At 61.6% G+C, this 109,247-nt stretch carries 117 protein-coding genes and 4 tRNA genes (2 of these 121 running past the window's edge); 80 read left to right on the top strand and 41 right to left on the bottom strand.

The annotated features are described in order from the left end of the window. Nucleotides 1-196, bottom strand: the 5' portion of a protein-coding gene (locus AWT76_RS01825) for a hypothetical protein (protein ID WP_072244455.1). 191 nt of this gene lie to the left of the window's left edge; only the first 196 of its 387 coding nucleotides appear in the window; the start codon lies at nt 194-196; the stop codon falls past the left edge of the window. Between the two features lie 2 nt (nt 197-198). Further along, the gene (locus AWT76_RS01830; RefSeq protein ID WP_072244456.1) at nt 199-1,401 is read right to left on the bottom strand and encodes a pyridoxal phosphate-dependent aminotransferase; all 1,203 of its coding nucleotides are present in this window, start codon (nt 1,399-1,401) and stop codon (nt 199-201) included. 90 nt (nt 1,402-1,491) lie between these two features. Here AWT76_RS01830 and AWT76_RS01835 point away from each other — a divergent pair, with 90 nt between their 5' ends. The 3 genes from AWT76_RS01835 to AWT76_RS01845 are packed head-to-tail and all read left to right on the top strand — an operon-like array spanning nt 1,492 to nt 2,729. Continuing rightward, the gene (locus tag AWT76_RS01835) at nt 1,492-1,893 is read left to right on the top strand and encodes a helix-turn-helix domain-containing protein (RefSeq protein ID WP_072244457.1); all 402 of its coding nucleotides are present in this window, start codon (nt 1,492-1,494) and stop codon (nt 1,891-1,893) included. A gap of 1 nt (nt 1,894) precedes the next feature. Next, a complete protein-coding gene (locus AWT76_RS01840) occupies nt 1,895-2,173 on the top strand; it encodes a succinate dehydrogenase assembly factor 2 (RefSeq protein WP_072244458.1) in 279 nt (92 codons plus the stop codon). 43 nt (nt 2,174-2,216) lie between these two features. Continuing rightward, the gene (locus tag AWT76_RS01845; protein WP_072244459.1) at nt 2,217-2,729 is read left to right on the top strand and encodes a MarR family winged helix-turn-helix transcriptional regulator; all 513 of its coding nucleotides are present in this window, start codon (nt 2,217-2,219) and stop codon (nt 2,727-2,729) included. A 121-nt stretch (nt 2,730-2,850) separates the two neighbouring features. On the opposite strand, the gene AWT76_RS16810 is transcribed toward AWT76_RS01845, so the two are convergent. Then, a tRNA-Tyr gene (locus AWT76_RS16810) sits at nt 2,851-2,934 on the bottom strand. A gap of 145 nt (nt 2,935-3,079) precedes the next feature. Here AWT76_RS16810 and rlmB point away from each other — a divergent pair. Next, nucleotides 3,080-3,868: a 23S rRNA (guanosine(2251)-2'-O)-methyltransferase RlmB gene (gene rlmB, locus AWT76_RS01850; protein WP_072244721.1), complete on the top strand. Its 789-nt coding sequence runs from the start codon at nt 3,080-3,082 to the stop codon at nt 3,866-3,868. Further along, nucleotides 3,865-4,431 carry a DUF2799 domain-containing protein gene (locus AWT76_RS01855; RefSeq protein ID WP_072244460.1) on the top strand — a complete coding sequence of 189 codons (567 nt, stop codon included), beginning with the start codon at nt 3,865-3,867 and terminating at the stop codon, nt 4,429-4,431. Before rlmB ends, AWT76_RS01855 begins: the two co-directional genes overlap by 4 nt. On the opposite strand, the gene purN is transcribed toward AWT76_RS01855, so the two are convergent. Both purN and purM read right to left on the bottom strand, forming a co-directional pair. Continuing rightward, nucleotides 4,418-5,005 (bottom strand): phosphoribosylglycinamide formyltransferase, encoded by a 588-nt coding sequence (gene purN / locus AWT76_RS01860; protein WP_281179074.1) that lies wholly within the window; start codon nt 5,003-5,005, stop codon nt 4,418-4,420. The genes AWT76_RS01855 and purN overlap by 14 nt on opposite strands. Next, nucleotides 5,002-6,048 (bottom strand): phosphoribosylformylglycinamidine cyclo-ligase, encoded by a 1,047-nt coding sequence (purM, locus tag AWT76_RS01865; protein WP_072244461.1) that lies wholly within the window; start codon nt 6,046-6,048, stop codon nt 5,002-5,004. The genes purN and purM overlap by 4 nt, the downstream gene beginning before the upstream one ends. A gap of 137 nt (nt 6,049-6,185) precedes the next feature. Between purM and AWT76_RS01870 the strand changes: the two genes are divergently transcribed. The 7 genes from AWT76_RS01870 (at nt 6,186) to AWT76_RS01895 (ending at nt 11,775) form a co-directional block, all read left to right on the top strand. Beyond that, on the top strand, nt 6,186-7,067 hold the full coding sequence (locus AWT76_RS01870) for an MBL fold metallo-hydrolase (protein WP_072244462.1): 882 nt from the start codon (nt 6,186-6,188) through the stop codon (nt 7,065-7,067). 50 nt (nt 7,068-7,117) lie between these two features. Further along, a tRNA-Ile gene (locus AWT76_RS01875) sits at nt 7,118-7,194 on the top strand. Between the two features lie 428 nt (nt 7,195-7,622). Then, on the top strand, nt 7,623-8,711 hold the full coding sequence (locus tag AWT76_RS01880) for a polyamine ABC transporter substrate-binding protein (protein WP_082700051.1): 1,089 nt from the start codon (nt 7,623-7,625) through the stop codon (nt 8,709-8,711). 54 nt (nt 8,712-8,765) lie between these two features. Beyond that, entirely contained in the window at nt 8,766-9,632 is an 867-nt protein-coding gene (locus tag AWT76_RS01885) for an ABC transporter ATP-binding protein (protein WP_342667148.1), read from the top strand. Nucleotides 9,633-9,635: 3 nt separating this feature from the next. Next, nucleotides 9,636-9,911 (top strand): TOBE domain-containing protein, encoded by a 276-nt coding sequence (locus tag AWT76_RS17220; protein WP_342667149.1) that lies wholly within the window; start codon nt 9,636-9,638, stop codon nt 9,909-9,911. Between the two features lie 224 nt (nt 9,912-10,135). Continuing rightward, nucleotides 10,136-10,978 carry an ABC transporter permease subunit gene (locus AWT76_RS01890; RefSeq protein WP_218055466.1) on the top strand — a complete coding sequence of 281 codons (843 nt, stop codon included), beginning with the start codon at nt 10,136-10,138 and terminating at the stop codon, nt 10,976-10,978. Continuing rightward, entirely contained in the window at nt 10,975-11,775 is an 801-nt protein-coding gene (locus AWT76_RS01895; RefSeq protein WP_072244464.1) for an ABC transporter permease subunit, read from the top strand. Before AWT76_RS01890 ends, AWT76_RS01895 begins: the two co-directional genes overlap by 4 nt. A gap of 171 nt (nt 11,776-11,946) precedes the next feature. On the opposite strand, the gene AWT76_RS01900 is transcribed toward AWT76_RS01895, so the two are convergent. Together AWT76_RS01900 and AWT76_RS01905 are read right to left on the bottom strand one after the other, a co-directional pair. Next, nucleotides 11,947-12,031 (bottom strand) — tRNA-Leu (locus AWT76_RS01900). A gap of 112 nt (nt 12,032-12,143) precedes the next feature. Then, complete coding sequence (locus tag AWT76_RS01905) at nt 12,144-13,571, bottom strand: divergent polysaccharide deacetylase family protein (protein ID WP_176699307.1); 1,428 nt, start codon at nt 13,569-13,571, stop codon at nt 12,144-12,146. A gap of 150 nt (nt 13,572-13,721) precedes the next feature. Here AWT76_RS01905 and AWT76_RS01910 point away from each other — a divergent pair, with 150 nt between their 5' ends. The 6 genes from AWT76_RS01910 to lexA are packed head-to-tail and all read left to right on the top strand — an operon-like array spanning nt 13,722 to nt 18,544. After that, nucleotides 13,722-14,303 (top strand): anthranilate synthase component II, encoded by a 582-nt coding sequence (locus AWT76_RS01910; protein WP_072244466.1) that lies wholly within the window; start codon nt 13,722-13,724, stop codon nt 14,301-14,303. Further along, a complete protein-coding gene (trpD, locus tag AWT76_RS01915) occupies nt 14,303-15,322 on the top strand; it encodes an anthranilate phosphoribosyltransferase (protein WP_072244726.1) in 1,020 nt (339 codons plus the stop codon). Before AWT76_RS01910 ends, trpD begins: the two co-directional genes overlap by 1 nt. 14 nt (nt 15,323-15,336) lie before the next feature. Further along, entirely contained in the window at nt 15,337-16,143 is an 807-nt protein-coding gene (gene trpC / locus AWT76_RS01920; RefSeq protein ID WP_072244467.1) for an indole-3-glycerol phosphate synthase TrpC, read from the top strand. Between the two features lies 1 nt (nt 16,144). Continuing rightward, a complete protein-coding gene (moaC, locus tag AWT76_RS01925; protein WP_072244468.1) occupies nt 16,145-16,624 on the top strand; it encodes a cyclic pyranopterin monophosphate synthase MoaC in 480 nt (159 codons plus the stop codon). Next, nucleotides 16,621-17,799: a molybdopterin molybdotransferase MoeA gene (locus AWT76_RS01930; protein ID WP_072244469.1), complete on the top strand. Its 1,179-nt coding sequence runs from the start codon at nt 16,621-16,623 to the stop codon at nt 17,797-17,799. The genes moaC and AWT76_RS01930 overlap by 4 nt, the downstream gene beginning before the upstream one ends. 52 nt (nt 17,800-17,851) lie before the next feature. Beyond that, nucleotides 17,852-18,544 (top strand): transcriptional repressor LexA, encoded by a 693-nt coding sequence (gene lexA / locus AWT76_RS01935; RefSeq protein ID WP_072244470.1) that lies wholly within the window; start codon nt 17,852-17,854, stop codon nt 18,542-18,544. A gap of 187 nt (nt 18,545-18,731) precedes the next feature. Here lexA and AWT76_RS01940 read toward each other — a convergent pair whose 3' ends face one another. Continuing rightward, nucleotides 18,732-20,339: a peptide chain release factor 3 gene (locus AWT76_RS01940; RefSeq protein ID WP_072244729.1), complete on the bottom strand. Its 1,608-nt coding sequence runs from the start codon at nt 20,337-20,339 to the stop codon at nt 18,732-18,734. Between the two features lie 36 nt (nt 20,340-20,375). Continuing rightward, the gene (locus tag AWT76_RS01945; RefSeq protein WP_072244471.1) at nt 20,376-20,693 is read right to left on the bottom strand and encodes a TraR/DksA family transcriptional regulator; all 318 of its coding nucleotides are present in this window, start codon (nt 20,691-20,693) and stop codon (nt 20,376-20,378) included. 108 nt (nt 20,694-20,801) lie between these two features. On the opposite strand from AWT76_RS01945, the gene hisF reads away from it, so the two are divergent. The 3 genes from hisF (at nt 20,802) to AWT76_RS01960 (ending at nt 22,846) form a co-directional block, all read left to right on the top strand. After that, complete coding sequence (gene hisF, locus AWT76_RS01950; protein ID WP_072244731.1) at nt 20,802-21,563, top strand: imidazole glycerol phosphate synthase subunit HisF; 762 nt, start codon at nt 20,802-20,804, stop codon at nt 21,561-21,563. Next, a complete protein-coding gene (locus tag AWT76_RS01955) occupies nt 21,560-21,874 on the top strand; it encodes a phosphoribosyl-ATP diphosphatase (RefSeq protein WP_072244472.1) in 315 nt (104 codons plus the stop codon). Before hisF ends, AWT76_RS01955 begins: the two co-directional genes overlap by 4 nt. Nucleotides 21,875-21,940: 66 nt before the next feature. Beyond that, complete coding sequence (locus AWT76_RS01960; protein ID WP_072244473.1) at nt 21,941-22,846, top strand: EamA family transporter; 906 nt, start codon at nt 21,941-21,943, stop codon at nt 22,844-22,846. Between the two features lie 3 nt (nt 22,847-22,849). Here the strand turns inward: AWT76_RS01960 and AWT76_RS01965 are convergent, their stop codons facing one another. The 3 genes from AWT76_RS01965 to tldD form a co-directional block, all read right to left on the bottom strand. Then, on the bottom strand, nt 22,850-23,161 hold the full coding sequence (locus AWT76_RS01965; protein ID WP_072244474.1) for a P-II family nitrogen regulator: 312 nt from the start codon (nt 23,159-23,161) through the stop codon (nt 22,850-22,852). 1 nt (nt 23,162) lies between these two features. Then, complete coding sequence (locus AWT76_RS01970; RefSeq protein WP_072244475.1) at nt 23,163-24,128, bottom strand: sodium-dependent bicarbonate transport family permease; 966 nt, start codon at nt 24,126-24,128, stop codon at nt 23,163-23,165. Nucleotides 24,129-24,234: 106 nt separating this feature from the next. Further along, nucleotides 24,235-25,656 (bottom strand): metalloprotease TldD, encoded by a 1,422-nt coding sequence (gene tldD / locus AWT76_RS01975; protein ID WP_072244476.1) that lies wholly within the window; start codon nt 25,654-25,656, stop codon nt 24,235-24,237. Nucleotides 25,657-25,891: 235 nt separating this feature from the next. On the opposite strand from tldD, the gene coxB reads away from it, so the two are divergent. From coxB to AWT76_RS02025, 10 genes are all read left to right on the top strand, one after another. Beyond that, nucleotides 25,892-26,773 carry a cytochrome c oxidase subunit II gene (gene coxB, locus AWT76_RS01980; protein ID WP_072244477.1) on the top strand — a complete coding sequence of 294 codons (882 nt, stop codon included), beginning with the start codon at nt 25,892-25,894 and terminating at the stop codon, nt 26,771-26,773. 33 nt (nt 26,774-26,806) lie between these two features. Beyond that, nucleotides 26,807-27,781 carry a heme o synthase gene (locus AWT76_RS01985; protein ID WP_072244478.1) on the top strand — a complete coding sequence of 325 codons (975 nt, stop codon included), beginning with the start codon at nt 26,807-26,809 and terminating at the stop codon, nt 27,779-27,781. Next, the gene (locus AWT76_RS01990; RefSeq protein ID WP_072244482.1) at nt 27,781-27,981 is read left to right on the top strand and encodes a hypothetical protein; all 201 of its coding nucleotides are present in this window, start codon (nt 27,781-27,783) and stop codon (nt 27,979-27,981) included. The genes AWT76_RS01985 and AWT76_RS01990 overlap by 1 nt, the downstream gene beginning before the upstream one ends. After that, nucleotides 27,981-28,556, top strand: a complete 576-nt coding sequence (locus AWT76_RS01995; protein ID WP_072244485.1) for a cytochrome c oxidase assembly protein — start codon at nt 27,981-27,983, stop codon at nt 28,554-28,556. Before AWT76_RS01990 ends, AWT76_RS01995 begins: the two co-directional genes overlap by 1 nt. Nucleotides 28,557-28,603: 47 nt before the next feature. Next, on the top strand, nt 28,604-29,407 hold the full coding sequence (locus AWT76_RS02000) for a cytochrome c oxidase subunit 3 (RefSeq protein ID WP_072244486.1): 804 nt from the start codon (nt 28,604-28,606) through the stop codon (nt 29,405-29,407). 78 nt (nt 29,408-29,485) lie between these two features. Next, nucleotides 29,486-30,169 (top strand): SURF1 family protein, encoded by a 684-nt coding sequence (locus tag AWT76_RS02005; protein WP_072244488.1) that lies wholly within the window; start codon nt 29,486-29,488, stop codon nt 30,167-30,169. A gap of 14 nt (nt 30,170-30,183) precedes the next feature. Then, the gene (gene thrC, locus AWT76_RS02010) at nt 30,184-31,572 is read left to right on the top strand and encodes a threonine synthase (protein WP_072244490.1); all 1,389 of its coding nucleotides are present in this window, start codon (nt 30,184-30,186) and stop codon (nt 31,570-31,572) included. After that, nucleotides 31,569-32,828, top strand: a complete 1,260-nt coding sequence (locus AWT76_RS02015; protein WP_072244492.1) for a M16 family metallopeptidase — start codon at nt 31,569-31,571, stop codon at nt 32,826-32,828. The genes thrC and AWT76_RS02015 overlap by 4 nt, the downstream gene beginning before the upstream one ends. Beyond that, nucleotides 32,828-33,412 carry a GNAT family N-acetyltransferase gene (locus tag AWT76_RS02020; RefSeq protein ID WP_072244734.1) on the top strand — a complete coding sequence of 195 codons (585 nt, stop codon included), beginning with the start codon at nt 32,828-32,830 and terminating at the stop codon, nt 33,410-33,412. Before AWT76_RS02015 ends, AWT76_RS02020 begins: the two co-directional genes overlap by 1 nt. Nucleotides 33,413-33,493: 81 nt before the next feature. Next, on the top strand, nt 33,494-34,921 hold the full coding sequence (locus AWT76_RS02025; RefSeq protein WP_407071399.1) for an FAD-binding oxidoreductase: 1,428 nt from the start codon (nt 33,494-33,496) through the stop codon (nt 34,919-34,921). On the opposite strand, the gene AWT76_RS02030 is transcribed toward AWT76_RS02025, so the two are convergent. The 4 genes from AWT76_RS02030 to greA form a co-directional block, all read right to left on the bottom strand. Further along, nucleotides 34,918-35,250: an AzlD domain-containing protein gene (locus AWT76_RS02030; protein WP_072244494.1), complete on the bottom strand. Its 333-nt coding sequence runs from the start codon at nt 35,248-35,250 to the stop codon at nt 34,918-34,920. The genes AWT76_RS02025 and AWT76_RS02030 overlap by 4 nt on opposite strands. Next, the gene (locus AWT76_RS02035) at nt 35,247-35,951 is read right to left on the bottom strand and encodes an AzlC family ABC transporter permease (protein ID WP_072244738.1); all 705 of its coding nucleotides are present in this window, start codon (nt 35,949-35,951) and stop codon (nt 35,247-35,249) included. The genes AWT76_RS02030 and AWT76_RS02035 overlap by 4 nt, the downstream gene beginning before the upstream one ends. A 74-nt stretch (nt 35,952-36,025) precedes the next feature. Then, a complete protein-coding gene (locus AWT76_RS02040; RefSeq protein WP_072244496.1) occupies nt 36,026-37,024 on the bottom strand; it encodes a hypothetical protein in 999 nt (332 codons plus the stop codon). A gap of 3 nt (nt 37,025-37,027) precedes the next feature. Continuing rightward, entirely contained in the window at nt 37,028-37,498 is a 471-nt protein-coding gene (greA, locus tag AWT76_RS02045) for a transcription elongation factor GreA (protein WP_072244498.1), read from the bottom strand. Between the two features lie 245 nt (nt 37,499-37,743). On the opposite strand from greA, the gene AWT76_RS02050 reads away from it, so the two are divergent. The 3 genes from AWT76_RS02050 (at nt 37,744) to AWT76_RS02060 (ending at nt 42,029) form a co-directional block, all read left to right on the top strand. Then, nucleotides 37,744-39,408: an electron transfer flavoprotein-ubiquinone oxidoreductase gene (locus AWT76_RS02050; RefSeq protein ID WP_072244499.1), complete on the top strand. Its 1,665-nt coding sequence runs from the start codon at nt 37,744-37,746 to the stop codon at nt 39,406-39,408. Nucleotides 39,409-39,606: 198 nt separating this feature from the next. Then, the gene (locus AWT76_RS02055) at nt 39,607-41,208 is read left to right on the top strand and encodes a tetratricopeptide repeat protein (RefSeq protein ID WP_176699308.1); all 1,602 of its coding nucleotides are present in this window, start codon (nt 39,607-39,609) and stop codon (nt 41,206-41,208) included. Then, nucleotides 41,205-42,029: a 4-(cytidine 5'-diphospho)-2-C-methyl-D-erythritol kinase gene (locus AWT76_RS02060; RefSeq protein WP_072244503.1), complete on the top strand. Its 825-nt coding sequence runs from the start codon at nt 41,205-41,207 to the stop codon at nt 42,027-42,029. The genes AWT76_RS02055 and AWT76_RS02060 overlap by 4 nt, the downstream gene beginning before the upstream one ends. On the opposite strand, the gene ruvB is transcribed toward AWT76_RS02060, so the two are convergent. Genes ruvB through ruvC form a run of 3 tightly spaced genes read right to left on the bottom strand, consistent with a single transcriptional unit; the run spans nt 42,026 to nt 44,227 of the window. Next, nucleotides 42,026-43,063, bottom strand: a complete 1,038-nt coding sequence (ruvB, locus tag AWT76_RS02065) for a Holliday junction branch migration DNA helicase RuvB (protein WP_072244505.1) — start codon at nt 43,061-43,063, stop codon at nt 42,026-42,028. The two genes, AWT76_RS02060 and ruvB, sit on opposite strands and share 4 nt — an antisense overlap. A 4-nt stretch (nt 43,064-43,067) precedes the next feature. Beyond that, nucleotides 43,068-43,733, bottom strand: a complete 666-nt coding sequence (gene ruvA / locus AWT76_RS02070) for a Holliday junction branch migration protein RuvA (protein ID WP_072244507.1) — start codon at nt 43,731-43,733, stop codon at nt 43,068-43,070. Further along, entirely contained in the window at nt 43,730-44,227 is a 498-nt protein-coding gene (gene ruvC / locus AWT76_RS02075; RefSeq protein WP_072244740.1) for a crossover junction endodeoxyribonuclease RuvC, read from the bottom strand. Before ruvC ends, ruvA begins: the two co-directional genes overlap by 4 nt. A 213-nt stretch (nt 44,228-44,440) precedes the next feature. Here ruvC and AWT76_RS02080 point away from each other — a divergent pair, with 213 nt between their 5' ends. Then, on the top strand, nt 44,441-44,656 hold the full coding sequence (locus AWT76_RS02080; protein ID WP_072244509.1) for a DUF1127 domain-containing protein: 216 nt from the start codon (nt 44,441-44,443) through the stop codon (nt 44,654-44,656). A 107-nt stretch (nt 44,657-44,763) separates the two neighbouring features. Here AWT76_RS02080 and AWT76_RS02085 read toward each other — a convergent pair whose 3' ends face one another. Continuing rightward, nucleotides 44,764-45,156 carry a DUF1178 family protein gene (locus tag AWT76_RS02085; RefSeq protein WP_072244510.1) on the bottom strand — a complete coding sequence of 131 codons (393 nt, stop codon included), beginning with the start codon at nt 45,154-45,156 and terminating at the stop codon, nt 44,764-44,766. Between the two features lie 111 nt (nt 45,157-45,267). Between AWT76_RS02085 and AWT76_RS02090 the strand changes: the two genes are divergently transcribed. Genes AWT76_RS02090 through ptsP form a run of 4 tightly spaced genes read left to right on the top strand, consistent with a single transcriptional unit; the run spans nt 45,268 to nt 50,491 of the window. After that, complete coding sequence (locus tag AWT76_RS02090) at nt 45,268-45,777, top strand: glutathione peroxidase (protein ID WP_072244511.1); 510 nt, start codon at nt 45,268-45,270, stop codon at nt 45,775-45,777. Further along, nucleotides 45,774-46,925 carry an arginase family protein gene (locus tag AWT76_RS02095; protein WP_072244512.1) on the top strand — a complete coding sequence of 384 codons (1,152 nt, stop codon included), beginning with the start codon at nt 45,774-45,776 and terminating at the stop codon, nt 46,923-46,925. The genes AWT76_RS02090 and AWT76_RS02095 overlap by 4 nt, the downstream gene beginning before the upstream one ends. 36 nt (nt 46,926-46,961) lie before the next feature. Then, nucleotides 46,962-48,218 carry an aspartate kinase gene (locus AWT76_RS02100; protein ID WP_072244513.1) on the top strand — a complete coding sequence of 419 codons (1,257 nt, stop codon included), beginning with the start codon at nt 46,962-46,964 and terminating at the stop codon, nt 48,216-48,218. A 26-nt stretch (nt 48,219-48,244) separates the two neighbouring features. Further along, the gene (ptsP, locus tag AWT76_RS02105) at nt 48,245-50,491 is read left to right on the top strand and encodes a phosphoenolpyruvate--protein phosphotransferase (protein ID WP_072244515.1); all 2,247 of its coding nucleotides are present in this window, start codon (nt 48,245-48,247) and stop codon (nt 50,489-50,491) included. On the opposite strand, the gene AWT76_RS02110 is transcribed toward ptsP, so the two are convergent. Beyond that, nucleotides 50,467-50,964: a GNAT family N-acetyltransferase gene (locus AWT76_RS02110; RefSeq protein WP_072244518.1), complete on the bottom strand. Its 498-nt coding sequence runs from the start codon at nt 50,962-50,964 to the stop codon at nt 50,467-50,469. The two genes, ptsP and AWT76_RS02110, sit on opposite strands and share 25 nt — an antisense overlap. 75 nt (nt 50,965-51,039) lie before the next feature. Between AWT76_RS02110 and AWT76_RS02115 the strand changes: the two genes are divergently transcribed. The 4 genes from AWT76_RS02115 (at nt 51,040) to AWT76_RS02130 (ending at nt 53,841) form a co-directional block, all read left to right on the top strand. Beyond that, nucleotides 51,040-51,645, top strand: coding sequence for a flavin reductase family protein (locus AWT76_RS02115; RefSeq protein WP_072244519.1), 606 nt, complete (start codon nt 51,040-51,042; stop codon nt 51,643-51,645). A 56-nt stretch (nt 51,646-51,701) separates the two neighbouring features. Continuing rightward, entirely contained in the window at nt 51,702-52,352 is a 651-nt protein-coding gene (gene msrA / locus AWT76_RS02120; protein WP_072244521.1) for a peptide-methionine (S)-S-oxide reductase MsrA, read from the top strand. A gap of 136 nt (nt 52,353-52,488) precedes the next feature. Then, nucleotides 52,489-53,352 carry a 50S ribosomal protein L11 methyltransferase gene (locus AWT76_RS02125; protein ID WP_072244523.1) on the top strand — a complete coding sequence of 288 codons (864 nt, stop codon included), beginning with the start codon at nt 52,489-52,491 and terminating at the stop codon, nt 53,350-53,352. A 93-nt stretch (nt 53,353-53,445) separates the two neighbouring features. After that, nucleotides 53,446-53,841 (top strand): hypothetical protein, encoded by a 396-nt coding sequence (locus tag AWT76_RS02130; RefSeq protein ID WP_141655841.1) that lies wholly within the window; start codon nt 53,446-53,448, stop codon nt 53,839-53,841. Between the two features lie 41 nt (nt 53,842-53,882). On the opposite strand, the gene AWT76_RS02135 is transcribed toward AWT76_RS02130, so the two are convergent. Together AWT76_RS02135 and clpB are read right to left on the bottom strand one after the other, a co-directional pair. Next, nucleotides 53,883-54,245 (bottom strand): SpoIIAA family protein, encoded by a 363-nt coding sequence (locus AWT76_RS02135; RefSeq protein ID WP_072244529.1) that lies wholly within the window; start codon nt 54,243-54,245, stop codon nt 53,883-53,885. A 119-nt stretch (nt 54,246-54,364) separates the two neighbouring features. After that, complete coding sequence (gene clpB, locus AWT76_RS02140) at nt 54,365-56,974, bottom strand: ATP-dependent chaperone ClpB (RefSeq protein ID WP_072244530.1); 2,610 nt, start codon at nt 56,972-56,974, stop codon at nt 54,365-54,367. A 244-nt stretch (nt 56,975-57,218) separates the two neighbouring features. Here clpB and AWT76_RS02145 point away from each other — a divergent pair, with 244 nt between their 5' ends. Then, on the top strand, nt 57,219-58,124 hold the full coding sequence (locus AWT76_RS02145; RefSeq protein ID WP_072244742.1) for a LysR family transcriptional regulator: 906 nt from the start codon (nt 57,219-57,221) through the stop codon (nt 58,122-58,124). A gap of 75 nt (nt 58,125-58,199) precedes the next feature. On the opposite strand, the gene rlmH is transcribed toward AWT76_RS02145, so the two are convergent. Both rlmH and rsfS read right to left on the bottom strand, forming a co-directional pair. Next, the gene (gene rlmH / locus AWT76_RS02150) at nt 58,200-58,670 is read right to left on the bottom strand and encodes a 23S rRNA (pseudouridine(1915)-N(3))-methyltransferase RlmH (RefSeq protein ID WP_072244532.1); all 471 of its coding nucleotides are present in this window, start codon (nt 58,668-58,670) and stop codon (nt 58,200-58,202) included. A 3-nt stretch (nt 58,671-58,673) separates the two neighbouring features. Beyond that, nucleotides 58,674-59,066 (bottom strand): ribosome silencing factor, encoded by a 393-nt coding sequence (gene rsfS, locus AWT76_RS02155; RefSeq protein WP_407071401.1) that lies wholly within the window; start codon nt 59,064-59,066, stop codon nt 58,674-58,676. 313 nt (nt 59,067-59,379) lie between these two features. Here rsfS and leuC point away from each other — a divergent pair, with 313 nt between their 5' ends. The 4 genes from leuC (at nt 59,380) to AWT76_RS02175 (ending at nt 63,643) form a co-directional block, all read left to right on the top strand. Then, the gene (gene leuC, locus AWT76_RS02160; RefSeq protein WP_072244534.1) at nt 59,380-60,792 is read left to right on the top strand and encodes a 3-isopropylmalate dehydratase large subunit; all 1,413 of its coding nucleotides are present in this window, start codon (nt 59,380-59,382) and stop codon (nt 60,790-60,792) included. 68 nt (nt 60,793-60,860) lie between these two features. Beyond that, nucleotides 60,861-61,466, top strand: a complete 606-nt coding sequence (leuD, locus tag AWT76_RS02165) for a 3-isopropylmalate dehydratase small subunit (protein ID WP_072244536.1) — start codon at nt 60,861-60,863, stop codon at nt 61,464-61,466. A 273-nt stretch (nt 61,467-61,739) separates the two neighbouring features. Next, nucleotides 61,740-62,582: a hypothetical protein gene (locus AWT76_RS02170; protein ID WP_072244538.1), complete on the top strand. Its 843-nt coding sequence runs from the start codon at nt 61,740-61,742 to the stop codon at nt 62,580-62,582. Between the two features lie 53 nt (nt 62,583-62,635). Next, a complete protein-coding gene (locus AWT76_RS02175; RefSeq protein ID WP_082700055.1) occupies nt 62,636-63,643 on the top strand; it encodes an endonuclease/exonuclease/phosphatase family protein in 1,008 nt (335 codons plus the stop codon). On the opposite strand, the gene dapA is transcribed toward AWT76_RS02175, so the two are convergent. After that, nucleotides 63,636-64,514, bottom strand: coding sequence for a 4-hydroxy-tetrahydrodipicolinate synthase (dapA, locus tag AWT76_RS02180; protein ID WP_072244541.1), 879 nt, complete (start codon nt 64,512-64,514; stop codon nt 63,636-63,638). The two genes, AWT76_RS02175 and dapA, sit on opposite strands and share 8 nt — an antisense overlap. A 111-nt stretch (nt 64,515-64,625) precedes the next feature. Between dapA and AWT76_RS02185 the strand changes: the two genes are divergently transcribed. Then, nucleotides 64,626-66,602, top strand: coding sequence for a lytic transglycosylase domain-containing protein (locus tag AWT76_RS02185; RefSeq protein ID WP_082700056.1), 1,977 nt, complete (start codon nt 64,626-64,628; stop codon nt 66,600-66,602). A 6-nt stretch (nt 66,603-66,608) separates the two neighbouring features. On the opposite strand, the gene AWT76_RS02190 is transcribed toward AWT76_RS02185, so the two are convergent. Beyond that, nucleotides 66,609-67,451 carry a sulfotransferase family 2 domain-containing protein gene (locus AWT76_RS02190; RefSeq protein ID WP_082700057.1) on the bottom strand — a complete coding sequence of 281 codons (843 nt, stop codon included), beginning with the start codon at nt 67,449-67,451 and terminating at the stop codon, nt 66,609-66,611. Nucleotides 67,452-67,517: 66 nt separating this feature from the next. Here AWT76_RS02190 and AWT76_RS02195 point away from each other — a divergent pair, with 66 nt between their 5' ends. The 6 genes from AWT76_RS02195 to AWT76_RS02220 all read left to right on the top strand — a co-directional run bounded on the left by AWT76_RS02195 (nt 67,518) and on the right by AWT76_RS02220 (nt 72,925). Further along, on the top strand, nt 67,518-67,901 hold the full coding sequence (locus AWT76_RS02195) for a histidine triad nucleotide-binding protein (protein WP_072244545.1): 384 nt from the start codon (nt 67,518-67,520) through the stop codon (nt 67,899-67,901). Between the two features lie 35 nt (nt 67,902-67,936). Further along, nucleotides 67,937-68,010: transfer RNA gene (locus tag AWT76_RS02200), tRNA-Cys, on the top strand. 399 nt (nt 68,011-68,409) lie between these two features. Next, nucleotides 68,410-69,429 carry an amino acid ABC transporter substrate-binding protein gene (locus tag AWT76_RS02205; RefSeq protein WP_072244748.1) on the top strand — a complete coding sequence of 340 codons (1,020 nt, stop codon included), beginning with the start codon at nt 68,410-68,412 and terminating at the stop codon, nt 69,427-69,429. 111 nt (nt 69,430-69,540) lie between these two features. Beyond that, a complete protein-coding gene (locus AWT76_RS02210; protein WP_072244548.1) occupies nt 69,541-70,812 on the top strand; it encodes an amino acid ABC transporter permease in 1,272 nt (423 codons plus the stop codon). A 1-nt stretch (nt 70,813) separates the two neighbouring features. After that, nucleotides 70,814-72,106 (top strand): amino acid ABC transporter permease, encoded by a 1,293-nt coding sequence (locus tag AWT76_RS02215; RefSeq protein WP_072244550.1) that lies wholly within the window; start codon nt 70,814-70,816, stop codon nt 72,104-72,106. A 12-nt stretch (nt 72,107-72,118) separates the two neighbouring features. Then, the gene (locus AWT76_RS02220) at nt 72,119-72,925 is read left to right on the top strand and encodes an amino acid ABC transporter ATP-binding protein (protein WP_072244552.1); all 807 of its coding nucleotides are present in this window, start codon (nt 72,119-72,121) and stop codon (nt 72,923-72,925) included. Between the two features lie 48 nt (nt 72,926-72,973). On the opposite strand, the gene hemP is transcribed toward AWT76_RS02220, so the two are convergent. Further along, complete coding sequence (gene hemP / locus AWT76_RS02225; protein WP_072244553.1) at nt 72,974-73,135, bottom strand: hemin uptake protein HemP; 162 nt, start codon at nt 73,133-73,135, stop codon at nt 72,974-72,976. An 81-nt stretch (nt 73,136-73,216) separates the two neighbouring features. Then, nucleotides 73,217-74,044 carry an HTH-type transcriptional regulator BhcR gene (gene bhcR / locus AWT76_RS02230; protein ID WP_072244555.1) on the bottom strand — a complete coding sequence of 276 codons (828 nt, stop codon included), beginning with the start codon at nt 74,042-74,044 and terminating at the stop codon, nt 73,217-73,219. Nucleotides 74,045-74,215: 171 nt separating this feature from the next. Between bhcR and bhcA the strand changes: the two genes are divergently transcribed. From bhcA to ggpS, 8 genes are all read left to right on the top strand, one after another. Beyond that, nucleotides 74,216-75,406 carry an L-aspartate--glyoxylate aminotransferase BhcA gene (gene bhcA / locus AWT76_RS02235; protein WP_072244557.1) on the top strand — a complete coding sequence of 397 codons (1,191 nt, stop codon included), beginning with the start codon at nt 74,216-74,218 and terminating at the stop codon, nt 75,404-75,406. Between the two features lie 69 nt (nt 75,407-75,475). After that, the gene (bhcB, locus tag AWT76_RS02240) at nt 75,476-76,447 is read left to right on the top strand and encodes a beta-hydroxyaspartate dehydratase BhcB (RefSeq protein WP_072244559.1); all 972 of its coding nucleotides are present in this window, start codon (nt 75,476-75,478) and stop codon (nt 76,445-76,447) included. A 24-nt stretch (nt 76,448-76,471) separates the two neighbouring features. Then, entirely contained in the window at nt 76,472-77,635 is a 1,164-nt protein-coding gene (gene bhcC / locus AWT76_RS02245; RefSeq protein WP_072244561.1) for a 3-hydroxy-D-aspartate aldolase BhcC, read from the top strand. Between the two features lie 85 nt (nt 77,636-77,720). Further along, nucleotides 77,721-78,683: an iminosuccinate reductase BhcD gene (gene bhcD, locus AWT76_RS02250; RefSeq protein WP_072244563.1), complete on the top strand. Its 963-nt coding sequence runs from the start codon at nt 77,721-77,723 to the stop codon at nt 78,681-78,683. Nucleotides 78,684-78,741: 58 nt separating this feature from the next. Continuing rightward, complete coding sequence (locus AWT76_RS02255; protein WP_072244565.1) at nt 78,742-79,722, top strand: type I glyceraldehyde-3-phosphate dehydrogenase; 981 nt, start codon at nt 78,742-78,744, stop codon at nt 79,720-79,722. A 163-nt stretch (nt 79,723-79,885) separates the two neighbouring features. Next, nucleotides 79,886-80,092: a cold-shock protein gene (locus AWT76_RS02260; protein ID WP_072244567.1), complete on the top strand. Its 207-nt coding sequence runs from the start codon at nt 79,886-79,888 to the stop codon at nt 80,090-80,092. A 180-nt stretch (nt 80,093-80,272) separates the two neighbouring features. Further along, nucleotides 80,273-81,007, top strand: a complete 735-nt coding sequence (locus AWT76_RS02265; RefSeq protein WP_245638748.1) for an HAD family hydrolase — start codon at nt 80,273-80,275, stop codon at nt 81,005-81,007. Beyond that, a complete protein-coding gene (gene ggpS / locus AWT76_RS02270) occupies nt 81,004-82,524 on the top strand; it encodes a glucosylglycerol-phosphate synthase (RefSeq protein WP_072244571.1) in 1,521 nt (506 codons plus the stop codon). Before AWT76_RS02265 ends, ggpS begins: the two co-directional genes overlap by 4 nt. A 9-nt stretch (nt 82,525-82,533) precedes the next feature. Here ggpS and mnhG read toward each other — a convergent pair whose 3' ends face one another. Genes mnhG through AWT76_RS02305 form a run of 7 tightly spaced genes read right to left on the bottom strand, consistent with a single transcriptional unit; the run spans nt 82,534 to nt 88,194 of the window. Next, nucleotides 82,534-82,842 carry a monovalent cation/H(+) antiporter subunit G gene (mnhG, locus tag AWT76_RS02275; protein WP_072244573.1) on the bottom strand — a complete coding sequence of 103 codons (309 nt, stop codon included), beginning with the start codon at nt 82,840-82,842 and terminating at the stop codon, nt 82,534-82,536. After that, the gene (locus AWT76_RS02280) at nt 82,835-83,161 is read right to left on the bottom strand and encodes an MrpF/PhaF family protein (protein ID WP_072244575.1); all 327 of its coding nucleotides are present in this window, start codon (nt 83,159-83,161) and stop codon (nt 82,835-82,837) included. Before AWT76_RS02280 ends, mnhG begins: the two co-directional genes overlap by 8 nt. Next, nucleotides 83,158-83,637 carry a Na+/H+ antiporter subunit E gene (locus tag AWT76_RS02285; protein ID WP_072244577.1) on the bottom strand — a complete coding sequence of 160 codons (480 nt, stop codon included), beginning with the start codon at nt 83,635-83,637 and terminating at the stop codon, nt 83,158-83,160. Before AWT76_RS02285 ends, AWT76_RS02280 begins: the two co-directional genes overlap by 4 nt. Then, nucleotides 83,634-85,133 carry a Na+/H+ antiporter subunit D gene (locus AWT76_RS02290; RefSeq protein WP_072244579.1) on the bottom strand — a complete coding sequence of 500 codons (1,500 nt, stop codon included), beginning with the start codon at nt 85,131-85,133 and terminating at the stop codon, nt 83,634-83,636. Before AWT76_RS02290 ends, AWT76_RS02285 begins: the two co-directional genes overlap by 4 nt. Further along, a complete protein-coding gene (locus tag AWT76_RS02295) occupies nt 85,130-85,495 on the bottom strand; it encodes a Na+/H+ antiporter subunit C (RefSeq protein WP_072244581.1) in 366 nt (121 codons plus the stop codon). The genes AWT76_RS02290 and AWT76_RS02295 overlap by 4 nt, the downstream gene beginning before the upstream one ends. A 3-nt stretch (nt 85,496-85,498) precedes the next feature. After that, on the bottom strand, nt 85,499-85,921 hold the full coding sequence (locus tag AWT76_RS02300; RefSeq protein WP_072244586.1) for an MnhB domain-containing protein: 423 nt from the start codon (nt 85,919-85,921) through the stop codon (nt 85,499-85,501). Beyond that, nucleotides 85,918-88,194, bottom strand: a complete 2,277-nt coding sequence (locus AWT76_RS02305; protein WP_082700058.1) for a putative monovalent cation/H+ antiporter subunit A — start codon at nt 88,192-88,194, stop codon at nt 85,918-85,920. Before AWT76_RS02305 ends, AWT76_RS02300 begins: the two co-directional genes overlap by 4 nt. A 240-nt stretch (nt 88,195-88,434) precedes the next feature. On the opposite strand from AWT76_RS02305, the gene AWT76_RS02310 reads away from it, so the two are divergent. The 3 genes from AWT76_RS02310 to AWT76_RS02320 are packed head-to-tail and all read left to right on the top strand — an operon-like array spanning nt 88,435 to nt 90,739. Next, nucleotides 88,435-88,851, top strand: coding sequence for a hypothetical protein (locus AWT76_RS02310; RefSeq protein ID WP_072244588.1), 417 nt, complete (start codon nt 88,435-88,437; stop codon nt 88,849-88,851). Beyond that, the gene (locus tag AWT76_RS02315; RefSeq protein ID WP_072244590.1) at nt 88,838-89,842 is read left to right on the top strand and encodes a P1 family peptidase; all 1,005 of its coding nucleotides are present in this window, start codon (nt 88,838-88,840) and stop codon (nt 89,840-89,842) included. The genes AWT76_RS02310 and AWT76_RS02315 overlap by 14 nt, the downstream gene beginning before the upstream one ends. 27 nt (nt 89,843-89,869) lie before the next feature. Further along, nucleotides 89,870-90,739 carry a DMT family transporter gene (locus tag AWT76_RS02320; protein WP_072244592.1) on the top strand — a complete coding sequence of 290 codons (870 nt, stop codon included), beginning with the start codon at nt 89,870-89,872 and terminating at the stop codon, nt 90,737-90,739. On the opposite strand, the gene AWT76_RS02325 is transcribed toward AWT76_RS02320, so the two are convergent. Both AWT76_RS02325 and AWT76_RS02330 read right to left on the bottom strand, forming a co-directional pair. Then, nucleotides 90,721-91,164, bottom strand: a complete 444-nt coding sequence (locus AWT76_RS02325; protein ID WP_072244595.1) for a YcgN family cysteine cluster protein — start codon at nt 91,162-91,164, stop codon at nt 90,721-90,723. The genes AWT76_RS02320 and AWT76_RS02325 overlap by 19 nt on opposite strands. A 74-nt stretch (nt 91,165-91,238) precedes the next feature. Beyond that, the gene (locus tag AWT76_RS02330; RefSeq protein WP_072244597.1) at nt 91,239-91,991 is read right to left on the bottom strand and encodes an SDR family NAD(P)-dependent oxidoreductase; all 753 of its coding nucleotides are present in this window, start codon (nt 91,989-91,991) and stop codon (nt 91,239-91,241) included. A gap of 107 nt (nt 91,992-92,098) precedes the next feature. Here AWT76_RS02330 and AWT76_RS02335 point away from each other — a divergent pair, with 107 nt between their 5' ends. Then, on the top strand, nt 92,099-94,087 hold the full coding sequence (locus tag AWT76_RS02335) for an AsmA family protein (protein ID WP_072244598.1): 1,989 nt from the start codon (nt 92,099-92,101) through the stop codon (nt 94,085-94,087). A 2-nt stretch (nt 94,088-94,089) separates the two neighbouring features. Here the strand turns inward: AWT76_RS02335 and AWT76_RS02340 are convergent, their stop codons facing one another. Next, entirely contained in the window at nt 94,090-94,830 is a 741-nt protein-coding gene (locus AWT76_RS02340) for a ZIP family metal transporter (RefSeq protein ID WP_072244601.1), read from the bottom strand. 162 nt (nt 94,831-94,992) lie between these two features. Between AWT76_RS02340 and AWT76_RS02345 the strand changes: the two genes are divergently transcribed. From AWT76_RS02345 to AWT76_RS02405, 13 genes are all read left to right on the top strand, one after another. Continuing rightward, the gene (locus AWT76_RS02345; RefSeq protein WP_072244602.1) at nt 94,993-96,150 is read left to right on the top strand and encodes an LLM class flavin-dependent oxidoreductase; all 1,158 of its coding nucleotides are present in this window, start codon (nt 94,993-94,995) and stop codon (nt 96,148-96,150) included. Further along, nucleotides 96,150-97,049, top strand: coding sequence for an aldo/keto reductase (locus AWT76_RS02350; protein ID WP_072244750.1), 900 nt, complete (start codon nt 96,150-96,152; stop codon nt 97,047-97,049). Before AWT76_RS02345 ends, AWT76_RS02350 begins: the two co-directional genes overlap by 1 nt. A 36-nt stretch (nt 97,050-97,085) precedes the next feature. Continuing rightward, nucleotides 97,086-98,345, top strand: coding sequence for an ABC transporter substrate-binding protein (locus tag AWT76_RS02355; RefSeq protein ID WP_072244751.1), 1,260 nt, complete (start codon nt 97,086-97,088; stop codon nt 98,343-98,345). Between the two features lie 85 nt (nt 98,346-98,430). Further along, nucleotides 98,431-99,417, top strand: coding sequence for a carbohydrate ABC transporter permease (locus AWT76_RS02360; RefSeq protein ID WP_082700060.1), 987 nt, complete (start codon nt 98,431-98,433; stop codon nt 99,415-99,417). Beyond that, a complete protein-coding gene (locus AWT76_RS02365; RefSeq protein WP_072244604.1) occupies nt 99,417-100,460 on the top strand; it encodes a carbohydrate ABC transporter permease in 1,044 nt (347 codons plus the stop codon). The genes AWT76_RS02360 and AWT76_RS02365 overlap by 1 nt, the downstream gene beginning before the upstream one ends. A gap of 103 nt (nt 100,461-100,563) precedes the next feature. Continuing rightward, nucleotides 100,564-101,673 carry an ABC transporter ATP-binding protein gene (locus AWT76_RS02370; protein ID WP_072244606.1) on the top strand — a complete coding sequence of 370 codons (1,110 nt, stop codon included), beginning with the start codon at nt 100,564-100,566 and terminating at the stop codon, nt 101,671-101,673. A gap of 5 nt (nt 101,674-101,678) precedes the next feature. Next, nucleotides 101,679-102,386 carry a GntR family transcriptional regulator gene (locus AWT76_RS02375; protein ID WP_072244608.1) on the top strand — a complete coding sequence of 236 codons (708 nt, stop codon included), beginning with the start codon at nt 101,679-101,681 and terminating at the stop codon, nt 102,384-102,386. Between the two features lie 10 nt (nt 102,387-102,396). Continuing rightward, nucleotides 102,397-103,506, top strand: a complete 1,110-nt coding sequence (locus tag AWT76_RS02380) for a Gfo/Idh/MocA family protein (RefSeq protein ID WP_072244610.1) — start codon at nt 102,397-102,399, stop codon at nt 103,504-103,506. A 93-nt stretch (nt 103,507-103,599) separates the two neighbouring features. After that, nucleotides 103,600-104,763 carry a peptidoglycan glycosyltransferase FtsW gene (locus AWT76_RS02385; RefSeq protein ID WP_072244612.1) on the top strand — a complete coding sequence of 388 codons (1,164 nt, stop codon included), beginning with the start codon at nt 103,600-103,602 and terminating at the stop codon, nt 104,761-104,763. A gap of 16 nt (nt 104,764-104,779) precedes the next feature. After that, complete coding sequence (locus AWT76_RS02390) at nt 104,780-105,880, top strand: UDP-N-acetylglucosamine--N-acetylmuramyl-(pentapeptide) pyrophosphoryl-undecaprenol N-acetylglucosamine transferase (protein ID WP_072244614.1); 1,101 nt, start codon at nt 104,780-104,782, stop codon at nt 105,878-105,880. Beyond that, nucleotides 105,877-107,286 carry a UDP-N-acetylmuramate--L-alanine ligase gene (murC, locus tag AWT76_RS02395; protein WP_072244616.1) on the top strand — a complete coding sequence of 470 codons (1,410 nt, stop codon included), beginning with the start codon at nt 105,877-105,879 and terminating at the stop codon, nt 107,284-107,286. The genes AWT76_RS02390 and murC overlap by 4 nt, the downstream gene beginning before the upstream one ends. 149 nt (nt 107,287-107,435) lie before the next feature. Then, the gene (locus AWT76_RS02400) at nt 107,436-107,825 is read left to right on the top strand and encodes a VOC family protein (protein WP_072244618.1); all 390 of its coding nucleotides are present in this window, start codon (nt 107,436-107,438) and stop codon (nt 107,823-107,825) included. 4 nt (nt 107,826-107,829) lie between these two features. Then, entirely contained in the window at nt 107,830-108,156 is a 327-nt protein-coding gene (locus tag AWT76_RS02405; protein ID WP_082700061.1) for a DUF1801 domain-containing protein, read from the top strand. On the opposite strand, the gene AWT76_RS17245 is transcribed toward AWT76_RS02405, so the two are convergent. Beyond that, complete coding sequence (locus AWT76_RS17245; protein ID WP_072244620.1) at nt 108,130-108,810, bottom strand: helix-turn-helix domain-containing protein; 681 nt, start codon at nt 108,808-108,810, stop codon at nt 108,130-108,132. The two genes, AWT76_RS02405 and AWT76_RS17245, sit on opposite strands and share 27 nt — an antisense overlap. A gap of 117 nt (nt 108,811-108,927) precedes the next feature. Then, nucleotides 108,928-109,247, bottom strand: the final stretch of a protein-coding gene (gene hemC, locus AWT76_RS02415) for a hydroxymethylbilane synthase (protein ID WP_072244622.1). 637 nt of this gene lie beyond the right edge of the window; only the last 320 of its 957 coding nucleotides appear in the window; the start codon falls outside the window, past its right edge; it ends in the stop codon at nt 108,928-108,930.

A 109,247-nucleotide genomic window follows, 5' to 3' on the forward strand; every position in this document is an offset into this window, starting at 1 on the left:
CCAGCCACGCGTCAATCAGCGCGCGTTCGGGGTCAGTCAGCTCATGCCCATCGGCCACATTCACCGCGCCAGTTGCCCGGTTGATCCCCGCAATCCGGTGCATTTCAGAGCGGCGCAGCCGCGCATCATAGGCAATGCGCAGCAGCATGGCCCCACCGGGGCGCGGGCGGAAATAATAGTCGCGCCCGCCGCCCATGGTTATGTCAGCCCCGCGCAGAAATCCTGAATGCGGGTGCAGGCTTCGCGCAGCGCATCATCCGACGTGGCATAGCTGACGCGGAACGCAGGCGACGTGCCGAAGGCTGCGCCGAACACCACGGCCACGCCCTTTTCTTCCAGCAGGGCGGTCGCGAAAGCTTCGTCATTCTCGATCAGCGCGCCCCCGGCAGAGGTTTTGCCAATGCAACCCGCGATCGACGGATAGACATAGAACGCACCTTCGGGCACCGGGCAGGTCACGCCTTCCGCGGCGTTCAGCATGTCGACCACCAGATCGCGGCGGCGCTGGAAGGTCAAGTTGTTCTCGGCAATGTAGTCTTGCGGGCCATTCAGCGCCTCGACCGCCGCCCATTGGCTGATGGAACAGGGGTTCGACGTGCTTTGCGACTGGATCTTGCGCATCGCGCCGATCACATCCTTGGGGCCAGCCGCGTAGCCAATGCGCCAGCCGGTCATGGCATAGGCTTTGGACACGCCGTTCACCGTCAGCGTACGGTCATAAAGTGCGGGTTCGACCTGCGCAGGGGTGCAGAATTTGAAATCGTCGTAAACAAGGTGTTCATACATGTCATCCGACATGATCCAGACATGGGGGTGGCGCAGCAGCACGTCGGTCAGGGCTTTCAACTCGTCCCATGTATAGCCCGCGCCTGTGGGGTTGGAGGGCGAGTTGAAGATCAGCCACTTGGTCTTGGGCGTGATCGCGGCTTCTAATGCGTCGGGGGTCAGTTTGTAGGCGGTGTCGGCGGTGGCCTCTGCAATCACCGGCTCTCCGCCCGCCAGCAGCACCATGTCGGGGTAGCTGACCCAATAAGGCGCGGGGATCACCACCTCGTCGCCCGCGTTCAGCGTGGCGACCAGCGCGTTATACAGCACCTGCTTGCCGCCAGTGCCGACGGTCACTTGCGCAGGCGTGTAGTCCAGCCCGTTGTCGCGCTTGAACTTGGCGCAGATCGCGGCTTTCAGCTCTGGCAAACCATCAACGGCGGTATATTTCGTTTTCCCCGCATCAATGGCCGCTTTTGCTGCGTCCTTAATATTCTGGGGCGTGTCAAAATCGGGTTCTCCGGCGCCAAGCCCGATCACATCGCGGCCCTCGGCCTTCAGCTCCGCGGCCTTGGTCGTGACGGCAATGGTCGGCGACGGTTTGACGCGGGACAGGGTATCGGACAAGAAAGCCATAACGGAATCTCCGGTTTGTGTCTTGGGCGTCCATGTCATAGGTTGCGGCCAATGGCCGTTCAAGCACAATCAAATCCGGAAGGAAGCGATATGACCGAAAACTCAGAACTGCGGGATTGGTATTCGGGCGATCATGCCACATTTGGCGACCGGCTGACCGCGGCACGCGAAGCGCAGGGCCTGACACAGGCGCAATTCGCCAAGCGGCTGGGCGTGAAACTGCGCACCGTGCAGGGTTGGGAAAATGACACATCAGAACCGCGCGCCAACAAGCTGCAAATGACAGCGGGGTTGCTGAATGTCTCTTTGCGGTGGTTGTTGACCGGCGATGGCGACGGGGTGGCAGAACCTGCCACGCAAGAAAACTTGGCCGAAGACGCACAGACGATCTTGAACGACATGCGCGGGTTGCGGGCGGATCTGACCCGTGTGTCGAACGAGCTTGGGCGCATGGAAAAACGGTTGCGCCAGATTGTAAAGGAAACGATCTAACATGCAGATTTCGCCGGAAGAAGCACGCCTGAAGCGGCTGAAAATGCGCTCATGGCGGCGCGGGATGAAGGAAATGGACCTTATCCTTGGGCCGTTCGCGGATACCGATCTGGCCCGGCTGGATGCGGATGAACTGGACGCCTACGAACGCCTTCTGGATGAGAACGACCAAGAACTGTACCTGTGGGTTACCGGCGCCCTAGAGGCCCCGGCCCAACACGCGCCCATGCTCCAGACCATTCGCAGCGTGGTCGAAAACCGGTTGCGATACGGCGCTTAACTTTTTGTTCGGAAGTTTCCGCGATGTTTGGCGTCAGAAGTATATGACGGAGCATCGCGTGAGCTTTCAACAAGACGTGGGCGCCCCTGTGCGCAGGCAGACTTTGGCGCGATATCTTGACAGTGTCGCGTTGCTGGAACGGATGCATCGGCTGTTGCTGGATGTCATTAAGGACGAATTCGAGCGGCTCGGTATCGTCAATATCAACCCGGTTCAGGCGTTGTTGCTGTTCAACATCGGCGATCACGAAGTGACGGCGAGTGAACTGAAATCGCGCGGCTATTACCAAGGGTCGAACGTGTCCTACAACCTGAAGAAACTGGTTGAACTGGGGTATATGCACCACCAGCGCTGCGCGATCGACCGCCGCTCGGTCCGTGTGCGGCTGACACCGAAAGGGCAGGCCATCCGCAGCCGCGTGGCAGATCTGTTCGCCCGGCAGGCCGAACAGTTGGACGATGGCGGCATCATTGCATTCGCGACACTGGATGAAACCGTGCGCGCCTTGCGGCGTCTGGAACGCTTCTGGGGTGATCAGATACGCTATATCTACTAGCCCGCGCAGCGCAGGACCGGGCCGCGATCCTGCGCAGCATATCCAAGGATAACAGGGGGCTTGCGACCGAAACCGGGCGCAACGCGCCCTGACATATCTGCCGGTCTATACAGTCGGGGAATGGTGGGCGACCCTGGAATCGAACCAGGCGTGGGTCTCCCCGGCGGAGTTACAGTCCGCTGCCGCACCTTGCAGCTCGTCGCCCTCTGCGCGGTGGATTACGCGAGGTGCAGAAAGGCGTCAAGGGCGGAAATGGCGCTAAATCGAAAACTCCATCACCGTCTGTTTGGCCTTGTACTGCGGCAACCGCTTGCGCAAAGCTGTCGGCCAAGTTGCTGGATGGGGTGCGCGTGAAAAAGCCAAGCTGGGTCATCGAAAAAGAAAAGGCGCGCCGCGAGGGGCGTCAGGAAACCGTGTGGTTGTTTGGCCTTCATGCAGTGCGCGATGCCCTGATGAACCCAAGGCGCAAGAAGCTGACCCTGTTTCTGACGCGCAATGCCGAAAGCAAGCTGGCAGATGCGGTAGCGCAATCTGGCATAGAGGCGCAGATCGTTGATCCGCGCAAATTTCCTGCGCCGCTAGACCCCGGCGCCGTGCATCAGGGTGCCGCATTGGAAGTGCAACCGCTGGATTGGGGCCGCGTGCCAGAGATGTGCCGCCCTGAAGGGCGCGACCTTGTTGTCTTGCTTGACCATGTCAGCGACCCGCATAACGTGGGGGCGATCCTGCGCTCCGCCGAGGTGTTCGGGGCGCGTGCCGTGATTGCCACCCAGCGCCACGCGGCCCCGGAAACCGGGGCGCTGGCCAAAACCGCCAGTGGTGCGTTGGAACGCCAGCCCTATCTGCGCGTGCGCAATCTGGCAGAGGAAATGGTCGCACTTCAGCAGATGGGCTATATCCTGATCGGGCTGGATGGCGAGGGCGACCAAGATCTGGGTGCCGCGCTGGCAAGCCTGCCGCCCGGCCCGGTCGGGCTGGTGCTGGGGGCCGAAGGTCCGGGCCTGCGCGACAAGACCCGCGCAACCTGTGACATGATCGCGCGCATTCCGGCGGCGGGGGCGTTCGGATCGCTGAACGTGTCAAACGCGGCGGCGGTGTCGCTTTACGCCGTGCGCCATGGTGGTGGAGGCGGGTCATGAAATTTCTTGCCTTGGTTGCATGGCTTGCCTTGCTTGCGGGCTGCGCATCGCTCAGCGAAGAGGAATGCCTGGCGGGCGATTGGGGCGGCATCGGTCAGCGCGATGGGGCCGCTGGCCTTGTGGCTGAAACGCAATTCGCCCGGCATGTGAAAGCTTGCGCCGATACCGGCGTGAACCCTGCAAGGGCCGCATGGCAAGCGGGCTATGCGCGCGGGTTGCAAAGCTATTGCACGCCGCTTGGCGGTCTGGAAGAGGGGCTAGACGGGCGCGGCTATCGCAATGTGTGCCCCGCGGCGTCAGAGGCGGCCTTTCTGCGCGGCTTCCAGATCGGCCAAGACGATTACAAAGCCCGCGAGGATGTGCGCCGCGTGCAATCCAAGATTGCCAGCTTGCGCGCGCGCAATGCCGAGATAGTCGGCCTAATTACGGCAGAGGATTCCGGCTTGCAGGCAGATCTGCAAAACAACCAAGCCGAGCTTTTGCGCCTGCAACTGGAACTGGGCTTTGTCCGTGCGCAGGCGGCACGCACCCGCCGCGCGGTCGCAGAGTTCAGGGCAGGCTGACAGGCCTACGGTCGCCCATCGCAAGCCGACGCAGCACCAGCGGGTAAAGCTGGTGTTCCATAGGCAGGACGCGCGCGGCCAACTGCTCTGGGGTGTCGTCCGGCAAGACCGGCACCCGCGCTTGGCCAAGGATTGGCCCATCATCAAGCGCGGCGGTTACTTTATGCACCGTGCATCCGGCCTCGGTATCGCCTGCGGCGATGGCGCGGGCATGGGTGTTCAGCCCTTTGTATTTCGGCAAAAGCGATGGGTGGATGTTCAGCATCCGCCCTTCAAGGCCGCGCACGAAATCGGCGGTCAGCACGCGCATGAAGCCCGCCAGTGCGACTAGGTCGGGCTGTGCCGCCTGTAGCGGTTCAAGCAGCGCGGCCTCGAACGCCGCGCGGTCGCCCTTGAAGGGGCGGTGGTCCACGGCGGCGGTGGGAATGCCCATAGCCCGCGCCTTGGCCAAGCCACCCGCATCCGGGTCATTCGACAACACAAGACATGGCCGCGCCGGGTGGTCGCCGGTCATGGACTGCGCCAGCGCCACCATGTTCGAACCCGATCCAGAGATCAGGATGGCAACCTTCACGCCAGCGTTCCACTGTAGCGGATGCCCGCGCCTTGGGTCACATGGCCAAGGCGGCAGACACGTTCGCCCGCGTCGGTCAGCAGGGCGGTCAAGGCCTCTGCTTGTTCGGGGGCCACGATCAGCACCATGCCAATGCCCGCATTGAAGGTTTTCAGCATTTCAGCTTGTGCGATGCCGCCTTGCTGCGCCAGCCAGCCAAAGACCGGGGGCAGTGACCATGCGCCAAGGTCGATATCCGCGCCAAGGTCATCGGGCAAAATGCGCGGCAGGTTCTCGGTCAGCCCGCCGCCGGTGATATGCGCCAGCCCATGCACGCCACCCGCACGAATCGCGGCCAGCGCGGGTTTTACATACAGCCGCGTCGGGGCCAGCAGCGCCGCGCCAAGCGTGCCGTCGTCAAAGGGCGCGGGCACGTCCCAAGCCAACCCCGCATGTTCGACCACCTTGCGCACAAGGCTGTAGCCGTTCGAATGCACCCCGTCCGATTCCAGCCCCAGCAGCACATCGCCTGCGGCCACATTGGCGGGCAGGGCGGTGCCGCGTTCCATGGCCCCCACGGCAAAGCCGGCCAAGTCGAAATCTTCTGCCGCATACATGCCCGGCATTTCGGCGGTTTCGCCCCCGATCAGCGCGCAGCCCGACAGGCGGCAGCCTTCGGCAATGCCGTTGATGATGCGGGTGGCGGCGGGCACATCCAGCTTTCCAGTGGCGAAATAGTCCAGAAACAGCAGGGGTTCCGCGCCTTGGCAGACAAGGTCGTTCACGCACATGGCGACAAGGTCAATGCCGATCGTATCCAGATGCCCGGTATCGATGGCGATGCGCAGCTTGGTGCCGACCCCGTCGGTCGCGGCCACAAGGATGGGGTCGGTATAGCCCGCCGCTTTCAGGTCGAACAGCGCGCCAAAGCCGCCAAGCCCGGCCATGACACCGGGGCGCGTGGTGGCCTTTGCAGCGGGTTTGATCGCGTCTACCAGCGCATTGCCCGCGTCGATATCGACCCCGGCGGCTGCGTAGCTTAGCCCGTTTTTGCCTTCTGCCATGATGCGCGCGCTCCTGCCTAGCCATGCCATGGCGCGCGATACCCTGAATTTGCGGGCAGGGCAACATTGCCGGGGTTGAAGCTTAGGCTTAGAACATTACATCACATTGCGATAATAGAATATGAAAGGGATCACCCATGCCATCCGAATTGAAATCACCCATCGTGCGCGCCTTTTTCGACCGCCCGACGGGCAGCCTACAATATGTCTTTCATGACCCGGCGACCCTGCGCGCCGCAATCGTGGACCCGGTCTGGAACTACTTTCCCGAAGCAGGCGCGGTCAGCACCGAAAGCGCGGATGAGATTCTGGCCTATATTGCCGAGCAAGGCCTGACGGTCGATTGGGTTCTTGACACCCACCCCCATGCCGATCATTTCAGCGCAGGGCCGTATTTGAAGGAAAAGCTGGGCGCGCCGCATGGCATTGGCGAAAAGGTCACCGGCGTGCAGAAGCTTTGGTCAAAGATCTATCATCTGCCGGACCTGCCGACTGATGGCCGCCAGTGGGACCGGTTGTTTGCCGAAGGCGAAGAATTCATGGTGGGCACGATCCCGGTGAAGATCATGTTCTCGCCCGGTCATACGCTGGCGTCGGTCAGCTATGTCGCGGGCGACGCGGCTTTCGTGCATGACACGCTGATGATGCCAGACTCTGGCACCAGCCGTGCCGATTTTCCCGGCGGCAGCACCGAAGACCTGTGGAATTCCATCTGCGCGATTCTGGACCTGCCGCCGCAAACACGCCTGTTTATCGGGCATGACTACCCCGCTGCGGATGCTGCGCCGCGCTACATGGCAACGGTGGCAGAGCACCGCGCCAGCAACAAACATGTGAAAGACGGGATCAGCAAAGAAACCTTCATCCAAACGCGCGATGCCCGTGACCAGACCCTGAAACTGCCCGCGCGGATGCTAGAGGCGCTTCAGGTCAATATTCGTGGCGGGCGCTTGCCAGACCCAGAGGCGGATGGCCGCAGCTACCTGAAAAAACCCATTGGCCGGTTCGATCCGCGCTAATATCTAGCTGCTTGACGCGTAGACGCATTCTGCGTAGCAGACGGCATGGCGGGCCTGTAGCTCAATTGGTTAGAGCAGAGCGCTCATAACGCTTTGGTTGGGGGTTCGAGTCCCTCCGGGCCTACCACGCCATGCGCTTGTTTCCAAACAAGATATTCCTTTGCAAAGGGTCGCGCCATGCCTTGTGCCAGAATCAGGTCAAGACATGGCGAGGTCGCATCGATATCTGCAAAAAGCAGAACGGACGCTATTGCGCCGCTGTGGCGATGCCAGAGCGCGGGCATGCGTGCTTGATGTGCCGCGATGCAAGCTTATGCGTGAAACGCCTCTGACGGTGCTTCGGGCGGGCAGCGCGATAGGGTGCGCTGCACGTCAAGAGGGCGGGCGCGCTGATCTTGCCTGATCTGTGCGCAGAATTAGGGGCGTTCGCATATCATAAACTGCAAAGCCTATAGACGTTTTACGCAGCGCGCGCCATTCTTGTGCCGTGAGGGCAGGCGCAGACCGGTCCCATGCCTCTGGACGGGGCTCTGATATATCAGGGAGAAAACTCGCGTGACCAAATTGAGATTTGCTCTATCCGTTGCGGCGCTTGGCGCCGCGTCGCCTGCTTTTGCCGAAGGTGAACTGCGTCTGTTCATCTGGTCGGATTACATCACCGATGCAGCCATCGAACGGTTCGAAGCCGAAACCGGGATCGATGTGTCCATCGACGTGTATGACAGCAACGAAACGCTGGAAGCCCGTTTGCTGGCAGGGTCGAGCGGGTTTGACATTGTTGTGCCCACGGGGAATTTCATGGCGCGGCAGATCGCAGCCGGTGTGCACCAGCCGCTGAACAAAGATCTGCTGCCGAACATGACGAACATGGACCCGGCGCTGATGGAGCGCTCTGCCCGGTTTGATCCGAATAACGAGCATTCCACGATTTACATGTGGGGCACGACGGGGATCGGCTACAATATCGACGCCATCGCAGAGCGTCTGGGCGCGGATTACGAGGTCAATAGCTGGGATCTGGTGTTCAACCCCGAGACCGCGGCCAAAGTCGCCGATTGCGGCATCAGCTTCCTCGATTCTGCCGATGAAATGCTGCCGCCCGCGCTGGCCTATCTGGGCCTGAACCCGGAGTCGCGCGAAACGGCTGATCTGGAAGCGGCGGCAGAGCTTTTGTCCTCTGTGCGCGAACATGTGCGCTATTTCCATTCGTCGCAGTATATCTCTGACTTGGCCAATGGCGAAACCTGTGTCGCCGTGGGCTTTTCGGGTGACGTGTTCCAAGCTGCCGCGCGCGCCGAGGAAGCCGGGCAGGGCGTGAATGTGTGGTATGCCATCCCGCAAGAGGGGGCGCAGGTCTGGTTTGACATGTTGGTTGTTCCATCAGATGCGCGGAACGTGGAAAACGCGCATCGCTTCATCAATTACTTGATGGAACCCGACGTGATTGCCGAGATCACCAACTACGTTTGGTATGCGAACGCGAACCGCCCATCTTGGCCGATGGTGGACGAGGAAATCACCTCTGATCCGGCCATCTTCCCCACCGAAGACGTGATGGCGAAGCTGTTTACCTCGGTCACAGCCGATTCGCGCACCGACCGGACTATGACCCGTCTGTGGACCACGGTTCGCACCGGTCAATAAACGCTGATAGCCCCGCCCGGCAGCCCGGGCGGGGCCAATTCCGAAAGGCTCATCATGTCCAGTTCAGTCCAGCCCGCTCTGGCCGCCGACGCGCGCCCATGGACGAACCCCGATGCGACGCCGTTTATTTCGGTCAAGGGTGTGTCGAAGCGCTTCGGCCCTTTCACCGCCGTCAACGACGTGACGCTTGATATTTACCGGGGCGAGGTGTTCTGCCTTCTGGGCGGGTCTGGCTGCGGCAAGACAACGCTGTTGCGGATGTTGGCAGGGTTTGAAACCCCGACCGAGGGCAAGATCCTGATCGACGGCAAGGATATGGCCAATGTCCCCGCCGACCGTCGCCCCACCAATATGATGTTCCAGTCCTATGCGTTGTTTCCCCACATGACCGTGGAGAAGAACGTGGCCTATGGGTTGCTGCGCGAAGGCAAATCCAAGTCTGAGGCCATGGACCGCGTGGCACAAATGCTGAAATTGGTGAAACTGGAACCCTATGCCAGGCGCAAGCCGCATCAGCTATCGGGCGGCCAACGCCAGCGCGTGGCCTTGGCGCGGGCGCTGGTCAAGCAACCCAAGGTGCTGCTGCTGGATGAACCTTTGGGTGCCTTGGACAAGAAACTGCGCGAGGAAACCCAGTTCGAGTTGATCCGCATTCAAGAAACCTTGGGCGTGACCTTCATTGTCGTGACCCATGACCAAGAAGAGGCGATGACGCTCGCCACCCGTATCGGCGTTATGACCGAAGGGGAAATCCGCCAGATCGGCGAACCGCGCCAGATATATGAAACCCCAAACAGCCGCTTCGTGGCCGATTTTATCGGCTCTGTGAACCTGTTCGAGGGCCAGATCGCGTCGATAGAGGGCACGCAGGCCGCGGTTGAAACGGCTGATCTGGGCCGCGTCATCATCACCCCGCCATAGGGGATGAACGTTGGGCAGGCCGTGACGCTGGCCATTCGCCCCGAGCGCTTCACACTGTCGCGCATAGCGCCCGCTGAGGGCACAGTGAATACCACCCGCGCCATGGTGCGCGATGTGGGATATGGCGGGCATATCAGCAGCTACCGCCTGAAATTAGGCAATGGCCGCGTTGTGTCCGCCACGCAGTCGAACCGCCTGCGCGACGAAGACCCGATCACATGGGACGAGGAAATCTCGATCACCTTTCCGTCCTCTGTCGTGCGGGTGCTGACCCAATGAGCAACGGTGCGCTGGACGGCGCCGTGGGGGCAGGGCGCTTTGCGTTGCCCTTGCCTCTGAAAATCACTTTCGGATTGCTGATCCTTTTGGCCGCAGCGGGCGCTGCGCTATTGCCGCAAAACGCGGCGCTTCTGCTGGGCGGGCTGGTCGCCGCGGTGCTTGTGGCCTTCGGCTTGGGCCGCGCGGCGGGCGTAAGCGACCGCTGGCTGGTCATTGCCATTCCCATGCTGTGGCTGTTGGTCTTCTTCTTTGTGCCCTTCCTTGTTCTGGGGCGGATCAGCTTGTCGGAAGCCATGATCGCCCGCCCGCCTTATTCGCCGCTGTTCCTGCAAGGCGCGGATGGCTGGGACTACGCGGGCAGCTTCGGCAATTACCAATTCCTTACCGAAGACCCGCTTTATGCCAGCGCCTATTTCTCGTCCATCCGCATCGCTGCGATCTCGACCCTTCTGGCGCTGCTGATCGGCTACCCGCTGGCCTATTTCATCGCCCGCTCGCCAGAACCGCGCCGTTCGATCCTGCTTTTGCTGGTCATTCTGCCGTTCTGGACGTCCTTCCTGCTGCGCGTTTATGCGTGGATCGGACTGTTGCGGCGCGATGGGGTGATCAACGGCTTCCTGTTATGGACGGGGATCATCGACCAACCTCTGGTCATGCTTCAGACCGATTTCGCGGTCTATCTGGGCATCGTCTATACCTATTTGCCCTTCATGATCCTGCCGCTCTATGCAAACCTTGTGAAACTGGACGGCGCGCTTTTGGAAGCCGCATCTGACCTTGGTGCATCGCGTATCACAACCTTCTTCACCGTGACGCTGCCCTTGTCGCTGCCCGGCATCATCGCGGGTTCAATGCTGGTCTTTATTCCGGCCATCGGCGAATTTGTCATCCCCGCGCTGCTGGGCGGCCCCGATACGCTGATGATTGGCCGCGTCTTGTGGGATGAGTTCTTCTCGGCGCGCGATTGGCCCGTGGCCTCTGCGGTGGCGATTGTCATGCTGTTTCTGGTCGTTGTGCCCATCATGTGGCTGCAATCTGTGCAAACCCGGCAGGAGAGCGCGCCATGAGAGGATCGTGGTTCCTGCCCGTGGCGTCGTTTTTGGGGTTTGCGTTTCTTTACATCCCGATCCTGTCGTTGATTATCTATTCCTTCAACGACAGTCAGTTGGTCACGGTCTGGGGTGGGTTTTCGACTCGTTGGTATGGCGAATTGCTGAATGACGCGCAAATTTTGGGCGCGGCGTGGATCAGCCTGAAAGTGGGCCTGTTGTCCGCGACCATCGCCACCGTGATCGGAACTTTAGCCGCCTTCGTGCTGACCCGCTTTGGCCGCTTCCGGGGCCGCTTGCTGATGACGGGGATGGTGACAGCCCCGCTGGTCATGCCCGAAGTGCTGATCGGCCTGTCTTTGCTTTTGCTGTTCGTGTCGATGGAGCTGGCGCTGGGCTGGCCGTCAGAGCGCGGCATGGTCACGGTCGTGATCGCGCATTCGACCTTTTGCGCAGCCTATGTGGCCGTGATCGCGCAATCGCGCCTGCGCGACATGGATGACAGCTTGGAAGAAGCCGCGCGCGATCTGGGCGCAGGCCCCTTGCGGGTGTTCTTCGACATTACCATTCCAGTGATCGCGCCTGCACTGGTGTCGGGCTGGCTTTTGGCCTTCACATTGTCGCTGGATGATCTGGTCATCGCGTCTTTCGTGTCGGGGCCGGGGGCGTCGACCTTGCCGATGGTGATCTTTTCCAAGGTCCGGTTGGGCGTCAGCCCAGATGTGAACGCGTTGGCGACATTGATTATTCTGGTTGTCGCCATCGCGGTCAGCATCGCGGGTTGGGTGCTTTATCGTCAAGCGCGGCGCGGATAACCCGCGCGCTTGGCGCGAACCGCTACTGCGTAGAGATCTTAAGACAGCTTTCGTGGCAGAATTGCTGCCACATTGCGCGCGAGAACATCACATAAGACATTGATAATTTGGGGTAATATGCAGTCTCGAAGCCCCTTCGGGCCTGCCACCGTTACATGTTCGGATTATCGGTGGTGCGGGCGGCGGGACTTGAACCCGCACGAGCCAGGCTCGAGCGATTTTAAGTCGCTTGTGTCTACCATTCCACCACGCCCGCACGCGCCCTTTCCTAGGCAATGACCGGACAAACGCAAGCGGTTTTTGGCTTGCGGTATCTGCGGCCGTGAAATGGGCTTATGGTTCCGCGTTGCACACCGTCTGCCCCGGTCCTACCGGGTCAGCAATATCGCCGATATCGGCACCACTGCGACCTGATCAGCGCGTCCATCGCTGCGCCACATTTCCAGCGCTTCCATCGTGGCGTCGTTGGCCGCGTCGCCGAAGACGATGACTTCTCCGATCTGGCTGGCCTGAAACACCGCCCGGTCAAGGTAGCGGCGAATCGTGAAGGGGCTTTGATCCTCGTCATCAAGCACCCGGAACACCTGCGCATGGGGCACGCCTTCGCGGTCGGCGGCGCTGTCCACGCGCGACAACCCACCGGCAAAGCTGACTAACCCATGCCCATCGCGCGCGACCAGCGGCAGCACTTGGTCCGTCAGGTTGGTGTTGCGTGAAAACCCGCCGCGCGGCAGGTCCAGCACGCCCACCGCTTGCGGCAGGCTGTCGAACCATGCGCCGAAGGTGATGTCCAGATCTGTAGCTTGCGCGCCATCGGGCAGGCCATTTGCAAGGATCAACACCTCTTTTCCGGCCTCGCGATACAGATCTGCGGCTTCCGCTGCGCTGGGGTCCATCGGGTTCAGGGCGATCGTGACGGGCAGTTCCAGCGCCGCAAGGGCCCGGCGCAGCGGGGTTGGCAAACCCGGATCGTTCAGCACCACGGCCATCAGCGGCCCGTCGTCGAAAGTGCCGCTGAAACTGCTGTTGCGTTCCAGCGCGGTCGCGGGGGCTGGCGGGTCTTCGGGTTGGGGATCTGGTGCAGGCTCTGCGGCTGGCTGTCCGGGCATGCCGGTAATGCGGGTGCCGGGCAGGCCGGGTAGGTCTGCTGCGCTGTCTTCTGGGGCGGCCTGTGCCGCGTCCGGGGCGCTGGGCGGGGGCGGCAAAGGCTGATCGCGCGGCGGGACGGGCGCGTCTGGCAAGCCGCGCGTTGCCGCACGAAGGTCAGGGTCCGGCATTGAGGGGGGCGATGTGTCAGTCAGCGCCGCTGCGTTGTCGGATGCGGGCGCTTCCGTGTCAGCCATCTGGGGGGCAGGGGATGGGCTTGGGGGCGTCGTGTCCTGCGGCATCATCAACTCTGCGGGCAGGTCCGCAGGCGCAGGGTCCACCGTTGGCGCTTGCTCTGGCATCTCTGGCACGGGGTCTTGAACCGGGTCCGGCAACGCGAGCGGCGCAGTACTTGGTGCCGGGTCCATGGCAAATTCCGGTTCTGGCACAGGCGCGTCAGCTTCCGGTTCCGGCGCGTCAGCCTGTTCGGTGGTCTCAACCTCCGTGGGTTCCGGTTCGGGTGCAGGCGCGTCCGGGGGCGGTGCGGTTTGGGGTGCAGGATCTGCTGGCAGGGCTTCCGGGCTGGACGATGCCGGGATGCCGGATATGTCCCGAGAGACTGGCGGCGCGACAACAACGCTCCCGACAAAGCCAAGCGCGACCACTGCGCTGCCCAAAAGCCCCCCTGTCAGACCATTTAGCCGTATCATGCCACCTGCGCCCCCGACCATTACACTATTTGGTGTTTCCCATAATCACCCGCGCCTTGCAATGCATTGGCGTAGGCATGCTTGACCTTGGCGCTTCGGCAGGGGCATGTAGGGGCACGATTTGCCCATTCGCCCCGGAAAGGCGCGCCCATGCTGCTGCTGATAGATAATTACGACAGCTTCACCTATAATCTGGTCCATTATTTCGGAGAGTTGGGGGCCGATGTCACCGTTCACCGAAACGATGCGCTGGATGTGCAAGCGGCGATGGCGCTGAACCCGTCGGCGATCGTGCTGTCCCCCGGTCCGTGCGACCCGGACCAAGCGGGCATTTGCCTGCCGCTGACGCTGGCTGCGGCGGAAGCGCGCATTCCGCTGCTGGGGGTCTGCCTTGGGCATCAGACCATCGGGCAGGCCTTTGGCGGCAAGGTGGTGCGCGCGCCCGACATCGTGCATGGCAAACTGGGCGCGATGCATCATGCCGGGCAGGGCGTGTTTGCCGGTCTGCCCTCGCCGCTGATGGCCACGCGCTATCATTCATTGGTGGTCGAGCGTGACAGCCTGCCCGCGTGTCTGGAAATCACAAGCTGGCTGGAGGATGGCCTAATCATGGGGCTGCGGCACCTGGAATTGCCTATAGAAGGCGTGCAGTTCCACCCTGAAAGCATTCGCTCGGAACATGGTCACGCCATGCTGCGCAATTTTCTGGGCCGGGCGCAGGTGACGGCATGATGGCGGATCTTAAACCACTGATCGCCTTGGCCGCCGAGGGGCCGCTGACCCGCGCGCAGGCAGAAACCGCATTCAACCTGCTGTTTGAAGGGCAGGCCACGCCCGCGCAGATGGGCGGTTTCCTGATGGCGCTGCGCACCCGTGGAGAGGTCGTCGATGAATACGCCGCCGCCGCCAGCGTGATGCGCGCCAAATGCGTGGCCGTCCGCGCGCCCGCAGGCGCGATGGATATTGTCGGCACCGGCGGCGATGGCAAGGGCACGCTGAACATCTCGACCGCGACGGCCTTTGTCGTGGCAGGCGCAGGCGTGCCGGTGGCGAAACATGGCAATCGCAATCTGTCGTCCAAGTCCGGCGCGGCAGATGCGCTGGGTGCCTTGGGTATTGACGTCATGGTCGGGCCAGAGGTGGTTGAACGCGGGCTGGCAGAGGCCGGGATCGGTTTCATGATGGCGCCCATGCATCATCCGGCAATGCGCCATGTCGGCCCGGTGCGGATGGAATTGGGCACCCGCACCATCTTCAATATCCTTGGTCCCTTGACCAATCCGGCGGGCGTAACGCGGCAGTTGACCGGCGCGTTCAGCCCAGCCTTGTTGCGCCCCATGGCGCAGACATTGCAAGCATTGGGGTCCGACCGCGCATGGCTGGTGCATGGCGGCGACGGCACGGACGAGCTGTCGATCGCGGCCCCCTCACAGGTGGTGGCGCTGGAAGATGGCGCGCTGCGCGAGTTTACAGTGCACCCGCAAGATGCAGGTTTGCCCCTTCACCCGTTTGAGGACCTGATCGGCGGCAGCCCAGAGGCGAATGCACAGGAGCTGTCCGCGCTGTTGGAGGGGGACGGGCGGCCCGCCTATCGTGATGCCGTGTTGCTGAACACGGCCGCAGCACTTGTGGTGGCTCAAAAAGCAACAACCCTGCCCGAAGGGGTAGAGATGGCGCGCGCCAGTATCAACAGCGGTGCGGCGATGGGGGCGGTACAGGCTTTGGCCCGTGTCAGCCCTTCAAAAACCTGACCAAAGGAACGAAGATGGCCGACATTCTGGACAAGATCAAAACCTACAAACTGGAAGAGGTCGCCCATCGCAAGGCTGTCCGACCGACCTCTCGGGTCGAGGCGGCGGCAAAGGCGGCCAGCGCGCCGCGCGGGTTCGAAGCGGCATTGCGCGCGGCACAGGTCACGGGCTACGGGCTGATCGCGGAAATCAAGAAGGCCAGCCCGTCCAAGGGGCTGATCCGCCCCGATTTCGACCCGCCTGCCTTGGCGCAGGCCTATGCCAAAGGGGGCGCGACCTGCCTGAGCGTGCTGACAGATACGCCCAGCTTTCAGGGTGCCGATGATTTCCTTGTGCAAGCGCGCGCAGCCTGCGATTTGCCCGCGTTGCGCAAGGATTTCCTGTATGACACCTACCAAGTGTCCGAAGCTCGCGCGCTTGGGGCCGATTGCATCTTGATTATCATGGCCTCTGTCAGCGACGCGCAGGCGGCGGATCTGGAAGATGCAGCCTTTCACTGGGGCATGGATGTGCTGATCGAAGTGCATGACGCGCCCGAACTGGAGCGCGCGCTGCGCCTGAAATCGCCGCTTCTGGGGATCAATAACCGCAATCTGAAAACGTTCGAGGTCACGCTGGGGACCACGCGCGCGCTGGCCCCCATGGTGCCCGAAGACCGGTTGCTGGTCTGCGAAAGCGGGCTGTTCACCCCTGCCGATCTGGCCGAAATGGCCCGCACGGGAGCACGCAGCTTCCTGATTGGTGAAAGCCTGATGCGGCAAGATGATGTGGCCGCGGCCACCGCGACCCTCCTTGCCAACCCGGTTCTGGCAGAGGTGTGACATGGCTGACCTGACCCATTTCGACGCCCAAGGCCATGCCCATATGGTCGATGTCTCTGACAAGGCTGTGACCGCGCGCGTGGCCGTCGCCACCAGCGCGGTGCAGATGCAGCCCGACACGCTGGCGCTTGTCACCGAGCAGCGCGCCAAGAAGGGCGATGTTCTGGGCGTGGCGCGGTTGGCCGGGATCATGGGGGCAAAGCGCTGCGCCGATCTGATCCCGCTGTGCCACCCGTTGCCGATTACTAAGGTCGCGGTGGATCTGGACGTGGACGAAACCCTGCCGGGCATCCGTATTCGCGCCGAAGTGCGCACCACCGGCCAGACCGGGGTAGAGATGGAAGCCCTGACCGCCGCAACCGTCGCCGCGCTGACCGTCTATGACATGCTGAAAGCGGCGGAAAAATCCATGCGCATCCTCGACACGCAAGTGGTGCTGAAGGATGGCGGCAAATCCGGCCGGTATGAGGTGGGCGCATGATCTCTGTCGAAGAAGCGCTGGCGCAGATCTTTGCGCTGACCATGCCCTTGCCCACGGAAACCGTTCCATTGGCGCAGGCCGCGGGCCGCGTGTTGCGGGCCCCGCTATGCGCGGGGCGTGACCAGCCGCCTTTTGCCGCTTCGGCAATGGATGGCTATGCCGTGGCAGGGCCGGTTGGGCCGGGCCAGCGCTATCGCGTGACCGGCGAAGCGGCGGCGGGCCATATGTTTGCGGGCCATGTCGGACCGGGCGAAGCAGTGCGCATTTTCACCGGCGCGCCCGTGCCACCCGGCGCGACAGAGGTTGTGATACAGGAAGATGTGACGCGCGATGGCGACACGATCACCCTGCGGGACGCCTTGGGCCGCGGCCCGAATATCCGCCCGCAAGGGCAGGATTTTCGCGCAGGCGACCAGATCAGCGCGCCGCGCCGGTTGCGCGGGGTGGATCTGGGGCTGATCGCCGCGATGAATTGCGCCGAGGTGACAGTCACCCGCCGCCCCGATGTCGCGATTATCGCCACCGGGGATGAACTGGTCATGCCGGGCGAACAGCCGCGCGCCGATCAGATTATCGCGTCGAACGCCTTTGCCCTGAAAGCCATGGCCGAAGCCGAGGGCGCGACAGCCCGCATTCTGCCCATCGCCCGCGATACCGAAGCCAGCCTGCGCGCGGTGTTCGACCTTGCCCAAGGCGCTGATGTGATCGTAACGATCGGCGGCGCTTCTGTAGGCGATCACGATCTGGTCGGGCCGGTGGCCGATGCTATGGGGGCCACCCGCGCGTTCTACAAGGTCGCGCTGCGCCCCGGCAAACCGCTTATGGCCGGACAGCTTGGGTCGGCGCTGCTGCTGGGTCTGCCCGGCAATCCGGTGTCTTCCATCGTCTGCGGGTATCTGTTCTTGCGGCCTGCGCTGCGGGCAATGCAGGGCTTGGGGCATTATCCGCTGCCAACCAATAGCGCCGCCTTGGGTTGCGACCTGCCGCAGAACGGCCCGCGCGCGCATTACATGCGGGCCACGCTTGGCCCCGGCGGCACGATCACCCCGGTCAGCAGCCAAGACAGCGCGTTGTTGTCACTTCTGGCGCTGTCCAACGCGCTGTTGGTGCGCCCGGCCCATGATGGGCCGCGCAAGGCAGGTGAACAAATGCGGTATATCGCGCTTGACCTGTGAGCGGAACAGAGTTAGAACATAGGACAGGTGGGCCAAGTCGAAAGGCAGCGCAATGCTGACACGCAAGCAAATCGAACTGCTCAAGCTGATCCACACGCGGATGGAGAAAGAGGGCGTTGCGCCCTCTTTTGACGAGATGAAGGACGCGCTTGATCTGCGATCCAAATCGGGAATTCACCGTCTTATCACCGCCTTGGAAGAGCGTGGGTTCATTCGCCGCCTGCCGCATCGGGCGCGGGCGATCGAAGTGCTGAAATTGCCAGATGCCTTGGGCAAAGCGGGGTTCGAAGCGCAGGTAATCGACGGGGGCGCGCCGGCGAAACCCACGCCCCCCGCACAATCCATGGCCGTGGAAGCGGCGGCGCTGACATTGTCGGTCATGGGCCGGATTGCTGCTGGCACACCGATAGAAGCGATCAGCGAACCGATGCGCGACATTGCTGTGCCGGGTGCCATGCTGTCGGGGCGGGGTGAACATTACGCGCTGGAAGTGCAGGGCGATTCCATGATCGACCTTGGCATAAATGACGGCGACATTGTCGTGATTCGGCAACAAACCAGTGCTGATAATGGCGACATTGTCGTCGCGCTTGTGGATGATCATGAAGCGACCTTGAAGCGCTTCCGCAAGGTTGAAGGCATGATCGCGCTGGAAGCGGCGAACCCGGCTTATGAAACGCGCCTGCTGCCTGCGGCGCGCGTCAAGGTGCAGGGGCGGCTTGTCGGACTGATTCGCAGTTACTGATGAACTAGGGGGCGCTCGCGCCCCCTCTTGGGCTGCGCCCAATTCACCCCCTGAGGATATTTTTGCAAGAATGAAACGAAGAGGGGGGTCTTCGTTTCATGGGTGCGCGACAGGAGTGGTTGGCGTCTATCAAGGGAACGCGGGGAGGTCGTGATTTGCGCAGCGCTCGCGCAGGGGGCCTATGTCGCTACACCAGCATTTCCTTGGTCGCGGTCAGCTTCACATCCGGATAGTCCCGCGCGACGCGGTCAATATCCCATTGCAAGCGGGTCATGAAAACAGGGTCGCCGTCGCTATCTGTTGCCATATGCTGCTTGTTGGCAGCAGCGAAGGCATCGACCGCCGCTTGAGAGCCTTGAACCCAGCGGGCAGAGGTGAATTGCGTCGGCTCAAACCGCACGGGCAGGCCGTATTCCAGTTCAATCCGGCTGGCGAGAACTTCGAACTGCAACTGCCCGACGACGCCGACCACAAAGCCCGACCCGAAAGCGGGCTTGAACACTTTAGCAGCCCCCTCTTCGGCGAATTGCAACAGTGCCTTGTCCAGATGCTTGGCCTTCAGCGGGTCGCCCGCGCGGCAAGCCTGCAAGAGTTCAGGCGCGAAGGACGGAATGCCGGTGAAGCGCAAGGCCTCGCCTTCGGTCAGCGCGTCGCCAATCCGCAACTGCCCGTGGTTAGGGATGCCGATGATGTCGCCCGCCCAAGCCTCTTCCGTTACTTCGCGGTCGGCGGCCAGAAACAGCACCGGGTTGGCGACCGCCATCTGCTTTTTCGACCGCACATGCAGCAGTTTCATGCCGCGCTCGAAATGCCCCGAGGCCAGACGCACAAAGGCCACGCGGTCGCGGTGCTTCGGGTCCATATTGGCCTGAACCTTGAACACGAAGCCCGTGACCTTGGGTTCTTCGGGGGCAACCTCGCGCGATTCAGCGCGCAGGACCTGCGGCGCGGGCGCATAATCAGCGATCCCGTCCATCAGTTCTTTCACTCCGAAGGAATTGATTGCAGAGCCGAACCAGATGGGCGACAGATGTCCCTCGAGCACCGATTTCGGGTCCAAGGGCGGCAGCAATTCGCGCGCCATTGCGACTTCTTCGCGCAAGGCGGCCAATTGCGCGGCGGGCACATGTTGCTCCATCAACGGATCGTCAAGCCCGTTCAAAACGACGCTTTCGCCCCGCTTGTTGCGGTCGGCGCGGTCCATCAGTTCCAGCCGGTCGTTGATCAGGTCGTAACAGCCGATGAAATCCGCCCCCATGCCGATAGGCCAGCTTGCCGGGGTCACGTCAATCGCAAGGTTTTGCTGGATTTCGTCGATGATATCGAAGGTATCGCGGCTTTCGCGGTCCATCTTGTTGCAAAAGGTCAAGATGGGCAGGTCGCGCAGGCGGCAGACTTCGAACAGCTTGCGGGTTTGGGATTCGACCCCTTTGGCACCATCAATCACCATGATCGCGGCATCGACGGCGGTCAGGGTGCGATAGGTGTCTTCGGAGAAATCCGAGTGGCCGGGCGTGTCGACCAGATTGTAGCGGTACTTCGCGAAATCGAAGGACATGGCAGAGGCCGAGACCGAGATGCCCCGGTCCTTTTCCATCTGCATGAAATCCGACCGCGTGCGCCGTGCTTCGCCCTTGGCGCGCACTTGCCCCGCCATCTGGATCGCGCCGCCAAATAGCAAGAACTTTTCGGTCAGCGTGGTCTTGCCCGCATCGGGGTGCGAGATGATCGCAAAGGTGCGGCGCCGCGCAATTTCGGGCGGCAATTCGGGGCGATTTGTGTTCTGATCCAGCATATCCCGCGCATAGCGCGGGCCGCGCGCCAAGACAAGCTACCGCGCGCAATCGCGGCAAAAGGGCGTGGCGGGCAGCAGGTCCAGCCGCGCATCGCTTATCTCTGCCCCGCAGCGGACGCAGGATCCGTAATCGCCTGCCGCCATCCGCGAGAGCGCGCCGTCGATCATGCGCAATTCGGCTTGGGCGGATAGGCCCAAAGCTTCCATCGCTTCATCTTGTTCATGTTCGGTGGCGTTTTCTTCCCAGTCGGGGTCGCCATGGCTGTCGAGTTCGGCATCAAGCATCCGCATGCGCGCAATCAGTTCAGCGCGGCGGGTTTCAAGCTGGGCGGTGCGGTTGGTGAAATCGCGCATGTGGTGTCCTCCATAGGCCGCGCCATGGTGCCGCCTTTGCGCAAAGCTGTCCTTGATCCGGGTCAAATCCCTCTTTCGCGCGGCGCAGGTGCGGGCTATGACGGGACCATGTTGAAAACCCGTGTCATTCCCTGTCTGGACGTGGCCGATGGCCGTGTTGTCAAAGGCGTCAATTTCGTGGACCTGCGCGATGCGGGCGACCCGGTGGAAGCCGCGCGCGCCTATGATGCGGCGGGCGCGGATGAGCTGTGCTTTCTGGACATTCACGCCACGCATGAAAACCGCGGCACGATGTTTGATCTGGTCACGCGCACGGCAGAGCAGTGTTTCATGCCGCTGACCGTGGGCGGGGGCGTGCGCACGCCGGAAGATGTGCGCGCGTTGCTATTGGCCGGGGCCGACAAGGTCAGCTTCAATTCCGCCGCCGTGGCCGACCCGGATGTGGTGGCGCGCGCGGCTGATCGCTTTGGCAGCCAGTGCATTGTGGTGGCGATAGATGCCAAAACCGTCAGCCCCGGAAAGTGGGAGATTTTCACCCATGGCGGGCGCAAGCCTACGGGCATAGACGCGGTGGCGTTTGCCCGCACCGTGGCGGCCAAGGGGGCGGGAGAGATTTTGCTAACCAGCATGGACCGCGACGGCACGCGGGCGGGGTTCAACCTGCCCCTGACCCGCGCGATTGTCGATGCGGTGGGGGTGCCTGTCATTGCCTCTGGCGGGGTGGGCACGCTGGATCATCTGGTAGAGGGCGTGACCGAGGGTGGCGCAAGTGCGGTTCTGGCCGCGAGCATCTTCCATTTCGGTGAGTTCACCATCGGGCAGGCCAAGGAACACATGGCCGCCGCTGGCATTCCCATGAGGCTGGCATGAGCGCGTTGGACCAGTTGGCCGCGACCATCGCGGCGCGCAAAGGGGCCGACCCGGATGGGTCATGGACCGCGAAACTACTGGCAAAAGGCCCTGAGAAATGCGCCGAAAAGTTCGGCGAAGAAGCGATTGAGGCCGTGATCGAAGCGGTCAAGGGCGACCCTGCGCGCCTGACCGCGGAAGCGGCGGATGTGATCTATCACCTGCTGGTGATGTGCGCTGCGCGCGATGTGTCTTTGGCAGATATCGAAGCGGAACTCTCCCGCCGCGCAGGCACATCCGGGCTGGATGAGAAAGCCGCGCGCAAGGGCTGAGGCTTGCCAAGTTGCCTGCTTGGGCGTAGACCGCTCACATGTTAACTAAATGGGGCGGGCCGAGGCATGACCGACTGGCTTCTATCGCTGGTAGGCACACCCGAGGGTGCGCAATTGGCGACCATCCTCGCGCTTGTTTCCGCTGTATCGCATGCAACTTTCGGGGCGCTGCAAAAAGGCGCGCATGACCCATGGCTGACGCGCGGCGCGATTGACGGGGCGACGGTGGCCCTGTCACTGCCCTTGGTGGTTTTCTGGGCCGGAATGCCCCCGCCCCAGATGTGGCCGGTCCTGCTGGGCGTGGTCGTGGTGCATTTTTTCTACAAGCTGACCATGGCGCTGGCCTATCAGCGCGCGGCCTATACGGTGGTATATCCCGTGGTGCGCGGCACCGGGCCGATTGTGACCGTTCTGGCCGCGATGGTGGTGTTCAATGAAAGCTATGGCCCCGTGCAATGGCTGGGTGTGGGGCTTTTGTCGGGCGGCATTTTGCTTCTTGCGCTGCGCAACCTGTCGGAAGAAACACTGGACCTGCGCGCGCTGAAACTGGGATTACTTTGGGCCATGATGGGCGGCGCATTGGTCGCGGCCTACACCACCTATGATGCATGGGCGATCCGGCTGTCGGGCGACCCGTTGCGCTTTCTGGTGTGGTTTTTCCTGTTCAGCTCGATCGATTTCGCGATCATCGGCTGGTGGCGGTATCGTCGGATGGCCGATGCGCCTGCGCCTTGGCCCTTGGCGCTGCGCGGCGCTTCCGGGGCGGTCATTGCCTATGTCAGCTTTGGCGGTGTCATGCTGGCCACATTGGTGGGCCGCGTGGGCGAATCGGCAGTGCTGCGCGAAACCTCGACCGTGTTTGCCGCGCTGATCGGCTGGTTCATTTTGAAAGAGCGCGTCGGCCCACGCAAATTGGCGCTGATGGTGCTGATCGCACTGGGCGCGGTGCTGGTGCAACTGGGTGGGCGTTAGGGCTTAGAACCGCTCGGCCCGCAACACTTGTGCATCGGTCACGCAGACCACGCCAATATGGCGTTTCACGACGCTAAAGGCCGCATCCAGCAGCGGGTCCAGCTTTTCGGGGCGCACAAGGCAGACAACCTGCACCATGCCGGTGCCGCGGCTGATTTGGCCCTCCCGGCTCCATGTGCCGGACCGGCCAGAGCCGCCTTGCACCGGAAGCACCGACCAGCCGGTGACATCAGCCTTTTCCAGCGCATCGGTCAGGCGGTTGAGCATGACCTGCTCGATGGTGATTTCGACCCGTTTTGCGAGATGTGTCTGCATGTCACGATCCTGTAAGGCTTTGGGCGATGGTCAGATAAAGCGGTATGCCCAGCACCAAGTTGAACGGGAATGTCACCGCCAGCGCAAGGGTCAGATAGATTGACGGGTTCGCTTGCGGCACGGCCACCCGCATAGCCGCTGGCACCGCGATGTAGGATGCCGAGGCTGCAAGCGTCATCATCAGCATGGTCCCGCCCGTTGACAGCCCAACCAGAAGCGCGGCCAACAAGCCGGCTGTGGCACCGACCAATGGCATGAGCAGACCAAACGCAAGGGCGCCGCGGTCCAGAACGCCCGCTTGCCGCAAGCCGCGCCCCGCGATCAGACCCATATCCAGCAGGAAGATGCACAACACCCCCTGAAAGGGCGAGACGATGAACGATTCAATCCGCGCCAGCCCATCCGTTCCGGTTGCGATCCCGATGGCGAAGGCCCCCAGCAGCAGCACGATGGACCCGTTCAGCAGGATTTCGCGCCACAGGTCCGCGTTCATCTCGGTTTCTTCCGAACCTTTGGAGATAAGCCAAAGCGCAGACAGAATGGCGGGCGCTTCCATCGCGGCAGCGACCGCGACCATATAGCCTTCCGAGGCGATGCCCGCATCTTTCAGAACCGACGTGCCCGCCACGAAGGTCACGATGGAAATAGACCCGTAATGCCCCGCAACTGCCGCCGCATCGGTGCGTGACATGCCCGACAAGAACCGCAGCAAAACAAAGCCGATCAGCGGCAGCGCGAAGGACAGCGCCACCCCGGCCAGCAGGCTAAGCCCAAGGGTCAGGTCAATCCCGTGTTCGGCAAGGCTGACGCCGCCTTTGAACCCGATGGCGAATAGCAGGTAGATCGAAATGCCCTTCGCCACGGCTTCGGGAACGGACAAGTCCGATCTGGCAAGCGCGGCCGCGACCCCCAACACGAATGACAACACGATGGGCGACAAAAGATTGGCAAGCGCCAAGTCGAGCATGTGGCAGGCCCTTTCACAACACGATTGCGGGACGGGTTACGACATTCAAACCGTTGTCACAATCATTCTGTGGCGTGTTTGCGCCCGAACCGCCGGTGGGCGGGCGTTAGGCCGCACTGCCGCCCACGGTCAGACCGCCGATCATCAGGGTTGGTTGGCCCACGCCCACGGGCACCCATTGCCCGGCCTTGCCGCAGGTGCCGATGCCGGGGTCCAGTTGCAGATCATTGCCCACTCCGCGGATTTTCGTCAGCGCCGTTGCGCCGTCGCCGATCAGCGTGGCGCCCTTGATGGGGGCGCCGACCTTGCCGTTTTGCACGCGATACGCCTCGGTGCAGGAAAACACGAATTTGCCATTTGTGATGTCCACCTGTCCGCCGCCGAAGCCCACGGCATAGATGCCATCTTTCAGCCCCGCCAGAATATCTGCCGGATCGCTGTCGCCTGCCTGCATATAGGTGTTGGTCATACGCGGCATGGGGGCGTGTTCATAGCTTTCGCGCCGCCCATTGCCGGTGGGGGCCACGCCCATCAGCCGCGCATTCTGACGGTCCTGCATGTAGCCGACCAGTTTGCCGTCCTCTATCAATACGTTGCGGGCCGATGGTGTGCCTTCGTCGTCAATGGTCAGCGACCCGCGCCGGTCGGGCAGGGTGCCGTCATCCAGCACGGTCACGCCGGGGGCGGCAATCTGCTGGCCCATCAGCCCGGCAAAGGCGGAACTGCCCTTGCGGTTGAAATCGCCCTCCAGCCCGTGGCCGATGGCTTCGTGCAGCAGGATGCCGGGCCAGCCTGGGCCAAGGACCACATCCATCACACCTGCCGGGGCAGGGTCTGCACGCAAGTTGACCAGCGCGATGCGCAACGCTTCATTCGCGACGGGTTGCCAGTGGTCGCGCGCGATCAGCGCTGACAGTTCCGCGCGGCCACCACCGCCCATACCGCCCGATTCGCGCCGCCCGTCTTCTTCCACGATGACCGATATGTTCAGCCGAGCCATGGGCCGCGCATCGCGCAGGCGCAGGCCTTCGGGGCGCAGGATTTCGATTTCTTGGCGTGTGGCGGCCAGTGCGACCGACACCTGCACCACGCGCGGATCGGCGGCGCGCAAATAGTCGTCAATCTCGCGCAACAGGTCGATCTTTGCGGCAAACGCCACTTCCGACACCGGGTCAATGTCGCGATACAGGCGTTGGTTGGTCGGTTGCGGCGCATCTGCCAGCGTGCCGCCGCCCGCACCCACCGCCAGCCGCGCGGTCTGGCCCGCACGGCGCAGCGCTTCAATGGTCATATGGGTGCTGTGGGCGTAACCCGTCACCTCGCCGCGCACGGCGCGCAGCCCGAACCCCTCGGCAGCATTGTAGCTGGCCGATTTCACACGCCCATCATCAAAACTGACCGATTCGGACAAGCGGCGTTCCAAGAACAGTTCGCCATCATCGGCCCCGTCGGTTGCGGCACGCAATTCGGCCAAGGCCTGCCCCTCGTCCATGAAGGTCTCGAAAGGGCGGAACTCGGTCTGGGTCATATCGGCCTCTGGTGGTTGTTTCGGGGGTTATGCCGCGTTGCGGCGTGTTCTGCGCGACCTGTCTTTGACATAGATCAATAAATAACAATGTGTCGCATCAGTTTTGCTTGTTCTGAGATGTGTAATATGGTTTTACAAGTGGCAAAGCTCAACGGAATTCCATGGCATACAGCCAGACGTGTGACCATGCCGGACAGAACGCGGCGAAAAGCCGCACAAAAAACGGGAACCGACAATGCGCCTATTTTCCGCCATGACAGCCTCTGCTGTCGCAGCCGCAACAAGCCTGTTTGCGACGATCGCCCTTGCCGATGACCAGTTGCCGGAATTGCCGGTGCGTGGGGCGCCGGTTGCAGGCGGCACCGCGCTGCAAGACCCGGCATCTTCGGTGGCTTCGGGCGTTGTTTTCCTGGACAATCTTCTGCTGTGGATCATCGTGCCGATCACGATTTTCGTGACCGCGCTGCTGATATGGGTCATCGTGTTCCACAACCGTCGTGCCAACCCAGAGCCGGCAAAATTTACCCATAATTCGCCGTTGGAAGTGGCTTGGACCGCGATTCCGGCGCTTATTCTGCTGGTCATTGCTTTCTTCAGCTTTCCGGCGCTGCGCTACGAGCAAACGATGCCAGAGGCCGATGTGACCATCAAAACCACCGGGTTCCAGTGGTATTGGGGTTACGAGTATGTCGATCATGATGTCGAGTTCTCCAGCTTCATGCTGCAACGCGAAGAACTGGAAGATTACGGATACACCCAAGACCTGTATTTGCTGGCCACTGACACCGCGATGGTCGTGCCTGTTGGCAAGGATATCGTCGTGCAAGTTACGGCTGCGGATGTGATCCATTCTTGGGCGATCCCGGCTTTCGGGGTCAAGCAAGATGGCGTGCCCGGGCGGTTGGCGGAACTTTGGTTCAACGTCGAGGAAGAGGGCGTTTATTTCGGCCAGTGTTCCGAACTCTGCGGCATAAACCATGCCTATATGCCGATCACTGTCAAAGCGGTCAGCGAAGAGGAATATGTCGCCTGGCTGGAACGTCAGGGCGCGCAGTTTGCCGAAGGGTCGTGGGAAGCGGATGTGCGGGATCGCGTTCAGCTTGCGACCGCCGACTAAACCCGCGCCAGCCAGTCCCGACCGGATAGCCTTATGACCGATATTCGCGCAGATTTCACCAAGACCGGCCCGTCAGAGGCCGAGTTCGGCGATTATGTCGCGCTGCTGAAGCCGCGCGTCATGACGCTGGTTGTGTTTACCGCGCTGAGTGGCTTGCTAGTCGCGCCCGGTGGCATCCACCCGGTCGAGGGGTTGGCGGCGATCATCTTCATCGCCTTGGGCGGCGGCGCATCTGGTGCGCTGAACATGTGGTGGGACGCCGATATTGACGCGGTCATGAAGCGCACCGCCAAGCGCCCCATCCCGTCCGGCAAGGTCACAGAGGGCGAGGCGCTGGCAATTGGCGTGACCCTGTCCGCGATTTCAGTCATCATGCTATGGCTGGCCACGAACGCCCTTGCGGGGGCGCTGCTGGCCTTCACGATCTTCTTTTATGTCGTGATCTATTCCATGTGGCTGAAGCGTGCGACGCCGCAGAACATTGTGATCGGTGGCGCAGCAGGTGCCTTTCCCCCGATGATCGGCTGGGCGGCTGTGACCGGTAGTGTGAGCGTTGAAGCCTGCCTTATGTTCTTGCTGATCTTCATGTGGACGCCGCCGCATTTCTGGGCGTTGGCGTTGTTCATGAAATCGGACTACCATGTGGCCAAGGTGCCGATGTTGACCGTCACGCATGGCCGTCGCGCGACCCGCGCTCATATTCTGGTTTACACGGTTGCGCTTTTGCCGGTGGCGGTCGCGACCGGGCTGACCAGCATTGGTGGCCCCGTCTACATGGCGGCGGCGATCTGGCTGAGCTTTGGTTTCCTGCAAGGCGCTTGGGCGATATGGAAGCGCGACGAAGTTGTCGCAGAAGCCGACAATTACGCGACCGAAAAGCGGGTTTTCCGCTTCTCGCTGTCCTATCTGTTTGTTCTGTTCGGCGCCTTGATTGCCGAAGCGGCCCTACGTAACCTGCCCGCCTATGCTGAATTTGCGGCTCGGTTCAACCTGATGGAGATGCTCTGATGGCAATTGCCCGCGAACATCCGCTGCACAAGCGCCGCTTTGGCCGCAATGCCGGGCTGGCCTTGGTGCTGCTGGCCTTCATTGCGCTGGTGTTTGGATTGACGATTGCGAAGGTCTCGGGCGGCGGCACGCTAGAGGCGTTCGACCACACCTATCGCCCGGCGCTTGACCCGGCGACCCAAATCCCGGTGGAGGAGTGATGTCTGTGCTCACCAACCTGACCGGCAAACAGAAAACGCTGGTGCAGACACTGGCCGTTGTCACCTTCATGGCGGGTTTGGGCTGGGCCTCTGTTCCGCTTTACGATCTGTTCTGCCGCGTGACCGGCTATGGCGGCACCACCAGCACAGCGGCCACTGCGGGCGATGTCATCCTTGACCAGACCATACGCGTGCGTTTTGACTCTTCGGTGGAGCGCGATTTCCCTTGGGCTTTCAAACCGGTGGAGCGCACGACAGAACTGCGCATCGGCGAAACCGGTCTGGCGTTCTACGAGGCGCATAACCCGACCGATCAGCCCATCGCCGGCACGGCTAGCTATAACGTGACACCCTACGAAGCCGGGCGCTTTTTCACCAAGATCGACTGTTTTTGCTTCGAATTGCAGGTGCTGCAACCGGGTGAAACCGTTCTTATGCCTGTTACCTATTTCGTAGATCCCGAAATCGTTGACGACCGCGACGCGAAATCGGTGCATACGATCACCCTGTCTTATACTTTCCACGCGACCGACATTCCCGAGGATTACTCCCCGGCAGACGTCGTGACCAACTAAGCCAAGCTGACACGAGATCAGTCCAAAACCCGAGGGAACTGCTGACAATGGCCCACGCAAAAAACCACGATTACCACGTTCTTCCCCCATCCATCTGGCCTTTCGCGGCCGCTGTCTCGGGCTTCATCATGCTGTTCGGCGCGGTGTTGTGGATGCATGACAACGGCCCATGGCTGTTCCTGATGGGGTTGGCCGGTGTTTTGTATGTCATGTTCGAATGGTGGAAGGATGTGATCGTCGAAAGCCATGCGGGCGACCATACCCCGGTCGTGGTGATTGGCCTGCGCTATGGTTTCATCCTGTTCATCATGTCGGAAGTGATGTTCTTTGCGGCTTGGTTCTGGAGCTTCTTCAAGCACGCGATGTATCCGATGTATGAATACATCGGGACGGAATATGTGCAGCCCTACATCTACGCGATCAACGCATTCGAATTGCCGCTGATCAACACGCTGGTTCTGCTGTTGTCTGGCTGCGCGGTGACTTGGGCACACCATGAGCTTGTCCATGGCGGAAGCCGTAAGAATGTTGAACTGGGCTTGATGCTGGGGGTCGTGCTGGGCGTGGCATTTACCTTCCTTCAGGCCTATGAATACGCCTATTTGGTCAACCATCGTGACTACACATTCGCAGGCGACGTTTTCTTCGCGAATTTCTTCATGGCCACCGGGTTCCACGGCTTCCACGTTATTGTGGGGACGATCTTCTTGGCCATCTGCTGGTTCCGCGTGCGCGCGGGCCATTTCACCGCAGAGCGCCATGTGGGTTTCGAGGCCGCTGCATGGTATTGGCATTTTGTCGATGTGGTCTGGTTGTTCCTGTTCTTCGCCGTGTATATCTGGGGCATGTAAGCCTGACCAAATCGTAGCTACGGACAAGCGCGGGCCTTCGGGCGCGCGCTTTTCCATTGTCCATTGCCGGAGAATGCCGTGACCCGTCGCTTGATCCTGCCTGCCCTGTTCGGCCTGATCGGGACCGCAATCCTGCTGTCGCTGGGGCTGTGGCAACTGGACCGCGCCGACCAGAAATCTGCCTTGATTGCCGATATGCAAGCGCGTCTGGTGGGCGCACCCGGCGGCTTGCCCGATGACCCCGCGCCACAGGCCGACAATTACCGCCCCGTTCGCGTAGAGGGCGCGTTTGACCCCGCACAGACCTTCGTTCTGTCGGCGGTCAAGGGGCAGGGGCCGGGCTTTCGGGTGATCGGCGGATTTCGCACCACCGACGGACGGCGCATTTTGGTGGATCGCGGTTTCGTGCCCGAACAAGCGCGCGCGGACCTGCCCGCCCCAGAGACCACGCCGCAAACCCTGACCGGCAACCTGCAATGGCCCGCTGATGCGGATCGTTTTACGCCAGATTATGACCCTGCACGCGATATGTTCTTTTCCCGCGACGTGCCCCCATTGGCGGCATTCCTGAACACAGAGCCGGTCATGCTGGTCCTGCGCGCCAGCGAACCGCCGCATCCGCTTATCCAGCCCATGCCGGTAGACGAGGTGTCGATCCCCGACAACCACTTGGGCTACGCGGTGCAATGGTTTCTGATGGCGCTTGCTTGGGCGGGGATGACAGTTTTCTTTCTGTGGCGTATCAGGGCGCAACGCGACTGAGGATCGGTTCTGACATGCAGTATATCTCTACCCGTGGCACGGCCCCTGTGCTGGATTTTGAAGCGACCATGCTGACAGGGCTGGCCCGCGATGGGGGCCTCTATCTGCCCGACCATGTGCCGCCGATGAAAATGTCGGAAATCGCCAGCCTTGCAGGGCTAAGCTATGAAGAACAGGCATTTCTTGTCATGCGCCCCTTCATTGGCAGCGCGTTCAGCGACGACGAATTCCGCGAGATCATTGCCCGCGCCTATGCAGGTTTTGGCCACCCGGCCCGTGCGCCGCTGAAACAACTGGCGCCCAATCACTTCCTGTTGGAACTGTTCCACGGGCCGACGCTGGCGTTCAAGGATTTCGCCATGCAATTGATCGGGCAGTTGTTCCAAGCCGCGCTCAAGCGGTCAGGGCAGCGCGTGACCATCGTCGGCGCGACGTCTGGCGATACCGGGTCGGCGGCGATAGAGGCGTTTCGCGGGCTGGACAACGTGGATGTGTTCATCCTGTATCCGCATGGCCGCGTGTCCGATGTGCAGCGCCGCCAGATGACCACCCCGTCCGAAGCGAACGTTCACGCGCTGGCCGTCGATGGCGATTTCGACATTTGCCAAGCGCTGGTCAAGGACATGTTCAACGATTTCACCTTCCGGGATGAGGTTGGGCTGGCCGGTGTCAACAGCATCAACTGGGCGCGGGTTCTGGCGCAGGTGGTCTATTATTTCTCTGCTGCTGTCACGCTTGGCGCGCCGCACCGCCCTGTCAGCTTTACCGTGCCCACGGGCAATTTCGGCGATATTTTCGCGGGCTACATCGCCCGCGCCATGGGTCTGCCGATTGAAAAGCTGGTGATCGCCACCAACCAGAACGACATCCTTCACCGGGCCTTGGCCACGGGGGGCTATGAGACTGACGGTGTCAAACCCTCGATCAGCCCGTCGATGGATATTCAGGTCAGTTCCAATTTCGAGCGCGCGCTGTTTGACGCCTATAACCGCGACGGCGCCGCCGTGGCGCAGCTGATGGATGAGCTGAAATCGGGTGGCGGGTTCCAGATCAGCCAAGGGGCGTTGCAGTTTTTGCGCGAAACCTTCGCCTCTGGTCGCGCCTCGGAAGACGAGACCATGGCCACCATCACCCGCACCGCAAAGGAAACCGCCGAAGTGCTGTGCCCGCATTCCGCCGTGGGCGTTCATGTGGCCGAAGCACATCTGTCGGCCACGCCCATGGTCACGCTGGCCACGGCGCACCCTGCCAAGTTTCCCGACGCGGTGGAACAAGCCACCGGCACGCGCCCCGCGCTGCCGGGCCGCATGGCCGACCTGTTCGACCGTCCCGAACGTGTGACCCGCCTGCCAAACGACCTTGCCGCCATAGAGGCCCATATCCGCGAGAACCGCACTGCATGACCATCCAGACCACGACCCTGCCGAACGGCTTTCGCATTGTTACTGAACATATGCCCACGCTGGAATCCGCCGCCGTTGGGCTATGGGTGGAAGCGGGCGCGCGCCATGAGCGCGCCGAGCAGAACGGCATCGCGCATTTTCTGGAACATATGGCCTTCAAGGGCACGGCGCGGCGCAGCGCGTTGCAGATCGCCGAGGAGATTGAGGATGTGGGCGGCTATATCAACGCCTATACCTCGCGCGAGATGACGGCGTTTTACGCCCGGGTGCTGCGCGCCGATGTGGCGCTGGCGCTGGACGTGTTGGCCGATATCGTGCTGAACCCGGCCTTTGACGCACGCGAGATCGAGGTCGAGCGCGGCGTCATCCTGCAAGAGATCGGGCAGGCACTGGACACGCCCGACGATATCATCTTCGACTGGCTGCAAGAGGTCGCCTATCCCGGCCAGCCCATCGGGCGGCCCATTCTGGGGCCAAGTGCAACGGTCAAGGGCTTTGGCGCGGAAGACCTGCGCAGCTTTGTCGCCAGCCATTACGGGCCGGGGCAGATGATCCTGTCGGCGGCGGGTGCGGTCGATCACGACATGCTGGTGCGGTTGGCCGAACCCTTGTTCGGGCATCTGACCGCGAAGCCTGTCGCGGTCGCGGATGCTGCGCGCTTCCAGACTGGCGAGCGGCGCGAGGTCAAATCGCTGGAGCAGGCGCATTTCACCTTCGCGCTGGAAGCGCCGGCCTATCGCCACGCAGATTTCTACACCTCGCAGGTGTTTTCGGGCGCGTTGGGCGGGTCCATGTCCTCGCGGCTGTTCCAGCGTCTGCGCGAGGAACGCGGGCTGTGCTACACCGTGTTCGCACAGTCGGGTGCCTATGCCGATACCGGCATGATTACCATCTATGCAGGCACCGGGGCCGATCAGGTCGCCGATCTGGCGCTGCTGACCATGGACGAGCTGAAACGCGCGGCCGAAGACATGTCCGAAGCAGAGGTTGCCCGTGCCCGCGCGCAGATGAAGGCAGGGCTGCTGATGGGGCTGGAAAGCCCGTCGGCCCGCGCCGAACGCTTGGCAAAGCTTTTGTCCATCTGGGGCCGGGTGCCGGACCTGTCCGAAGCCATTGCCAAGATAGACGCAGTCGGCGTAGCCGGGGTGCGCGCCCATGCCGAAGGACTGCTGGGCGGTCAGGGTGCTATGGCGCTCTATGGCCCGGTTACGGATGCGCCTGACCTTGCCCAATTGAACGCGCGGTTGGCCGCATGATGCTGGGGCGGCGGCCCAAGCTGCAACTGGACAGCGATCGTCTGGTTCTGCGCTTGCCGCAACATGCCGATTACCGCCCTTGGTCGGATCTGCGCCGGGCCTCGGCCGGGTTCCTGACCCCGTGGGAGCCGACATGGTCCGACGACCACCTGTCGCGCCGCGCCTTTCTGAACCGGGTGAATTGGGCGGCGCGCTGCCATCGGCTGGACACGGCCTTGCCCTTGTTCATCTTCCGGCGCGATGATTCACAACTGGTCGGTGCCATCACGCTGGACAATATCCGCCGTGGCCCCGCGCAGGCAGGCACTTTGGGCTATTGGGTCGGTGCCCCTTATGCGCGGCAAGGCTATATGCGTGAGGCGATCAGCGCGGTGGTCCATCATGCGTTTACCGTGATGGACCTGTCGCGGATTGAAGCGGCCTGTTTGCCCGAAAATGTCGCGTCACGCGGGGTGCTGGAACGCGCCGGGTTCAAGTATGAAGGCGTCGCGCAAAGCTATTTGCAGATTGCCGGGCGCTGGCGCACGCATGTGCTATACGCCAATTTGCGGCATGACCGCCGCGGGCGGACGGATGCCGGGTAGCGCGCGCGTCTTGCGCCCACGGGGCCGCGTGCCGGGGCGCGGGGTCTTGCGCTTCTCACGCGCGGGGCTAGGTTGGGTCGCATGATGGCGCATGATCTGACCCCTTGCGATGCGGATTTCGTCGCGCGGCTTACGGCCGACCTGCCGGACGGTGTGCTGCGCCCCGTTTCCGCGCCCTATCTGTCAGAGCCGCGCGGCCGTTGGCACGGTGTCGCCGGGGCCTTGGCGCTGCCGCGCGATGTTGAAGAGGTGGCGGCATTGCTGCGCGCCTGTCATGCCGCCCGCGTGCCCGTGGTGCCATATGGCGGTGGCACCGGGCTTGTCGGCGGTCAGCTTGCACCGGACGGCCCGGCACCTTTGTTGCTGTCGCTGGAACGGATGACCTCGATCCGCGCTGTCTACCCGTCCGAGAATGTCCTGATTGCAGAGGCCGGCGCAATTTTGTCGGACGTGCACGCGGCGGCAGAGGGCGCGGCGCGGCTGTTTCCATTGTCATTGGCTTCGGAAGGGTCGGCGCGGATCGGGGGCTTGTTGGCCACGAATGCGGGCGGCGTGAACGTGCTGCGTTACGGCAATGCGCGCGATCTGGTTCTGGGGTTGGAAGTCGTGCTGCCCGATGGCCGCATCTGGCACGGGCTGAAACGGCTGCGCAAGGACAACACGGGCTACGATCTGCGCCATTTGCTGCTGGGGTCAGAAGGCACGCTTGGGGTTATCACGGCGGCCAGTCTGCGCCTGTTCCCGCGCAACCGCGCCGAGGGCGCGGCGCTGCTGGTGGTGGACAGCCCCCGCGCGGCGCTGGACCTTCTGGCCTTGGCGCAGGACCGGCTGTCGGGAATGATCTCTGCTTGCGAATTGATCGGTGGCATGGGGCTGGCCTTTCTGGCCGAAACCATGCCGCAGGTGCGCCAGCCTTTCGCGCAAGCCCCGGACTGGATGGTCCTGCTGGATATCGGAGCACCCGATGGCGTCGATCTGGCCGGAATGCTGGAAGCGGTTCTGACAGACGCCATGGAATGCGGGTTGGTCACGGATGGGCTGATCGCGCAAAACGCCGCGCAGCGCGCCGAATTCTGGCGGTTGCGCGAATCCATCCCCGAGGCCAATCGCCATATCGGCGCAGTGTCGAGCCATGATATTTCGCTGCCCCTGTCCGAACTGCCGCGTTTTGTCGAGATGGCAGGACCGGCGCTTGCGCAACTTGGCGCGTTCCGCATCAACTGTTTCGGGCATCTGGGCGATGGCAACCTGCATTACAACGTGTTCCCCATGCCGGGCCACACGCGGGCCGATCATGAACACCAGCGCGACGCGATCAAGACCTGCGTGCATGACATGGTGCATGGTTTGGGTGGGTCGGTCAGCGCCGAACATGGCATTGGCCGGTTGAAAATTGGCGATTTGGAACGCTATGGCGACCCGGTAAAATTGGCCGCCATGCGCGCCATCAAGACGGCGCTGGACCCTATGGGTATTATGAACCCCGGCGCGGTGCTGCGCCGGGATTAGGCTGCCAGCAGGAAATGCAGCGCAAACAGCGCCGCCGCGCCCCCGAAAATGGTCAGCGTGGCGTTGCGTGTCCATAGGCTGATGGCAATGGTCGCAATCGCGGCCCCCATGCGCACAATGTCGAATTGCCCGCCCGTGGCCGTTGGGAACAGGATCATGGGGGTAATCATCCCCGGCATGACCGCCACGGCGGTATAGCGCAAGTGGCGCAGCAGCCATTCGGGCAGCTCACGGCTGCCGACAATGCCCAGAAAGGACAGACGCAGCAGGTAAGACCCGGCGCCAAGCCCAAGGATGACCAACCAGATTTCAGCGGTGCTCAGGGTCATCGCGCGGCCCTTTTGCTGATTTGGCGTTCGACCTCTGCGCCCGCCACCATGGCCAGAAGGGCCGCCAGTAGCAGGCCCAAGTTGAACGGCACGAAAGAAAACACCAGCACCCCGATGATGGAAACCAAGGCCGCCACAACATGCGCGAAGCTGCGCAGCATGGGCACGATCAGCGCCAGAAAGGTGATCGGCACGGCAAAGTCGATGGGCAAGCTTTGCGGGATCACATCGCCCAGCACCGCGCCGCCATAGGTGGCGACATACCACATGGGGCAGACCGGGGTAATGACCCCCATGTAATAGGCCAGCTTCTGGCGCGGGGTCATTTGCGGGCTGTCTTCGTATTTCAGGATAGAGGCCGCATAGGCTTGATCCACCATGAAATAGGCCACGACCGCGCGCTTCCACCACGGCACCGGCCCCAGATGCGGGGCAAGGCTGGCGGAATACATGGCCATGCGCAGGTTGACGGCCAGCGACGTGGCCAGCACAATCAGAACAGGCGCGTTTTCAACCATAAGTTGAATGGCCACGAATTGTGCGGCCCCTGCGATTACAAAGATCGAAAAGCCCATCGTCTGGCTTAGGTTCAGGCCCGCTTCGGTAGCGACCACGCCAAAGACAATACCGAAGGGCAGAATGACCAACAGAAACGGCAAACCGGCCCGAAAGCCTTGCCAGAAATCACTTGGAAAAGTCATGAAGCCGCCCCTGCGCGCTTGCGCAATCTTGAACATGTGAACCATGCCTAGCGCCGGGCCGGGCTGAATTCAAGTCATCGTGCAAAGACGCCGCTGACCCGACCTAGAAGCATGAAGGCGCGTGCTGAGCGTGTGTCGGACAGGGCCGCGATCTGGGCATCATCGGCGGTCGGCTCGAACGCGGACAACACCTTGTCGAATTCGCGTAGGAACAGGTGCACGGCGGCGCGGAATTCTGGGTCGGACCGCATACGCCCGGAACTGAGCGCCAGACAAGACCGGTCCCGAATGCCGCCAAGCGGGGCGACCAGCGCGCCACGGGTGCCTTGGGCAAATGCGCGCCAGAATTCGGGGCGCGCGCGGTCCGGGCGCAGGTCATCCATGTATATGCCTTCTTGCGCCAAGCGGGTCAGCACGTCTTGTGCCGCCTTTATCAGCGGGGCGACGCGGGCATCTGCAAGGGCCAGCCGCAGCGCGGTGAAGCCTTCGGTGTCGTTCTCGTCTTCGGGGAAATGCAGCGCGCGGATAAGGGTGGCGGGGGCAAGCGCCTCTCCCGGTTGCGTGTCGAACCCGGCAAGCGCCAGCAGCGCTTGTGGGGCTTGCTGGCCAGGCTGTTCGGCGCGGCCCATGCGGGCGCGCTGCGAAAAGAACATGGTCAGGCGGGTTTCCGTCTGCTCTGCCTGTGCGCTTAGTCTTTCCAGCTTTTGTGCGGTTTCGCGCGGCAGGTCCGTGTCCGCTTCGGCACGTTGCAACAGGCTGCGGCGCAACGCGTCTATGCTGCCTTGCAGATGCTCCGATTCTGCGCGCAGCTCTGACATTGCCTTGGCCAGCAGCAACACCAGCGAAATCAGAACGGCGGGCAGGAATACCCCCACTGCCAGCATCGCCAGTGTGACGTTGTCCATGGTGGCGTAATCCGCCAGCATCAGAAACAGCGCCGCCGCCAACAGCCACACCGCAATCGCCAAGGCCCGCAATACGCCGCGATCCATCAACCGTGACGGCGCGCTGGCCGACCGGGGCTTGACCGTGTCGGTGCGGGCGGGTTCGACGGGGAGCGGCGTCTGTGACATGCGCTAGATATACTGGATTTCGAGGATCTCGTAACTGCGTTCTCCGCCCGGCGTGCGCACTCGAACGGTATCGCCCTCATCCTTGCCGATCAGGGCACGGGCCAAGGGCGATTTCAGGTTCAGCAAGCCTTTTTCCAGATCGGCTTCGGCCTCTCCGACGATCTGGTAAGATTTTTCTTCGTCGGTATCCTCATCGACCAGCTTGACCGTGGCGCCAAATTTCACGCTGCCCGACAGTTTGGCAGGGTCAATCACATCGGCGCGCGACAGGATCGATTCCAATTCCTTGATGCGCCCTTCGATAAAGCTCTGCTTTTCACGCGCGGCATGGTATTCGGCATTTTCCGAAAGGTCGCCATGTTCGCGCGCTTCCGCGATGGCGCGGATCACGGCTGGGCGCTCGGTGGACTTCAGACGCTTCAATTCTGCGTCCAGCATCTGCTGACCGGCGCGGGTCAGGGGCAGTTTTTCCATGTGTCGTCCCCATTCTATATATAAAGACAGCCCGCGGCTTGGGCCGGGGCTATCTACGCGAGTAGACTGTATCAGAGCGCAGAGACCCGCCGATTGCAAGCGCAATGCGAATTTCGCGTTCCAGATACATATTGTCGCGTTTTGGCGGTTGTCCTTGCTGCAACGCCGCGTAAGCATTGACCATGCCGCCGCAGCTAGGATAGGGCTGTGCGACACAATGTGTCGCATAACAGACGCCACGCGCAATGATAGGAGCGAACATGACCGCCATCGACCGCGAAGCCATGGAATATGATGTTGTGATCGTGGGCGCGGGCCCGGCTGGCCTGTCTGCCGCGATCCGGCTGAAACAGCTTGACCCCGAGCTGGGCGTGGTCGTTCTGGAAAAAGGGTCAGAGGTGGGCGCGCATATCCTATCGGGCGCGGTTCTGGACCCTTGCGGTCTGGATGCGCTGATCCCCGACTGGAAAGAACGTGGCGCGCCGGTCACGGTGCCTGTGCGCAAGGATAATTTCTACATGCTGGGCGAAGGCGGCAGCTTGCGCGTGCCCAACTGGCCGATGCCGCCGTTGATGAACAACCACGGCAATTACATCGTGTCCATGGCCAATGTCTGCCGCTGGATGGCCGAACAGGCCGAAGAACTGGGGGTAGAGATATTCCCCGGAATGGCCTGTTCAGAACTGGTTTATGCAGAGGATGGCGCGGTCAAAGGCGTGGTCGCCGGGGAATTCGGCAAGAACCCCGATGGCACGCCGGGCGATGGCTACGAGCCGGGGATGGAACTGCACGGCAAATATGTGTTCCTGTCCGAAGGCGTGCGCGGGTCGCTGTCGAAAGAAGTGATCGCGCGGTTCAACCTGTCGGAAGGCAAAGAGCCGCAGAAATACGGCCTTGGCATGAAAGAGATCTGGGAAATCGACCCGGAAAAGCACCGGACCGGCACCGTGACCCACACCATGGGCTGGCCTTTGGGCAGCAATGCAGGCGGCGGCAGCTTCATCTACCATATTGACAATAATCAGGTTTATATCGGCTTCGTGGTGCATCTGAACTACGAGAACCCGTATCTGTCGCCCTATCAGGAATTCCAGCGGTTCAAGCATCACCCGATGGTGGCGGAATTGCTGAAAGGCGGCAAACGCGTGGCATATGGCGCGCGGGCGATATCAGAAGGGGGCTACCAGTCGATCCCGAAAGTGGTGTTCCCCGGCGGTGCGCTGTTGGGGTGCTCTGCGGGTTTGGTCAACGTGCCGCGCATCAAGGGCAACCACAATGCCATGCTGTCGGGTAAGGCCGCAGCAGAGGCCGCCTATGACGCGATCAAAGCGGGCCGCGCATCGGACGAATTGACCGGCTATGAGCATGAACTGCGCAATGGCCCGATAGGCCAAGATCTGAAGAAAGTGCGCAATGTCAAACCCATGTGGTCGAAATGGGGGCTGTTGCCCTCGCTTACATTTGGCGGGCTGGACATGTGGACCAACACGCTGGGCTTTTCGCTGTTTGGCACCATGGGCCATGGCAAGACTGACGCAGAGGCAACCGGCGAAGCTTCCAAACACAAGCCGATCGACTACCCCAAGCCCGATGGCAAACTGTCCTTTGATCGGCTGACCAACGTGGCTTATTCCTTTACCAACCACGAAGAAAGCCAGCCTGCGCATCTGACGCTGGTCGACCCGACCGTGCCGATCAAGGTCAACCTGCCGAAATATGCCGAACCCGCGCAGCGCTATTGCCCGGCAGGTGTGTATGAGGTGGTCGAGGAAGAGGGCAACGACCCGCGCTTTGTCATCAACTTCCAGAACTGCGTGCATTGCAAGACCTGCGATATCAAGGACCCCAGCCAGAATATCAACTGGGTGACACCGCAAGGCGGGGACGGGCCGAACTATCCAAATATGTAATCGGCCAAGATAAACCGAATTTTGATTGGCAAATCATTGCCTGTCCGGGGGCATGGCACTAGGGTCCATGCAACCGAACGGAGGTGCCCCGGCGTGCGAAATCCTGTGACCTTTATTGCAAGACTGGCGATCTGCGTTTCGCTTGGGGCTGGTGCGCCGTTTGCCGCGGCAACAGCGCAGTCGCAGGCAGAGCCCGGCATGGCAGGGGCCTTCCTGACGTCGCGCGTGGCCGTGACGAACAATGACTTTGCCCAAATGGCGGCAAGCCATGACCAGTTGTTGCAAAGCGACCCGGACAATCCGGGCTTTCTGGAATTGTCCATGCAGGGGCATTTGCTGGCCGGGAATTTCGAACGTGCGGTAGAGCGCGCGGCGCAGATCACGGCCAATGGCAATGCCAGCAGCGTGGCGAACCTGGTGATGCAGGCGGATGCCTTTGATCGTGGCGTGTATGATGTGGCCATCGCCGCCCTTGATGACGGCGTGTTGACCGGTCCGCTGACCGATCCCATGGCGCGCGCTTGGGCCGATCTGGGGCGTGGCAGCATGTCGGATGCGCTGGCCGCTTTCGATGTGGTCATTGCCGAACGTGAAGAGCTTGCGCCCTTCGCGCTGTATTTCAAGGCGCTTGCGCTGGCCTATGTGGGCGATCTGGAACGCGCCGAATCCCTGCTGACCGGCGAGGCTGAAGGCCCGATCGGGCTAAGCCGCCGCGGCGTGCTGGCCCATATCGCGATCTTGTCGCAGCTTGGCCGCACAGAGGACGCGCTGGAACTGACCGACGCGATGTTCGGCGCCGCCCCGGATGAGGATATCGTGGATCTGCGCGCCGCCTTGCGCGAAGGGCGCGCGATCCCGTTCACCACCATCACCTCTGCCAGTGATGGCATGGCAGAGACCTATTTCACCCTTGCTTCCGCGCTTCCGGCCGAACGGGGCGATTGGTTGCCGCTGATCTATGCGCGGCTTGCGCTGGCGCTGCGTCCCGACCATACAGAGGCAAGCTTGTTGGCCGGTGAGCTTCTGGAGAGTGCCGAGGAATATGACCTCGCCAATGCTGTCTATGACCAAGTGCCGGTCGATGATCCGCAATATCTGGCCGTGCAGCTTGCCAAGGCGAATGCTCTGGCGCGCAGCGGCGATGTTTCGGATGCGGTCGCAAGCTTGCAAAATTTGGCGCGCGAACGGCCCGAGTCCGTGCTGGTGCATAGCGCGCTGGGCGATCAGTTTCGCCGCGAGGAACAATTCGAACAGGCAGAGGCCGCCTATACCCGCGCCATCGACCTGCTTGGCACCATAGAGGAACGCCATTGGGTGTTGCTATACACCCGCGCGATCACGCTGGAACGTCTGGGCGAGTGGGAGCGCGCAGAGCCGGAATTCCGCCGTGTTCTGGAATTCGTGCCCGACGAGCCGCAGGTGCTGAACTACTTGGGTTATTCGCTGATCGACAAAGGGCTGAAACTGGACGAGGCGCTGGGGATGATCGAGCGCGCGGTCGAAGCGGAGCCTGATAGCGGCTACATTGTCGATAGCCTTGGCTGGGCCTATTACCGTTTGGGCCGCTACGACGAAGCCGTGCCGGTCATGGAGCGTGCAGTCGAATTGATGCCGACAGACCCCATTCTGAATGACCATCTGGGCGATGTCTATTGGGCGGTTGGGCGCGAACGCGAAGCGCGCTTCCAGTGGCGGCGCGCGCTGTCTTTCGCGCCACACCCGGACATGGATGTAGAGCAGGTTTTGCGCAAGATCGAAGAGGGCAAAACCCCGCCCGATGCGGTGACCGACACGCAATGACCGCGACGGAACACGCGCCCGCCAAGGTCAACCTTGCGCTGCATGTGACCGGGCAGCGCGCAGACGGCTATCACCTGTTGGATTCGTTGGTTGTGTTCACGCAGCTTGGCGACATGCTGCGCGCCACTGCGGGGGCAGGGATTTCGCTTTCTGTGACCGGTCCCGAAGCCGCTGGCCTGTCGGGAGAGGGCGACAATCTGGTGCTGCGCGCCGCGCGGCTGGCGCAGGCCGATGGGCTGGCACTGGAGCTGGAAAAACACCTGCCTGTGGCCTCTGGCATTGGCGGCGGGTCGTCCGATGCAGCGGCTGCCTTGCGACTGATCGCGCGGCACAGCGGTCGTCCGGTGCCGGGCGATTGTCTGACGCTGGGTGCCGATCTGCCCGTCTGCCTTGCCGCCAAGCCGTGCCGTATGCGCGGAATCGGCGAGGATGTCTCTTGCATTCCGGCGCTGCCACCGATGGCGATGGTCCTTGTCAATCCGCGCGTGGGCGTGGCGACCCCGGCAGTGTTCCGGGCGCTGGCGCGCAAGGACAATCCGCCGATGCCGGAAACCCTGCCGGAATGGCCCGATTTTCCGGGCTTCGTGGCGTGGCTGTCGGTGCAGCGCAACGATCTGCAAGCGCCGGCCTGCGCCGCGGTTCCGGCAATCGCCGATGTGATCGCGGCACTTGCGGGGGCGGGCGCGGCGCTGGCCCGCATGTCCGGGTCGGGGGCAACCTGTTTTGGGCTGTTCCCTGACCTTGGCACCGCAAAGCAGGCGGCAACCCTCATCGCCCGCGCGCAGCCCGGTTGGTGGGTGCGGGCAACGGCGCTGCTTTAACCGTCGAACAACCGGCCTTGCGGTTCGGCTTGTGGCATGGGCAGGCCCAGATGCGCCCATGCCTTGGCCGCCAGCATCCGCCCGCGCGGGGTGCGCGCCAGAAGGCCCTGTTGTAGCAGGTAAGGCTCGATCACTTCCTCGATCGCGTCGCGGCTTTCCGACAATGCGGCGGCGATGGTTTCCACCCCCACAGGCCCGCCGCCATAGTTTTCCGCCAGCAGCGACAGATAGCGCCGGTCGGCCCCGTCCAGCCCCAGCTTGTCCACGCCCAGCCGGGTCAGCGCGTTGTCGGCCAAGGCGCGCGTCAGCTTGCCATCGCCTTCGACCAGCGCGAAATCGACCACGCGGCGCAGCAGACGGCCCGCGATGCGCGGCGTGCCGCGCGCGCGTTTGGCCACTTCGCGCACGCCGTCCTCATCTGCCGCCACGCCCAATAGCCGGGCCCCGCGCGCGACGATCAGGCACAGTTCATCCTCTGTGTAGAATTGCAGCCGCGTGGGAATGCCGAACCGGTCGCGCAGCGGCGTGGTCAGAAGGCCCATCCGGGTCGTGGCCCCGACCAGCGTGAAGGGCTGCAATTCAATGCGCACGGTGCGCGCGGCGGGCCCTTCGCCGATGACCAGATCAAGCTGGAAATCTTCCATCGCGGGATAAAGCACTTCTTCCACCACCGGGTTCAGGCGGTGGATCTCGTCAATGAACAGCACATCGCGCGCTTCCAGATTGGTCAGGATCGCCGCCAGATCGCCCGCCTTTGCCAGAACCGGGCCGCTGGTCATGCGAAAGCCCACGCCCAATTCGCGCGCCATGATCTGCGCCAGCGTCGTTTTGCCCAAGCCGGGGGGGCCGTAGAACAGGGTATGGTCCATCGCCTCTGCCCGCATCTTGGCAGATTGGATGAAAACGCGCAGATTGGCGCGCGCTTCGTGCTGGCCGACGAATTCGTCCAGCCCTTGCGGGCGAAGCGCGCGGTCCAGATCGGGGCTGTCGCTGGGCATGTCTTGCCCGCGCAGGGTGGGGTCGGGGCTGGTCATCGCACTACCCTTTCGGTGCCAGCAGGCGCAGCGCCGCGCGGATCAGCGCGGGCGTGTCGGCCTCTGGCAGGTTGGTTTGTGCTTCGGCCACGGCGCGGGCGGCATCGGACGGGCCATAGCCTAGGTTGCCAAGGGCTGACATGGCTTCGGCCACCGCGTTGCTTGGGGCCGGCGCAGGGGCTGCCGGGGTGGCGCGTTTGGGTGCGGGGTCGATCACCTCGCTGGCCGCTGGGGCAGATGGCATGGCCGGACTATCGACCGCCATAAGGGCAGGGGCCTTGTCCTTCAGCTCGTTCGCGATGCGCAGCGCCAGTTTGGGGCCAACGCCCGGCGCTTTGCGCAAGGCTGCGCTGTCGCCCAAGGCAATCGCGCGCGACACGCCCTCTGGCCCAAGCGCGCCCAGAATGGCCAAGGACGCTTTCGCCCCCACCCCCTGAACCGAGGTCAGAACCCGGTGCCATTCCTTCTCCAGAAGTGTCGGGAAGCCGTAAAGCTGCATCAGGTCTTCGCGCACGACCATATCGGTGTAAAGCGCGCAGGTTTCGCCCCGTCCCGGCAGGCCCATCAAGGTGCGGTCAGAAACATAAACGATATAGCCCACGCCGCGCACATCCAGCAGGACATGATCGGTCCCGCGCATGTCGACCACGCCTGTCAGCTTGCCGATCATCCGACCACCTTTGCCGCGCGCCGTGCGGTCTGGCTGTGGAAGGCGTGGCAAATGGCAATGGCCAGCGCATCCGCCGCGTCCGGCCCTTCGATTGTCACGCCGGGAAGTTGCATCCGCACCATATGATCCACTTGTTCCTTGGCGGCTTTGCCCACGCCGACCACGGCTTTCTTGACGGCATTGGGGGCGTATTCGCCCACCTCTAGCCCAGCTTGTGCGGGGACCAAAAGGGCGATGCCGCGCGCGCTGCCCAGTTTCAGCGTGGCGACGGCGTCTTTGTTCACAAAGGTCTGTTCCACCGCCGCCGTATGCGGGGCGAAGCGCGCCAGAACGTCGGTCAGTTGGCGGTGCAGTTCCAGCAATCGCGTGGCCAGATCGGCGCTGGCGGTGGAGTGGCAAATGCCATTGCCGACATGGCGCATACGCACCCCGTCCACGTCGATCACGCCCCATCCAAGGTTGCGCAAGCCTGGGTCTATGCCGATTACGCGCATCATATCTGGGGCCTGCCTGCTGCTTTTTCTTATCGTTAGCACGAAAAGCGAACATCTGCCAAGTGGGTCGCGGCGCAAGATCGGGCAGAGCCATGCAAAAAAGGCATATGGGGCATGCAAACTCTCTGAGTTGTGCTGCGCCGCAGCGAAGACTATCTGCCGACCATGCACAAATATGCAGCAGTTTGAAAACTTCCCTCTCGGAGACCTGACATGACCTTCTACGCAGATAGCCGCAATACCGCGGCAGAGGTCCTTGCCGGTTTCCATGGCCTCTCGCTTGGCGCTTTGGTCGCCTCCCTGATGACGTGGAACACGCAAAGGATTACCCGCAACCAGTTGAGCGCGCTGAGCGATCGTGAATTGGCAGATATCGGTGTGGAACGCGCCGATATTGCCGCCGTCGCGCAGGGCCGGCTTCGCCGCTGACCTGACCGCTCAACGCCAACGCCCGCGGCCTGCCAGCCGCGGGCGTTTTTGTTTATTCAGTCACAGGTTTGCGGCGAAACCGCCTGCAAGGTTCCTGTGGAACTGCTTTAATTTGTCTTTGCCTTCGGGATGAAAGGCAGTGGCAGGACTGGAACGCCTTCGTCAATCAGGGCCTTGGCCTCTGCCAGTTTTGCTTCGCCATGAATGGCGCGCTCCGGCAGTTCGCCCAGATGCATGGCGCGGGCCTGTTGCACGAAATCGCGCCCGACATAATCCGAATTCGCCTCGACCTCGGCGCGCAGGGCTTGCAGTTTTTCCACCATCGCGGCGCGCTTGGCGGTTTTGACCGACGGAGCCATGATAGCCTTGCTCACATCGGCACTGCCGCAATCGGGGCAGGTGACAAGCCCACGTTTGTGCAGATCATCAAAGGCCGTGCCAGATTGGAACCAGCTTTCGAACCTATGTGCATTTGGGCAATCGAGCATATATTTTATCATGGCGGTGCCTTGTGATAGCCCAACAGGACTTAACGATCCGCAGATGTAATTCAAGATGAAAGCACTTTTGCGCCCCTTGTGCCGCTCATCTGCCGCGCTACGTCGCACCGCATGAGACAGATTTTCCTGACTGCACTGTTGTTGTTTGCCGCGCCCATGGCGCAGGCTTTTAGCTTTACGGCGTTGGATGGCACAAAGCTGGACCTGACAGACTGGCGCGGGCGGCCCGTTCTGATCGTAAATACCGCGTCATTCTGCGGCTTTACCCGGCAATATCGCGACATGCAGGCGCTGCATGATGAATACAGCGAGGACGGGCTGGTGGTGCTGGCTGTGCCGTCGGAAGATTTCAATCAGGAATACAGCGACAACAAGGATGTGGTGCAGTTTTGCCGTGTCGACACTGGGCTAACCTTTCCGATTACCGAAATCACCTCGGTGCGCGGGCCGGATGCCCATCCATTCTACCGCTGGCTGGCGCAAGAGCACCGCGAAGCACCGAATTTGAATTTCAACAAGGCGCTCATCGGGCCGGACGGTGCGTTGATCGGGTTCTGGGGGGCGTCGATCCGTCCGACTGCCCCTGCGATCACCAGCGAAATTCGCCGCGCCCTGCCGTGAAGCCAGTATTCATCGGGTCAGAGATCTATCGCGGCTCTAGCTACGGGGCGGCGCACCCGCTGCATATTCCGCGAGTCTCGACCGTGATGGATATGGTGCGCGCCTTGGGGTGGCTGGGGCCGGGGCAGTATCGCACCAGCCCACGCGCCAAACCTGTGGCGCTGACCGGCTTTCATACGCCCGATTACATTGCCGCGCTGGAACGGGCCGAAGCCGCGCAAGCGGTGGACGAGGTGGCGTTCAAGCGCCACGCCCTTGGCACCACCGCGAACCCCGTTTTTCCAGAGATGTTCCGCCGTCCCGCCACGGGGGCAGGCGGCGTCATGCTGGCCGCCCAACTGGTGGCAGAGGGCGGTGTTGTGCATGTGCCCGGCGGCGGCACACATCACGCCATGGCCGATCGCGCAAACGGGTTTTGCTACCTGAACGATCCGGTTCTGTGCCTGCTGGCGCTGCGGCGTCTGGGGCTGTCGCGGATTGCCTATGTCGATATCGACGCGCACCATGCTGACGGGGTCGAGGCGGCTTTGGGCGCGGATGACGATATGCTGTTGATATCGGTCCATGAGGAAAACCGCTGGCCCTATACGGGCAAGCTGACAGACACTGGTGGCGGGCGTAGCACGAACCTGCCTGTGCCGCGCGGCTTTAACGATACCGAGATGGGCCATGTGCTGCACCGCCTGATCCTGCCCTTGCTGGCGCAGTTCGACCCGCAGGCTGTGGTACTGCAATGCGGGTCCGATGCCATCCTTGAAGATCCGCTGTCGCGCTTGGCTCTGTCGAACAACGCCCATGCAGAGGTTGCGCTGGCCCTGCGCGACTTGTCCCAGCGCTTCGTTGTGCTGGGCGGGGGCGGCTATAACCCGTGGTCGGTCGCGCGCTGCTGGACGCGGGTTTGGGGCGCGCTGAACGGGCATGGGGCGGGGGCAGAGCTACCCGCCCCCGCGCAAGACATCCTTGCCGCGCTGACATGGAACCGGCGCGGCCCCGCATGGCAAGTGCAGCCGCATTGGGCCAGCACGCTGAACGACCCGCCGCGCCCCGGACCGGTGCGGCCAGAACTTGCCGACCGCGTTGCCTATTTGCGCAAACGTGCCGGGCTCGCGCGTGCGGTTCATCTTGCGCCGTCCATCGCCCGCGCGTAGAAGGGCCGCGAAATTCTGGGGCGAAGAGGTCTGTTAATGCCGCTTCTGGTAATGAAATTCGGGGGCACCTCTGTCGCCGATCTGGACCGTATCCGCAACGCGGCGGCCAAGGTTCGCGCAGAGGTCGCGCGCGGCTATGACGTGATCGTCATCGTCTCTGCCATGTCGGGCAAGACCAATGAACTGGTGGGCTGGGTGAATGAAACCTCGCCGCTTTACGACGCGCGCGAATATGATGCCGTGGTCAGTTCGGGCGAGAATGTGACCGCGGGCCTGATGGCGCTGACGCTTCAGGAAATGGATGTGCCTGCGCGGTCTTGGCAGGGGTGGCAAGTGCCGATCCAGACCACCAGCCAGCATGGCGCCGCGCGCTTTGTCGATATTCCGCGCGCCAATCTGGACGCCAAATTTGCCGAAGGTTTCAAGGTTGCGGTGATCGCGGGCTTTCAGGGTGTCAGCCCCGAAGGACGGATTACCACGCTGGGCCGTGGCGGGTCCGATACCACTGCCGTGGCGTTTGCCGCGGCCTTCGGGGCGGAGCGTTGCGATATCTATACCGATGTGGATGGTATCTATACCACCGATCCGCGCATCACCTCGAAAGCGCGCAAGCTGGACAAGATCAGCTTCGAGGAAATGCTGGAGCTTGCCTCGCTTGGTGCGAAGGTGCTGCAAACCCGGTCTGTGGAACTGGCCATGCGCTACAAGGTGCGCCTGCGCGTGCTGTCGTCGTTCGATGAGACCGACGAAACCTCTGGAACTCTGGTCTGTGATGAGGATGAGATCATGGAATCGAAAGTCGTCTCTGGCGTGGCCTATAGCCGCGAAGAAGCCAAGCTGACCCTTGTCACGGTCGAAGACCGCCCCGGCATTGCCGCCGCCATTTTCGGCCCGCTGGCCGATGCGGGCGTGAATGTCGATATGATCGTGCAGAACATCTCGGAAAAGGCGCAAGACAGCGACAAGCCTGTGACCGACATGACCTTTTCCTGCCCGGTCGATCAGGTTGTCCGCGCGCGTAAGGCGCTGGAAGCGGCCCGCGATGCAGGGCAGATCAGCTACGACACACTGCAAGTGGATGAGAACGCCGCCAAGGTGTCTGTTGTGGGCATCGGGATGCGCAGCCATGCTGGCGTGGCCGCACGCATGTTCAAGGCGCTGGCCGCCGATGGTGTGAATATCAAGGTTATCGCCACGTCAGAGATCAAGATTTCCGTTCTGATCGACAGGAAATATATGGAATTGGCGGTTCAGGCGCTTCATGATGCGTTTGAACTGGACAAGGCGGGATAAAACCCGCCACGGGATCGGGAGGGGCCATGCCCCAAAGGACGGAAACCGACAGCCGCCGCATGTTGCGCCAGCTGCGCGACGAGATGGCAAGCGCCCAGCCGGGACAGGAACGGCTGGACCGCATTACCACGATCATTGCGCGGTCAATGGGGACGGATGTCTGCTCTATCTACCTGTTTCGTGACCCCGACACGTTGGAACTATGCGCCACCGAAGGGCTGCGCCCAACCGCCGTGCATGAAACCCGCTTGCGCTTTGGCGAGGGGTTGGTGGGCAAGGTGGCGCGTCTGGCCCGGCCGCTGAAAAGCGCCAACGCCCCGTCAGAGCCGGGCTTCCGCTATATGCCCGAAACCGGGGAAGAGGTGTTCACGTCGTTTCTGGGTGTGCCGGTGCAGCGGCTTGGGGAACGGCTGGGTGTGCTGGTGGTGCAATCCAAGGAAGCGCGCGACTATTCCGAAGATGAAATCTATGGCCTTGAAGTGGTGGCCATGGTCATTGCCGAGATGACCGAGCTTGGCGCTTTCGTGGGCGAGGGCACGAGTTTCGCCTCTCCGCACAAGCGCGCCGCCAGTTTGCGGGGCGTGGCCGCACAAGAAGGCGAGGCCGAGGGCTATGTCTGGCTGCACCAGCCGCGCGTGGTCGTCACCAACCTTGTGAATGATGACTCCAAGGCCGAAATAGCCCGCCTGCACGAAGCGGTGGACAAGCTGCGCGGCTCTGTCGATGACATGCTCAGCGCGGCGCGGTCGCGCGACAAAGAACACCAAGAGGTTTTGCAAACCTACCGCATGTTCGCCAATTCGCGCGGCTGGATGAAGCGGATGGAAGAAGACATCCGCCTTGGCCTATCTGCCGAAGCCGCTGTCGAGAAAGAGCAATCCGCCGCGCGCGCCCGGCTGGAAACCGTGCCGGACCAGTATCTGCGCGACCGGTTGCATGATCTGGATGACCTGTCGAACCGGCTGTTGCGCATTCTGACCGGGCAGGGCGTGGAAACCGGCGCGGAAATGCCCGACCGCGCCATTCTTGTGGCGCGCAATATCGGCCCCGGTGATCTGCTGGAATATGGCCGCAAGCTGCGCGGCGTGGTTCTGGAAGAGGGCGCGGTGGGCAGCCATGCAACCATCGTGGCGCGGGCGCTGGCGATCCCCTTGGTCATCAATGTGCCGCGCATTACGACCGATGCGCTGAGCGGCGACCACATTCTGGTGGATGGCACCGAAGGCGTGGTCCATCTGCGCCCCGATGATAGCGTAACCGGCGCGTTCCGCGACAAGATGGCAATGCAGGCCAAGGCGCAGGAACGCTATGCCAGCCTGCGCGACAAACCTGCTGTGGGGCGCTGCGGCACACAGATCACGCTGAAAATGAATGCCGGGCTGATGGCCGATCTGCCGTCCTTGCCGACCTCTGGGGCCGAAGCGGTGGGGCTGTTTCGCACCGAGTTGCAATTCCTGACCCGCGAACGGATGCCGCGGCGGTCAGAATTGGTGGCCACTTATGCCCGGGTGTTGGATGCGGCGGCGGGCAAGAGCGTGCATTTCCGCACGCTCGATATCGGGTCCGACAAGGTCGCGCCCTATATGAAACGCCCAGACGAGCCGAACCCCGCGATGGGCTGGCGGGCCTTGCGCGTCGGGCTGGATAAACCAGGCGTGTTGCGCATGCAGATTCAGGCGCTGATCCGCGCTGCAGCAGGCCGTCCGCTGAGCGTGATGTTCCCGCTCGTCGCCACGGGCGAGGAATTCGCCCGCGCCCGCGACACGCTGATGCGCGAAATCGAACGCGAGCGCCGCCTTGGCCACCTGCTCCCCGCCGATCTGAAGGTGGGGGCGATGATGGAAACCCCCTCGCTGGCCTATGCGCCCGACAGTTTCTTCCGCGAGGTCGATTTCATCTCGATCGGGGGCAATGATCTGAAACAGTTCTTCTTTGCCGCCGACCGCGAAAATGAACTGGTGCGCCGCCGCTATGATACGTTGAATGTCAGCTTCCTGACCTTCCTTCAGGTCATCGTCGACCGCTGCCACGAGACAGATACGGCGCTATCCTTTTGCGGCGAGGATGCAGGCCGTCCGGTCGATGCGCTGGCCATGGCCGGGATCGGCATTCAGGCGCTGTCGATGCGGCCTGCCTCTATCGGGCCGGTCAAATCGCTGATCCGGCGGTCAAACCTGAATGAGGTGTCGGAATTGATCGCCCGCGTGCAGGCGCGGGGGCTGGAAAGCGCCCGGCCCGCGCTGCTGGATTACGTCGCCGCGCTGGTGGAATGATCCTTTTCCACCCGGCCTGACACCCCGTCCCATGCGCCGGGCACCAAGGCCAGCCCCAAAACCCGCGCGGGGTTTGTGGGTGGCGGCATGGTAACGCCGTCCAGCCGTTCAAACCCGAACCGCCCGTAATAGGGCGCGTCACCCACCAGCAGAACGCGCGCCCAGCCCAAGGCGCGCGCTTGGTCCAATGATTCGCGGATCAGCCAGCCGCCCAGCCCTTCGCTTTGGTGGGTGGGGTGCACGGCAATCGGACCCAGCAGCAACACGCGCGCCCCGGCCACCCGCACCGGCCAGAACCGGATCGCGGCGGCCACGCCGCTTGTATCCCGCAGCAACAGGCACAAGTCCGCGACCGGCGCCACGCCGTCGCGCAGCCGGTAAGATGACAGCGCCTCGCGCCCCGGTGCGAAACACAGATCGTATAGGGCCTCGACCTCCCACCAGTCGGCGGGGGTTTCGCGTGATAACTGCATGGGCGTGGTCCCGCATGGTCTGGCGGCGCGGTTAGCATGGCGCTAGGTTGGGCGCAAATCAAAGGAAGCACCCCAATGTTCTACGAACCAAAGCACGGCCACGGCCTGCCGCACAACCCGTTCAATGCCGTGATTGCCCCGCGCCCGATTGGCTGGATCGCGACACGCGGCGCAGACGGGCGCGACAACCTTGCGCCCTATTCCTTCTTCAATGCCGTGGCCTATACGCCGCCGCAGGTGATGTTTGCCTCGACCAGCGCCAAGCCCGACCGCGATGGCACGAAGGATTCGGTCGCCAATATTCGTGAAACGGGCGTGTTCTGTGTGAATGTCGTGGAATTTGCCGCGCGCGACGTGATGAACCAAAGCTCTGGCCCATGGCCGCGCGAGGTGGATGAGTTCGACCATGCGGGCATTGCGCGGGCAGAGTGCAGCGTGATCGCGGCCTCGCGCGTGGCGGGTGCGCCAGCCGCGCTGGAATGCGAGATGCGCCAGATCATTCAACTGGATGGCGCGGCGAATTTCATCGTGGTGGGAGAGGTCGTGGGCGTGCATCTGCGCGACGATTGCATGGTGGACGGGCAGTTCGACATCACGCGGTTCCAGCCGCTTGCGCGGTGCGGCTACCGCGATTACGCGGTGGTGCGTGACGTGTTCAGCCTGTCACGCCCCGGTGACTGACCCCTTGTTTGCCCGCCGCCGTGCAATATCTCTCTGTTAGCAGATAGGAGCACAGCATGTTCGGTTTTGGCGCGACGAAAACCCAGATGGTCGACAAGGCGCAGGCGTTGCCGGGCCGCGCAAGCCCAATCGCGACCGCCGCGCGGCACGCGATCTTTGAGCGCGACCTGAAAGCGGCGGTGCCCGAGGGGATGGAACAAGCCATGTTCGGAATGGGCTGTTTCTGGGGGGTTGAGCGGATTTTCTGGCAAATGCCGGGTGTGTGGCTGACGATGGTCGGCTATGCCGGTGGTTTTACGCCCAACCCGACCTATCAGGAAGTGTGCACCGGCCAGACCGGGCATAACGAGGTTGTGCGCGTGATTTTCGACCCGGCCGTCACAAGCTATGAGAGTGTGCTGGCGAAATTCTGGGAAGGGCATGACCCGACCCAAGGGATGCGACAGGGCAATGACCGGGGCACGCAATATCGCTCTGGTATCTATGCCTATGGCGCCGCGCAACTGGCGGCGGCACTGGCCAGCAAAGATGCCTATGCGCCGCGTTTGGCACAAGCTGGCTATGGTGCGATCACGACAGAGATTTTGCCCGCGCCGGAATTTTACTATGCCGAGGACTACCACCAGCAATATCTGCACAAGAACCCGAACGGGTATTGCGGGATTGGCGGAACCGGCGTGACCTGCCCCGTCGGCTTGTCGGCATAACCCGCGCCCGCGCGCGGACCGGGCGGCGGCGCCCACCCGCCCACCCTTGCGCGCCGCCCGACCCGCGCGCGGGCGCTTGACCGGGGACAGGGGCGGCTGTATCGCGGCAACAGTTTCCTTGCCCTGAAAGCGCCTCATGACGACCTTCACCGCGATCACGACCCTGACATCCGAAGCCTCTGCCTATGCTCTGTCCGAGGCTATGGAGAACATGCAGCCCGAACCCACCGGCGTTGGCGTGTTCGAGATGGAGGACGGCTCTGGCCTATGGGAAGTGGGTGGCTATTTCATTGAAGCGCCGAATGACGTGGAATTGACGCTTCTGGCGCAGGCATTTGGGGCCAAGCCCTTTGTCGTGTCGGAATTGCCGGAAATCGACTGGGTTGCCAAGGTCAAGCGCGACCTGTCGCCGGTCGAAGCGGGGCGGTTTTTCGTCTATGGCAGCCATGATGCAGAGAAATTGCCAGAGGGCCGCATCGGCCTGTTGATTGAGGCGGCCATGGCCTTTGGCACCGGCCATCATGGCACCACGCTGGGCTGTCTGCGCGCCTTGGACCGTTTGGACAACGCGGGGTTCCGCGGCAAACGCGTGGCCGATATTGGCTGCGGCACCGCCGTGCTGGCCATGGGCGCGGCGAAAATCTGGCCCGAGCCTGTTCTGGCCAGCGACATTGATGCCATCGCGGTAGAGGTCGCGCAGGCCAATGTCACGGCCAACGGGCTGGATGGGCGCGTGCAGTGTTTGGAAGCAACGGGCTTCGACCATCCCGACCTGATCGCGGCGTCGCCATTCGATCTGGTTTTCGCCAATATCCTGATGGGGCCATTGATCGCGCTTGCACCGGATATGGGGCGCATGATCGGCACGGGGGGCTATGCGATCCTGTCGGGCCTTTTGGTAGAACAGGCCGAGAGTGTTCTGGCCGCCTATACTGCCGAGGGATTCGCCTTGCACCACCGCGAGGATATCGGTGACTGGGCCACGTTAACTTTGTCGTGAAACTAACGCGCCTTTGCCCGCGACGCGCCCAGATTGTGCCCGATTTCCATGGTGTTCTTCGGTCAAGAAACGGCAGGATCGGGGTTTGAGGGCATGACACCCAAACAAATGATAGAGTTCGATGCGCGGCGCGAAGCCGTGTTGCGCGCGCATCTGGCGCGGAATCCGAAATACCGCAAGATGATGCGGGATCGCCGCGTGGCCTTTGCCGCCGGTGTCGTGCGGTATTTCGCCGGGCTGGGGCTGGTTCTGTTCCTGATAAAGGCTTTCCTTATGGGCCAATACGGCCAAGACGGATATCTGGCCTTGGTTGCGCCACTGATGGCGCATGTTCCAGCGGATGGGCTTTTGGCGCAATCCATCGCGCCTGACCACTATAGCGGTTTGGTGGCCTCTGCCATGGCCGAGTTGTTCGCGCCGACGGCGCAAACCGCCACCAGCCCTTCCGACGGGTTGGAGCGCATTATCCCGGGGCTGTCCGAGTCGTAATCGGGGAAGGTGGCCTCGGTCCGACAGGGCAGGGTGTCAGGCTAGGCCTGCGCTATCCATGCGCGGGCCGCGTTCAACTCGTCCAACTGAAAGAACCGGACTTGTGATGAGATAAGCGCACCAGCAGCCTTTGAGAGTGGTCCCACCCAACCAAGGTCGGACACGACCGCAACATGGCTGATCTGGCTTATATTTCGCCAGTCGAATTTTATTCCCGGCCAAAGCACAGCCGGGTCGAAACCTGAAAAACTCTCGATCACCTCTATGAATTTGACCGTGCCGTGGCGGTCGATGAAGGCCTGCATCGGTTCTACCGCAGCGGTGTAATCTTCCATCGTGATCTTGCCCCGAACCAGCACTTCTGCGGTGCGGGTGGCGTCATCCTCACGGTATTCAATGGTCATGGCTCAGTCCTCCATTCGCGATTGGGCACGCTTAACATAGCGGTTGGCACCCTGCCTTGATGCCGGTCATGACCCGGTGCGCCGCCCTGTCAGATAGGGCAGGGCGGCGCGGCGGTGTGTTAGTGGATGGCCGCTTTGGGCAGGTCGGGGCTGTCGGCGATATGCTCGCCGATAATCAGCCCATCGGCACCGGCGGTCACAGGCAGGCTTTGCCCATCCAGCACCTGCCCCCCCAGCAGCAACTGCGCCAGCGGGTCTTGCAGGTGGCGCTGGATGACCCGTTTCAGCGGGCGCGCACCATAGACCGGGTCATAGCCCTTGTCGGCCAGCCATGCGCGGGCGCTGTCATCCATTTCTAGCGTGATTTTGCGCGCCAGAAGACGTTTCAGCAAGCGCTCGATCTGGATATCGACAATCGCATCCATATCCCTGCGCGCCAGACGGTCGAAGATAACGGTTTCATCCAGACGGTTCAGGAATTCGGGGCGGAAATGGGCGCGCACGGCTTCCATCACCTCTGTGCGGGCGGCCTCGGGGTCGGCCCCTTCGGCCAGCCGCGACAGGGCTTGTGACCCAAGGTTAGAGGTCAGCACGATCAGCGTTTGCTTGAAATCGACCGTGCGGCCATGGCCATCGGTCAGCACCCCGTCATCCAGCACCTGCAACAGCACGTTGAACACGTCTGGATGCGCCTTTTCGACCTCGTCGAACAGGATGACCTGATACGGCCTGCGCCGCACGGCTTCGGTCAGCACGCCGCCCTCGTCATACCCGACATAGCCCGGAGGAGCACCAATCAGCCGCGCGACCGAATGCTTCTCCATGAATTCGGACATGTCGATGCGCACCATGGCCTGATCGTCGTCGAACAGATAGGCCGCGACCGCCTTGGTCAGTTCGGTCTTGCCCACGCCGGTCGGCCCAAGGAACAAGAAAGACCCAAGCGGGCGGTTTTCATCGTTCAATCCTGCGCGCGCCCGGCGCACGGCATTGGCCACGGCCCGCAAGGCGCTGTCCTGACCGACCACGCGCTTGCGCAACGCGTCTTCCATGCGCAAAAGCTTCTCGCGCTCGCCTTCCAGCATCTTGGATGTCGGGATGCCTGTCCAGCGTTCGACCACCTCGGCAATCTGCTCTGGGCGCACGGCATCGGCGACCAGCTTCTCGGCCTCGCGCGCTTCGGCCTCTGCCAGTTTGCGCTCTAGCTCTGGGATGTCGCCATATTGCAGCCGCCCGGCGCTGGCGAAATCGCCCGTGCGCTTGGCGGTTTCCAGCTCTATCCGGGCGCGGTCCAGATCTTCCTTGATCTGGCGCGCGGCTTCCAGCTTGTCGCGCTCGGCCTGCCATGTGGCTGTCATTTCGGCGCTGCGCTGCTGCAACTCGGCCAGTTCGCGGTCAAGCGCGTCCAGCCGGTCCTTGGAGGCCGCGTCATCTTCCTTTTTCAGGGCCTCGGCCTCGATCTGCTTTTGCAAGATGTCGCGGTCCAGCGCATCCAGTTCTTCGGGCTTGCTGTCCACTTCCATGCGCAAGCGGCTGGCGGCCTCATCCATCAGGTCGATCGCTTTGTCGGGCAGGAACCGGTCGGTGATATAGCGATGCGAGAGCGTGGCCGCCGTCACCAGCGCACTATCGGAAATGCGCACGCCGTGGTGCAGTTCATATTTTTCCTTGATGCCGCGCAGGATGGAAATTGTATCCTCGACCGTCGGTTCCTCGACCAGAACGGGCTGGAACCGGCGGGCTAAGGCTGCGTCCTTTTCCACATGCTTGCGGTATTCATCCAGCGTGGTTGCGCCGACGCAGTGCAATTCGCCGCGCGCCAAAGCGGGCTTGATAAGGTTCGCGGCATCCATCGCGCCCTCAGATTTGCCCGCGCCGACCAGCGTGTGCATTTCGTCAATGAACAGGATGATCTCACCCTCGGCCGCGGTCACTTCGGACAGGATCGCCTTTAGCCGCTCCTCGAACTCGCCCCGGTATTTCGCGCCCGCAATCAGCGCGCCCATATCAAGCGCCATCAGCTTCTTGTCGCGCAGGGATTCCGGCACATCGCCGTTCACGATGCGCAGCGCCAGCCCTTCGGCAATGGCGGTTTTACCCACGCCCGGCTCGCCAATCAGCACTGGGTTGTTCTTGGTGCGGCGCGACAGAACCTGCATGGTGCGGCGGATTTCGTCATCACGGCCAATGATTGGGTCAATCTTGCCATCGCGCGCGGCATCCGTCAGGTCGCTGGCATATTTCTTCAGGGCGTCATAGCCCTCTTCCGCCGAAGCAGAATCGGCCCTGCGCCCTTTGCGCAAGTCATTGATCGCAGTGTTCAGGTTCTGCGCGGTCACGGCGCCGGCATCCAGCGCATCTTTCGCGTCGGACTTGACCAGCGCCAGCGCGGTCAATAGGCGTTCCACGGTGACAAAGCTGTCCCCTGCTTTCAAGGCGATCTGCTGCGCCTGATCCAGCACCTTCGCCATCTGCGGGTCCATGTAGATCTGACCATCACCACCCTGAACCTTGGGCAGCTTGGCCAATGCCAGATCGTTCGATTGCGCCACTTGTGCAGCAGCGCCGCCAGCGCGGGCAATCAGCTTGGTGGCCATGCCTTCGCCATCGTCCAGCAATGCCTTGAGCAGATGCGCGGGCACCAGCCGCTGGTGATCCTCGCGCAGGGCGATGGTTTGCGCCGCCTGAATGAAACCGCGGGCACGTTCGGTGAATTTGTCCATATTCATGTCGTTATCCTTTCTAAAGCACCCGTTCCTGAACCCCGCCTGACATGCAGCACGGCAGCCTGTATGGGCCTTGCGCCATATGTGGGTGGCGCTAAGCACTGTTGCAAGATTGGCACAGCGACTTGCGCGCAATTTTAAGTATCGCGTCACGGCATGTCGCGCGAAAGCCGTGCCCGTTCCGCATTCTTGCCCGAATTGGCGACAAAAGTGCGAATCTGTTGAATTGGTTTCTTGAGGCGTGACGATGGACCGACTGACCGAGATGGAAGCATTTGCCACGGTGGTGGACCAAGGCGGCTTTACCGACGCGGCCCGCAAGATGGGGATTTCCAAATCCGCCGTGTCCAAGCATGTCTCGGCCTTGGAAGCGCGGCTGGGCGCGCGGCTGTTGAACCGCACCACCCGGCGGGTCAGCCCCACCGATATCGGCCTTGCATATTATGACCGCGCGCGCCGTGTTCTGAACGATGCGGGCGAGGCTGACAGCCTTGTGACGGCCATGCAATCCGCGCCCTCTGGCGTGTTGCGGCTTGCGGTTCCGACCGATTTCGGCGCAACGCATTTGTCGCCCATCCTAGGCGAGTTCCTGAACCGCTACCCGGATGTGTCGGTCAACATGGTGCTGAAAAACCGCTATGTCGAACTGATCTCGGAAGGGTTCGATCTGGCCATCCGCATGGGCGAGATGGATGACAGCACGCTGCGTGCGCGCAAGATTTGTGAAACCACGCAACGTCTGATCGCGTCGCCCGCCTATTTGTCCGAACAGGGCCGCCCAGAGCGGCTGGACGATCTGAACGCGCATCGATTGCTATACTATTCGCACAATGCCGCGTCTTCTATGTGGAAGATCACCGCCCCGTCTGGCGAAGTGCGGCAAGTTCGGTCTGCAACATGGTTTTCCGTCAATGATGGCCAATCCCTGTTGACGGCGGCTATCAATGGTCTGGGCATCGCCTATCTGCCCAGCTTTCTTTATGCCGATGCGATGAAAGCCGGGCTGGTGGAAGATGTCATCCCTGACCTGCCGCGCGATGTGCAGGGCTTGCATGCGGTTTACCCATCGGGCCGCTATACCCAGCCCAAGGTGCGCGCGTTGATTGATTTTCTGGTCGAGAAATTCGGTACCCGCAACGCCGACGGCTGGTAACGCTTTTCTACCGCGCCCTTGCGGCGCAACCCTCGCCAAACTTGGCCAAGGCGCACTTCGGTGGCCTTGGCTTTTTCAGTCCCGATGATAGGGGCTGCCCGACAGGATGGTTGCAGCGCGGTAAATCTGTTCGGCCAGCATGACCCGCGCCAGCATATGCGGCCAGACCATGGGCGAGAGCGACAGCACCGTGTCGGCCCGCGCGCGCAGATCAGGGTCCAGCCCGTCCGCGCCCCCGATGACAAAGGCCATATCACGCGCGCCATGGTCGCGTGTGCGTGCCAAAAGCTGCGCGAAATCGGGCGATGACAGCATTACCCCGCGCTCATCCAGTGCAACCAAATGCGCCCCGTCCGGGATCGCCCGTGCCAGAAGCGGCACTTGGGCCGCAGGCGTTGTGGCCTTGCGCTCATCGACCTCATGCTCGTCACAAGGGCCAAGCGACAGGGCGCGCCCGATGCGGTCAAACCGTGTGCGGTAATCGTCGATCAATGCGCGTTCGGGGCCTTTGCGAAGCCGGCCCATCGCGCAGATATGAAGGCGCATGGCTTAGGCGCCCGAGCGCCCGATATCCTGCCACATCTTTTCAAGCTGGTAGAATTCGCGCACTTCCGGGCGGAAGATATGCACGACCACATCACCCGTGTCGATCAAGACCCAATCGCCGGTATCCTTGCCTTCGACGCGGGCGGTCAGGCGAAACGTCTCTTTCAGGCGGTCCATCAGCTTTTGCGCCATTGCGGCCACCTGCCGGGTTGACCGCCCAGAGGCCACGACCATCGTATCGGCCATCGCAGATTTGCCCTTCAGGTCAATCTGGACCACGTCTTCGGCCTTGTCGTCGTCCAGCGAGGACAGAACCAGTTCCAGTAAAGCCGCACTGGTCAGCGGCAGGGCAGGGGCGGGGCGGGCCGCGAACGCGGTCGGGTCGGTGTAGGACAGGGGCTGATCCTCCAAGATTTGCGATAAGGATAAGATAACATTCGCGCGGCCTTATCTCAATCACCCTGCAAGGTGCAATCGGCTTCGTGATGAAGAAATGCACAAGCGCGAAGCCGTTGCCATAGGGCGGGAATAGGCGTATCTAGCGCAGCATGTATAGGTTTTTCGACATGACAGATCACGCGCGCCTGCCGCAGCGTTTCACACGCGAGAACCGCTCGGTTCTGGCACGACTGTCTTGATCGCGCCCGCGCGCCCTTTGGTTGCGCCTTGAAGCTACGCCAAATTTCCGCTTATCCCGAGAGATATCGCCATGCCAAAAACCCTCTATGACAAAATCTGGGACGCCCATGTCGTGCACGAAGATGCCGATGGCACCAGCCTGCTGTATATTGACCGCCACTTGGTGCACGAAGTGACCAGCCCGCAAGCCTTTGAAGGGTTGCGCATGGCAGGCCGCAAGGTGCGCGCGCCAGAGCGCACCATTGCCGTGCCCGATCACAATGTGCCCACCACCGAAGGGCGCGACAATCCCGACCAGATGCCAGAAGACAGCCGTATTCAGGTCGCAGCCCTTGACACGAATGCCAAGGAATTCGGCATACACTATTACCCGGTGTCGGATGTGCGCCAAGGCATCGTGCATATCGTCGGCCCCGAACAGGGTTGGACCTTACCGGGCATGACCGTGGTTTGCGGCGACAGCCACACCGCCACCCATGGAGCGTTCGGCGCGCTGGCGCATGGCATCGGCACGTCCGAAGTGGAACATGTTCTGGCCACGCAAACGTTGATCCAGAAGAAATCCAAGAACATGAAGGTGGAAATCACCGGCTCGCTGCCGCCGGGGGTAACCGCCAAGGACATCACCCTGTCCGTCATCGGGGCGACTGGCACCGCGGGCGGTACCGGCTATGTCATCGAATATTGCGGCCAAGCAATCCGTGAACTCTCGATGGAAGGGCGCATGACCGTGTGCAACATGGCCATCGAAGGCGGCGCACGTGCCGGGATCATCGCGCCGGATGAAAAGACCTTCGCCTATGTGCAGGGCCGTCCCCATGCACCCAAGGGCGCACAATGGGAAGCGGCGCTCGCTTGGTGGAAAACGCTCTATTCGGATGATGATGCGCATTGGGACAAGGTTGTCACCCTGCGCGCCGAGGACATCGCGCCGGTTGTCACATGGGGCACCTCGCCCGAAGACGTGCTGCCCATCACCGCCACCGTGCCCGACCCTGCCAGCTTTACCGGCGGCAAGGTCGAGGCCGCGCGTCGCGCGCTTGACTATATGGGTCTGACAGCGGGCCAAAAGCTGAGCGATATCGAAATCGATACCGTTTTCATCGGGTCCTGCACCAATGGCCGGATCGAAGATCTGCGCGCCGCTGCCGACATCCTCAAGGGCCAGAAGATCAAGGTCAAACGCGCCATGGTCGTGCCCGGATCGGGCCTTGTGCGTGCGCAGGCCGAAGAAGAGGGGCTGGCGCAAATATTCATCGATGCAGGCTTTGAATGGCGCTTGGCAGGTTGTTCCATGTGCTTGGCCATGAACCCCGACCAACTGGCGCCGGGCGAACGCTGCGCGGCCACCTCGAACCGCAATTTCGAGGGCCGCCAAGGCCGTGGCGGTCGCACGCATCTGATGTCGCCCGCCATGGCGGCGGCGGCTGCCATCACCGGGCGCCTGACCGATGTGCGTGACCTGATGCTCGAACCCGCCTGATTTCATCCTTGCAAAAATATCCTGGGGTCCGGGGCAAAGCCCCGGTGCTTCCAGCCAGGAGAAGACCTATGGAAAAATTCACTACCCTGACAGGCGTTGCCGCGCCTATGCCGCTGGTCAATATCGACACCGATATGATCATTCCCAAACAGTTCTTGAAAACCATCAAGCGGTCAGGGCTGGGCGTGAACCTGTTCGACGAGATGCGCTATGACAATGACGGCAACGAGATTGCGGATTTCGTGCTGAACCAGCCCGCTTATCGCAACGCTCAGATCCTTGTCGCGGGCGACAATTTCGGCTGCGGGTCGTCGCGCGAACATGCGCCTTGGGCGCTTTTGGATTTCGGCATCCGCTGCGTCATCTCGACCAGTTTCGCCGATATCTTCTACAATAACTGCTTCAAGAACGGCATTCTACCGATCGTTCTGCCGCAAGAACAGGTCAATGCCCTGATGGATGATGCCCGCAAGGGCGAGAACGCGCGCATCGCGGTCGATCTGGAAGCGCAGACCGTCACCGGGGCGGATGGCACGGAATATCACTTCGAACTGGATGCGTTCAAGAAGCATTGCTTGCTGAACGGGCTGGATGACATCGGCCTTTCTTTGGAGAAAGTAGCGTCAATTGACGCTTTCGAGGCGCAGGCAGCCCAAGCGCGACCTTGGGTCTAATCTCTGAAAAATCTGCATTTTCTGACGGCACCCGGCGCGGGTGCCGTTTTTTTTCCACAAATTTGATGCAAAGACGCGACAGTTCGACCTCGAAAATGCCCCATCCCTTGCCAATAGTAACTCTGGCTCTTGCTAGGATGACCAAAAATGGGCAACATTGTGTCAACAATAAGGCAGCTGCGGTTGTTCGGACTATCCGATAAGTTGAAAGCAGCGAAAACACTGCGGGGGCCAACCCTGCATCAGGCACCGAAACGAGGCAATCGAGCGTCTATGTCGCATGTGGCACAAAGTTTTCTGCGCGGCCTGTTGGTCGTGGCCTTCGTGCTGTTGCCCGCGATGTTGCTGCCGGGAATCTCTCAGGACGTAGCGCAGGCCGCGACCCTGATCGCACTGATCTCGGGGGCTGTCGTAATGGCGGAATACGCCGCAGCCTATCCGGGCCTGATCGAATTTCGCGATGCCAAGCCCTATAATCGTCTGCGTTTCGGCATGTTGGTCGCGGTCGTTCTGGTGCTTGCGGTGTTGCAACGCGGGGTCACAGCGGGGGATCCGGGCGTCTTGGGTGCCGTGGCCTTGTGGCTGGCAGGTGCGTTTGATTTCAGCTTCAGCCCCATTCGGCTATTGGTCCTGTCGTTGCCGCAGGGCCTGCCGGTCGAGCATTTGCTGAACGTCATGGCCAGCGCGGCGCTGGCTTTCGTGATGTGCTTTTTCGGCCTGTTGCTGTTCGTCGGCACGATGTTGATGAAGTATTGGCCTGCGAAGGGCAGTTCGTTCAACGTCTGGATCAACCTGCCCAATTTCGACCCAACCAAAGGTGTCGACGTGGTCCAGCGTCTGGAGCGGGACGCGCAAATTAACGTTATGTTAGGGGTCGTCCTGCCATTCTCTTTGCCGGTGTTGCTGCATCTGTCCAGCCTGCTGGTGCAGCCGCTGACGTTTGAAAACAGTCTGACATTGGTCTGGGGGGTGGCGTTCTGGGCATTCATTCCGTTCAGCCTTATAATGCGGGGCATTGCCATGTATCGCGTCACACAGCTGATCCGTGCTCAACGCCGCCGCATTGCAGAAGAAGAGGCTGCGGTGCCCTTGCCCGCGCGCTCTGCCTATACCTGATCTTTCTGTGCGCTCCGGCGGCGGCCTTTCCGCCAGCCCCGGGCGCAGATACGGTGCGCATCGCATTCTGGCGGGTCGATTTTGCAGCGGCCGGGCCGGGGGCTGCGCTTGCCGCGATCCTAGCGCGCCGCCCGCATACAGTTGCAATGGCGCAGGTTATCGCGGGCCTTGCCCCTGATATTCTGGTCCTGTCGGGTGTCGATTATGACCCACGGGGTCATACGTCAGCGGCCCTGAACGCACTGATTGCCGCGCAGGGCTATGATCTGCCCCACACCTTTGCGCCCACCCCGAATGCGGGCATGCCCAGCGGCGTTGATTTGAACGGCGACGGCATGGCGCATGGCGCCGATGATGCGCATGGCTATGGTGCCTATGCAGGCGCGCGCGCGTTGCTTTTGCTGTCGCGCTACCCATTGGCGACCGACCGGCTGCGCGATTTCACCCAAATGCTGTGGCGCGATTTGCCGGGCGCAATGCTGTTTACCGGCGCAACCCCAGAGCAGCTTGCGGTGCACCGCTTGTCCAGCATTGCGCATGTCGCCTTGCCTGTCCTGCTGCCCAATGGCGCGGACCTGTGGCTGTTGGCCTATCATGCTGGCCCGCCGCTATTCGGCAACCACCCCGACCGCAACCGCAACCGCAACCACGACGAAAGCGCCTTCTGGTCGCATTGGTTGTCGGGGGAGTTGGCGGATAAACCGCCCCTTGGTCCGTTTGTGCTGGCAGGTGGCAGCAACCTTGACCCGTTCGACGGGGACGGTTTGTCAGAGGCGATGCGCCGCCTTCTGGCCCATCCGCGACTGCAAGACCCGCGCCCCACCAGCCCGGGCGGGGCGGCGACTGCAAATGCCGATCATATCGGACCGGCAGAGCAAGATACCGCCGCGTGGGACGAAAAACAGGGCAATCTGCGCGTCAGCTATGTGCTACCATCCTCGGATATGACCGTGCTTGGCTCTGGGGTGCTATGGCCCCTGCCGGGCACCCCGCTTGATGACCTGCTGACAGCCACAGGCAGCGCCCATAAACCCGTTTGGCTGGATCTGTCGCTTAATTGAGCAGACCTGCATGGCGCATGGCGGCGTCCATGCGTGCCTGTGCGACCTCTGTCAGGCCAACAAGCGGCAGGCGCACATCCGGGCGGCATTTGCCAAGGCGCGACAGCCCGTATTTCGCAGCAACCAGCCCCGGCTCTGCAAAGATGGCCACATGCAGCGGCATCAGCCGGTCATGAAGTTCAAGCGCGCGGACGTAGTCGCCCGCCAGCGTTGCTTCTTGAAATTCCGCACAAAGCCGGGGTGCTACATTCGCAGTAACCGAAATACAGCCCACCCCGCCCTGAGCGTTGAAGCCCGGCGCGGTCGCATCCTCGCCCGATAGCTGAATGAAATCGGGGCCGCAGGCCATGCGTTGTAGGCTGACACGTTCCAGCTTGCCCGTGGCATCTTTCACCCCGACAATGCGCGGAAGCTCTGCAAGGCGCGCCATCGTGTCGGGCATCATGTCGACCACGGACCGGCCCGGAATGTTGTAGATGATGATCGGCAATTCGCAGGCATCATGCAGCGCGGTAAAATGCGCGATAAGCCCTTCTTGTGTGGGCTTGTTGTAATAGGGCGTGACAACAAGTGCCGCGTCGGCCCCGACAGTTTCCGCGTGGCGTAAAAAGCCGATCGCCTCTGTCGTATTGTTGGACCCTGCCCCTGCAATCACCGGCACGCGGCCCGCCGCTGCTTGCACCACTTCTTCAATGACGCGCTTATGCTCGTCATGGCTAAGCGTTGGGCTTTCGCCGGTCGTGCCAACCGGCACCAACCCGTGCGAGCCTTCGGCAATCTGCCAGTCGATCAGCGCATGCAAAGCGTCGAGGTCCAGAGCGCCGTCCTTCAAGGGCGTGACCAATGCCGGAATCGAACCCCTGATCTGCATCTGCCTGTCCCCCAAAAGTTGCGCGCCTGATTGCGCGATTGTGTGTTGTCGCAGGATTTGTGGCGGTTAGAACGAAGTGGCGTGTTTTTCAAGGTCAAAAGAGGAGTTCCCATGCAACTGCGCGGCCCAGAGAGCTTTGCCACGGCTTGCCTTTTCGCGCTGTGGGGCTGGGGCAGTGCACCAGCGGTTGCGCAAGACACGCCGCCGCCGCCCCGCATCGTGGGTGTGCTGGGCAATGCGCTGGATGCCGCGGAGGGGGGCGATCTGGACAGCGCCCGCGCGTTGGTGGCACCACTGGGCGCGGTCGCAGACAGTTTGGTGACATGGGAATTCCTGCGCGGCGGCACGGCCAGCCCCGACGCCTATGCGCGCTTTCTGAAAGCTCATGCGCATTGGCCGCTCGCGGACCACCTGCAACGTCTGGCCGAGGCGGAATTGGCCGATGCAGACGTAGATTCCGCGCAGGTGCGCGCGTTTTTCGAGACGCGCCGCCCATTGACCGAAGAGGGCAGGCTGGCCCTGGCCTTCGCGCTGCGCGAGGCCGACCCGGACCGCGCCAAGGAACTGGCCCGCGCGCTGTGGTCGGATGCCCCCATGTCGGCAGAAGACGAGGCCCGTCTGCTTTCGGCATTCGGTTCGCTGCTGGAGCCGTTGCATGGCGACCGCGTGGAGGCGCTGCTATGGACCGGCGCGCGAGAGGCCGCCGCGCGCACCATCCCGCGGCTGGATGCCGACCGACAGGCTTTGGCGCGCGCACGGATCGCGCTTCAGGCGCGGCAATCGGGGGTTGATGCGCTGGTCGCGGCGGTGCCAGAACGGTTGCGCAATGACCCCGGCCTTGCTCATGACCGCTTTGATTTTCGCTATGATCAAGTCAGCGGCGAAAGCGCCGCCGATCTGATGTTGCAGCAATCGCGCGCGCCCGAAGGCTTGGGCCGCCCGCAGGCTTGGGCCGCACGGCGTATCGCGCTGGTGCGTGCGGCAATGTCGGATGAGGATTACGAACGGGCCTACGATCTTGCCACGCCGCATGGGCTGGAGGATGGTATCGCCTTTGTCGATCTGGCCTTTCTGGCCGGGTTTCTGGCACTGGAGCATCTTGACGACCCAAAACAGGCGCTGGAGCATTTCCGGGCCTTGCGGGTGCGCGTGTCCAGTCCGATCTCGCTGGGGCGCGCGGGTTACTGGGAAGGCCGCGCGCATGAGGCCGCAGGCGACCCGGTTTCGGCGCAGGCGGCTTACGAATTCGCCGCCGAATACCAGACCGCCTATTACGGCCAGCTTGCCGCCGACCGGATCGGGCTGCCGTTCGATTCCGCGTTGATCGATGGCCCGACCTACCCGGATTGGCAAGAAACGGACCTCGCGGAGTCTGACCTGCTGGCAGCGGCCAAGCTGCTTTATGATGCGGGCGATTGGTATGAGGCCCGCCGCTTCTTGATGCATCTTGCCACGCAACTTTCGGCAGAGGCCGAACTGGGCGCGCTTGCCGACCTGATGCTTGACTGGGGAGAGCCGAATTTCGCGCTGAAATTGGCCAAGATCGCGGTGCAACAGGGAATCGTGCTGCCGCGCGCCTATTTCCCGGTTCCAGCAGGCCGGGTGGATACAACCTCTGCCCCTGCCGAGCTGATCCTTGCGATCACCCGGCGCGAAAGCGAATTTGACCCGCGTGCGCGCAGCAGCGCCGATGCGCGCGGGTTGATGCAGCTTTTGCCGGGGACCGGGCAGATGATGGCGCAGCGTCTGGGTGTGGCTTTCGACCCGTTGGACCTGACGCTTGATCCGGGGCTGAACATGCGCTTGGGGGCGGCCTATCTGGCAGAATTGCGCGACGAATTCGGGCCATCCTTGGCGCTGGTCGCAGCGGGCTACAATGCCGGGCCGGGCCGCCCGCGCCGCTGGGTGTCTGAAATCGGCGATCCGCGTGATCCGCAGGTTGATTTCGTGACATGGGTGGAACGCGTGCCCTTCGCGGAAACGCGCAACTACATTATGCGCGTGGCCGAATCGCAGGTCATCTATCGCAGTCGGCTGGCAGGCAGCCCGCAACCGATTGATCTAGAAGGGATTATCCGGGGCCGCTAAGCTGGATTAGCCCGCCAAACAGGCCCAAGGCGGCGGGTGCGGGTCGGCCAGTCGTTGGTTGATCGCGTCCAGATCCAGCGGGCGCGACGGGGCTTGCTGATGCGGCGCGAAGGCCGTGTAGCCGAACAGGTCGAAATCCCAACGGTAGATCTCATGCACTAGATGCAAGGTCAGATCGTCGAAATAGCTTTCGACCGGCAGATCGGGTTTGCGCGTGACATTGAATCGGGGCAACACGGCGGGCCGCCTGTCCGGTGCAATCCGCGCCATCACGGGGGCTATGCCGGTGGCAAACCGCTCGACCGGGAACAGGTGATCGAAGGCAACCCCGTTCACCGCGAAAGAGCGCAGATGCTGCGCTTGTGGGGTCCAGTGGCGATCATACCAGAACCGGTCCCGATTGCGCAGCGTATCGCGCAGGAACAGCACGAACCGTCGAAACGCCGGGCGCGGGTCGGCGCTGTCCGCCAGATCGGCACCGTAATGCTGTGTCAGCACATCGCGCAGGTTTCCCCTGTAATATGAACCGTCGCGTTGTCGCGTGCAGACCTTGTCATGAAAACAGGCCAGCAGCCGGGAATAGGGGTTGCGCAGGGCAGAAAAGACCAACCGATCAGATTGGCCGAGTGCCGTGGCAAAGGCTGGGTCCGGCCATTGCACCGTGCCCGCTTCGGCATCGTGAATATCGCCTGCGAAGAACCTGCCATGGTCGGCGTGATACAACAACTGACCCAAGGTCGAGCAGGCCGCTTTCGGCACCTCGCGGTAGACCAGCGGGACCGAACCGCAGGCGCGCCCCCCCGACAGCCGACCCGGGTGCAGACTCATGCCGCTGGCAGGTCTGTGCATGGCTGTCCCTTTCCCTTGGGCCGTGAAGCGCGTAATATGTTCAGGTCACACAAGCCGGACGGTTCCATGCCCTATACCTACGACGACCAGAACATTTTCGCCAAGATATTGCGAGGCGAGATTCCCTGCAACAAGCTGGCAGAAACAGAGCACTGCCTGGCCTTTCACGACATTGCCCCGCAGGCCCCGCAGCATGTGCTGGTCATCCCCAAGGGCGCTTATGTAAATTACGACCATTTCGCCAGCACGGCGTCGGATGCAGAGATCGTGGATTTCACGCGCGCGGTGGCTTCGGTCTGTGCGCAGCTTGGTGTCTGCCCATCAGAGGGCGCGGCTGGATATCGGCTGATTTCGAATGCCGGGCCAGATGGGATGCAGGAAGTGCCGCATCTGCATGTCCATATTCTGGCGGGAACTAGAATCGGGCCATTGACCGTGAAGCGCACTTGACCTTCGCCTGACAAGCCCCTAATCCCGCAGTCAGAGGCGAGTTGGCGGAGTGGTTACGCAGCGGATTGCAAATCCGTGTACACCGGTTCGATTCCGGTACTCGCCTCCAGCTATTCACCACTTTTCGCAACCCAGTCTTTCGTCGCGCTGATCGCAGTCAGGGCGCGTTGGAATGGGTATTGGCACAGGGCGCGTGCCAATCGGTTCCCGCCATTTCTGGTCGGTTTTGGCTGCATTGGTCAAAGGATGCGACCCGCTACAACCGACAGACCCGCATGAGTCGGTCCTTCGGTTCTTTTCGGTTTCTTTCCAACCGGACACTGCACTTTGCCTGTGATCTGTCACTTTCACAGGCGAATGTTGCGAAATGCAGCAGATCACTTGTTTAACCGCTTGACCGTTTGGCCAAGCTTGTCGCAAGTTATCCATGCAGATGACGCAAATGCGCCATTGCTCAACGCCCAAAAGGGCAGACCGCCGCCAAGGCGGCGTCAACAGAGAGGATAACATGAAAAAATCCGTATTCTACGGCACCATTGCCGCATCGGCATTGCTGGCCGGTGGCGCCAGCGCCCAGTCTATGCTGGAAACCATTCAGGATAGAGGAGAGCTTGCTTGCGGCGTGTCCACCGGGCTTGCCGGCTTCTCGGCGCCTGATGCGAATGGTGTCTGGCAGGGTTTCGACGTGGCGGTCTGCCGCGCTGTTGCGGCGGCGGTTCTGAACGACCCGATGGCCGTAAACTTCGTGTCGACCACCGGGCAGACCCGCTTCTCTGCGCTCGCTTCGGGCGAGGTCGACATGCTGGCGCGCAACACCACTTGGACCTTCTCGCGTGATGTTGACTTGGGCAACACCTTCGCCGGTGTGAACTACTATGACGGTCAGGGCTTCATGGTGAACCGCGAGTTGGGCGTCAGCTCTGCAATGGAACTGGACGGCGCGACGGTCTGTATCCAGACCGGAACCACCACAGAACTGAACTTGGCCGATTTCTTCCGTGTCAACGGCATGAGCTATGAGCCGGTTCCGATTGAAACCAATGCCGAAGCACAGCAGCAGTATCTGGCTGGCGCTTGTGACGTTTACACCACCGACGCGTCGGGTCTGGCGGCAACGCGTGCGTCCTTCCCAGAGCCGGGCAACCACGCAATCCTGCCCGAGATCATCTCGAAGGAACCGCTTGGGCCGGCTGTGCGCCAAGGCGACGAGCAGTGGGCTGATATCGTGCGCTGGGTCTTGAACGCGCTGATCGCAGCCGAAGAACTGGGCGTGACCTCTGCCAATATCGAAGAGCTGAAGGCGGGCACCGACAACCCCGAGATCAACCGTATGCTGGGCTCGGAAGGTGAGTTGGGCGCGATGCTGGGGCTTGATGCCGAATGGGCTGTGCGCGCAATTGCGGCTGGCGGCAACTATGGCGAAATCTTCGCCTCGACCATTGGCGAGCAAACTCCGATCGGTCTGGCACGCGGTCTGAACGCTCAATGGACCCAAGGTGGCCTGCTTTACGCACCGCCCTTCCGCTAAGTTCTGGCACCGGAACCGCGCCCCCCGGTCGGGGCGCGGTTTTTTCGTTTCTGTTTTACCCCTGAGCGCCTTTGGCCAGACGTTGCCGCCGAGCAGCGACAGGAGAGTTTTATGTCGAGCACCAGCGATCTTCGCACGCAGACAGCGCCGCCGAAAACGGCCTTCCGGTTTAGCATGCTGCTGTACGACCAGCGCTACCGGTCGGTTACAATTCAGATCGTGTTCCTGTTTGTCCTGATGTTGGGGATCGCGTGGTTGGTCGATAACACGATCAGCAACTTGCGTGCGCTGGGCAAGGATTTCAGCTTTGCATTCCTGTCTGCCCCTGCCGGGTATGACATCAACCAGCGTCCCATCGAATATAATAGCCAGATGACCCATGGCCGCGCAGCCTTGGTCGGCCTGCTGAACACGGCAATTCTGGCGGTGATGGCCTGTGCGCTGGCGACCGTTCTGGGCGTGATTGCCGGTGTCTTGCGCCTGTCCAACAATTGGATCGTGGCGCGGCTGATGACGATCTATGTCGAATTGTTCCGCAACATTCCGACCTTGGTCTGGATCATCATCTTCGGTGCCATCATGACCGAATCGATGCCCGCGCCATCCGCCTTCCGTGGCGATACCCCAAGTGCCAGCATGTTCTTGAACGACTCGGTCGCGATCACCAACCGGGGCGTCTACATTCCGGCCATTCAGTTTGCCACTGACTTGGGCACTTTGCCGCTGGGCGTAGTGGCGCCATCCATCAATTGGCTGTTGGTTCTGGTTGCCATCATCGGGGGCATCTATGCCAACAAGGCAATCCTCAAACATGCCACGGCGGTTCAGAACGCGACCGGGCTGCGCCCCAAGACATGGTGGAAAAGCCTTGCTGTGTTGTTCGGCCCCTTGGTGGTTCTGTTCGTGCTGTTCGGCGCACATCTGGAGTATCCGGAATTGCGCGGCTTCAACTTTGCGGACGGCGTGCATTTGCGCAATTCGCTGATCGCAATGTGGTTGGGGCTTGGCATCTATACCGGTGCCTTCGTGGCGGAGAATGTGCGCTCTGGGATTCTGGCAATCTCGCGGGGGCAGACCGAAGCGGCCTTTGCGCTGGGCTTGCAACCGGGCAAGACGATGCGGCTGGTGATCCTGCCGCAAGCGTTGCGGGTGATTATCCCGCCCTTGATCTCGCAATATCTGAACATCACCAAGAACACGTCGCTGGGTCTGGCCGTGGGCTATATGGACCTGCGATCGACCCTTGGGGGCATCACCATCAACCAGACCGGGCGCGAGTTGGAGGGGATGCTGCTGATGATGCTGATCTACCTGGCCGTCAGTCTTGGGATCTCTGGTGCGATGAATGTCTACAACAATCGCGTCAAGCTGAAGGAGCGGTAATATGAGTGATACCAACCCTATCAGCTATGTCCGCGAAACAATGCTGGACCAGCAAGAGCCGCCCGTCACCGAACGCGGCGCCATCAAGTGGCTGCGAGAGAACCTGTTTTCGGGCTGGTTGAATTCGCTGCTGACGGTTGCATCCCTTGGGGTGATCTGGTTCCTAATCATCGAAATCGGTCCATGGCTGATGAACACGGTCTGGAACGCGGAATCGTTGCGCCAATGTCGGGAAGTGCTTGACGGTAGCTCTGGCGCCTGTTTCGCGGTCATCAAGGACCGGTGGCACCAATTGCTGTTTGGCTTCTACCCGAGAGAACACTATTGGCGCCCGGTCTTGGCACTGGTGTTGATGCTTGTGGCCCTTGCCCCGATCCTGTTCGCAGAATTGCCGCGTAAGATGCTGTTCTTCTCGGCCCTGTTCCCGTTCATCGGCTATCACCTGCTGTGGGGCGGATCCATCTGGTTCCCCATTTCGATTTTGCTGGGGTTCGTGGCCGGGTATGTTGCATTCCGATTGGTGGTGAAGGTTTCGTCTTTGGTCGGCGTGATCGCGGCGGTCGCGGGAACCTTGCTGTGGTGGGTGTTTCTTGCCGGGCCATTTGACGCAGCGCTTTATTCAGTGGCCCCGATTGGGCTGGAATTCGTCCGCTCCGACAGTTTCGGGGGGTTCCTGATTTCCATCGTGATCGGGGTGTCGGGGATTTCGCTGTCCTTGCCGCTTGGCATCTTGCTGGCTTTGGGGCGGCAGTCCGATATGATCTTCGTGAAATCCGTCTGCGTGGTGTTCATCGAATTCATCCGCGGCGTGCCGCTCATCACGCTGTTGTTCACCGCATCGCTGCTGCTGAACTATTTCCTGCCGCCGGGCACCAGCTTTGACCTTATCCTGCGCGTGGTCATCATGGTGACGCTGTTTGCCGCCGCCTATATGGCAGAGGTGATCCGCGGTGGTCTGGCCGCCTTGCCCAAGGGCCAGTATGAGGCGGCCGATGCGCTGGGTCTGGATTACTGGAAGGCGCAGCGGCTCATCATCATGCCGCAGGCTTTGAAAATCTCGATTCCCGGTATCGTGAACACTTTTATCGGGCTGTTCAAGGATACCACTCTGGTTGTGTTCATCGGGCTTTTGGACCCGATCGGGCTGTCCAACGCCATCCGCGCCGATACCGACTGGAACGGGATCTACTGGGAACTGTTCATCTTTATCGGGGCTTTGTTTTTCATTTTCTGTTTCAGCATGTCGCGTTACTCCATGTATCTGGAGCGCAAGCTGAAAACCGATCATCGATAAGGAGTGTGACATATGTCAGACCTAGCTGCCCCCGAAATCCCCGTTGATCGCGATATCGACATCAGCAAAATGCAGGTCAGCGACGAGCTGGCGATCCAGATCACCGGTATGAACAAGTGGTATGGGTCATTTCATGTGCTTCGTGACATCAACATGTCGGTCTATCGCGGCGAGCGGATTGTGGTCTGTGGCCCGTCAGGGTCGGGGAAATCCACGCTCATCCGCTGCATCAACCGTTTGGAAGAACATCAGGCAGGGCAGATCATTGTCGATGGCACTGAACTGACGGGCGATCTGAAGAACATCGACAAGGTGCGCTCAGAGGTCGGGATGGTGTTCCAGCATTTCAACCTGTTCCCGCATCTGACCATTCTGGAAAACTGCACCCTCGCGCCCATCTGGGTGCGCAAGGTGCCAAAACGTCAGGCCGAGGAAACGGCCATGCATTTTCTGGAAAAAGTGAAAATCCCGGAACAGGCCAACAAATATCCCGGCCAGTTGTCGGGCGGTCAGCAGCAGCGCGTGGCCATTGCGCGGTCACTGTGCATGAAACCGCGTATCATGCTGTTCGACGAACCGACCTCGGCGCTTGACCCGGAAATGATTAAAGAAGTGTTGGACACCATGATCGCGCTGGCCGAAGAAGGCATGACCATGATCTGCGTGACCCATGAAATGGGCTTTGCGCAGGCTGTTGCGAACCGGGTAATCTTCATGGACCAAGGCCAGATTGTGGAACAGAACGAACCGAAAGAGTTTTTCAGCAATCCGCAATCGGATCGCACGAAGCTGTTCCTGAGCCAGATTCTGGGGCACTGACCTGCAGGCGCCTCGAAAACCGAAACGGGGGCCGCGCGGCCCCCGTTTTCATTTCGTCAGGATCAGCTTGCCCGCGCGGGTAATGCGAAGCTGGTAGGTTTTGCCGTCCAGTACGATCTGTGCCAGATTGCCACCGCGCGTCAGGTTGTAGACGTCATGCACCGGGGCGGTGGGGGCGGTCTCGGGGATGAAACGGGTAATGGCGTTCATGGGCTCTCTCTTGGGTCAGATGTGGGTTGGCTGACCTGTCGGTTGGCTCTGACATAAACCTGACAAAATAAATCGGATTTGTCAAACCGCTTTTGCGGCAGGGGCCACGCCCCCGGTCGCCGCCGTGATCCGCGCCGCTGTTTCGACGACAAGCGCCCCGATCCGGTCCAGATTGCCGGCCTCTAGCCGAAAGGCCGGGCCAGAGACCGACACACCCGCCACCGGTTCGCCATGCGGGTTGAAGATGGGGGCGGCAATGCAGCGCATCCCCGGCGCGCGCTCTTCATCGTCAAAGGCAAAGCCGCGCGCGCGGGTGCGGGCGCAATCGGCTTGCAGCGCGTCCAGCGATGTCAGGGATGCGGGTGTGAAAGCCTGCAACCCTCTGCGCGCCACCACTTGCGCGACCCGCGCGTCGTCAAACCATGCCAGCAGGGCTTTGCCGATGCCCGACACATGCATTGGCCCAATCGTGCCGGGGGGAAAGAAGGCGCGAATCGCCTGATGCGTTTCGACCTGCGTTAGGAACAATACCTCGTCCTGTTGTTCCACGCCCAGATTGGCCGTCTCGCCGCTGTCGCGCATCAGGGCTTGCATTGGCGCGCGGGCGCGTTCCACCAGCGAGGTGCGGCGCAGAAACGACGTGCCCGCGCGGAACGTGCCGACGCCGACGTGCCAGACTTGCCCGGCTGGGTCTAGGTCCACCATCTCGCGCTGTTGCAGGGTGATCAGCACACGGTAAACGGTTGCGGTGGATTGCCCGCAAGCACTGGCAAGGGTCGACAGCGTCATCCCTTCGGATTGCGCCAAGGTTTCTAGAATTGCCATGGCCCGGTCCAGGGACTGAATCGTGTTCTGCGCCGTTTTGTCATGGAATGCGCGCGGGCGACCGCGCCGTGAAAGTTGTGTCATCGGCTACCTTTTCGCCAAGCGCCGCAGTGCAGAAAGCAGAGTGAAAAACGCTTAGCATCTGTAATATAACATGAAATCTGTGTTTTTCACATTGGGCAATGATTTTTCAAAAAAATTGAAAAATACCGCCAAAGCTGTGACAACGCCCCCAATACCAAAAAGGGGGACAAGATGTCTTTGCAGAACCCGGTTTTCATTCCCGGCCCGACCAATATGCCCGAAAGCCTGCGCAAGGCGTGTGACATGCCGACCATCGACCACCGATCACCCGCCTTTGCCGCGGTGTTCCAGCCTGCTGTGGCCGGCGTGAAAGAGGTGCTGGGCATGGAAGCGGGCGAAGTGCTGCTGCTGCCCGCCACCGGCACTGGCGGCTGGGAAGCCGCGATCAGCAACGCGCTCTCGCCCGGTGACAAGGTTCTGGCCGCGCGCCACGGCATGTTCAGCCATCGCTGGATTGACCTGTGCCAGCGTCATGGGCTGGATGTGCAGATCATCGAAGCGCCATGGGGCGAAGGTTGCCCGACCGACGCAATGGGCGAAGCCTTGGCTGCGGATACCGACCATAGCATCAAGGCCGTGTTGGCCACGCATAATGAAACCGCAACTGGTGTGCGCTCTGACATTGCCGGCCTGCGCGCTGCGATGGACAAAGCTGGCCACCCGGCGCTTCTGCTGGTCGATGGTGTCAGCTCCATCGCCTCTATGCCGTTCGAGATGGATGCGTGGGGCGTGGATATTGCCGTTGCCGGCTCGCAAAAAGGCTTCATGCTGCCCGCTGGTCTGGCCATTCTGGGCGTGTCGTCCAAGGCGCTGGCCGCGCGGGACAGCGCCACATTGCCGCGCACCTATTTCGACTTTGGCGATATGCTGAAGGGCTATGCCGCAGGCGGCTACCCGTTCACCCCGCCGGTGGGGCTGATAAACGGGTTGGCCGCCAGCATTGCCATGCTTCAGGCAGAGGGGCTGGACAATGTCTATGCGCGGCACCACCGCTTGGCAGAGGCCACGCGCCGCGCCGTGGGGGGCTGGGGCCTGAAGGTCTGCGCGGCGCGGCCCGACCTCTATTCCGACACTGTAACCGGCGTCATGGCGCCCGAAGGGTTCAACGGCACCGATGTGGTGACATTGGCCGCCAGCAAATACGGTGTCGCTTTTGGTGTTGGGCTGGGCGAAGTCGCGGGCAAGTTGTTCCGCATCGGCCATCTGGGCAGCTTGACCGATGTGATGCTGCTATCGGGGCTGGCCACGGCAGAGATGTGCATGGCCGATCTGGGCTGGCCGGTCAAACTGGGCAGTGGCGTGGCGGCGGCTCAAGAGTATCTGCGCGGCACGACGGCGGAATCGATCGCCAAGGCCGCATAAGCTGCAACCGGCGGGGCAGGCGGGGCGTGGAACCCCGCATGCCTTGGCCATCTGACATCTGGGGGTGATATGAAAGACCACACAGACGCACCATTGCCGACATATGACGATGTGATCGCGGCCCATGAGCGGATTAAACCGTATATCCATCGCACGCCGATCCTGACCTCGGAATTCATGAACAAACTGACCGGGGCAGAGCTGTTCTTTAAATGCGAGAACTTCCAGAAAGCTGGTGCGTTCAAGGTGCGCGGCGCGTCGAATGCCGTGTTCGGCCTGTCGGACGCAGATGCGGCCAAAGGCGTCGCCACGCATTCCAGCGGCAACCATGCCTTGTCGCTCAGCTACGCGGCGGGCCGCCGGGGCATTCCGTGTCATGTGGTCATGCCGCGCACCGCGCCGCAGGCCAAGAAAGACGCCGTGATTGGCTATGGCGGCACGATCACCGAATGTGAGCCATCGACGACCAGCCGTGAAGCGGTTTTTGCCGAAGTTCAGGCCCGCACCGGGGCCGATTTTGTCCACCCCTATAACGACCCGCGCGTGATCGCAGGGCAGGCCACTTGCTCGCGCGAGATGATGGAGCAGGTCGAAGGGCTGGATGCCGTAATCGCGCCCATTGGCGGCGGCGGCATGATTTCGGGTTGCTGCCTGACGCTGTCGAATATCGCTCCGCATGTTGAGATTTATGCCGCCGAACCCGAACAGGCCGATGATGCCTATCGCAGCTTCAAGGCGGGCCATATCATTGCCGATGACGCGCCCAACACCATCGCAGATGGTTTGAAAGTGCCGCTGAAAGAAAACACATGGCATTTCGTGTCGCATCATGTGACCGATATTCTGACCGCGTCGGAACAGGAAATCATCGATGCGATGCGTCTGACATGGGCGCGCATGAAGATCGTGATGGAGCCAAGCTGCGCCGTGCCGCTGGCCACCATCCTGAAAAACCCCGAGGTGTTTCGTGGAAAGCGCGTTGGCGTGATTATCACCGGGGGCAACGTGGATCTGGACAAGCTGCCATGGATGGCAAGCTGACCAATACAACAAGGGGTTAATCTTATGAACGCACCGACGAAATTTGACGGCCTTGAAGTGGGTTTTGACGTGCCGGCCCTGCCGGGCATGGACGAGGCCGATATTCAGACGCCCTGCCTTGTGCTGGATCTGGACGCGCTGGAGCGCAACATCAAGAAAATGGGCGATTATGCCCGCGAACATGGCATGCGCCACCGTGTGCATGGCAAAATGCACAAATCGGTCGATGTGGCCAAGCTGCAAGAAAGCCTTGGCGGCGCCTGCGGCGTCTGCTGCCAGAAGGTAAGCGAGGCAGAGGTCTTTGCCCGTGGCGGCATCAAGGACGTGCTGGTCAGCAACCAAGTGCGCGATCCGGCCAAGATCGACCGCTTGGCGCGCATCCCGAAGCTGGGCGCGCGCGCCATCTGCTGTGTCGATGACGTGGCGAATGTGGCCGACCTGTCGGCTGCGGCGGTCAAGCATGGCACGCAGATCGAATGTTTGGTCGAAATCGACTGCGGCGCAGGCCGCTGCGGCGTGACCACCACCGAAGCCGTGGTCGAGATTGCCAAGGCCATCGACGCCGCCGAGGGGCTGAAATTCGCCGGTATCCAAGCGTATCAAGGTGCCATGCAGCACATGGACAGCTATGAAGAGCGCAAGGCCAAGGTCGATATTGCCATTGCCATGGTGCGCGACGCGGTCGAAGGGCTGAAGGCCGAAGGTCTGGACTGCGACATCGTCGGCGGCGGCGGCACAGGGTCGTATTACTTCGAATCGAACTCGGGCGTGTACAATGAACTGCAATGCGGCAGCTATGCTTTCATGGATGCCGATTATGGCCGCATTCTGGACAAGGACGGCAAGCGCATTGACCAAGGCGAATGGGAAAACGCGTTGTTCCTGCTGACCAGCGTGATGAGCCACGCCAAGGCCGACAAGGCTATCGTGGATGCCGGCCTGAAAGCGCAGTCGGTCGATAGTGGGTTGCCCTTCATCTACGGGCGCGACGATGTGAAATACGTCAAATGCTCGGATGAACACGGCGTGGTGGCCGACCCCGAAGGCGTGTTGAAAGTGGGCGACAAGCTGAAACTGGTGCCGGGCCATTGCGACCCGACCTGCAACGTCCACGACTGGTATGTCGGCGTGCGGGAGGGCAAGGTCGAAACCGTCTGGCCCGTCAGCGCGCGCGGCAAGGCTTATTAAGCGCCGCAACACAGCATGCATGTCTTATGGCCCCGAGCTGAGGTTCGGGGCCTGACTTTCCCGGAATATTGAAAGGACCACTCTCATGTGGATCGTGCCCGAATCCGCCATTGGCGGGCTTGTCGATGACCAAAGCGCATTCGACGCCGTCGAAGCCACCTTCGCCGCGATGGCGCGCGACGATGCCTATAACTTCCCCGTGGTGCGCGAGGCGCTGGGCGAGGGGCGGCAATACGGGTTTAAATCCGGCCTTGACCGCGCGGGCGCGCAACTGGGGGTGAAAGCGGGCGGCTATTTCCCCGGCAATGCCGCCAAGGGCATCATCAACCATCAATCGACCGTTTTCCTGTTCGACCCCGACACAGGCATTCTGCAAGCCGCCGTGGGGGGCAACCTTCTGACCGCGTTGCGCACGGCGGCGGCTTCGGCCATTTCCATCGCGCATCTGTCGCGGGCGGATTCGACCGTGCTGGGCATGGTCGGCGCGGGCCACCAGTCGGTGTTCCAGATGCGCGCAGCCCTGCGCCAGCGCAAGTTCGAGCGGGTCGTGGCGTGGAACTACCACCCAGACATGATGGACCGTCTGGCAAGCGCCGTGGCCGAGGAAGGCTTACCGTTTGAAGAGGTCAGCCTTGAGGAATTGGGCGCGCAGGCGGATGTGATTATCACCATCACCTCCAGCCCCGCCGCGAGCCTGATGGACGCCCATGTGCGCCCCGGCACACATATTGCCTGCATGGGCACCGACACGATCGGCAAGCAAGAAGTGGACCCGGCGCTCCTGGCCCGAGCCGCGGTCTTTACCGACGAAGTGGCGCAATCCGTTACCATTGGCGAAGCGCAGCACGCCATTGCCCAAGGGCTGATAAAGCCCGAGGACATTACCCCCATCGGTGCGGTCATCAACGGCGCCCACAAGGGCCGCACCAGCGCTGAGGAAATTACGCTGTTCGACGGCACGGGCGTTGGCTTGCAGGATATCGCGGTGGCGTCCAAGGCGGTGGATCTTGCCCGCGCCAATGGCAGTGCGATCGAGGTCGCGCTCTAGCCTTGCAACCGGCTTGCGCGCGGGTCTAACTGCGCGCAAGGCATGAAGGGGCGATCCGATGAAAGTGGTCATCAACGGCTTTGGGCGCATTGGCCGAACGGTTCTGCGCGCGTGGTTGCAAGGCGGTTGGCCGGGGGTGCAGATCGTTGCGATCAACGATATCGCAGATGCTGAAACCTGCGCCTACCTGTTCGAATATGACAGCGTGTTCGGACGCATGGCACAGCCTGTTTCCGTCGCGGATGGCCAGTTGCGCGTAGGCGATACCTGTTTGCGGCTGACCCACAAGGCCGACCTGTCGGAATTGGACTTGTCAGGCGTAGATTTGGTCATGGAATGCACCGGCCGCGCCGACCGCACAGAGGTTGCGCGGCGCGGCATTCGCGCCGGTGCGCGGCGGGTGCTGATTTCTGGCCCGTCCGATGCCGCCGAGGTGACAGTGGTGCTTGGGGCGAATGACGTTGTTCTAACGCCAGAGCACGCGCTGATCTCGAACGCGTCTTGCACCACGAATGCGCTGGCCCCTTTGGCGAAGTTTTTGCATGACCGCTGGGGCATCGCGACCGGTTTCATGACCACCGTGCATTGCTATACCGGCAGCCAGCCCACGGTCGACGCCCCGCGCGGCGATCTGGCCCGTTCGCGGGCGGCGGCACTGTCTATGGTGCCGACCACCACCAGCGCGCAAAAGCTGGTAGAAAGGGTGCTGCCGGAAATGGAAGGCCGCCTGCTGGGCGCCGCGGTGCGGGTGCCCACCGCGTCCGTATCGGCGGTGGACCTGTGCGTTATGCTGAACCGCCGCGCCACCGTGGCCGAGGTCAACACCGCTTTGCAAACGGCTGGCGGCGTGATTGGCTGGACCGACCGGCCGCTGGTCTCGACCGACCTGCGCGCGCGCCCTGAAAGCGTGGTCATGGCCTTGCCAGAGACACAACAAACCGATGGCGGAATGCTGCGGGTCTTTGGCTGGTATGACAATGAATGGGGCTTTTCCTGCCGGATGCTAGACATGGCCGCGCGGCTTGCCACGTTCGACTAAGCGAATTTCCTTGCGAGTTGGGCCGCGAATCTGTATTCAAGTGGTGCGACGTTACCTCTATCGACGACTGTTCTCCTTTACCGGCCACAGTGATTTCGATCTTGCACTGACTGAGCCGAACTGCCGCAATGTCGTGGGCAGTGACACAATTAGGAGACTTCACATGGCCACTGGCACAGTGAAATGGTTCAACGCAACCAAAGGTTTTGGCTTCATTCAACCCGATGGCGGTTCCAAGGATGTGTTCGTGCACATCTCCGCTGTTGAGCGCGCTGGTCTGCGCGGTCTGGACGATGGTCAGAAAGTGACCTTCGATCTGGAAAAAGGTCGTGATGGCCGCGAATCCGCGTCGAACCTGGCTCTGGCCTAATTCGACGGCCCGCTTTTAGGGCAATCCTTCTGAAAGCCGCCCAAATTTTGGGCGGCTTTTGTTTTTGGGGTGGTTTCAGCCATCCTGCCCCCTGTGCGGCTTGGACCCAGCGGGCGCGCGTCCCATCCTTAGGGTATGGATAGCCTTTCAAAACGCCCGGTGGCTGGGCAGGGCACCCGAATGGTGCTGGCCACCGATCTGGACGGAACCTTTCTGGGCGGTTCGTTGCAACATCGCCGCTCGCTGTATGAGTGGTTGCGCAGGCAAAGCGATGTTCAACTGATCTTTGTAACGGGTCGTGACCCGGCTTTCATTGCCGATCTGTGTCGGGACCAAGCAGTTCCTGCCCCAGATTTCGTGATCGGCGATGTCGGCACGACCATTGCGCGGTTCGATGCTGGCCGCGTGCATCCGTTGGCTGATCTGGAAGCGCCCATTGTGCAGGCATGGCACGGGCTGGCCTTTGAGGTGCAGGCGCGTCTTGCCCCCGTCGCGGGCCTGCGGCTGCAAGACACGCCGTTTCGCCACCGTCTTTCCTACGACTATGACAGCCGTTTCAACCGTGCGGCCCTGTCGGTTCTGGACGGGTTGGCGGTTGATATCATCGTCTCGCATGGCTGCTTTGTCGATGTGCTGCCGCGCGGTGTCAGCAAAGGCCCGTCGCTGCTGCGCCTGATCGCGCATCTGGGGCTAGAGGCAGAGCGCGTGCTAGTGGCAGGCGACACGCTGAACGATCTGTCCATGTTCGAAACCGGGCTGCACGGCGCGCTTGTCGGCGGATCAGAGGCCGAATTGTTGGCCGCCACCGCGCATCTGCCGCGCGCCCATCGTTGCCGCCAGACCGGCGCGGGCGGGATTATCGAAGCCATTCACGCCCATGCCCTGCACCCAACCCCACCGGAGTTGCCGCTATGAAATCGGACCTTGTGATTGTTTACCACCGTCAGCCCTATGAGGAGGTGATCGAGGACGGGCAGGTCCAATACCGCGAAAATTCCAGCCCGAACGGCATTGCGCCCACGATGAAGGGCTTTCTGGGGCAGGCCAATCGCGGCGCATGGGTGGCTTGGAAAGAGGCTGAGGATACCGCCAATCCCGGTTTCGACCCGGTGATAGAGATTTCTGACAGTTTTGGCACCTACACCGTCAGCCGCCTGCCCTTGACCAAGGAACAGGTCAAGAGCTTTTATCATGTCACCAGCAAAGAAGCCTTCTGGCCTATCCTGCACGGCTTCAAGGAACGTTACAATTACGACCCGGTTGATTGGCCGACCTTCCGCGCCGTGAACTGGGCCTTTGCCGAAGCGGCCGCCGAACAGGCCACGGATGGTGCCGTGATCTGGGTGCATGATTACAACCTTTGGCTGGTGCCGGGCTATCTGCGGCAATTGAAACCCGATGCCACGATCTGTTTCTTCCATCACACGCCGTTTCCGGGGCCGGATATGTTTAACGTGCTGCCGTGGCGCGAAGAAATCATCAACAGCCTGATGACCTGCGACAGTGTGGGCTTTCACATTCCGCGTTACGCGCAGAATTTCGCGGCCGTTGTGCGGTCGGTGAAAGGTGCAAAACTGGTGGCCGAGGCTGAGACACCCAGCACCCTGTCGGCCACCGGGGTCGCCCTGAATGACCGCCGTATGCCGCTGCTGCTAGAGCATATGGGGTCCACGACCTGTGTGCATACCAATCCTGTTGGGGTGAATTTCGATTACATCGAGGAACTGGCGCAAAAACCAGAGGTTGCCGAACGCGTCGCACAGATTCGTGCGGAACTGGGCGACACGAAGCTGATCCTGTCGGTGTCGCGCACAGATTACACCAAAGGCAATATCGAGCAGTTGGAAGCCTTTGAACGGCTGTTGCTGCGCCGCGATGATCTGCGCGGCAAGGTGCGGTTGATGCTGGTCTCTGTCGGCGCCAACCGCAATATGACCGCCTATGCCGAAGTGCAGTACGCGATCGAAGGGCTGGCCGGGCGGATAAACGGCAGTTTCGGTAGTTTCGACTGGCAACCTGTCACGCTGGTCAGCACGGCGATTCCGCTGGCGCAACTGGTGGCCTATTACCGCGCGGCGGATCTGGCGTCGATCACACCCTTGGCAGATGGGTTGAATCTTGTGGCGTCCGAATTTTGCGCCGCGCGCGATCTGACCCAACCGGGTGCGCTGATCCTGTCAGAATTCGCGGGCTGCGCGGTGCTGCTGGACGGGGCGATCCCGGTCAACCCGTTCTCGCATTCGTCGATGGATTCGGGTCTGGAACAGGCATTGTCCATGGGCATGGAAGAAGCCAGCGCGCGCATGGCGGCCCTGCGCCGGTCGGCCCGCACATGGGACATCGCGGCGTGGACCCATTCCGAAATGGCGCATTTCCGCACGCTGCAACGCGAGCGCCATGGGGCAGGGGCGCAGGTGGCCCCCGCCGCCTGACGCCGTCATTCAGTCGGAACTGTCCGGGTTACCCTGAAGCGATTTCGTGCGCTTCGCATGGGCGCGTCCGATCATATGCGCCGAAATCGGGGCGGTCAGCAGCAGGAACAGCGTTGCCGCGACAACCTTGCTGATCACATCGCCGTTTGCCTGATGCAGGGCTAGACCCGCCAGCACAAGCAACGCCCCCAATGTCCCGGCTTTGGTTGAGGCATGCATCCGTGTCAGCAAATCGGGCAGACGCACAATGCCGATAGCGGCAATCAGCACGAAAGCAGAGCCAGCCAAAAGCAATACACCGATCACGATATCAGCCATCTGATTGCTCCTTTTCAAGGGCGGCGCGGTCCGCGTCTTCGTCTTGCAGGCGCTTTTCGGCGTAGCGCGCCAGTGCGACAGTGGCCAGAAAGCCGACCAATGCCAGCACGATGGCCACGTCAAGGAATGAGGGTTCATCCATGAACACGGCATAGACCCCGCAGAACGAGATGATCGTTACGGTCATCATATCGAGGGCAACCACGCGGTCCGCCAAGGATGGTCCCTTGACCAGACGGATCAGTGCGACGGCCAACCCCAGCAGGATCAGCAACAAAGAGGCCTGAATTGCCACCGACAGAAATACGGCAGATGTCATGTCTCAAACACTCCCATGATCAGGCGCTCGAACCCGTCCTTGATATCCTTGCGCAGCGCGTCCGGGTCATCCGCGAACATGGCGTGAACGATCAGTGTCTCACGGTCTTCGGACACATCAACGCTGAGCGTTCCTGGTGTGAGCGAGATGAGATTGGTCAGCAGCAAGATCTCGAAGTCGTTCTTGACTGTGAGCGGAATGTCGATCAGCGCGGGATTGTTGCGCGGAACCGGACGAATGACATCCCACGCCACTTTGATCGACGACAAGATCAGTTCCCACAGGAAAAACAGCGCCAGATAGGTGATGCGATACAGCCGTTTGAAATACAGCCGGTCAATGCCCGTCAGCGGTTGTGACAACCAAAGCGCGACAAACCCAAGGACAGCGCCAGTTGCAATAGAGCCGAGGCTGTAATCCCCTGTCATTGCGGCCCAAGCAAAGGCCAGCAGAAGATTGAACAAGAAGCCGTTCATGGTTGCACCCCCAGAACAGTCGTAACGTAGTCGGTTGGGTCCAGAAGCTGGTTTGCAGCGGTTTCAGCAAATTGCACGAAGGGTTCCGGGTAGAACCCGATCACGATGGTCATCGCGGCTAGTCCGGCAATCGGCAGGATCATCGCCCGTGTTACCTGCGGCGGCGCGCGATCAGGAGTAGGGTCTATGCCGTCGGGGTGCGGTTTCCAGAATGCCATGCCCCAGATCTTGGTCATGGAATAGATGGTCAGCAAGCCGACGAACAAAGACACGAAGGTCACGAACCAGAAATTCAGTTCCAAGGCCGCCTTCACGATCAGGTATTTCGCCCAGAAACCCGAAAGGGGCGGGAAGCCAGCCAGTGAAAAGGCGGGAATGATGAACAGAGCCGCCAATAATGGTGCAGATTTATAGAGCCCGCCAATCCGGTTCAGATCTGTGCTGCCTGCATATTGGCGCGCAAGACCCGCGACAAAGAACAGGTTTGCCTTCACGATGATGTGGTGCACCAGATAGAACACGCCGCCCACAAGGGCCAAGGGTGTGAACAGGGCCAAGCCTAAGGTCATGTAACCGATCTGGCTGATGATGTGGAAGGACAGGATTTTGCGGAAATCGGTTTGTGCGGCGGCACCGATCACGCCGGTGAACATGGTCAGCAAGGACACCCAGAGCAAAATTTCATGGGTAAAGCCGATATCCCCTACAAAGACGAGGCTGAACATTCGCATCAATGCGTAGACGCCCACTTTGGTCAGCAACCCGGCGAATACCGCAGAAACCGCGAAATAAGGCGTGTGGTAGCTGGCGGGCAACCAGAAGAACAACGGAAAGACCGCAGCCTTTACACCAAAACCCACCATGAACATCATCGCGATTACGGTAATCAAACCTTGGTCTTCGGCGGCGGCAACAGCGCCGCGCAGGTCGGCCATGTTCAGCGTGCCGGTGACACCATACAACATGCCGATCCCGGACAGGAACACCAAGGTAGAGACCAGGTTGAGCGCGACGTATTTAATGCCCGCATCCAGCCGTTCCTTGCCGCCCCCCATGACCAGCAGCGAGAAGGATGCGATCAGCATCACCTCGAACCAGACATACAGGTTAAACAGGTCGCCTGTCAGAAAGGCCCCAGTGACCCCGGCAAGCAGGGTCTGGAACAGGGCATAAAAGCCAAGTCTTTCGGTTTCCTCGGGGATTTCGCCAAGTGCGTAGACGGTGGTTGCCAAGCCGGTAATTGCGGTGATGACGACCATCACCGCACTCAGGTAATCGGCCACCAGCGTAATGCCGAACGGGGCGTCCCAGTTGGACATCTGCCCGGCGATCACCCCTTCGTTCAGAACCGCAACCATCAGGACCGCGGCGGCGACCAGCGACAGCACCGAGCCGACAAGCGACACCCACCGGTTGACAGGAGAATTGCGCAGCACAAACGCGACCACCGCCGTCGCAAACGGGATCACGAGCGGCATCACCAGAACCCAACTCATTTCGCGGTATCCTCCTTGGGTTCTGCATGGCGCATCGCGTCGGTATCGACAACGTTCAAGCGGCGATACGTTTCGAACACCAGCGCCAACAGGAACGCCAGCAATCCAAAGCCAATCACGATGGCGGTCAGCACCAGCGCTTGTGGCAGGGCATTTCCGATTTCGGTCAGCGGCGCGTCCTCACCATAAGGCACAAGGGCTGGAACACCTTTGGTCATACGGCCCGCCGTGAAGATGGTCAAATTCACCGCATTCGACAGCAGGATCAGACCGAACATGAAGCGCATGATGTTTCTGGCCAGCATCATATAGACAGCCGCAGCCGTCAGCACGCCAATCAAGATGGCAGTCAGGCTTTCCATGGTTCAGGTCTCCTCGTCGAAAGCAAAGGCGAGGGTCAGGATTCCGCCCAGCACCACAAGGTACACGCCGATGTCAAACACCAAGATGCTGTTCGGGGCAAAGACAGCCGTGTCGTAGCTGTCCCCGCCAATCCAGAACCACTGGCCGGTGAACAGCGGGTCGCCCATGAAGAACGAAAGCAACCCGGCCAGAAGCGCAATGCCAAGGCCGACGCCAGACAGGGTTTCCGGGGCGACATGAAGGGCTTTGCGGGCCTCGGCTGGTCCTTTCGCCAAGGAATAGACGATGAAGGACACCGCCCCCAAAAGCCCGCCGATAAAGCCGCCACCGGGCAAGTTATGCCCGCGCAGCAACATGAACAGCGAGAAGACGAAGATCAGGGCAACCAGCAAACGGGCTGCAGTTTCAAAAATGACCGATTTCATTTCTTGGCCTCATCTGCTTTGCCGCTGCGCGCGATCCCTTTCAGCAACGCCGCCGCGCCGATTGCGGCAATCATGACCACAGCGATTTCGCCAAATGTGTCGATTGCCCGGAAATCTACCAAGATCACGTTCACGATGTTGCGCCCGAAGGCTTCAGTCCAGCTGGCCGCTTCGAAAAATTCTGTCAGGCGTCGGTCGAAGGGTTGGTCAAGGACCAACAGCAAGGTCAGCGTTGTTCCCAGGCCGACCGCGCCAGCCAAGGCAGCATTCGCAAAGCTGTGTTTCTGGTGCCCGTCCGGGTCCAGATTTGGCATTTTCAGGAAGGCGAAGGCCATCAAAAGCACCACCAGCAATTCCACCAGCAATTGCGTTATGGCCACATCCGGTGCCGAGAACATGATGAAAATCAGCGCGACGCCCACGCCAACCACCCCAAGCGCAACAAGGGCGACAATCCGCGATGATGTCAGCGCCGTCACCACTGTGCCAGCGACGATCAGCAGCGCCACACCCCATTCCATGAAGCTAAGGTTTGTCAGCTGCAACTCTATGCCACCTGCACCGCGCAGCGCCAGCGTGACCAGAACAGTTGCCGCAAGAACGGCAAATGTGGCGAACATATATTGGCGCAAAACGCCTGTCTGGATCACCGCCGTTTGTGCTTTTGTGAAGCTTACGAAGCGGTCCAGAAGCGTGTCCCACCCGGCATCCAGATTAGGGCCACGTTCTTCTAGCCAGATAAGCGCCCGTCGCAGCTTTTGATGGCCCAGATACAGCACAAAGCCCAGCGCGAAGGTCACAAGGCTTAGAACCAGTGGCAGGTTGAACCCGGCCCACAGCTTGATCCGGCCGCCCTTGTCGGGCGCCCCCATGACCGCGTTCACCGCAGGTTCTATCAGGTAATAGGCGCTCAATCCGGGCAGAAGGCCAAAGGCCAGACCCAGCGTGCCCAGCACCACTGGGCCGAACAGCATTGGCCATGGCCCCTCATGCGGGGCATGGGGCAGTTTGCCCTGCGGACCGAAAAAGGGCTTGTAGGCAACGATCCCGGCCACCGCGAACATCAGCGCGAAGGCGGCCAGCGCCATGGGCAGCACAAAAACCGACAGTTGCATTTCCAAAGCGCCTGCATAGGCGACTTCCTTGGCAATGAAGCCCAAAACGGGTGGCACACCCGCCATTGCCAGACCAGCGACAATGGCTGCGGCGGCGGTAATCGGCATGGCGCGGGCCAGCCCGCCCAAGACAGTCGCGTCGCGTGTATGTGTTGCGTGATCGACGATCCCGATAATCAGGAACAATCCAGCTTTATATAGCGAATGCACCAACAAGAAGGTCATCGCCGCCGTGATCGCGTAACCGCTGGACCCGGCAAGGAACATGACCAATGTGCCCAAGGCCATCAAGGTCGTATAGGCAAGCGTTTGCTTTAGGTCGGTTTGGCGCAGCGCCATGAAAGATGCGAACACCGCTGTGACGGCCCCGAATATGGACAAGGTCCAAATCCAGACATCGCTGCCCGAAAGCGACGGATGCATCCGTGCAAGCAGATAAACCCCGGCTTTCACCATCGTTGCCGAATGCAGATAGGCGGAAACCGGCGTTGGCGCGGCCATGGCGTTTGGCAGCCAGAAATGGAACGGCACTTGCGCCGATTTGGTAAACGCACCGCAAAGCACAAGGATCAGGATCAGCAGGTAGAAGGGTTGCTCGGCAATACTGCCTGCGGCATTCAACTGCGACAGCTCGAACGTGCCTTGCGTGATACCGATCAGGATGAAACCCGCCAGCATGGCCAGCCCGCCTGTGGCGGTCAACAACAAGGCCTGCAAGGCGTTGCGGCGCGATTTCGGATCGGTATGGACAAAGCCGATCAGCAAATAGGACGTGAAGGTCGTCAATTCCCAGAACACGAACAAGGCGATCAGGTTGTCGGCCAGCACCAGCCCCAACATGGACAGCATGAAGCTAAACAAATAAATGGCGAATCTGTCATATTGCGGGTGCCCGGCCAGATATTTCGCGGCATATAGCATGACCATCGCGCCAATGCCGGTGATCAGCAGCGCAAACAACAGGCTCAGGCCGTCAATCCAGAACGATAGCCGCACATCAAGCGATGGCACCCAGTTCCAGACCACCTGCACAGGCTCGCCACCGGCAACACTGGGCAAAAATTGCAAGAAAAACACGAAAAGCAAAGCTGTGATAGCCGCTGTTCCCAGACCGGACAGGGTCTTCCACTGGGCATTGGGGTCCGAATGATCCGCCATCGTCGGGTCTGGGCTCCTTGCTGGTGTTACGAATGTCGTTGGTGTGATGCCGCAAAGGCAAAGCGATGTCTATCTCACTTCTTTCCGCAGCGTCCACAAATCGGTTTGACGCGAAATCTATCCAAAACCCGTTTTGCAAAGGTTGAAACTTGGCAAATCTAGGTAAAACCGCCTAACCTTTACCCCGCAAAAGGCAGCATCGGCCGTGATGGCGTGCTGTATTGGTTTGGGGCAGACTGAATGAACGGCAGGACATCCACGGAACGGTTTGCACGCCCAAGCTTGGCGTCCCAATTCGCCAGCGCGCAGTCAGCGGAACCCCAGATAGAGCAGATGACCGTCTATGCGTGTAACGCCGTTGCAGATGTGTCGTTTCCCTTGGCGTCGTTGCCCATAGAGCTTGCGCGCCTGGCGCCGACTGTTCCAGCGTTGCAGCTTGGCCTTGTTCTTGCCTCTGCCGCAGATGCCACGCAAAGCATGTTCGGCACGTCAGGTCCAAGCGGCGCGCGGTCGCAGGAATTGTGGAAACAGGCCGCGATTATTGGTGTCGATGTGCTTTACCTGTCGCTTTTGGATCGGCAATCCGCAACGGCGCAAGATTTGTTGGATTATTGGCTAAACGAAGATGGCACCTTCCACCCCCATGACACGTTTTAACCGGCCCGGCCCCCGTAACCTACTGACCGATGTGGGCGGTTTGCGCGTTGGAAATGCGCAAGATGCGGTGTTGGTCAGCGGGGTTACAGTTGTGACGGGGGATGCGTCTTTCACTGCGGGGGTGCACATTATGGGAGGCGCGCCCGGCACCCGAGAGACCGCGTTGCTAGCGCCCGAGCGCCTTGTGCAACAGGTGGACGCCATTGTGCTGGCCGGTGGGTCTGCCTTTGGGTTGGACGCGGCTTCGGGCGTGATGGACGGTCTGCGCGCGCAGGGGCGCGGCTTTCAGGTTGCAGGGCAGCGCGTGCCTATTGTGCCGGCGGCAATCCTGTTTGATTTGGCCAATGGGGGCGCGAAGGACTGGGGGGCAAACCCTTACCCGGCGCTTGGGCGCGCCGCGCTTCATGCGGCTGCAACTGAGTTCGCTTTGGGCAGCCATGGTGCCGGGATCGGGGCCACAACGGCCAATTTCGCCGGTGGCCTTGGATCGGCGTCTTGGGTGTTGGAAACTGGCACAACCGTGGGATCGCTGGTGGCGGCGAACCCGGTCGGCAGCGTGACGGTGGGGCAGGGGCGGCATTTCTGGGCCGCGCCGTTCGAATGGCAAGACGAATTCGGCGGGCTTGGTCCCGCGCCGCAAGGGGACTATGGCACGCCCCCCATAACCAAACTGGCGCGCGAAGCGACGACGCTGGCTGTGGTCGCGACCGATGCCACGCTGACGCAGGCGCAACTGACGCGGCTGGCGATTGCCGCGCATGATGGGATGGCCCGCGCCATCGTGCCCTCGCACACGCAATTTGATGGCGACATTGTTTTTGCGCTCTCTACCGGTGCGGGGCCTGCGGCTGAGGCGCTGGATATGGTGGCCTTGGGCCATGCCGCCGCCACATGCCTGACCCGCGCCATTGCGCGCGCCATCTATCATGCCGACCCGCCTAAGCGCATGTCGCATCCGGCATGGCGCGCACCGCATCTGCCGCTTGACTAAGCCCATGACACGCCGGACAACAGGCTGATGAGTGAACATGTTAAAGGTCTGGCCCTGACCACCTTGGGTGTGCTGTTCATTGTGCCCGATTCGCTATTCGTGCGCCTGATCGACGCTCCGGCCATAACAACCGCCTTTTGGCGCAACCTGATTGCAGGCGGGTTGATCTTGGCGTTCGTGCTGGCCACCCAAGGGCCGCGCGCGGTCACGTCGCTGGCGCAAACGGGGCGCGCAGGGGCCGCCTATCTGGTGTTCTTCGGTATGGCCGCCAGTGGGTTTGTGCTGGCGGTGTCGCTGACCAGCGTGGCCAATGTGGTTTTTATCCTTGCGGCAACGCCGGTCTTTGCAACCGTGTTCAGCCGGGTGTTCTTGGGAGAGCCGATTTCCATGCGCATGGTCCTGACCATGGCGGGCGTTTTCGTCGGTCTGGGCATTATCCTGCGCGGGTCGCATGAAACGGCAGGCGCAAGTTGGCAGGGCGATCTTGTCGCTTTGGGCGTCGCGGCCTGTTTCGCTGCTGCAATGACCGCGCTGCGGGTGCTGCGGGGGCGCTCTATGCTGGCGGCGGTGCCGGTGTCACTGATCGGCGCAGCCTTGGTGCTGCTGCCCTTTGCCGATGTCATGGGGCCGCTATCCGCGCAATGGCTGCTGCTGCTGGGGCATGGCGCGTTCATTGCCTGCGCGTCGTCACTGATGACAATGGGGCCGCGCTACATCACCTCTGCCGAAGTGTCGCTGTTGTTGTTGCTGGAATCGGTGCTGGCACCCCTGCTGGTCTGGGCGCTGCTGGGCGAAAACCCTGGCCCATGGGCCATCTGGGGGGGGGCGGTCGTGATCGCGGTGCTGCTGGTGTCGAACCTGTGGCTGGTGATGCGCTTTCAGTCGTCCAGAAGGTAGTCTTCCCAATCGTCCAGCGGCACCACGCTTTCCGAAACGGTCTGATCTTGCATCGACACGCCCGCTTGCCGCACCGTGTTCGGATCGCCGGACACAAGCGGATGCCAGAGCGGCAATTTATGCCCTTCATGCAGCAACCGGTAGGCGCAGGTCTCGGGCATCCAATAGGCAATCTCTGGCAGGTTTTCTGGCGTCAGAACCACGCATTCCGGCACCAGTGACTTGCGGTTGGCATAGCTTGCGCAGCGGCAGGTGCTGTCATCGAACAGGCGGCAGGCGACACGGGTAAAGATCAGCTCTTCCGTGTCGATATCTTCCAGCTTGTTCAGGCAACAACGCCCGCACCCATCGCAGAGCGCCTCCCATTCGGGGGCGGTCATGTCGGACAGGGGCACATTATGCCAAAATTCAGAGCGCAGCGTCATGTGCCGCTAGATAATCCGCTTTGCGCCCGTGCGACAGTCCCTATCGGCGCGCGCTGCGCCACGGCGGGCAGGGGTTATGGCGCGCCCTTGCGTAGCGCGGGCAAGCCCACGCCCGTGCTGTCAAAACCGCCATCTGCGGCCAGAACCTGCCCGGTAATGTAGCTGGCGCTATCCGAGGCAAGGAAGATGATCGCGGCCGCGATTTCGGCTTCTGACCCGTAGCGGTTGAGCGGGATCGCATCATGATAAGCGTTGATAATCTCTTGGCTGTGGACTGCCATCGCCAGCTTGGTGCGCACCGGTCCGGGGCAGACGCAATTCGCGCGGATACCATATTCGCCCAGTTCTGCCGCTTGCTGCTTGGTAAGCTGAATAACAGCGGCTTTGGACGTGCCATAAGCCACCCGCAGGGTCGAGGCGCGCAGGCCCGAGATGGAGGCGACATTCACGATGCTGCCCCGGCTGTCCTTCAGGAACGGCAAGGCCGCCTGCGAACACAGGAAGGTGCCGTCCAGATTGGTGGCCATGATGGTGCGCCACAGGGCGAAATCGCACGCCTCTATGGGGCCGAATTGCGCAACGCCAGCATTGTTCACAAGGCAGTCCAACCGGTCCAGCGTGGCAAAGCTGGCAGCCACGGCATCTGGGTCGGAAATGTCGCAAACCAGTGCCGTGGCATCCGGCAGATCGCTGACAACGCGCGCCAATTCATCGGCGTCGCGGTCCAGCAGCACCACCCGCCAGCCTTGCGCTGCAAACCCCTGCGCCGTGGCCAGCCCGATACCCCGCGCAGCCCCAGTGACCAGCGCCACGTGTCGTGTTGACATGTATTCCCCCCTTTTGTGTTGGGATCAGTTTGACCGTCGAAATTGTGAAAGACAAGCGGTGCCATGCCCGTTAGGCTTGGCGTAAATTAAAGCTGGTGGAGTGTGTCATGCGTCTTGTCAAAGCCCTGTTCGCGGTTGTGTTGGGTCTGGTTGCCCTATTGGCGGCAGCGGTATTTTTCATTCCAACAGAACGGCTTGCCACGCTGGCTGCGCAACAATTCGAAGCCGCGACCGGGCGCAGCCTGACCATCGGCGGCGAGATCGGGCTAAGCCTGTATCCGGTGCTCGGGGCGACCGCGCAAGATATCGCCATCGGCAACCCGGACTGGGCCGGTGGTGGCGAGATGCTGCGCGCCGATGAGATGGATATCGGGGTGAACCTGATGCGCCTTATATCCGGGACAGTGGCGGTAGAGCGCGTGGTGCTGCAATCCCCGGTGGTGGAATTCCGGCGCGCGGCGGATGGGCGCGCAACATGGGACTTCCGCGCGCCCGAGGCGGATGAGACGCCAGCCGCCAGCACTTCCGAGGCCCCGACGCTGACTTTGGCGCGCGCCGAAATCCATGACGGGCGGCTACGCTATATCGATGAGCAGGGCGGGATGGATTTTCGCGTGATGGATCTGGACGCCACCCTGTCGCTTCCGGCGATGGATGGTCCCCTGTCGCTGGAGGCGTCGGCACAGTTGAACGGACAGCCAGTTTCGCTGGCATTGCAAGCCGGGACTGCGGGGGATTTGCTAGGTGGCGGTTTGACGAGCATTACCGCCGATGCCCAGATTGCTGGGGCAGAAGCGCGCTTTGAGGGGCGCGTGTCGCTCTCGGACATGGCGGCTGAAGGACAGGTTAGCGCAGCCTTGCCTGCATTGGCGCCAGTCGTTGCCGCCATCGGGCAATCTGGGGCGGAACTGCCGGACAATTTGCTGCCCGTGTCCTTTTCCGGGCAGATCACCCATACCGCCGATGGGCAAGTGTTTCTGCGCGATGGCGCGGCCAATCTGGGTGATATTGCCCTGACAGCCGCAGCGGATGTGTCCATGACCAGCCCGCGCCCGCGGGTGAATGCGCAAATCGCGGTGCCGGTGCTGGACCTGCGCGGGGCCGGGGGCGCTGGGTCATCCGCCGAAGAACAGGTGGAACCGGGCTGGTCGCGCGCGCTGATAGACGCTTCGGCCCTTGGCGCAGTGGATGGAGAGATCTCTGTTGCGCTCAACGAGTTGCGCAGCGACAGCGGCACATTCGGCCCGATCCGCCTGCGCAGCACCATCGACAATTCCCGCGCCGTGACCGACATTCGTGAAGCGCGCTTGTTCGGCGGCGCTGTGACGGGGCAGGTCATTGTCAACAATCGCTCCGGTTTGTCGGCGCGCGCCGATCTGCAAGTTCGCGATATCAGCTTGGTCGAACTTCTGCGCGACACGGCCGGGTTTGAGCGGTTGAACGGCACGGCGCAGGGGCGTTTTGATCTGCTTGGCTCTGGTAACAGTCTGCACGCGATCATGAATAGCTTGCGCGGCGAGGGTGACCTGTCTTTTTCCGAGGGAGAGATCATCGGTCTGGACCTTGCAGGCATGTTGCGCAATCTGGACCTAAGTTATGTCGGGGAAGGCGCTCGCACGATCTATAACAGCATCACGGGCAGCTTCACCGTGGCCGATGGCGTGCTGAGCAATGATGATCTTCTGTTCGACTCGCCGCGCGTGCAGGTCACGGGGCAAGGGCAGGTCGGTCTTGGCGCGCAAACTCTGGATTACCGGATTGTGCCGTCAGCCCTGCGCGACGACGAGGGCAATGCCCTGCGTGTGCCACTAATGGTGACAGGACCGTGGAGCGCGCCGCGACTTCGGCTGGATATGGAGGCATTGGCGCGCGAACGGCTGGCCGAAGAGCAGGAACGGCTGGAAGAACTGGCCCGCGAAGAGGCGCGTCGCCTTGAAGATCGCGCGCGCGCTGAAGCAGAGGCGAAGATCGTGGATGAACTGGGCGTGACCGCCGAAGAAGGCGAATCGCTGGAAGATACCGTGCGCCGTGGGGTTGAGCAGCGTCTGGGCGAGGAAATCGGCGAAGGGCTGCGCGGGCTGTTCGGGGGGAACTGACCTTAGCCCAGCACCAGCGTTGCGGCCATCATTGCGGCGAAGGCCAGCGTCACCACCACGCCGATCAGCGAGGAATCGGCGTGCTCTTGCGCTTCGGGCAGCAGTTCGGAAAAGATCATCCACAACATAGCCCCCGCCGCCAAGCCTAGCCCGACCGGAAGCACCGGTTCAAAAGACTTCACGAATAAAAAGGCCGGAATTGCCAGCAGCGGTTGCGGCAAAGACGAAACAACCGCCCACAAGCCCGCCTTGGCCACAGATGCGCCGCGCGGCACCATGACCAGCGCAATTGCAAGCCCCTCTGGCACGTTGTGCAAGGCAATGGCCAGTGTGATAAGATCGCCCAAGGGCCGCCCGCCGCCAAAGGCCACGCCCACACCGATCCCTTCGGCGGCAGAATGCGCGGTCATGACGCCCATAATCATCAGGATCTTGGCCGCATCCGCGCTTGTCATGTCGCCCAAGCTGACGTTGCTTTTGCGGTCCAGCAGTGTCTTGACCAGCCAGATCGCCAAGACCCCTAGCACAATGCCGCCCACGCTGCGCGGCCCGGACAGGTCAAACCCTTCCATCACCAAGGTCACGCTTGCGGCCAGCATCAGTCCGGCGGCCAGTGCATTGCCCATCGCCAAAGCGCGGGCGGACATGGACCGCACCGCCAGTAAGGGCAATGCGCCAAGCCCAGTCGCCAATGCGGTGACAAGCGCGGCGATGAAAACGATCATTAGGGTTGGCTCGGTCATCCTGGCTCTCCCAATATTAGAATGATTCTAAGCTATGGGTGGCGCTTATGAAGTGCAAGCGGAAAAACTGCAATGCGAATTGATACATTATTGATTTATAAAATCCGCTCTGCTAGCGTTATATGCAAGACGCCCGGAAACAGGGCGCAAGGGAGGGAAGACATGACCATCGTTCCGGTAACCTCGGGCGACCTTGACGCCGCTGAAGTGTCATGGTTCGCGGCGCTGTGTTCGGATGACTACCGCTTTCTGGGTGTGCCCGAAGGCGACCTGCGCTCTAGCTGGGCGCATTGCAGTGATATCGTGAAATCTGCCGAAGCGCAGGGGTTTCGCAATATCCTGTGCCCATCCAGCTACCAAGTGGGGCAGGACACGCTGAGTTTTGTCGCCGCCGCGTCGCAGGTCACCGACCGCATAAACATGCTGGCCGCCATTCGATGTGGCGAAATGCAGCCGATCATGTTGGCGCGCACCGTGGCCACGTTGGACCATATGCTGAAGGGGCGGTTGACGCTAAATGTGATATCGTCGGACTTCCCCGGAGAGGTGGCCGACAGCGCCTATCGCTACAAGCGCAGTCATGAAGTGGTGCAAATTCTGCGTCAGGCGTGGGAGCGCGACGAGATCAACCACGAGGGCGAGGTCTACCAGTTCAAAGGTGTGCCGACTGCGCCCGCCAAGCCTTACCAGCAAAACGGCGGCCCGCTTCTGTATTTCGGGGGCTATTCGCCCGCCGCGCTGGAGCTGTGCGCAGCGCAATGCGACGTCTACCTGATGTGGCCGGAAACAGAGGATCAGTTGGCAGAGCGTATGCGCGCTGTCCATGCCCGCGCCGAAGCGCATGGCCGAACCTTGGATTACGGTCTGCGTGTGCATGTCATCGTGCGCGATACAGAGGCAGAGGCGCGCGACTACGCCGACCATCTGGTCAGCAAGCTGGATGATGAATATGGCCGCCTGATCCGCGAACGCGCGCATGACAGCGGCAGCCTTGGCGTGTCGCATCAGGCCCGCGCGCGCGAATTGGCCGACCAGTTCGGTTATACCGAACCCAACCTCTGGACAGGTGTGGGGCGCGCGCGTTCGGGGTGCGGGGCTGCGCTTGTTGGCAGCGCCGACCAAGTGCTAAGCAAGCTGGAGCGCTATCGGAAGATGGGGATTCGGGCTTTCATTTTCTCTGGCTACCCGCATCTGGACGAATGCCAGCATTTCGGGCGGCTGGTGATGCCGCATTTGAGCACCTGCTCATTGCCGCAAGAATATGGCCGCGTGCCAAGCGAAACACCGGCGACGCCTTTGGGCGTGGGGGGGCGCGTGTGATGGAACGGATTGACCTGACCGAGGGTCTGAGCCTGTCGCGCCTTGTCTATGGCATGTGGCGGCTGGGCGACGATTCCGACACCAGCCCTGCCCATGTGCAAGCCAAGGTAGAAGCGTGCTTGGCCCAAGGGGTCACCACCATGGACCAAGCCGATATCTATGGCGATTATGGCGCAGAGGCGCTTTTGGGGGCCGCGTTCCGCGCAGCACCCGGCCTGCGTGACAAGGTGGAACTGGTCACGAAATGCGATATTGTGGCACCCGTGGGCAAATATGCCACGGCGCGGGTCAAGCATTATGACACGAGCGCCGCGCATATCCGCGCCTCGGTCGACGCGTCGCTGTCCAGTATGGCGACGGACCGCATTGACCTGTTGCTGATCCACCGGCCCGACCCGTTGATGGACCACTACGAAACCGGTGCCGCTTTGGATGCCTTGGTGGCAGAGGGAAAGGTGCGCGCCGTGGGCGTGTCGAATTTCCGGCCATGGGATTGGGATTTGCTGCAATCCGCGATGACCACGAAGCTGTGCACCAATCAGGTTGAACTGAGCCTGCTGGCGCGCGACGCTTTCAACAATGGCGATCTGGCGCATCTGCAACGGTTGGGCGTGCCACCGATGGCGTGGTCGCCCTTGGCAGGGGGCGCGCTGTTCGGCGAAGGGGACGCCGCCATGCGCCTGCGCCCGCATTTGGAACGCCACGCGAAAGTGCAGGGCGTGGGCACAGACGCGGTTGCCGTGGCATGGCTGCTCGCCCATCCCGCGCGCATCTTGCCGGTGCTTGGAACGAACTCGCTGGAACGCATTGGGCGCATTGCAGATGCAGCGCGCGTCACGCTCTCGCGCGAGGACTGGTTCGAGTTATGGACCGCAGCGGCCGGGCAAGAGGTGCCCTGACGCCAAGGCCAGAGTTTCATCAAAGGGAGGAAAATGATGAAAACGACACTGACCACAACGGCCCTTGGGCTAATCTTGACGGCAGGTGCCGCCGGCGCGCAGGAACTGCGCTTCATGTGCTATCAGGACGGGACCGAATGCACCGTTTGGGAGGGGCAATTCGACCGGTTCGAAGCCGAAAACCCCGGCATTACCGTTGTCGTGGATGAAGTGCCCTACCAATCGATTCTTGAATCTCTGCCAGTTCAGCTGGAAGTGGGCGAAGGCCCCGATCTGGCCCGCGTCACCGATTACGGCGGTCTGGCCCGCTACATGCTGGACGTGCGCCCCTATGTATCCGATCCCGACGCGATCGAGGCTCGCTATGGCCAGTCGCTGGAGTGGGCGCGCGTGGGCGACAACGCATCGGACGGTATCTACAACATTGTCGACCAGCTGACCGCTACGGGTGGCTTCGCCAACAAGACGCTGTTCGACCAAGCGGGTGTCGAGATGCCGGGGCCGGGCGCGACCTTCGCGGAATGGGCCGAGGCTAGCCGCGCCGTGCGGGACGCCGTGGGCGTCGATTTCGCCATGGCCATTGACCGCACAGGCCACCGTTTTGCGGGTCCGGCCATGTCCTACGGGGCAGCGTTTTTTGATGACAACGGCGATCCCATTCTGGTCGATGACGGGTTCCGCACCTTTGCCGAACAGTTCGTCGCATGGCATGAAGACGGCACCTTGGCGCGCGATGTGTGGGCCGGGGCCGGGGGGGGCACCTATCAGGATGCCGCCGCAGAATTCATCAACGCGAATCTTGTGATGTATTATTCTGGCAGTTGGCAGATCGGGCGCTTTGGCCGCGACATTGGCGATGCGTTCGACTGGGTCGCCACGGGTGGCATTTGTGGGCCAGAGGCTTGCACCGGTATGCCGGGCGGCGCCGGGATTGTGGGCTTCAAGCAGACCGAACACCCCGAAGCCGTCGGTAAGCTGATTGAATTCATCGCGCAAGACGACGTGCAGGCCGCTGTGCTGGCGCAGACCCGCAACATTCCGGCCAATGCCGTGCTGCAAGAAGAGGGCATCGAATATCAGGATGTCAGCGACGATGTGAAAGCGGCCCTGACCATATTTGCCGGGTCCATCCCGACCTTTGCCGACACTGCCTACCAGTTGCAGGGATATGCCAATAACCGTGCAATCTTTACCGCAACGCCAGCGCGGATCACGCAGGCGATCGTGGGCGAACTGACGCTGGATGAGGCGTTGGACCGTCTGGATGCTGATATCGCCGAGGCGATTGCCCAGTAACGACGTTAGGGTGTCCTCCCGACGGACCGGCCTGCCAGCTTGTGCAGGCAGGCCGGTCTCTCGTTCGCACAGGAAGGGACGCAAGATGCTGAAATCATTTGCCACCCAAGCCTATGACGGTGCGTTCAACCTGTTTGAACGACCGATGTTGGTGCTTCAAAAGCTGTTTGGACAAAGCCGCATCGCTTGGGTCTTCCTGTTGCCGAATCTGTTGATTTTCGGCCTGTTCACATTCTTGCCGATTATCCTGAATTTCGTATTCGCCACCACCGGCGGCGACCGCATTCTGCTGGGCGACCGGCCCTTTGTGGGCACGGAACATTTCGCCAGCCTGCTGGATTGCGAAAGCTATTTTGACCCTAATTCCTGCCACCGCGACCTGTTCTGGCGCGCGGTCGGCAATACCGGCTGGTTCGTGCTGATGCAGGTCGGGTTCATGGTTCTGTTTTCGCTGATTACGGCGCTGATCCTGAACCGTGACATCGTGCTGCGCGGCTTCTTCCGCGCGGTGTTCTTCTACCCGGTGCTGCTGTCGCCCGTGGTTGTGGCGCTGATCTGGAAATGGATCTTGCAGCGCAATGGTGTGCTGAACGCGGGGCTAGAGGGGACAGGCTTTGGCACCGTCAACTGGCTGCTGGAAGCTGACTGGGCATTCTTCTGGGTCGTGTTTGTGTCGATCTGGTGTAATATGGGGTTCTATGTGCTGATCCTGCTGGCGGGTCTGCAATCCATCCCGTCGGACGTATACGAGGCCGCCGAGATGGACGGCACCCCGCGCTGGCGACAGTTGCTGCGTATTACGCTGCCGCTCTTGATGCCCACGATGCTGGTGGTCATGGTCCTGTCGGTCATCCGCGCGGTGCAGGCATTCGACGAAATCTATGTGCTGACCGGCGGCGGGCCGGGCTCTGCCACGACGCTGCTGATCCAGTATATCTACGATGTCGGCTTCTCGACCCGGCCACGGCTTTATGGGCTGGCGGCGGCGGCATCGCTTTTGATGGCGGGCGTGCTGTTCGTGCTGACGATGATGCAGCTTGCCGCCACGCGCAAACAATCGGGGGATAACTGATGTTTGGCTGGCTATTAGGGCGGCGCGGGCGCCACGGGTTCGACCTGACAGATTGGATGGCCTTCGGCTTTCTGGGCCTTGGCGTGTTCCTGATGCTGGGGCCGGTGCTGTGGCTGGTGCTGTCCAGCTTCAAGACCGAAGCGGCGCTTCAGGAATACCCGCCCAAATTTCTGCCGCTCGCGCCAATAGAGCGGATGGTCGATGGCTATGACCAACCCTTGCAAATGTACACCGTCACGGCGGGCGAGCACGCGGGTCGGGAATTGGCGCAGGTGCGCCGTATCGGTTTGAACGCGCAGATGGTGGACCCCGCCAACCCGTCCGAGCGGCTGAACGTGGCCATCAGCGACCGCGAACCCTTGCGCGAATTCGGCATCGCGACCGAAAACTACACCGGCGTGTTCGAGCGTTTCAATTTCATGCTGTATTTCTGGAATTCCACCTTCATTACGGTGATAGCCACCGTGCTGACAGTGCTGTTCAATTCCATGGCTGCCTTTGCGCTGGCGAAATACAAGTTCACCGGGCGTAACGCGGTCTTCGTGCTGATTATCGCGACGCTGATGATACCGCCGACGATCACGCTGGTGCCGCTGTTTCTGGTCATCAGCGAGATGGGCATGGTTAATAGTCACTGGGGCGTGATCTGGCCCGCGATTGCCACGCCCACGGGCGTATTCCTGCTGCGCCAATATATGCTGACAATCCCGGATGACCTGCTGGACGCCGCGCGCATGGACAATGCCAGTGAGTGGAAGGTCTACTGGAAGATCGTGCTGCCCTTGTCGGCACCCGCGCTGGCGGTGCTGGTGATATTCTCTGTCATGTGGCGCTGGAACGAATTCCTGTGGCCCTTGATCGTGCTAACCCGGTCGGAGGTGTTTACGCTGCAACTGGCGCTGAACAGCTTTCAAGGCGAATTGCAGACAAGTTGGTCTAGCCTGCTGGCCATGACGGTGCTGACGTTGTTGCCCATCACCATCGTGTTTGCCTTTTTGCAAAAATACATCACGCAGGGCATTGCCCAATCTGGCGTTAAATGAGCGCCTGCGGCGCATTGCTTTTGGTGGGGGGGCTTTGCCCCCGTCGCGCTAGGGCGCGACTCCCCCAGGATATTTGGGGCAAGGATGAAGGGGAGGAGGGCATATGGCGGGACTGTCGCTGAAAGGCATCGTCAAGGATTATGGTGCTGTGCGCGTGATCCATGGGGTGGATCTGGAGATCACGGATGGCGAGTTCTGCGTATTCGTCGGCCCCTCGGGTTGTGGGAAATCGACGCTGTTGCGGATGATCGCGGGGCTGGAGGATATCACCGGCGGTGACCTGCTGATCGGCGGCGACCGTGTGAATGACCAACGCGCCAGCGAGCGTGGGCTGGCCATGGTGTTCCAGACCTATGCGCTTTACCCGCATATGAGCGTGCGGGCGAATCTGGCCTTTGGGTTGGAGAATATTCGCATGGCCCGTGCCGAGATCGACGCCCGCGTCAGCGAGGCCGCGCGGATGTTGCAACTAGAGCCTTATCTGGACCGCAAGCCCAAGGCGCTGTCCGGCGGGCAGCGGCAGCGCGTGGCCATCGGGCGCGCCGTGGTGCGCGAGCCCAAGGTGTTCTTGTTCGACGAACCCCTGTCCAACCTTGACGCCGAATTGCGCGTGACCATGCGGGGCGAGATCGCAGCTTTGCATAGGCGCATTGGCAATACGATGATTTACGTCACCCACGATCAGGTTGAGGCGATGACCATGGCCGACCGCATCGTCGTGTTGCGCGACGGGCGGATCGAGCAACAGGGCGCGCCGATCGAACTGTATAACCGGCCCGCCAACAAGTTCGTGGCAGGGTTCATCGGGTCGCCCCGAATGAATTTCATCGCCTGCGAGGTGATTGAAGGCGACGGCAACGGCGTGCGTTTGCGCGACCCGTCTGGGCGGGCCTTGCGCGCGGATGTCGACGGGCGCGGGCTGAACCCCGGCAACAAGGTCGATCTTGGGGTGCGGCCCGAACATCTGCGCCCGGTGGCGGATGGGGAGAATGGCATCACCGCGACGGTTGAGAATATCGAGCAGTTGGGCGGTGAGAGCTACCTGTATTGCCGCGGCCCGGATGGCGTGGATGTGACCGTCCATATGTCGGGCCAAACCGGGCTTGCCCGTGGTGCAGAGATTGTCTTGGGGGTGCAGCCCGACCTATGCCATGTGTTCCGCGCCGAGGGGGCCGCGCAACCGCGCCTGCGCCTTGGCGAGGCCGTGGGCTGAGCGCCATGGACGACGCGCCGAGCGGGGCATTGCCGCGCTACCAGCAGATCAGCGAGTTGTTGATCCGGGACATCGCCGCCGGGCGGCTGATGGATGGCGCTCGGCTTGCGCCAGAGCGCGAGATGGCCGCCGATCTGGGTGTTGCCGTGGGCACGTTGCGCAAGGCGTTGCAGGATTTGGCTGAAAAGGGCCTGCTGGAACGTGTGCAGGGATCGGGCAATTACATCCGGGCGCAGCCTGAGGTTGCCAGCATTTACGCGCTGTTCCGGTTGGAACTGGTCGCAGGCGGGGGCCTGCCATCGGCCGAAGTGCTAGAGGTGACGCGTTGTGCCAAACCAGCGCATTTGCCGGAATTTGGCAGCGGGGCAGAGGCCCATCGCATTCGCCGTTTGCGGCTGCTCTCTGGCCAACCTGCGGCAGTGGAAGAAATCTGGTTGGATGCGGCCTATGCGCCCGAATTGCGGGCCGATGAGCTGTCGCAATCGCTGTATTTGCATTACCGCACCCGTCTTGGTCTGTGGATTGCCCGCGCCGAAGACCGGATTGGCACCGGGACGGTGCCCAAATTCGCGCCGGCGCGTTTCGGGCTGCGCCCCGGCGCGGTGGCCGGGCATATTCAGCGTATCAGTTGGAGCCAAGACAACCGGCGCGCGGAAGTGTCGGAAACCTGGTTTGACCCGAATGTGGCGCGATATGTGTCGCGCCTGAAATAAGGAAACGGACATGAGCAAGGCTATTTGTTACGGCATGATCGGCTGTGGCATGATGGGGCAGGAACACCTGCGCAATATCGCGCTGATGGATGGTGCCCGCGTTGGCGCAATTTTTGAGCCGGATGGCGGGATGCGGGCGCAGGCCGCACGGCTTGCCCCCGAAGCGCGGTTCGTGGACAGCGTGGAAGCGTTGCTGGCGGCCCAAGATGTCGAGGCGCTGGTCATCACCAGCCCCAACCACATGCATTTGCCGCAACTGGAGCAGATTGCCCGGACCCAGCCGCGCCCGGTTCTGGTGGAAAAGCCGCTTTTCACGGATGCTGCCGATCTGGACCGCGTGCGCGGTCTGGCGCTGGGGGCACCGCTCTGGGTGGCGATGGAATATCGCTACATGCCCCCCGTTGCGGCCTTGATAGAGGCCGCGGACCGGGCGACCGGTGGCATCCGGATGCTGACCATCCGCGAACATCGGTTTCCGTTCCTGCCCAAGGTTGGCGACTGGAACCGCTTCAACGCGCAGACCGGCGGAACGCTGGTCGAGAAATGCTGTCATTTCTTAGACCTGATGCGCCATATCCTGCGTGATGACCCGGTGCGGATCATGGCGTCGGGTGGTCAGGATGTGAACCATCTAGAGGAGAGCTACGCAGGGCAGACACCCGACATCTGGGACAATGCCTATGTGATCGTCGATTTCAAAGGCGGCGCACGGGCCATGCTGGAACTGTGTATGTTTGCCGAGGGTGCGCGCTATCAAGAAGAGATTTCCGCCATTGGACCGATGGGCAAGATCGAATGCCTTGTGCCCGGGCCGGGGCGGTTCTGGCCCGCGCATCTGGGCGAGCCGCCGGTGCCGCAATTGATCGAGAGCCCGCGCAATCCAAAAGGCCCCCGCGCCATAGAGATCCCGGTAGATCCCGCGCTTCTGGCCGCTGGCGACCATAATGGGTCAACTTTTTACCAACATGCGCGATTTGCTGCTGCGGTGCGCGGGCAAGCTTCGGTCGAGGTCACGATGGAAGATGGCATCTGGGCCGTGCTAATGGGGCTTGCGGCGCAGGAATCCGCCCGCACGGGGCGCGCCATGGCAATATCCGAGCGCGGCTTCACGCCGATCTGATGCCTTTTGGCTGGATTGGCGAACTGTTTCGCGGTAGTGTCTGCCCGAGACCCGGAAAACGGGCATAACAGGCAACCCGAGCAGGACAGCCCAATGACGGAAATGGTCTATGGCACCGCGCCAGTGCGCGTGGAAGATCCGATTCTGCCGCGCTGGTGGCGCACCATCGACAAGATGACACTTACATCGGTTCTGCTGCTGATGGCAGTGGGCATCCTGCTGGGCATGGCGGCGTCACCGCCCTTGGCGCAGCGCAACGGGGTGGAGCCGTTCTACTATGTCGAGCGCCAAGTTCTGTTCGGCGGTCTGGGGATTATCGCGATGCTGTTGATTTCGATGGCTTCGCCGGAGCGGATACGCAGACTGGCCACGATCGGCTTTCTGCTGACCTTGACTTCGCTGATCCTGCTGCCGTTCTTCGGCACCGATTTCGGCAAGGGGGCGGTGCGCTGGTATAGTTTCGGGGTCGGGTCCATCCAACCGTCGGAATTTCTGAAACCCATGCTGGCGGTTTTCGCAGCATGGCTGATGGCGGCAAGCTCTGATGTGGGGGGACCGCCGGGGCGGGCCATGTCCTTTGGTGTCACGCTTCTGGTCGTTGGCCTGCTGGTCATCCAGCCGGATTTCGGGCAGGCCGCGCTGGTCGCCGCAGGCTGGATGGTCATGTATTTCGTCGCCGGAGCGCCGATCCTTCTGCTGGTGGGTCTGGCGGTACTGGCGCTGGCCGGTGGCTATGTCGCCTATCAGAACTCGGAACATTTCGCGCGCCGGATTGACGGGTTTCTGGCTGAAGATGTCGACCCGCGCACACAGATGGGCTATGCGCAGAACGCCATTTCCGAAGGTGGTTTTTTCGGCACCGGGCTTGGTGAAGGGCGTGTGAAATGGTCCTTGCCCGACGCCCATACCGATTTCATCATCGCGGTTGCCGCCGAAGAATACGGGCTGGTGCTGGTGGTGTTCATCATCGGGCTTTTTGCCACGATCCTGCTGCGGTCGCTGTTCCGCCTGATGCGCGAACGCGACATGTTCATCCGCTTGGCGGGCACCGGTATTGTGACCATCTTCTGCTTGCAGGCCATGATAAACATGGGTGTTGCGGTGCGGCTGTTGCCCGCGAAAGGCATGACTTTGCCCATGATAAGCTATGGTGGATCGTCCTTGCTTGCGACGGGCATTGCAATCGGTATGCTTTTGGCACTGACGCGCCAGCGCCCGCAGGGCGAGATGGGCGACATTCTCGCGCGGCGCGGATAGGGCAGGAGGGGTTTGCATGGCCAAGGCACCGCTGATCTTGATCGCGGCAGGTGGCACAGGGGGGCATATGTTCCCGGCGCAGGCCTTGGCCGAGGCGCTGCTGGCGCGCGGCTGGCGGGTCAAACTGTCGACCGACGCGCGCGGCGCGCGCTATGCAGGCGGCTTCCCCGATGCTGTGCGTATCGACACGGTTAGTGCTGCAACCTTTGCGCGCGGCGGGTTGGCCGAGAAGATAAAGGTGCCGTTCAAGCTGGCGTTTGGCGTGCTGGGCGCAGCGTTTGGCATGGTTCTGGACCGCCCGAAAGCGGTTGTGGGCTTTGGCGGCTACCCCTCTATCCCGGCGCTTTCTGCGGCGTGGTTGCTGCGCGTTCCGCGCATGATCCATGAACAAAATGGCGTTCTGGGCAGGGTGAACCAGATTTTTGCGCGGCGGGTCAACAAGCTAGCCTTTGGGACATGGCCGACCGAAGGGGCCGAGGGGCTGGACGCTGAATTCACCGGCAACCCGGTGCGCGCAGCGGTTCTTGACCGCGCAGGTGCAGGCTATATCGCACCGGGCGATTACCCGATGGACCTGCTGGTGATCGGGGGTTCGCAGGGCGCGCGCATTTTGTCCGATGTGGTGCCAGAGGCAATCAGCGCATTGCCCCATGATCTGAAACGCAACCTGACCGTGGCCCATCAGGCCCGCGAGGAAGATATGGAACGCGTTGTCGCCGCCTATGAGGCCGGTGGCGTAAAGGCCGAAATCGCGCCATTCTTTCCCGATATCCCGCGCCGCTTGTCCGAATGCCAGTTGGTCATCAGCCGCGCGGGGGCGTCGTCTGTGGCCGATATATCTGTCATTGGCCGCCCTTCGGTGCTGGTGCCCTATGCGGCTGCGGCGGCAAACCATCAGGCGGCAAATGCCCGTATGCTGGGCGGCGTGGATGCGGCCGTGGTCTTTCCCGAAAGCCAGTTCACCGCGCCCGCCCTGACCGAAACCCTGTATTCCATCCTGACCAATCCGCAAGCTGCCGCGCGGATGGCCCAAGCCGCGCTGGGCGCGGGCCGCGCGGATGCCACCGAAGCGCTGACCGTCTTGGTCGAAGCGCTTGCCCGAAAGGAACGCCCATGAGCCCTGCTACCAAATTGCCCACCGATATTGGCCCGATCCATTTCATCGGGATCGGCGGTATCGGCATGTCGGGCATTGCAGAGGTTTTGATGACGCATGGCTACCGTGTGCAAGGCTCGGACCTGAAAGCCACCGCCATCACCGAACGGCTGCAAGCGCTGGGGGCAGAGGTGTTCGTGGGCCAGCGCGCCGAAAATGTGGACGGCGCCGCCGTGATCGTGGTTTCGACCGCGATCAAGCCCGACAATGCCGAATTGCAAGCCGCGCGCCGGGCCGGGCTGCCGGTGGTGCGCCGGGCCGAAATGCTGGCCGAACTGATGCGCCTGCGCTCGAACATCGCGGTCGCGGGAACGCATGGCAAAACGACGACCACGACCATGGTCGCAGCCCTTCTGGACGAAGGCGGCTTGGACCCGACGGTTATCAACGGCGGGGTTATCCATGCTTATGGGTCGAATGCCCGCGCGGGTGCAGGTGAATGGATGGTGGTCGAGGCCGACGAATCCGATGGCAGTTTCAACCGCCTGCCCGCGACCATTGCAATCGTCACCAATATAGACCCCGAGCATATGGAGCATTGGGGCAGCTTCGACGCGCTGCGCAAAGGCTTCTACGATTTCGCCAGCGGCATTCCGTTTTACGGGCTGGCCATCTGTTGCACCGACCATCCCGAAGTGCAGGCGCTGGTTGCCAAGCTGACCGACCGGCAGGTTGTGACCTTTGGCTTCAATGCGCAGGCCGACATTCGCGCGATCAACCTACGCTATGACTTGGGCGTGGCGCAGTTCGACATTGCGCTTCAAGATGAAGGCCGCGTCATCGAAGGATGTTCGCTGCCCATGCCGGGGGATCACAACGTGTCGAACGCGCTCTCTGCTGTGGCCGCCGCGCGGCATCTGGGGATGAACGCGACCGAAATTCGGACCGCACTGGCCAAGTTCGGCGGCGTGAACCGCCGCTTTACCCGTGTTGGTGTGGTGGGTGGCGTCACCATCATCGACGATTACGGCCACCACCCGGTGGAAATTGCGGCCGTGTTGCGCGCCGCGCGGCAGGCGCTTGGCGGCACGGGCCGCGTGATCGCCGTTCACCAGCCGCACCGATACACCCGCCTGTCCAGCCTGTTCGAGGATTTCTGCACCTGCTTCAACGAGGCCGATGTCGTGGGCATTGCCCCGGTTTATGCCGCCGGTGAAGACCCGATTCCGGGCGCTAGCCGGGATGACCTGTTGGCCGGTCTGGCTGCCCATGGCCACCGCAATGCGCAGGCCGTGGACAGCGAAGAAGCCTTGGAAGCGCTGGTGCGTGCCAATGCCAAGCCGGGTGATATGGTCGTCTGCCTTGGCGCAGGCACGATTTCCGGCTGGGCGCATGGTCTGGTGCCACGGCTGAAGGCGGCGGCGTGAGTTTGTATTCGCCACTCTATGGACAATAGTGAATGACGGCTTCGGGCCCATCTTGTTTGATGCTGCGCAGCCGACAAATGTCGGCTTTCTTCAAGACCGCCCTTTTTTCGTAGATTAGCATTGTCGTGGTATTGTTGGAGGCGCCTAAAATGATCTTTCGCTATACGATTCTTTATGTGGATGATGTCCCGTCGTCGCTCGACTTCTACGAGAGGGCGTTTGGGCTGAAACGTGGGTTCCTACACGAAGCTGGCGACTATGGTGAGTTGATAACTGGGGAAACCAAACTGGCATTTTCCTCAAGAGAGCTAATGCGCCAACTGGACAAGAACCCGGCTTCGCCAGAAGCTAACGCCCCCACGTTCGAGATCGCTTTTGAGACTGACGATGTGGCCGCCGCTTTTCGACGAGCCATAGACGCGGGTGCCACGCCTATTCAGGACACGCGCGATGAACCTTGGGGGCAGACAACGTCCTATGTGGCGGACCCAAATGGTTATCTGATCGAAATCTGCACAGCAGTGCAGTTGCCGGGTTGAGGCCATGATGGACGCCATGGAAACAGATGAGATCGTCGCACGGTTGAAGGCCATTGTCGTGACGGTCGAGCCGGAGGTGGCCTTTATCGCAAAATACGGGGGCACACTGGTCGAGAGCGTACCGGGCCAGCCCAAATCGCAGTTCTGCGGGATCTTTGCCTACACGAATCACGTCTCCCTGGAGTTCACCAACGGCGCCCTACTGGACGATCCGGAGAAGGTGCTTGAAGGCGAAGGAAAGCATCGGCGTCACGTCAAGCTTGCCAGTCTGTCCGATATCGCCGGAAAGCGATGCGAGGATTTCCTACGTCAGACCCGCGATCTCCCCTGACCAGTTGCCAAGCCCGGGTTGCGCCAGATCGGTCATGGACGCGGGGTTCCGGCGGAGTTGGACAGGCGTCCGGCCGAACCACCGCACAAACTCTCGTGTCATGTGGGCTTGGTCACTGTAGCCAAAATGCACCGCGATCTCTGCAAGCGGAACGCGACACTGAAGAGCCTGAACCGCTCGCCGGGCCCGCCCCAGCTGCCGCCAGAAGGCCGGGGTCGGAAGCGACAGGTCACTGAACCGACGCTGCAAGGTTCTTTCCGATACGCCCTGTTGCCGAGCCAGGCGATGAACGCTGTTTCCTGGCAGACAGAGGGCGTCAATCATCTCCGAAATCTCCTGGTCATGCCGCGTCCGGTCTTCGATCTCTGTCTCAAGGGTCGATAAGTCACGGCCGGCGATCTCGAATTCGGCAAAGTCCAGGGTGGTGCCAGGCCGTAGACGGTATCCAGTCAGGCTGGTTCCTGCGTCGAGCCTGACCAACCTTGGTGCTAAGTCCCAGTCAGTGATGTGAAGAACTCCGCGTCCCGTCCTACCGCAGGACAAGACAACCAGATCGACACACCCATCCGGAAGAACTACCGAGACTTCGTTGGCTTCGGCAGTGTACGTCCAGCGATGAACGCGGTCAGAGTTAGCTTGGGTCAATGCTGACATGCCTGTTAGAATGAACGAGTAGCTGACATTGATCCAGTGTTAACAACGGTGGCTTCGTCCCGCATAGCTGTCCTTCGTTGGTCGTGGCGGATTTCTCTTTGGGTCTGGTGCCACAGCTCACATCCAGTCGAAGAACCCGGCGGGTGCGCGACCGCGCAACTCTGCCGCCAATTCGCGCCCAAGCGCTGCGCCGTCGGCCAGCAACGCGCGCCCTTCGGTTGCCAGCTTTTGCGACCCGTCGGGCCGCAGGATTTCGCCGCGCAGCCAGATCTCGTCGCCTTCGATCAGCGCAAGCCCCGCGATGGGCGTTTCGCAGGAGCCATCCAGCGCGGCCAAGAACGCGCGTTCGGCGGCCAGCCTGTGACCGGTCGGCGTATCATGCAGCGGGGCCAGCAATTCGGCCGTTACGTCATCCGCAATACGCCACTCAATGCCAA

It is taken from the genome of Roseibaca calidilacus (assembly GCF_001517585.1).
GTDB lineage: Bacteria > Pseudomonadota > Alphaproteobacteria > Rhodobacterales > Rhodobacteraceae > Roseinatronobacter > Roseinatronobacter calidilacus.

What these genes read in the sequence shown, in the direction of transcription:
- AWT76_RS02310 (WP_072244588.1), top strand. Translation starts at nt 88,435, where the DNA reads ATGAACGGCAGGACATCCACGGAACGGTTTGCACGCCCAAGCTTGGCG.
- lexA (WP_072244470.1), top strand. Translation starts at nt 17,852, where the DNA reads ATGCTGACACGCAAGCAAATCGAACTGCTCAAGCTGATCCACACGCGG.
- AWT76_RS02190 (WP_082700057.1), bottom strand. Translation starts at nt 67,451, where the DNA reads ATGCACAGACCTGCCAGCGGCATGAGTCTGCACCCGGGTCGGCTGTCG.
- AWT76_RS01840 (WP_072244458.1), top strand. Translation starts at nt 1,895, where the DNA reads ATGCAGATTTCGCCGGAAGAAGCACGCCTGAAGCGGCTGAAAATGCGC.
- AWT76_RS02265 (WP_245638748.1), top strand. Translation starts at nt 80,273, where the DNA reads ATGGTGCTGGCCACCGATCTGGACGGAACCTTTCTGGGCGGTTCGTTG.
- AWT76_RS01965 (WP_072244474.1), bottom strand. Translation starts at nt 23,161, where the DNA reads ATGCAGACACATCTCGCAAAACGGGTCGAAATCACCATCGAGCAGGTC.
- AWT76_RS02195 (WP_072244545.1), top strand. Translation starts at nt 67,518, where the DNA reads ATGCCCTATACCTACGACGACCAGAACATTTTCGCCAAGATATTGCGA.
- AWT76_RS02125 (WP_072244523.1), top strand. Translation starts at nt 52,489, where the DNA reads ATGACGACCTTCACCGCGATCACGACCCTGACATCCGAAGCCTCTGCC.
- AWT76_RS02170 (WP_072244538.1), top strand. Translation starts at nt 61,740, where the DNA reads ATGTCGCATGTGGCACAAAGTTTTCTGCGCGGCCTGTTGGTCGTGGCC.
- AWT76_RS01955 (WP_072244472.1), top strand. Translation starts at nt 21,560, where the DNA reads ATGAGCGCGTTGGACCAGTTGGCCGCGACCATCGCGGCGCGCAAAGGG.
- AWT76_RS17220 (WP_342667149.1), top strand. Translation starts at nt 9,636, where the DNA reads ATGAACGTTGGGCAGGCCGTGACGCTGGCCATTCGCCCCGAGCGCTTC.
- AWT76_RS02255 (WP_072244565.1), top strand. Translation starts at nt 78,742, where the DNA reads ATGAAAGTGGTCATCAACGGCTTTGGGCGCATTGGCCGAACGGTTCTG.
- bhcD (WP_072244563.1), top strand. Translation starts at nt 77,721, where the DNA reads ATGTGGATCGTGCCCGAATCCGCCATTGGCGGGCTTGTCGATGACCAA.
- AWT76_RS02345 (WP_072244602.1), top strand. Translation starts at nt 94,993, where the DNA reads ATGACCATCGTTCCGGTAACCTCGGGCGACCTTGACGCCGCTGAAGTG.
- mnhG (WP_072244573.1), bottom strand. Translation starts at nt 82,842, where the DNA reads ATGGCTGATATCGTGATCGGTGTATTGCTTTTGGCTGGCTCTGCTTTC.
- bhcA (WP_072244557.1), top strand. Translation starts at nt 74,216, where the DNA reads ATGTCTTTGCAGAACCCGGTTTTCATTCCCGGCCCGACCAATATGCCC.
- trpC (WP_072244467.1), top strand. Translation starts at nt 15,337, where the DNA reads ATGGCCGACATTCTGGACAAGATCAAAACCTACAAACTGGAAGAGGTC.
- AWT76_RS02380 (WP_072244610.1), top strand. Translation starts at nt 102,397, where the DNA reads ATGAGCAAGGCTATTTGTTACGGCATGATCGGCTGTGGCATGATGGGG.
- ruvA (WP_072244507.1), bottom strand. Translation starts at nt 43,733, where the DNA reads ATGATCGGCAAGCTGACAGGCGTGGTCGACATGCGCGGGACCGATCAT.
- AWT76_RS01940 (WP_072244729.1), bottom strand. Translation starts at nt 20,339, where the DNA reads ATGCTGGATCAGAACACAAATCGCCCCGAATTGCCGCCCGAAATTGCG.
- rlmH (WP_072244532.1), bottom strand. Translation starts at nt 58,670, where the DNA reads ATGCGCCTTCATATCTGCGCGATGGGCCGGCTTCGCAAAGGCCCCGAA.
- AWT76_RS02100 (WP_072244513.1), top strand. Translation starts at nt 46,962, where the DNA reads ATGCCGCTTCTGGTAATGAAATTCGGGGGCACCTCTGTCGCCGATCTG.
- AWT76_RS02025 (WP_407071399.1), top strand. Translation starts at nt 33,494, where the DNA reads ATGATGGCGCATGATCTGACCCCTTGCGATGCGGATTTCGTCGCGCGG.
- AWT76_RS02185 (WP_082700056.1), top strand. Translation starts at nt 64,626, where the DNA reads ATGCAACTGCGCGGCCCAGAGAGCTTTGCCACGGCTTGCCTTTTCGCG.
- AWT76_RS01835 (WP_072244457.1), top strand. Translation starts at nt 1,492, where the DNA reads ATGACCGAAAACTCAGAACTGCGGGATTGGTATTCGGGCGATCATGCC.
- AWT76_RS01930 (WP_072244469.1), top strand. Translation starts at nt 16,621, where the DNA reads ATGATCTCTGTCGAAGAAGCGCTGGCGCAGATCTTTGCGCTGACCATG.
- AWT76_RS02370 (WP_072244606.1), top strand. Translation starts at nt 100,564, where the DNA reads ATGGCGGGACTGTCGCTGAAAGGCATCGTCAAGGATTATGGTGCTGTG.
- greA (WP_072244498.1), bottom strand. Translation starts at nt 37,498, where the DNA reads ATGGAAAAACTGCCCCTGACCCGCGCCGGTCAGCAGATGCTGGACGCA.
- ggpS (WP_072244571.1), top strand. Translation starts at nt 81,004, where the DNA reads ATGAAATCGGACCTTGTGATTGTTTACCACCGTCAGCCCTATGAGGAG.
- AWT76_RS02335 (WP_072244598.1), top strand. Translation starts at nt 92,099, where the DNA reads ATGCGTCTTGTCAAAGCCCTGTTCGCGGTTGTGTTGGGTCTGGTTGCC.
- AWT76_RS01845 (WP_072244459.1), top strand. Translation starts at nt 2,217, where the DNA reads ATGACGGAGCATCGCGTGAGCTTTCAACAAGACGTGGGCGCCCCTGTG.
- hisF (WP_072244731.1), top strand. Translation starts at nt 20,802, where the DNA reads ATGTTGAAAACCCGTGTCATTCCCTGTCTGGACGTGGCCGATGGCCGT.
- AWT76_RS02035 (WP_072244738.1), bottom strand. Translation starts at nt 35,951, where the DNA reads ATGACTTTTCCAAGTGATTTCTGGCAAGGCTTTCGGGCCGGTTTGCCG.
- hemP (WP_072244553.1), bottom strand. Translation starts at nt 73,135, where the DNA reads ATGAACGCCATTACCCGTTTCATCCCCGAGACCGCCCCCACCGCCCCG.
- AWT76_RS01995 (WP_072244485.1), top strand. Translation starts at nt 27,981, where the DNA reads ATGTCTGTGCTCACCAACCTGACCGGCAAACAGAAAACGCTGGTGCAG.
- AWT76_RS02320 (WP_072244592.1), top strand. Translation starts at nt 89,870, where the DNA reads ATGAGTGAACATGTTAAAGGTCTGGCCCTGACCACCTTGGGTGTGCTG.
- moaC (WP_072244468.1), top strand. Translation starts at nt 16,145, where the DNA reads ATGGCTGACCTGACCCATTTCGACGCCCAAGGCCATGCCCATATGGTC.
- AWT76_RS02390 (WP_072244614.1), top strand. Translation starts at nt 104,780, where the DNA reads ATGGCCAAGGCACCGCTGATCTTGATCGCGGCAGGTGGCACAGGGGGG.
- AWT76_RS02115 (WP_072244519.1), top strand. Translation starts at nt 51,040, where the DNA reads ATGTTCTACGAACCAAAGCACGGCCACGGCCTGCCGCACAACCCGTTC.
- AWT76_RS01895 (WP_072244464.1), top strand. Translation starts at nt 10,975, where the DNA reads ATGAGAGGATCGTGGTTCCTGCCCGTGGCGTCGTTTTTGGGGTTTGCG.
- AWT76_RS02295 (WP_072244581.1), bottom strand. Translation starts at nt 85,495, where the DNA reads ATGGAAAGCCTGACTGCCATCTTGATTGGCGTGCTGACGGCTGCGGCT.
- AWT76_RS01830 (WP_072244456.1), bottom strand. Translation starts at nt 1,401, where the DNA reads ATGGCTTTCTTGTCCGATACCCTGTCCCGCGTCAAACCGTCGCCGACC.
- AWT76_RS01870 (WP_072244462.1), top strand. Translation starts at nt 6,186, where the DNA reads ATGCCATCCGAATTGAAATCACCCATCGTGCGCGCCTTTTTCGACCGC.
- AWT76_RS02015 (WP_072244492.1), top strand. Translation starts at nt 31,569, where the DNA reads ATGACCATCCAGACCACGACCCTGCCGAACGGCTTTCGCATTGTTACT.
- AWT76_RS02020 (WP_072244734.1), top strand. Translation starts at nt 32,828, where the DNA reads ATGCTGGGGCGGCGGCCCAAGCTGCAACTGGACAGCGATCGTCTGGTT.
- AWT76_RS01970 (WP_072244475.1), bottom strand. Translation starts at nt 24,128, where the DNA reads ATGCTCGACTTGGCGCTTGCCAATCTTTTGTCGCCCATCGTGTTGTCA.
- dapA (WP_072244541.1), bottom strand. Translation starts at nt 64,514, where the DNA reads ATGCAGATCAGGGGTTCGATTCCGGCATTGGTCACGCCCTTGAAGGAC.
- AWT76_RS01945 (WP_072244471.1), bottom strand. Translation starts at nt 20,693, where the DNA reads ATGCGCGATTTCACCAACCGCACCGCCCAGCTTGAAACCCGCCGCGCT.
- AWT76_RS02325 (WP_072244595.1), bottom strand. Translation starts at nt 91,164, where the DNA reads ATGACGCTGCGCTCTGAATTTTGGCATAATGTGCCCCTGTCCGACATG.
- AWT76_RS02280 (WP_072244575.1), bottom strand. Translation starts at nt 83,161, where the DNA reads ATGACATCTGCCGTATTTCTGTCGGTGGCAATTCAGGCCTCTTTGTTG.
- AWT76_RS02205 (WP_072244748.1), top strand. Translation starts at nt 68,410, where the DNA reads ATGAAAAAATCCGTATTCTACGGCACCATTGCCGCATCGGCATTGCTG.
- AWT76_RS01960 (WP_072244473.1), top strand. Translation starts at nt 21,941, where the DNA reads ATGACCGACTGGCTTCTATCGCTGGTAGGCACACCCGAGGGTGCGCAA.
- AWT76_RS02290 (WP_072244579.1), bottom strand. Translation starts at nt 85,133, where the DNA reads ATGAGTTGGGTTCTGGTGATGCCGCTCGTGATCCCGTTTGCGACGGCG.
- AWT76_RS02385 (WP_072244612.1), top strand. Translation starts at nt 103,600, where the DNA reads ATGACGGAAATGGTCTATGGCACCGCGCCAGTGCGCGTGGAAGATCCG.
- AWT76_RS17245 (WP_072244620.1), bottom strand. Translation starts at nt 108,810, where the DNA reads ATGTCAGCATTGACCCAAGCTAACTCTGACCGCGTTCATCGCTGGACG.
- AWT76_RS02215 (WP_072244550.1), top strand. Translation starts at nt 70,814, where the DNA reads ATGAGTGATACCAACCCTATCAGCTATGTCCGCGAAACAATGCTGGAC.
- ruvB (WP_072244505.1), bottom strand. Translation starts at nt 43,063, where the DNA reads ATGACCAGCCCCGACCCCACCCTGCGCGGGCAAGACATGCCCAGCGAC.
- AWT76_RS01905 (WP_176699307.1), bottom strand. Translation starts at nt 13,571, where the DNA reads ATGATACGGCTAAATGGTCTGACAGGGGGGCTTTTGGGCAGCGCAGTG.
- AWT76_RS02365 (WP_072244604.1), top strand. Translation starts at nt 99,417, where the DNA reads ATGTTTGGCTGGCTATTAGGGCGGCGCGGGCGCCACGGGTTCGACCTG.
- AWT76_RS01910 (WP_072244466.1), top strand. Translation starts at nt 13,722, where the DNA reads ATGCTGCTGCTGATAGATAATTACGACAGCTTCACCTATAATCTGGTC.
- bhcB (WP_072244559.1), top strand. Translation starts at nt 75,476, where the DNA reads ATGAAAGACCACACAGACGCACCATTGCCGACATATGACGATGTGATC.
- AWT76_RS02355 (WP_072244751.1), top strand. Translation starts at nt 97,086, where the DNA reads ATGAAAACGACACTGACCACAACGGCCCTTGGGCTAATCTTGACGGCA.
- AWT76_RS02055 (WP_176699308.1), top strand. Translation starts at nt 39,607, where the DNA reads ATGGCAGGGGCCTTCCTGACGTCGCGCGTGGCCGTGACGAACAATGAC.
- trpD (WP_072244726.1), top strand. Translation starts at nt 14,303, where the DNA reads ATGGCGGATCTTAAACCACTGATCGCCTTGGCCGCCGAGGGGCCGCTG.
- tldD (WP_072244476.1), bottom strand. Translation starts at nt 25,656, where the DNA reads ATGACCCAGACCGAGTTCCGCCCTTTCGAGACCTTCATGGACGAGGGG.
- AWT76_RS02210 (WP_072244548.1), top strand. Translation starts at nt 69,541, where the DNA reads ATGTCGAGCACCAGCGATCTTCGCACGCAGACAGCGCCGCCGAAAACG.
- AWT76_RS02300 (WP_072244586.1), bottom strand. Translation starts at nt 85,921, where the DNA reads ATGAAATCGGTCATTTTTGAAACTGCAGCCCGTTTGCTGGTTGCCCTG.
- AWT76_RS02090 (WP_072244511.1), top strand. Translation starts at nt 45,268, where the DNA reads ATGAGACAGATTTTCCTGACTGCACTGTTGTTGTTTGCCGCGCCCATG.
- AWT76_RS02315 (WP_072244590.1), top strand. Translation starts at nt 88,838, where the DNA reads ATGACACGTTTTAACCGGCCCGGCCCCCGTAACCTACTGACCGATGTG.
- AWT76_RS02340 (WP_072244601.1), bottom strand. Translation starts at nt 94,830, where the DNA reads ATGACCGAGCCAACCCTAATGATCGTTTTCATCGCCGCGCTTGTCACC.
- AWT76_RS02260 (WP_072244567.1), top strand. Translation starts at nt 79,886, where the DNA reads ATGGCCACTGGCACAGTGAAATGGTTCAACGCAACCAAAGGTTTTGGC.
- AWT76_RS02145 (WP_072244742.1), top strand. Translation starts at nt 57,219, where the DNA reads ATGGACCGACTGACCGAGATGGAAGCATTTGCCACGGTGGTGGACCAA.
- coxB (WP_072244477.1), top strand. Translation starts at nt 25,892, where the DNA reads ATGCGCCTATTTTCCGCCATGACAGCCTCTGCTGTCGCAGCCGCAACA.
- AWT76_RS02375 (WP_072244608.1), top strand. Translation starts at nt 101,679, where the DNA reads ATGGACGACGCGCCGAGCGGGGCATTGCCGCGCTACCAGCAGATCAGC.
- clpB (WP_072244530.1), bottom strand. Translation starts at nt 56,974, where the DNA reads ATGAATATGGACAAATTCACCGAACGTGCCCGCGGTTTCATTCAGGCG.
- AWT76_RS02285 (WP_072244577.1), bottom strand. Translation starts at nt 83,637, where the DNA reads ATGAACGGCTTCTTGTTCAATCTTCTGCTGGCCTTTGCTTGGGCCGCA.
- AWT76_RS02050 (WP_072244499.1), top strand. Translation starts at nt 37,744, where the DNA reads ATGATAGGAGCGAACATGACCGCCATCGACCGCGAAGCCATGGAATAT.
- msrA (WP_072244521.1), top strand. Translation starts at nt 51,702, where the DNA reads ATGTTCGGTTTTGGCGCGACGAAAACCCAGATGGTCGACAAGGCGCAG.
- AWT76_RS02060 (WP_072244503.1), top strand. Translation starts at nt 41,205, where the DNA reads ATGACCGCGACGGAACACGCGCCCGCCAAGGTCAACCTTGCGCTGCAT.
- AWT76_RS02330 (WP_072244597.1), bottom strand. Translation starts at nt 91,991, where the DNA reads ATGTCAACACGACACGTGGCGCTGGTCACTGGGGCTGCGCGGGGTATC.
- AWT76_RS01855 (WP_072244460.1), top strand. Translation starts at nt 3,865, where the DNA reads ATGAAATTTCTTGCCTTGGTTGCATGGCTTGCCTTGCTTGCGGGCTGC.
- thrC (WP_072244490.1), top strand. Translation starts at nt 30,184, where the DNA reads ATGCAGTATATCTCTACCCGTGGCACGGCCCCTGTGCTGGATTTTGAA.
- ruvC (WP_072244740.1), bottom strand. Translation starts at nt 44,227, where the DNA reads ATGCGCGTAATCGGCATAGACCCAGGCTTGCGCAACCTTGGATGGGGC.
- AWT76_RS02135 (WP_072244529.1), bottom strand. Translation starts at nt 54,245, where the DNA reads ATGACCATTGAATACCGTGAGGATGACGCCACCCGCACCGCAGAAGTG.
- AWT76_RS02040 (WP_072244496.1), bottom strand. Translation starts at nt 37,024, where the DNA reads ATGTCACAGACGCCGCTCCCCGTCGAACCCGCCCGCACCGACACGGTC.
- AWT76_RS01890 (WP_218055466.1), top strand. Translation starts at nt 10,136, where the DNA reads ATGCTGTGGCTGTTGGTCTTCTTCTTTGTGCCCTTCCTTGTTCTGGGG.
- AWT76_RS02130 (WP_141655841.1), top strand. Translation starts at nt 53,446, where the DNA reads ATGACACCCAAACAAATGATAGAGTTCGATGCGCGGCGCGAAGCCGTG.
- AWT76_RS02030 (WP_072244494.1), bottom strand. Translation starts at nt 35,250, where the DNA reads ATGACCCTGAGCACCGCTGAAATCTGGTTGGTCATCCTTGGGCTTGGC.
- AWT76_RS02360 (WP_082700060.1), top strand. Translation starts at nt 98,431, where the DNA reads ATGCTGAAATCATTTGCCACCCAAGCCTATGACGGTGCGTTCAACCTG.
- ptsP (WP_072244515.1), top strand. Translation starts at nt 48,245, where the DNA reads ATGCCCCAAAGGACGGAAACCGACAGCCGCCGCATGTTGCGCCAGCTG.
- AWT76_RS02085 (WP_072244510.1), bottom strand. Translation starts at nt 45,156, where the DNA reads ATGATAAAATATATGCTCGATTGCCCAAATGCACATAGGTTCGAAAGC.
- AWT76_RS01990 (WP_072244482.1), top strand. Translation starts at nt 27,781, where the DNA reads ATGGCAATTGCCCGCGAACATCCGCTGCACAAGCGCCGCTTTGGCCGC.
- AWT76_RS02405 (WP_082700061.1), top strand. Translation starts at nt 107,830, where the DNA reads ATGATGGACGCCATGGAAACAGATGAGATCGTCGCACGGTTGAAGGCC.
- murC (WP_072244616.1), top strand. Translation starts at nt 105,877, where the DNA reads ATGAGCCCTGCTACCAAATTGCCCACCGATATTGGCCCGATCCATTTC.
- leuD (WP_072244536.1), top strand. Translation starts at nt 60,861, where the DNA reads ATGGAAAAATTCACTACCCTGACAGGCGTTGCCGCGCCTATGCCGCTG.
- AWT76_RS02110 (WP_072244518.1), bottom strand. Translation starts at nt 50,964, where the DNA reads ATGCAGTTATCACGCGAAACCCCCGCCGACTGGTGGGAGGTCGAGGCC.
- AWT76_RS02305 (WP_082700058.1), bottom strand. Translation starts at nt 88,194, where the DNA reads ATGGCGGATCATTCGGACCCCAATGCCCAGTGGAAGACCCTGTCCGGT.
- AWT76_RS02000 (WP_072244486.1), top strand. Translation starts at nt 28,604, where the DNA reads ATGGCCCACGCAAAAAACCACGATTACCACGTTCTTCCCCCATCCATC.
- bhcC (WP_072244561.1), top strand. Translation starts at nt 76,472, where the DNA reads ATGAACGCACCGACGAAATTTGACGGCCTTGAAGTGGGTTTTGACGTG.
- AWT76_RS02080 (WP_072244509.1), top strand. Translation starts at nt 44,441, where the DNA reads ATGACCTTCTACGCAGATAGCCGCAATACCGCGGCAGAGGTCCTTGCC.
- AWT76_RS02400 (WP_072244618.1), top strand. Translation starts at nt 107,436, where the DNA reads ATGATCTTTCGCTATACGATTCTTTATGTGGATGATGTCCCGTCGTCG.
- AWT76_RS01885 (WP_342667148.1), top strand. Translation starts at nt 8,766, where the DNA reads ATGTCCAGTTCAGTCCAGCCCGCTCTGGCCGCCGACGCGCGCCCATGG.
- leuC (WP_072244534.1), top strand. Translation starts at nt 59,380, where the DNA reads ATGCCAAAAACCCTCTATGACAAAATCTGGGACGCCCATGTCGTGCAC.
- AWT76_RS01985 (WP_072244478.1), top strand. Translation starts at nt 26,807, where the DNA reads ATGACCGATATTCGCGCAGATTTCACCAAGACCGGCCCGTCAGAGGCC.
- AWT76_RS02350 (WP_072244750.1), top strand. Translation starts at nt 96,150, where the DNA reads ATGGAACGGATTGACCTGACCGAGGGTCTGAGCCTGTCGCGCCTTGTC.
- AWT76_RS02220 (WP_072244552.1), top strand. Translation starts at nt 72,119, where the DNA reads ATGTCAGACCTAGCTGCCCCCGAAATCCCCGTTGATCGCGATATCGAC.
- bhcR (WP_072244555.1), bottom strand. Translation starts at nt 74,044, where the DNA reads ATGACACAACTTTCACGGCGCGGTCGCCCGCGCGCATTCCATGACAAA.
- purM (WP_072244461.1), bottom strand. Translation starts at nt 6,048, where the DNA reads ATGGCAGAAGGCAAAAACGGGCTAAGCTACGCAGCCGCCGGGGTCGAT.